This is a genomic window from Nocardiopsis sp. KDC1DS13DA1, assembly GCF_055632325.1.
The window spans coordinates 1-109885 of sequence record NZ_JBVMUY010000046.1 but is presented as its reverse complement, the minus strand read 5'-3'; the positions used below and the strand labels follow the sequence as shown (position 1 = coordinate 109885).

The 109885-nt window shown below is 71.7% G+C and carries 125 protein-coding genes and 4 tRNA genes (1 of these 129 cut by a window edge); 79 read left to right on the top strand and 50 right to left on the bottom strand.

The genetic code is table 11. From position 1 onward, the window contains the following. The 16 genes from ACTVAJ_RS26855 to ACTVAJ_RS26780 all read left to right on the top strand — a co-directional run. On the top strand, positions 1-500 hold the 3' portion of the coding sequence (locus ACTVAJ_RS26855; RefSeq protein WP_470391061.1) for an exonuclease domain-containing protein. It extends 235 nt beyond the left edge of the window; 500 of the gene's 735 nt are visible here — the last part of the coding sequence; its start codon lies off the left edge, out of view; the stop codon is at positions 498-500. Continuing rightward, positions 497-694 (top strand): hypothetical protein, encoded by a 198-nt coding sequence (locus ACTVAJ_RS26850; RefSeq protein ID WP_470391060.1) that lies wholly within the window; start codon positions 497-499, stop codon positions 692-694. The genes ACTVAJ_RS26855 and ACTVAJ_RS26850 overlap by 4 nt, the downstream gene beginning before the upstream one ends. Further along, complete coding sequence (locus ACTVAJ_RS26845) at positions 694-1272, top strand: hypothetical protein (RefSeq protein WP_470391059.1); 579 nt, start codon at positions 694-696, stop codon at positions 1270-1272. Before ACTVAJ_RS26850 ends, ACTVAJ_RS26845 begins: the two co-directional genes overlap by 1 nt. Next, the gene (locus tag ACTVAJ_RS26840; protein WP_470391058.1) at positions 1269-1880 is read left to right on the top strand and encodes a helix-turn-helix domain-containing protein; all 612 of its coding nucleotides are present in this window, start codon (positions 1269-1271) and stop codon (positions 1878-1880) included. Before ACTVAJ_RS26845 ends, ACTVAJ_RS26840 begins: the two co-directional genes overlap by 4 nt. Positions 1881-1940: 60 nt before the next feature. Next, positions 1941-2177 carry a hypothetical protein gene (locus ACTVAJ_RS26835; protein ID WP_470391057.1) on the top strand — a complete coding sequence of 79 codons (237 nt, stop codon included), beginning with the start codon at positions 1941-1943 and terminating at the stop codon, positions 2175-2177. After that, positions 2177-2902 (top strand): hypothetical protein, encoded by a 726-nt coding sequence (locus ACTVAJ_RS26830; RefSeq protein ID WP_470391056.1) that lies wholly within the window; start codon positions 2177-2179, stop codon positions 2900-2902. The genes ACTVAJ_RS26835 and ACTVAJ_RS26830 overlap by 1 nt, the downstream gene beginning before the upstream one ends. Continuing rightward, positions 2899-4179: an AAA family ATPase gene (locus ACTVAJ_RS26825; RefSeq protein ID WP_470391055.1), complete on the top strand. Its 1281-nt coding sequence runs from the start codon at positions 2899-2901 to the stop codon at positions 4177-4179. Before ACTVAJ_RS26830 ends, ACTVAJ_RS26825 begins: the two co-directional genes overlap by 4 nt. Positions 4180-4288: 109 nt before the next feature. After that, positions 4289-5074, top strand: a complete 786-nt coding sequence (locus ACTVAJ_RS26820; RefSeq protein WP_470391054.1) for a hypothetical protein — start codon at positions 4289-4291, stop codon at positions 5072-5074. Continuing rightward, positions 5071-5292: a hypothetical protein gene (locus ACTVAJ_RS26815; RefSeq protein WP_470391053.1), complete on the top strand. Its 222-nt coding sequence runs from the start codon at positions 5071-5073 to the stop codon at positions 5290-5292. Before ACTVAJ_RS26820 ends, ACTVAJ_RS26815 begins: the two co-directional genes overlap by 4 nt. A gap of 171 nt (positions 5293-5463) precedes the next feature. Then, positions 5464-5976: a hypothetical protein gene (locus ACTVAJ_RS26810; protein ID WP_470391052.1), complete on the top strand. Its 513-nt coding sequence runs from the start codon at positions 5464-5466 to the stop codon at positions 5974-5976. Between the two features lie 6 nt (positions 5977-5982). Continuing rightward, a complete protein-coding gene (locus tag ACTVAJ_RS26805; RefSeq protein ID WP_470391051.1) occupies positions 5983-7308 on the top strand; it encodes a PBSX family phage terminase large subunit in 1326 nt (441 codons plus the stop codon). A gap of 10 nt (positions 7309-7318) precedes the next feature. Then, on the top strand, positions 7319-7645 hold the full coding sequence (locus ACTVAJ_RS26800; protein ID WP_470391050.1) for a hypothetical protein: 327 nt from the start codon (positions 7319-7321) through the stop codon (positions 7643-7645). Further along, entirely contained in the window at positions 7645-7872 is a 228-nt protein-coding gene (locus tag ACTVAJ_RS26795) for a hypothetical protein (protein WP_470391049.1), read from the top strand. The genes ACTVAJ_RS26800 and ACTVAJ_RS26795 overlap by 1 nt, the downstream gene beginning before the upstream one ends. A 3-nt stretch (positions 7873-7875) precedes the next feature. Continuing rightward, positions 7876-9432, top strand: a complete 1557-nt coding sequence (locus ACTVAJ_RS26790; RefSeq protein ID WP_470391048.1) for a phage portal protein — start codon at positions 7876-7878, stop codon at positions 9430-9432. Between the two features lie 18 nt (positions 9433-9450). Further along, the gene (locus tag ACTVAJ_RS26785; RefSeq protein WP_470391047.1) at positions 9451-11757 is read left to right on the top strand and encodes a phage minor capsid protein; all 2307 of its coding nucleotides are present in this window, start codon (positions 9451-9453) and stop codon (positions 11755-11757) included. A 10-nt stretch (positions 11758-11767) separates the two neighbouring features. Beyond that, complete coding sequence (locus ACTVAJ_RS26780; RefSeq protein WP_470391046.1) at positions 11768-11953, top strand: hypothetical protein; 186 nt, start codon at positions 11768-11770, stop codon at positions 11951-11953. On the opposite strand, the gene ACTVAJ_RS26775 is transcribed toward ACTVAJ_RS26780, so the two are convergent. Both ACTVAJ_RS26775 and ACTVAJ_RS26770 read right to left on the bottom strand, forming a co-directional pair. Continuing rightward, on the bottom strand, positions 11941-12207 hold the full coding sequence (locus ACTVAJ_RS26775; RefSeq protein ID WP_470391045.1) for a hypothetical protein: 267 nt from the start codon (positions 12205-12207) through the stop codon (positions 11941-11943). The two genes, ACTVAJ_RS26780 and ACTVAJ_RS26775, sit on opposite strands and share 13 nt — an antisense overlap. A gap of 70 nt (positions 12208-12277) precedes the next feature. After that, positions 12278-12985, bottom strand: coding sequence for a hypothetical protein (locus ACTVAJ_RS26770; RefSeq protein WP_470391044.1), 708 nt, complete (start codon positions 12983-12985; stop codon positions 12278-12280). A 174-nt stretch (positions 12986-13159) separates the two neighbouring features. On the opposite strand from ACTVAJ_RS26770, the gene ACTVAJ_RS26765 reads away from it, so the two are divergent. The 20 genes from ACTVAJ_RS26765 to ACTVAJ_RS26670 all read left to right on the top strand — a co-directional run bounded on the left by ACTVAJ_RS26765 (position 13160) and on the right by ACTVAJ_RS26670 (position 26131). Beyond that, positions 13160-13930, top strand: coding sequence for a hypothetical protein (locus tag ACTVAJ_RS26765; protein WP_470391043.1), 771 nt, complete (start codon positions 13160-13162; stop codon positions 13928-13930). A gap of 17 nt (positions 13931-13947) precedes the next feature. Further along, entirely contained in the window at positions 13948-14964 is a 1017-nt protein-coding gene (locus tag ACTVAJ_RS26760; RefSeq protein ID WP_470391042.1) for a major capsid protein, read from the top strand. 23 nt (positions 14965-14987) lie between these two features. Further along, the gene (locus tag ACTVAJ_RS26755; RefSeq protein ID WP_470391041.1) at positions 14988-15320 is read left to right on the top strand and encodes a hypothetical protein; all 333 of its coding nucleotides are present in this window, start codon (positions 14988-14990) and stop codon (positions 15318-15320) included. Continuing rightward, positions 15320-15511 carry a hypothetical protein gene (locus ACTVAJ_RS26750; protein WP_470391040.1) on the top strand — a complete coding sequence of 64 codons (192 nt, stop codon included), beginning with the start codon at positions 15320-15322 and terminating at the stop codon, positions 15509-15511. The genes ACTVAJ_RS26755 and ACTVAJ_RS26750 overlap by 1 nt, the downstream gene beginning before the upstream one ends. A gap of 3 nt (positions 15512-15514) precedes the next feature. Further along, positions 15515-15931, top strand: a complete 417-nt coding sequence (locus ACTVAJ_RS26745) for a hypothetical protein (protein WP_470391039.1) — start codon at positions 15515-15517, stop codon at positions 15929-15931. Further along, on the top strand, positions 15931-16266 hold the full coding sequence (locus ACTVAJ_RS26740; protein WP_470391038.1) for a hypothetical protein: 336 nt from the start codon (positions 15931-15933) through the stop codon (positions 16264-16266). Before ACTVAJ_RS26745 ends, ACTVAJ_RS26740 begins: the two co-directional genes overlap by 1 nt. Next, positions 16263-16607, top strand: coding sequence for a hypothetical protein (locus ACTVAJ_RS26735; protein WP_470391037.1), 345 nt, complete (start codon positions 16263-16265; stop codon positions 16605-16607). Before ACTVAJ_RS26740 ends, ACTVAJ_RS26735 begins: the two co-directional genes overlap by 4 nt. After that, a complete protein-coding gene (locus tag ACTVAJ_RS26730; protein ID WP_470391036.1) occupies positions 16604-17035 on the top strand; it encodes a minor capsid protein in 432 nt (143 codons plus the stop codon). The genes ACTVAJ_RS26735 and ACTVAJ_RS26730 overlap by 4 nt, the downstream gene beginning before the upstream one ends. 68 nt (positions 17036-17103) lie before the next feature. Continuing rightward, on the top strand, positions 17104-17568 hold the full coding sequence (locus ACTVAJ_RS26725) for a phage tail tube protein (RefSeq protein WP_470391035.1): 465 nt from the start codon (positions 17104-17106) through the stop codon (positions 17566-17568). Further along, the gene (locus ACTVAJ_RS26720) at positions 17568-18110 is read left to right on the top strand and encodes a hypothetical protein (RefSeq protein WP_470391034.1); all 543 of its coding nucleotides are present in this window, start codon (positions 17568-17570) and stop codon (positions 18108-18110) included. Before ACTVAJ_RS26725 ends, ACTVAJ_RS26720 begins: the two co-directional genes overlap by 1 nt. Before the next feature lie 5 nt (positions 18111-18115). Continuing rightward, a complete protein-coding gene (locus tag ACTVAJ_RS26715) occupies positions 18116-18244 on the top strand; it encodes a hypothetical protein (protein WP_470391033.1) in 129 nt (42 codons plus the stop codon). Between the two features lie 52 nt (positions 18245-18296). Next, positions 18297-20450, top strand: coding sequence for a phage tail protein (locus ACTVAJ_RS26710; RefSeq protein ID WP_470391032.1), 2154 nt, complete (start codon positions 18297-18299; stop codon positions 20448-20450). Between the two features lie 3 nt (positions 20451-20453). Further along, on the top strand, positions 20454-21239 hold the full coding sequence (locus ACTVAJ_RS26705; RefSeq protein WP_470391031.1) for a hypothetical protein: 786 nt from the start codon (positions 20454-20456) through the stop codon (positions 21237-21239). 13 nt (positions 21240-21252) lie between these two features. After that, positions 21253-22512: a hypothetical protein gene (locus ACTVAJ_RS26700; protein WP_470391030.1), complete on the top strand. Its 1260-nt coding sequence runs from the start codon at positions 21253-21255 to the stop codon at positions 22510-22512. 6 nt (positions 22513-22518) lie between these two features. Then, positions 22519-22764: a hypothetical protein gene (locus ACTVAJ_RS26695; protein ID WP_470391029.1), complete on the top strand. Its 246-nt coding sequence runs from the start codon at positions 22519-22521 to the stop codon at positions 22762-22764. A 72-nt stretch (positions 22765-22836) separates the two neighbouring features. Then, positions 22837-23703, top strand: a complete 867-nt coding sequence (locus ACTVAJ_RS26690) for a peptidoglycan recognition protein family protein (protein WP_470391028.1) — start codon at positions 22837-22839, stop codon at positions 23701-23703. A gap of 98 nt (positions 23704-23801) precedes the next feature. Continuing rightward, positions 23802-24020 carry a hypothetical protein gene (locus tag ACTVAJ_RS26685; RefSeq protein WP_470391027.1) on the top strand — a complete coding sequence of 73 codons (219 nt, stop codon included), beginning with the start codon at positions 23802-23804 and terminating at the stop codon, positions 24018-24020. Positions 24021-24023: 3 nt separating this feature from the next. Next, on the top strand, positions 24024-24383 hold the full coding sequence (locus tag ACTVAJ_RS26680) for a phage tail fiber protein (protein ID WP_470391026.1): 360 nt from the start codon (positions 24024-24026) through the stop codon (positions 24381-24383). A 9-nt stretch (positions 24384-24392) separates the two neighbouring features. Next, on the top strand, positions 24393-25781 hold the full coding sequence (locus ACTVAJ_RS26675) for a peptidoglycan-binding domain-containing protein (protein ID WP_470391025.1): 1389 nt from the start codon (positions 24393-24395) through the stop codon (positions 25779-25781). A 5-nt stretch (positions 25782-25786) separates the two neighbouring features. Further along, a complete protein-coding gene (locus ACTVAJ_RS26670) occupies positions 25787-26131 on the top strand; it encodes a hypothetical protein (RefSeq protein WP_470391024.1) in 345 nt (114 codons plus the stop codon). Between the two features lie 158 nt (positions 26132-26289). Here the strand turns inward: ACTVAJ_RS26670 and ACTVAJ_RS26665 are convergent, their stop codons facing one another. From ACTVAJ_RS26665 to ACTVAJ_RS26645, 5 genes are all read right to left on the bottom strand, one after another. Further along, on the bottom strand, positions 26290-26514 hold the full coding sequence (locus tag ACTVAJ_RS26665; protein WP_470391023.1) for a hypothetical protein: 225 nt from the start codon (positions 26512-26514) through the stop codon (positions 26290-26292). A gap of 259 nt (positions 26515-26773) precedes the next feature. Further along, the gene (locus ACTVAJ_RS26660) at positions 26774-26980 is read right to left on the bottom strand and encodes a DUF397 domain-containing protein (RefSeq protein WP_470391022.1); all 207 of its coding nucleotides are present in this window, start codon (positions 26978-26980) and stop codon (positions 26774-26776) included. A 113-nt stretch (positions 26981-27093) separates the two neighbouring features. After that, a complete protein-coding gene (locus tag ACTVAJ_RS26655; RefSeq protein WP_470391021.1) occupies positions 27094-27483 on the bottom strand; it encodes a hypothetical protein in 390 nt (129 codons plus the stop codon). 67 nt (positions 27484-27550) lie between these two features. Next, positions 27551-27889, bottom strand: coding sequence for a hypothetical protein (locus ACTVAJ_RS26650; RefSeq protein WP_470391020.1), 339 nt, complete (start codon positions 27887-27889; stop codon positions 27551-27553). Further along, entirely contained in the window at positions 27886-28221 is a 336-nt protein-coding gene (locus ACTVAJ_RS26645) for a hypothetical protein (RefSeq protein ID WP_470391019.1), read from the bottom strand. The genes ACTVAJ_RS26650 and ACTVAJ_RS26645 overlap by 4 nt, the downstream gene beginning before the upstream one ends. A gap of 226 nt (positions 28222-28447) precedes the next feature. On the opposite strand from ACTVAJ_RS26645, the gene ACTVAJ_RS26640 reads away from it, so the two are divergent. Further along, positions 28448-29284, top strand: a complete 837-nt coding sequence (locus ACTVAJ_RS26640; protein ID WP_470391018.1) for a helix-turn-helix domain-containing protein — start codon at positions 28448-28450, stop codon at positions 29282-29284. A gap of 8 nt (positions 29285-29292) precedes the next feature. Beyond that, positions 29293-29484: a DUF397 domain-containing protein gene (locus ACTVAJ_RS26635; RefSeq protein ID WP_470391017.1), complete on the top strand. Its 192-nt coding sequence runs from the start codon at positions 29293-29295 to the stop codon at positions 29482-29484. A 102-nt stretch (positions 29485-29586) separates the two neighbouring features. Here the strand turns inward: ACTVAJ_RS26635 and ACTVAJ_RS26630 are convergent, their stop codons facing one another. Both ACTVAJ_RS26630 and ACTVAJ_RS26625 read right to left on the bottom strand, forming a co-directional pair. Then, positions 29587-30183, bottom strand: coding sequence for a hypothetical protein (locus ACTVAJ_RS26630; protein WP_470391016.1), 597 nt, complete (start codon positions 30181-30183; stop codon positions 29587-29589). Between the two features lie 459 nt (positions 30184-30642). After that, entirely contained in the window at positions 30643-32937 is a 2295-nt protein-coding gene (locus ACTVAJ_RS26625; RefSeq protein WP_470391015.1) for a DEAD/DEAH box helicase, read from the bottom strand. Between the two features lie 233 nt (positions 32938-33170). Here ACTVAJ_RS26625 and ACTVAJ_RS26620 point away from each other — a divergent pair, with 233 nt between their 5' ends. Both ACTVAJ_RS26620 and ACTVAJ_RS26615 read left to right on the top strand, forming a co-directional pair. Next, positions 33171-33518 (top strand): STAS domain-containing protein, encoded by a 348-nt coding sequence (locus ACTVAJ_RS26620; protein ID WP_470391014.1) that lies wholly within the window; start codon positions 33171-33173, stop codon positions 33516-33518. A 13-nt stretch (positions 33519-33531) separates the two neighbouring features. Beyond that, the gene (locus tag ACTVAJ_RS26615; protein WP_470391013.1) at positions 33532-34086 is read left to right on the top strand and encodes an ATP-binding protein; all 555 of its coding nucleotides are present in this window, start codon (positions 33532-33534) and stop codon (positions 34084-34086) included. 216 nt (positions 34087-34302) lie between these two features. On the opposite strand, the gene ACTVAJ_RS26610 is transcribed toward ACTVAJ_RS26615, so the two are convergent. The 3 genes from ACTVAJ_RS26610 to nth form a co-directional block, all read right to left on the bottom strand. Then, the gene (locus ACTVAJ_RS26610; RefSeq protein ID WP_470391012.1) at positions 34303-35481 is read right to left on the bottom strand and encodes a MarP family serine protease; all 1179 of its coding nucleotides are present in this window, start codon (positions 35479-35481) and stop codon (positions 34303-34305) included. 25 nt (positions 35482-35506) lie between these two features. After that, the gene (locus ACTVAJ_RS26605; RefSeq protein ID WP_470391011.1) at positions 35507-36160 is read right to left on the bottom strand and encodes an NUDIX hydrolase; all 654 of its coding nucleotides are present in this window, start codon (positions 36158-36160) and stop codon (positions 35507-35509) included. Positions 36161-36304: 144 nt separating this feature from the next. Continuing rightward, positions 36305-37048: an endonuclease III gene (gene nth, locus ACTVAJ_RS26600; RefSeq protein ID WP_470391010.1), complete on the bottom strand. Its 744-nt coding sequence runs from the start codon at positions 37046-37048 to the stop codon at positions 36305-36307. 292 nt (positions 37049-37340) lie between these two features. On the opposite strand from nth, the gene ACTVAJ_RS26595 reads away from it, so the two are divergent. Continuing rightward, on the top strand, positions 37341-38027 hold the full coding sequence (locus ACTVAJ_RS26595; RefSeq protein ID WP_017602105.1) for a Crp/Fnr family transcriptional regulator: 687 nt from the start codon (positions 37341-37343) through the stop codon (positions 38025-38027). Positions 38028-38248: 221 nt separating this feature from the next. Here ACTVAJ_RS26595 and ACTVAJ_RS26590 read toward each other — a convergent pair whose 3' ends face one another. The 4 genes from ACTVAJ_RS26590 to ACTVAJ_RS26575 all read right to left on the bottom strand — a co-directional run bounded on the left by ACTVAJ_RS26590 (position 38249) and on the right by ACTVAJ_RS26575 (position 40760). Beyond that, positions 38249-39055: an MBL fold metallo-hydrolase gene (locus tag ACTVAJ_RS26590; RefSeq protein WP_470391009.1), complete on the bottom strand. Its 807-nt coding sequence runs from the start codon at positions 39053-39055 to the stop codon at positions 38249-38251. Positions 39056-39161: 106 nt separating this feature from the next. Beyond that, positions 39162-40046, bottom strand: a complete 885-nt coding sequence (locus ACTVAJ_RS26585; protein WP_470391008.1) for an NUDIX hydrolase — start codon at positions 40044-40046, stop codon at positions 39162-39164. 76 nt (positions 40047-40122) lie between these two features. Next, the gene (locus tag ACTVAJ_RS26580; RefSeq protein WP_470391007.1) at positions 40123-40587 is read right to left on the bottom strand and encodes a RidA family protein; all 465 of its coding nucleotides are present in this window, start codon (positions 40585-40587) and stop codon (positions 40123-40125) included. Beyond that, on the bottom strand, positions 40587-40760 hold the full coding sequence (locus ACTVAJ_RS26575; RefSeq protein WP_013156298.1) for a DUF4177 domain-containing protein: 174 nt from the start codon (positions 40758-40760) through the stop codon (positions 40587-40589). The genes ACTVAJ_RS26580 and ACTVAJ_RS26575 overlap by 1 nt, the downstream gene beginning before the upstream one ends. Before the next feature lie 170 nt (positions 40761-40930). On the opposite strand from ACTVAJ_RS26575, the gene bagA reads away from it, so the two are divergent. The 3 genes from bagA (at position 40931) to ACTVAJ_RS26560 (ending at position 45865) form a co-directional block, all read left to right on the top strand. Beyond that, the gene (bagA, locus tag ACTVAJ_RS26570; protein ID WP_470391006.1) at positions 40931-41968 is read left to right on the top strand and encodes an ATPase BagA; all 1038 of its coding nucleotides are present in this window, start codon (positions 40931-40933) and stop codon (positions 41966-41968) included. Further along, a complete protein-coding gene (bagB, locus tag ACTVAJ_RS26565; protein ID WP_470391005.1) occupies positions 41965-43110 on the top strand; it encodes an ATPase BagB in 1146 nt (381 codons plus the stop codon). Before bagA ends, bagB begins: the two co-directional genes overlap by 4 nt. A 376-nt stretch (positions 43111-43486) precedes the next feature. Further along, positions 43487-45865, top strand: coding sequence for a penicillin-binding protein (locus ACTVAJ_RS26560; protein ID WP_470391004.1), 2379 nt, complete (start codon positions 43487-43489; stop codon positions 45863-45865). Positions 45866-45918: 53 nt separating this feature from the next. Here the strand turns inward: ACTVAJ_RS26560 and ACTVAJ_RS26555 are convergent, their stop codons facing one another. After that, entirely contained in the window at positions 45919-46371 is a 453-nt protein-coding gene (locus ACTVAJ_RS26555; RefSeq protein ID WP_470391003.1) for a GatB/YqeY domain-containing protein, read from the bottom strand. A gap of 100 nt (positions 46372-46471) precedes the next feature. Between ACTVAJ_RS26555 and ACTVAJ_RS26550 the strand changes: the two genes are divergently transcribed. Beyond that, on the top strand, positions 46472-47392 hold the full coding sequence (locus tag ACTVAJ_RS26550) for a metallophosphoesterase (protein ID WP_470391002.1): 921 nt from the start codon (positions 46472-46474) through the stop codon (positions 47390-47392). Positions 47393-47466: 74 nt separating this feature from the next. Next, a tRNA-Pro gene (locus ACTVAJ_RS26545) sits at positions 47467-47540 on the top strand. Positions 47541-47781: 241 nt separating this feature from the next. Here the strand turns inward: ACTVAJ_RS26545 and ACTVAJ_RS26540 are convergent. Further along, positions 47782-48252, bottom strand: coding sequence for a YybH family protein (locus ACTVAJ_RS26540; RefSeq protein ID WP_470391001.1), 471 nt, complete (start codon positions 48250-48252; stop codon positions 47782-47784). Between the two features lie 33 nt (positions 48253-48285). After that, positions 48286-49734, bottom strand: coding sequence for an MFS transporter (locus ACTVAJ_RS26535; RefSeq protein WP_470391000.1), 1449 nt, complete (start codon positions 49732-49734; stop codon positions 48286-48288). A 124-nt stretch (positions 49735-49858) separates the two neighbouring features. On the opposite strand from ACTVAJ_RS26535, the gene ACTVAJ_RS26530 reads away from it, so the two are divergent. The 4 genes from ACTVAJ_RS26530 to ACTVAJ_RS26515 are packed head-to-tail and all read left to right on the top strand — an operon-like array spanning position 49859 to position 53177. Continuing rightward, positions 49859-51076, top strand: a complete 1218-nt coding sequence (locus ACTVAJ_RS26530; protein ID WP_470390999.1) for a cytochrome P450 — start codon at positions 49859-49861, stop codon at positions 51074-51076. After that, positions 51070-51750: a TetR/AcrR family transcriptional regulator gene (locus ACTVAJ_RS26525; protein ID WP_470390998.1), complete on the top strand. Its 681-nt coding sequence runs from the start codon at positions 51070-51072 to the stop codon at positions 51748-51750. The genes ACTVAJ_RS26530 and ACTVAJ_RS26525 overlap by 7 nt, the downstream gene beginning before the upstream one ends. 51 nt (positions 51751-51801) lie before the next feature. Continuing rightward, positions 51802-52002 (top strand): ferredoxin, encoded by a 201-nt coding sequence (locus ACTVAJ_RS26520; protein WP_470390997.1) that lies wholly within the window; start codon positions 51802-51804, stop codon positions 52000-52002. Further along, positions 51999-53177, top strand: coding sequence for an NAD(P)/FAD-dependent oxidoreductase (locus ACTVAJ_RS26515; protein ID WP_470390996.1), 1179 nt, complete (start codon positions 51999-52001; stop codon positions 53175-53177). Before ACTVAJ_RS26520 ends, ACTVAJ_RS26515 begins: the two co-directional genes overlap by 4 nt. 60 nt (positions 53178-53237) lie before the next feature. Here the strand turns inward: ACTVAJ_RS26515 and ACTVAJ_RS26510 are convergent, their stop codons facing one another. From ACTVAJ_RS26510 to ACTVAJ_RS26495, 4 genes are all read right to left on the bottom strand, one after another. Further along, entirely contained in the window at positions 53238-54728 is a 1491-nt protein-coding gene (locus tag ACTVAJ_RS26510; protein WP_470390995.1) for a sodium:solute symporter family protein, read from the bottom strand. Positions 54729-55050: 322 nt separating this feature from the next. Further along, positions 55051-55437 (bottom strand): RidA family protein, encoded by a 387-nt coding sequence (locus tag ACTVAJ_RS26505; RefSeq protein ID WP_470390994.1) that lies wholly within the window; start codon positions 55435-55437, stop codon positions 55051-55053. Positions 55438-55480: 43 nt separating this feature from the next. Beyond that, positions 55481-56809: an alanine racemase gene (locus ACTVAJ_RS26500; RefSeq protein WP_470390993.1), complete on the bottom strand. Its 1329-nt coding sequence runs from the start codon at positions 56807-56809 to the stop codon at positions 55481-55483. After that, the gene (locus tag ACTVAJ_RS26495; RefSeq protein ID WP_470390992.1) at positions 56806-58128 is read right to left on the bottom strand and encodes an amidohydrolase family protein; all 1323 of its coding nucleotides are present in this window, start codon (positions 58126-58128) and stop codon (positions 56806-56808) included. The genes ACTVAJ_RS26500 and ACTVAJ_RS26495 overlap by 4 nt, the downstream gene beginning before the upstream one ends. 215 nt (positions 58129-58343) lie before the next feature. Between ACTVAJ_RS26495 and ACTVAJ_RS26490 the strand changes: the two genes are divergently transcribed. The 3 genes from ACTVAJ_RS26490 to ACTVAJ_RS26480 are packed head-to-tail and all read left to right on the top strand — an operon-like array spanning position 58344 to position 60717. Then, entirely contained in the window at positions 58344-59291 is a 948-nt protein-coding gene (locus ACTVAJ_RS26490) for a sugar kinase (protein ID WP_470391091.1), read from the top strand. A 23-nt stretch (positions 59292-59314) separates the two neighbouring features. Further along, positions 59315-60061, top strand: a complete 747-nt coding sequence (locus ACTVAJ_RS26485) for an IclR family transcriptional regulator (protein ID WP_470390991.1) — start codon at positions 59315-59317, stop codon at positions 60059-60061. Beyond that, positions 60058-60717, top strand: a complete 660-nt coding sequence (locus ACTVAJ_RS26480; protein ID WP_470390990.1) for a bifunctional 4-hydroxy-2-oxoglutarate aldolase/2-dehydro-3-deoxy-phosphogluconate aldolase — start codon at positions 60058-60060, stop codon at positions 60715-60717. The genes ACTVAJ_RS26485 and ACTVAJ_RS26480 overlap by 4 nt, the downstream gene beginning before the upstream one ends. A 111-nt stretch (positions 60718-60828) precedes the next feature. Here ACTVAJ_RS26480 and ACTVAJ_RS26475 read toward each other — a convergent pair whose 3' ends face one another. Continuing rightward, positions 60829-61167, bottom strand: a complete 339-nt coding sequence (locus tag ACTVAJ_RS26475) for a winged helix-turn-helix transcriptional regulator (protein ID WP_470390989.1) — start codon at positions 61165-61167, stop codon at positions 60829-60831. Between the two features lie 96 nt (positions 61168-61263). Between ACTVAJ_RS26475 and ACTVAJ_RS26470 the strand changes: the two genes are divergently transcribed. Next, the gene (locus tag ACTVAJ_RS26470; RefSeq protein WP_470390988.1) at positions 61264-62154 is read left to right on the top strand and encodes an NAD(P)-dependent oxidoreductase; all 891 of its coding nucleotides are present in this window, start codon (positions 61264-61266) and stop codon (positions 62152-62154) included. A 118-nt stretch (positions 62155-62272) separates the two neighbouring features. Here ACTVAJ_RS26470 and ACTVAJ_RS26465 read toward each other — a convergent pair whose 3' ends face one another. Further along, a complete protein-coding gene (locus ACTVAJ_RS26465; RefSeq protein WP_470390987.1) occupies positions 62273-62797 on the bottom strand; it encodes a lytic polysaccharide monooxygenase auxiliary activity family 9 protein in 525 nt (174 codons plus the stop codon). Between the two features lie 581 nt (positions 62798-63378). On the opposite strand from ACTVAJ_RS26465, the gene ACTVAJ_RS26460 reads away from it, so the two are divergent. After that, on the top strand, positions 63379-64194 hold the full coding sequence (locus tag ACTVAJ_RS26460) for an oxygenase MpaB family protein (protein WP_470390986.1): 816 nt from the start codon (positions 63379-63381) through the stop codon (positions 64192-64194). 28 nt (positions 64195-64222) lie between these two features. Here the strand turns inward: ACTVAJ_RS26460 and ACTVAJ_RS26455 are convergent, their stop codons facing one another. Then, the gene (locus ACTVAJ_RS26455; RefSeq protein WP_470391090.1) at positions 64223-67225 is read right to left on the bottom strand and encodes an AfsR/SARP family transcriptional regulator; all 3003 of its coding nucleotides are present in this window, start codon (positions 67223-67225) and stop codon (positions 64223-64225) included. A 111-nt stretch (positions 67226-67336) separates the two neighbouring features. After that, positions 67337-67507 carry a hypothetical protein gene (locus ACTVAJ_RS26450; protein ID WP_470391094.1) on the bottom strand — a complete coding sequence of 57 codons (171 nt, stop codon included), beginning with the start codon at positions 67505-67507 and terminating at the stop codon, positions 67337-67339. A 659-nt stretch (positions 67508-68166) separates the two neighbouring features. Here ACTVAJ_RS26450 and ACTVAJ_RS26445 point away from each other — a divergent pair. The 5 genes from ACTVAJ_RS26445 (at position 68167) to ACTVAJ_RS26425 (ending at position 71697) form a co-directional block, all read left to right on the top strand. Continuing rightward, the gene (locus ACTVAJ_RS26445) at positions 68167-68691 is read left to right on the top strand and encodes a hypothetical protein (RefSeq protein WP_470390985.1); all 525 of its coding nucleotides are present in this window, start codon (positions 68167-68169) and stop codon (positions 68689-68691) included. A gap of 1 nt (position 68692) precedes the next feature. Then, positions 68693-69277, top strand: coding sequence for a hypothetical protein (locus tag ACTVAJ_RS26440; protein ID WP_470390984.1), 585 nt, complete (start codon positions 68693-68695; stop codon positions 69275-69277). A gap of 373 nt (positions 69278-69650) precedes the next feature. Beyond that, the gene (locus ACTVAJ_RS26435) at positions 69651-70157 is read left to right on the top strand and encodes an NUDIX hydrolase (protein ID WP_470390983.1); all 507 of its coding nucleotides are present in this window, start codon (positions 69651-69653) and stop codon (positions 70155-70157) included. 198 nt (positions 70158-70355) lie between these two features. Beyond that, positions 70356-70796 carry a hypothetical protein gene (locus ACTVAJ_RS26430; RefSeq protein ID WP_470390982.1) on the top strand — a complete coding sequence of 147 codons (441 nt, stop codon included), beginning with the start codon at positions 70356-70358 and terminating at the stop codon, positions 70794-70796. A gap of 88 nt (positions 70797-70884) precedes the next feature. Then, on the top strand, positions 70885-71697 hold the full coding sequence (locus ACTVAJ_RS26425) for a DUF2786 domain-containing protein (protein WP_470391089.1): 813 nt from the start codon (positions 70885-70887) through the stop codon (positions 71695-71697). A gap of 387 nt (positions 71698-72084) precedes the next feature. On the opposite strand, the gene dnaN is transcribed toward ACTVAJ_RS26425, so the two are convergent. Continuing rightward, positions 72085-73233: a DNA polymerase III subunit beta gene (gene dnaN / locus ACTVAJ_RS26420; protein ID WP_470390981.1), complete on the bottom strand. Its 1149-nt coding sequence runs from the start codon at positions 73231-73233 to the stop codon at positions 72085-72087. A gap of 114 nt (positions 73234-73347) precedes the next feature. Further along, positions 73348-73806 carry a DUF4442 domain-containing protein gene (locus ACTVAJ_RS26415; RefSeq protein ID WP_470391088.1) on the bottom strand — a complete coding sequence of 153 codons (459 nt, stop codon included), beginning with the start codon at positions 73804-73806 and terminating at the stop codon, positions 73348-73350. A 112-nt stretch (positions 73807-73918) separates the two neighbouring features. Here ACTVAJ_RS26415 and ACTVAJ_RS26410 point away from each other — a divergent pair, with 112 nt between their 5' ends. The 3 genes from ACTVAJ_RS26410 to ACTVAJ_RS26400 all read left to right on the top strand — a co-directional run bounded on the left by ACTVAJ_RS26410 (position 73919) and on the right by ACTVAJ_RS26400 (position 76246). Further along, on the top strand, positions 73919-74830 hold the full coding sequence (locus tag ACTVAJ_RS26410) for a LysR family transcriptional regulator (protein WP_470390980.1): 912 nt from the start codon (positions 73919-73921) through the stop codon (positions 74828-74830). 87 nt (positions 74831-74917) lie between these two features. After that, positions 74918-76042, top strand: a complete 1125-nt coding sequence (alc, locus tag ACTVAJ_RS26405) for an allantoicase (protein ID WP_470390979.1) — start codon at positions 74918-74920, stop codon at positions 76040-76042. Positions 76043-76157: 115 nt separating this feature from the next. Then, positions 76158-76246 (top strand) — tRNA-Ser (locus tag ACTVAJ_RS26400). 236 nt (positions 76247-76482) lie between these two features. Here the strand turns inward: ACTVAJ_RS26400 and ACTVAJ_RS26395 are convergent. Continuing rightward, positions 76483-76941 carry a replication initiator gene (locus tag ACTVAJ_RS26395; RefSeq protein WP_470390978.1) on the bottom strand — a complete coding sequence of 153 codons (459 nt, stop codon included), beginning with the start codon at positions 76939-76941 and terminating at the stop codon, positions 76483-76485. 41 nt (positions 76942-76982) lie between these two features. Between ACTVAJ_RS26395 and ACTVAJ_RS26390 the strand changes: the two genes are divergently transcribed. Both ACTVAJ_RS26390 and ACTVAJ_RS26385 read left to right on the top strand, forming a co-directional pair. Further along, a complete protein-coding gene (locus ACTVAJ_RS26390; protein ID WP_470390977.1) occupies positions 76983-77288 on the top strand; it encodes a hypothetical protein in 306 nt (101 codons plus the stop codon). Between the two features lie 235 nt (positions 77289-77523). Beyond that, entirely contained in the window at positions 77524-78018 is a 495-nt protein-coding gene (locus tag ACTVAJ_RS26385; RefSeq protein WP_470390976.1) for a hypothetical protein, read from the top strand. Positions 78019-78363: 345 nt separating this feature from the next. On the opposite strand, the gene ACTVAJ_RS26380 is transcribed toward ACTVAJ_RS26385, so the two are convergent. The 3 genes from ACTVAJ_RS26380 to ACTVAJ_RS26370 all read right to left on the bottom strand — a co-directional run bounded on the left by ACTVAJ_RS26380 (position 78364) and on the right by ACTVAJ_RS26370 (position 82077). Continuing rightward, positions 78364-79296 carry a universal stress protein gene (locus ACTVAJ_RS26380; protein WP_470390975.1) on the bottom strand — a complete coding sequence of 311 codons (933 nt, stop codon included), beginning with the start codon at positions 79294-79296 and terminating at the stop codon, positions 78364-78366. Positions 79297-79414: 118 nt separating this feature from the next. After that, entirely contained in the window at positions 79415-80347 is a 933-nt protein-coding gene (locus tag ACTVAJ_RS26375) for a universal stress protein (RefSeq protein ID WP_470390974.1), read from the bottom strand. Positions 80348-80421: 74 nt separating this feature from the next. Then, positions 80422-82077: a MinD/ParA family ATP-binding protein gene (locus ACTVAJ_RS26370; RefSeq protein ID WP_470390973.1), complete on the bottom strand. Its 1656-nt coding sequence runs from the start codon at positions 82075-82077 to the stop codon at positions 80422-80424. A gap of 184 nt (positions 82078-82261) precedes the next feature. On the opposite strand from ACTVAJ_RS26370, the gene ACTVAJ_RS26365 reads away from it, so the two are divergent. Both ACTVAJ_RS26365 and ACTVAJ_RS26360 read left to right on the top strand, forming a co-directional pair. Then, entirely contained in the window at positions 82262-83236 is a 975-nt protein-coding gene (locus ACTVAJ_RS26365; protein WP_470390972.1) for an NAD(P)H-quinone oxidoreductase, read from the top strand. A 33-nt stretch (positions 83237-83269) separates the two neighbouring features. Then, the gene (locus ACTVAJ_RS26360) at positions 83270-83806 is read left to right on the top strand and encodes a bacterial proteasome activator family protein (protein WP_470390971.1); all 537 of its coding nucleotides are present in this window, start codon (positions 83270-83272) and stop codon (positions 83804-83806) included. 61 nt (positions 83807-83867) lie between these two features. Here the strand turns inward: ACTVAJ_RS26360 and serS are convergent, their stop codons facing one another. Continuing rightward, on the bottom strand, positions 83868-85145 hold the full coding sequence (gene serS / locus ACTVAJ_RS26355) for a serine--tRNA ligase (RefSeq protein ID WP_470390970.1): 1278 nt from the start codon (positions 85143-85145) through the stop codon (positions 83868-83870). 148 nt (positions 85146-85293) lie between these two features. Here serS and ACTVAJ_RS26350 point away from each other — a divergent pair, with 148 nt between their 5' ends. Next, positions 85294-85476: a hypothetical protein gene (locus ACTVAJ_RS26350; protein WP_470390969.1), complete on the top strand. Its 183-nt coding sequence runs from the start codon at positions 85294-85296 to the stop codon at positions 85474-85476. A gap of 224 nt (positions 85477-85700) precedes the next feature. Here ACTVAJ_RS26350 and pheA read toward each other — a convergent pair whose 3' ends face one another. The 7 genes from pheA to ACTVAJ_RS26315 form a co-directional block, all read right to left on the bottom strand. Beyond that, positions 85701-86648, bottom strand: coding sequence for a prephenate dehydratase (gene pheA, locus ACTVAJ_RS26345; RefSeq protein ID WP_470390968.1), 948 nt, complete (start codon positions 86646-86648; stop codon positions 85701-85703). A 10-nt stretch (positions 86649-86658) separates the two neighbouring features. Next, on the bottom strand, positions 86659-87285 hold the full coding sequence (locus tag ACTVAJ_RS26340; RefSeq protein ID WP_470390967.1) for a DUF4446 family protein: 627 nt from the start codon (positions 87283-87285) through the stop codon (positions 86659-86661). A gap of 36 nt (positions 87286-87321) precedes the next feature. Next, a complete protein-coding gene (locus ACTVAJ_RS26335; RefSeq protein WP_470390966.1) occupies positions 87322-88167 on the bottom strand; it encodes a glycosyltransferase family 2 protein in 846 nt (281 codons plus the stop codon). Between the two features lie 4 nt (positions 88168-88171). Then, on the bottom strand, positions 88172-88528 hold the full coding sequence (locus ACTVAJ_RS26330; protein ID WP_470390965.1) for an STAS domain-containing protein: 357 nt from the start codon (positions 88526-88528) through the stop codon (positions 88172-88174). Positions 88529-88646: 118 nt separating this feature from the next. Further along, a complete protein-coding gene (locus ACTVAJ_RS26325; RefSeq protein ID WP_470390964.1) occupies positions 88647-89246 on the bottom strand; it encodes an ATP-binding protein in 600 nt (199 codons plus the stop codon). Positions 89247-89371: 125 nt separating this feature from the next. Then, positions 89372-91414, bottom strand: coding sequence for a PAS domain-containing sensor histidine kinase (locus ACTVAJ_RS26320; RefSeq protein ID WP_470390963.1), 2043 nt, complete (start codon positions 91412-91414; stop codon positions 89372-89374). Positions 91415-91490: 76 nt separating this feature from the next. Continuing rightward, entirely contained in the window at positions 91491-91823 is a 333-nt protein-coding gene (locus ACTVAJ_RS26315) for a rhodanese-like domain-containing protein (protein ID WP_470390962.1), read from the bottom strand. A gap of 89 nt (positions 91824-91912) precedes the next feature. Between ACTVAJ_RS26315 and ACTVAJ_RS26310 the strand changes: the two genes are divergently transcribed. Next, positions 91913-92488: an SSI family serine proteinase inhibitor gene (locus ACTVAJ_RS26310; RefSeq protein WP_470390961.1), complete on the top strand. Its 576-nt coding sequence runs from the start codon at positions 91913-91915 to the stop codon at positions 92486-92488. A 99-nt stretch (positions 92489-92587) separates the two neighbouring features. Here ACTVAJ_RS26310 and ACTVAJ_RS26305 read toward each other — a convergent pair whose 3' ends face one another. Continuing rightward, complete coding sequence (locus tag ACTVAJ_RS26305; protein WP_470390960.1) at positions 92588-93202, bottom strand: TenA family protein; 615 nt, start codon at positions 93200-93202, stop codon at positions 92588-92590. Positions 93203-93301: 99 nt separating this feature from the next. Beyond that, a tRNA-Leu gene (locus ACTVAJ_RS26300) sits at positions 93302-93384 on the bottom strand. A 227-nt stretch (positions 93385-93611) separates the two neighbouring features. Between ACTVAJ_RS26300 and ACTVAJ_RS26295 the strand changes: the two genes are divergently transcribed. The 8 genes from ACTVAJ_RS26295 to ACTVAJ_RS26260 all read left to right on the top strand — a co-directional run bounded on the left by ACTVAJ_RS26295 (position 93612) and on the right by ACTVAJ_RS26260 (position 103313). Then, positions 93612-94379, top strand: a complete 768-nt coding sequence (locus ACTVAJ_RS26295) for an FhaA domain-containing protein (RefSeq protein WP_470390959.1) — start codon at positions 93612-93614, stop codon at positions 94377-94379. A gap of 295 nt (positions 94380-94674) precedes the next feature. Then, the gene (locus tag ACTVAJ_RS26290) at positions 94675-95187 is read left to right on the top strand and encodes an FHA domain-containing protein FhaB/FipA (protein WP_470390958.1); all 513 of its coding nucleotides are present in this window, start codon (positions 94675-94677) and stop codon (positions 95185-95187) included. Further along, positions 95184-96644, top strand: a complete 1461-nt coding sequence (locus tag ACTVAJ_RS26285; protein WP_470390957.1) for a Stp1/IreP family PP2C-type Ser/Thr phosphatase — start codon at positions 95184-95186, stop codon at positions 96642-96644. Before ACTVAJ_RS26290 ends, ACTVAJ_RS26285 begins: the two co-directional genes overlap by 4 nt. 4 nt (positions 96645-96648) lie before the next feature. Further along, complete coding sequence (locus ACTVAJ_RS26280) at positions 96649-98055, top strand: FtsW/RodA/SpoVE family cell cycle protein (protein ID WP_470390956.1); 1407 nt, start codon at positions 96649-96651, stop codon at positions 98053-98055. Further along, positions 98052-99518: a peptidoglycan D,D-transpeptidase FtsI family protein gene (locus ACTVAJ_RS26275; protein WP_470390955.1), complete on the top strand. Its 1467-nt coding sequence runs from the start codon at positions 98052-98054 to the stop codon at positions 99516-99518. The genes ACTVAJ_RS26280 and ACTVAJ_RS26275 overlap by 4 nt, the downstream gene beginning before the upstream one ends. Further along, on the top strand, positions 99515-100984 hold the full coding sequence (locus tag ACTVAJ_RS26270) for a serine/threonine-protein kinase (protein ID WP_470390954.1): 1470 nt from the start codon (positions 99515-99517) through the stop codon (positions 100982-100984). The genes ACTVAJ_RS26275 and ACTVAJ_RS26270 overlap by 4 nt, the downstream gene beginning before the upstream one ends. An 80-nt stretch (positions 100985-101064) precedes the next feature. Continuing rightward, on the top strand, positions 101065-102900 hold the full coding sequence (gene pknB, locus ACTVAJ_RS26265) for a Stk1 family PASTA domain-containing Ser/Thr kinase (protein WP_470390953.1): 1836 nt from the start codon (positions 101065-101067) through the stop codon (positions 102898-102900). 158 nt (positions 102901-103058) lie between these two features. Continuing rightward, on the top strand, positions 103059-103313 hold the full coding sequence (locus ACTVAJ_RS26260) for a cell division protein CrgA (RefSeq protein WP_470390952.1): 255 nt from the start codon (positions 103059-103061) through the stop codon (positions 103311-103313). 164 nt (positions 103314-103477) lie between these two features. Here the strand turns inward: ACTVAJ_RS26260 and ACTVAJ_RS26255 are convergent, their stop codons facing one another. Both ACTVAJ_RS26255 and ACTVAJ_RS26250 read right to left on the bottom strand, forming a co-directional pair. Then, the gene (locus ACTVAJ_RS26255) at positions 103478-104362 is read right to left on the bottom strand and encodes a rhomboid family intramembrane serine protease (RefSeq protein WP_470390951.1); all 885 of its coding nucleotides are present in this window, start codon (positions 104360-104362) and stop codon (positions 103478-103480) included. A 43-nt stretch (positions 104363-104405) separates the two neighbouring features. Next, positions 104406-104930: a peptidylprolyl isomerase gene (locus ACTVAJ_RS26250; protein WP_470390950.1), complete on the bottom strand. Its 525-nt coding sequence runs from the start codon at positions 104928-104930 to the stop codon at positions 104406-104408. 209 nt (positions 104931-105139) lie between these two features. On the opposite strand from ACTVAJ_RS26250, the gene ACTVAJ_RS26245 reads away from it, so the two are divergent. After that, entirely contained in the window at positions 105140-105679 is a 540-nt protein-coding gene (locus ACTVAJ_RS26245) for a hypothetical protein (protein WP_470390949.1), read from the top strand. Between the two features lie 46 nt (positions 105680-105725). Here ACTVAJ_RS26245 and ACTVAJ_RS26240 read toward each other — a convergent pair whose 3' ends face one another. The 5 genes from ACTVAJ_RS26240 to ACTVAJ_RS26220 form a co-directional block, all read right to left on the bottom strand. Beyond that, a complete protein-coding gene (locus ACTVAJ_RS26240) occupies positions 105726-106337 on the bottom strand; it encodes a DUF1707 and DUF4870 domain-containing protein (RefSeq protein ID WP_470390948.1) in 612 nt (203 codons plus the stop codon). A 203-nt stretch (positions 106338-106540) separates the two neighbouring features. Continuing rightward, positions 106541-106855, bottom strand: a complete 315-nt coding sequence (locus tag ACTVAJ_RS26235; protein WP_470390947.1) for a WhiB family transcriptional regulator — start codon at positions 106853-106855, stop codon at positions 106541-106543. A 787-nt stretch (positions 106856-107642) separates the two neighbouring features. Then, a tRNA-Ala gene (locus ACTVAJ_RS26230) sits at positions 107643-107715 on the bottom strand. A 149-nt stretch (positions 107716-107864) separates the two neighbouring features. Then, positions 107865-107987 (bottom strand): DLW-39 family protein, encoded by a 123-nt coding sequence (locus ACTVAJ_RS26225; RefSeq protein ID WP_014912962.1) that lies wholly within the window; start codon positions 107985-107987, stop codon positions 107865-107867. A 113-nt stretch (positions 107988-108100) separates the two neighbouring features. Beyond that, a complete protein-coding gene (locus tag ACTVAJ_RS26220) occupies positions 108101-108931 on the bottom strand; it encodes a helix-turn-helix domain-containing protein (protein ID WP_470390946.1) in 831 nt (276 codons plus the stop codon). Between the two features lie 163 nt (positions 108932-109094). Here ACTVAJ_RS26220 and ACTVAJ_RS26215 point away from each other — a divergent pair, with 163 nt between their 5' ends. After that, positions 109095-109403 carry a hypothetical protein gene (locus tag ACTVAJ_RS26215; protein WP_470390945.1) on the top strand — a complete coding sequence of 103 codons (309 nt, stop codon included), beginning with the start codon at positions 109095-109097 and terminating at the stop codon, positions 109401-109403. The last annotated feature ends 482 nt before the right edge of the window (positions 109404-109885 follow it).

The window sequence follows — 109885 nt, the reverse complement described above, 5'->3', positions numbered from 1 at the left end:
TTCGGGAGATCGCTGGGGACCTCGTGTCGTGGTCACGCGACGGGGCCGTCACGGTCGCGTTCAACGCCCAGTACGACATCAGCCTGTTGCACCGCGAGTGCCTCCGGCACGGCCACATCGAGGAGGCCCTCGGGTTGGCGAAGCTCTGCCCCGTCGTCGACCCGTTCGTGATCGACAAGGGTCTCGACCGGTTCCGGAAGGGCAAGCGGAAGCTCGTCGACGTCGCCGCCCACTACGGGATCGAGCTGACGGAGGAGGACGCCCACGGGTCCGCCGCCGACTCCCTGGCCGCCGCCCGGGTGGCCTACGTGCTCGCCGTCCGCCACGGCCACATCGGGCGGATGCCCGCCGACGCGCTCCATGACCTCCAGGTCGAGTGGAAGGCCACCCAGGCCCGCTCCCTGGAGCGCCACCTCCGCAAGACCGACCCAGCCGCCGTGTGCCCAACCGAGTGGCCGCTCGTACCCGTCCCCGACCACGTCCAGGAGGCCATCCAATGAACCGCCGCCCAGCGCCCTCCCCGGCCGCCGCCTGGCTGGAGACCCGCTACGACCTCGCCGTCGCCCACCAGCGCCGCCGCACTCGGCTCGACCGTCGCCTCCAGCGCACCAACGCGTGGCCCGAGCGGATCCGCATCACCCGCGACATCGACGCCACCCGACGCCGCCTGACCGACCTGGGAGCCCTGTCCTGATGCCCACCCCGAACACCTCCCCCGCCACCGCGGGGGAGGTCCCCACCACCAGCCCGGCCGCCCTCGGCCTCGACCTGTCCCTCACCTCGACGGGCGTCGCCTCCTCCCTCGGATGGGCCGAGCGGATCCGCCCCCGCGCCCGGGGCCTGGAGCGCCTCCGGACCATCGTTGGCCGCGTCCGCGGCTACGCCTCCGCCGACCACTACGCCCTCGCCGTCATCGAGGGCCCCGCCTACAGGCGCGCCACCCAGAACGGGCATGACGAGTTGGCCGCCCTCCGGTGGATGGTGCGCGACGTGCTCGACCGGTCCGGGTTGCCCGTGGCGATCGTGCCGCCGTCCACGCTCAAGCTGTTCGCGACCGGGCGTGGGAACGCCGCTAAGGAGGACGTGGCCGCCGCCATGGACGCCCGACACACCGGCCTGGGCCTCCTGGAGAACAAGCGCTACGACGAGGCCGACGCCCTGGCCCTGGCCGACATGGGCGCCGCCTGGCTCGACTCGTGGTGCCTGTCCCCCGCCCACCAGCGCGCCATGGGCGGTGTCACCTGGCCCGCCGGGGAGGTGACGGCCCGATGAGCCGCGAACCGCACCCGATCATCACCCAGCTGCGCGCCGCCCGCGAAGCCGCCGGGCTCTCCCGGCCCCACATCGCCGACCGCGCCGGACTGGTCACCCGCTCCATCGAGCGGTGGGAATGGGGCACCCAGTCCCCCACCCTCGACACCCTCACCCAGTACGCCCACGCCCTCGGCCTCGACCTAGCGCTCACACCCCGGGCCGTGCCGCCGCCCGACGACGGCGAAATCACTTGCGCATGCGGGTGCGGACGCACCGGCCCCCACAAGGGCCGCGGCCTCGTGTCCACCTGCTACTCCCGCGCCTACCGGAACGGGCGCCTCGACGACTACCCGCCCCAGCCGGTCCCCCTGGAGAAGCTCCAGGAACGGGGGGTCCGCCACCTGACCGCCGCCCTGGTGGCTGCCCGGCAGGCCCGCATGGAGGACTACGTGTGGCTCCGCTCCGAGGGGGTCACGCGCCGCGAGGCCGAGCAGCGCCTCGGAGTGTGCCGCCGCACCGTCGGACGGTGGCACCGCCGCCTCCGCGCCTCAGGTGCCTCCCACGACTGGCTGCCCATCCTCCCCGACCACCACCGCACCGGCCGGGGAGAGACAACCGCCGCCTGACCTGACCACCGCCCGGGGCCGCCCGCCCGGCCCCGGGCCCCACACCCGGGGGACCCGCTCATGACCTACGCCCAGGCATACACCGCCCACCAGCGCGCCGCCCGCGACCGCCTCCAGGCCGCCGCCAACCTCGCCCGCGGCGACTCCAACCGGGCCGAATCCGTCGAACTCGCGCGCGCCCAGATGCACCACGAGATCGACCACGCCGCCGCCGACCTCCTCGCCCAGATGCCCGCCCCGCACCGGCCCATCCTCCGCACCCCCACCTACCGGCACACCACCCAGGAAGACCGCTGATGGCCTGGTTCAAGGTCGACGACCGCGCCCACTCACACCCGAAAATCCTCGCCGCAGGCACCGCCGCGTTCGGACTTTGGGCCCGATGCGGTTCCTACGCGGCCGACCACAACACGGACGGCGCGATTCCAAAAGCGGTCGCCCGAATGTACGGCTCCGCCGCCATGGCGCGCGCCCTGGTCGCCGCCGGGCTCTGGCACACCACCGGCCATGGATGCGACCGCTGCGAACAGCCCCCGACCGGCGATTACGTCATTCACGACTACCTCGAATACAACCCGTCGAAGGCCGACGTGGAGGCCGAGCGGGCCGCCGCCCGGGAGCGGATGAGGAACCGCCGTTCGCGGAATGTTCGGGCGAACACCAGCGGAACGAACGCCGCACGTTCGGGTGGTGTTCGACTTCCCCGACCCGACCCGTCCCGACCCGGGGTTCCTACGGAACCCTCCCCCCCTACCCCCACAGGCACCCAACCCGCCACACCCTCCTCCGACGGGGAGGGGGAATCCACCACCCTCCTCACCCTCGTGCGCGAACAAACCGGCGTCGAACACGACCAGGCAGAGGCCGTCCTCAACCACATCCGCGACCGCCACCAACCCCGATCCCTGTCCGCCTACGTGCGCAGCATGGCCGCCCGCGGCACCCTCACCGACGTCCTCCACGAACTCGCACCCGCCCGGCCCCGCATCAGCCCCCGGGACGAATGGATGTACCGCCAGTGACCAGCGCCCCGCCCGACCACGACCTCGACACCGAGCGGGCTGTCCTCGGCGCCATGCTCGTGTCTGAGAACGCCGCCACCACGGTCTCCTCGATGCTCACCCCCGGCGACCTATTCGGCATCCACCGCACCGTGTACGCCGCCATCCAGACCGTCCGCCACCGCGACGGCGACTGCGACCCACTACGCGTCTGGGAACTCCTCAAGACCGACCAGGGCGTACAGAACGCCGGGGGCCTGTCCTACCTCGCCGACCTGCCCGGTGCCTGCCCCGTCCCCGCATCCGCCGGGCACTACGCCAACACCGTCCGCGCCATCGCAGTACGGCGCCGACTCCACTCCACCGCCCTCGGTATCGCCGCCGACGTCGCCGCCCAGGTGGCCACCGACGACGCCCTCGGCCACGTCTCCGGACTCGCCGAGAAGGCCATCCAGGAATTCGAGGCCGTCCGCGACTACGAAGCCGGAGAAGACCTCACCACACCCACCATCCAGGAGTTCCTCGACGTGCCCGAAGAGCCCTACGACTGGATCATCCCCGGCCTCCTGGAGCGCGGCGACAGGTTCGTCCTGACCGGCATGGAAGGGCTCGGCAAAACGACGCTGTTCCGGCAGATGGCCGTCACATGCGCCGCCGGGATCCACCCGTTCACCGGCGTGCCCATCCCGCCCAAGCGGGTGCTGATCATCGACGTCGAGAACTCCGCCACCCAGGCCCGCCGCGCCCTGCGCCCCCTCTGGGCCAAGGCACACACCCTCGAAACACAAGAGCCCGCCGAGACGAACCTGTGGATCGAGGTCCGCCCCGAGGGCCTCGACCTGGCCGCCGACCGCGACGTCAGTTGGCTGCTCCGCCGGGTGGCCGTGCTCAAGCCCGACATGGTCGCCCTCGGCCCGCTGTACCGACTCGCACCCCGCGCGCTCAACTCAGACGACGAGGCCGCCCCGATCCTCGCCGCCCTCAACCTCGTCCGCGCCCGAGGGTGCGCGCTCCTCCTCGAAGCCCACGCCGGGCACGCCACCCAAGGATGGGGCGGCAAACGCGACCTCCGCCCCCGCGGCTCCAGCGCCCTCCTCGGCTGGCCCGAGTTCGGATACGGCATCCGCCCCTCCGACGCACCCCACAGCCAAGGCCGAGGCCGCCGCGTCGAACTCGTCTCCTGGCGCGGCGACCGCGACGAACGCGAATGGCCCGAAGAACTCGAATCCGGCGGCGACTGGCCCTGGGCCGAAGCCCTCCCCTCCGGATTCGTGCCCACCAACCCGTATGCGAAGTAGCCCAGCTCAGCGACCGGTCGCCGGGGCTGCCCGCGCGATACGCCTGCGCGAAGCGGCCCCCGCCCTCCCCTCCTCGTCGTCCCGCTCACCCTCGGAGGACCCGAACCCGATGCCCGGCGGAATCTGCACCACACCCGAATGCGACCAGCTCGTCGCCGACGCGTTCGTCTGCTCAACGTGCGCGCACCGGCTGACCGTCGCCCTGGCCGACGTGCCCGACCTGCTCGACGAGCTGGACGTCGACCTCACCCGGCAGGCGCGCCGGCCCCGCCAACCGGGTTGCCGGCCCCCCGGCGCGGAGCCGCCGCTCCCGTTCGACGTGTCCGCGAGCATCGCCCGCGACGCCCTGGTGTCCACCCTCCGCACCTGGTGCCTGATCCTGGGCGGCGACGTCCTCGGCACACCCCCAGCCGACGACGGGCCCGGCCTGGCCGCTCATCTCGCCGCCCGCCTGGAGGACATCCGGCATCACCCCGAGGGCGGTACGTGCGTGGACGAGATCGGCGCCGCCGTCACCCAGGCGCGCGACGACGTCCACCGCGCCGACCGCGACCCCAGCACACTCGCCGGACACTGCCCCGACTGCGGACGCGCCGTGTACGCCCGCCAGGGCGCTCCCTACGCCCGCTGCCGCGCCGACGGGTGCCCCGGGGTGGTCGACACCGCCACGTGGCGCGAATGGGCGCTACAGGACATCTCCCACCGGGCTCTCACCGCCACCAACCTCGTGCGCGCCCTCACCGCCCTCGACCACCCCATCAACCTCAACACCGTCAAGTCCTGGATCCGCCGCGACCGCCTCGTCGCCGTCGACACCGACCCGCTCGGCCGCTCCCGCTACCTGGTCGCCGACGCCCTCAACCTCGCCAACCCCGACCGGAAGGAAGCCTCATGACCACCGACCACTCCCCGCGCCCCAACCCGCGCGGCGCACTCCTCGGCGCGCTGCTCGCCCTCGTGTTCGGCTACCTCGCCTGGACAGGGTGGCCAACCGGCGACTGGCGATCCCTCGCCGCCGTCCCCGCGGCGTTCCTCGCCATCCTCGGTGTCGTCGCCCTCGCCGACGCCCTCCAGGCGGTACCCCGTGACACGAGGGGACGCCGCATCCGCTGACCAGCCAAAACCTGCAACGCCCCGTAGTGTCACCACCCCCTGCAACCCTGGATTGCAGCGCCACACGTGTACCCAGGCCCACAGCGCACTCCTGGACCACGGCGCCCGACGGCCTGAGCAGCCGCCCCACAGCCTGCTCGGGCCGCCGCCATCCCCAGGGGAGGTGACCACGTGTCCACCGCCCGCCGCCAGTTCGTCGGCGACCCCGCCATCGAAGCCCGCGCCCGCCAACTCCACGCGAGCGGGATGGGCCGCAACGAGATCGCCCGCGAACTCGGTTGCGGCGCCGCGACCATGACCAAGCTCGCCCGCAAGCTCAACCTCACGTTCGACAAGAAGATGACCGAGGCCGCCACCCGCGCCCGCGTCGCCGACGCCAAAGCAGCCCGCGCCGACCTCGTCCTCCGCCTCTACCACCAAGCCCACGCCGCCCTCGACGTCCTCGACCAACCCACCCACGACCTCGTCGAAGTCAGCGCGGGCAAGGCGGTCAAGTACACCGCCACCCGGCTCCCCGCCCAGGACGTCAAGGCGTTGGTGCAGGCGTCCACGCACGCGGCCGAGAAGGCGCACCGCCTGGAGCTGGCCGACGCCGACCACATGAACCTGCCCGCGGTCGACGCCTGGCTAGACGCCATGACCGACGGCACCCAGTCCGCCCCGCCGGACACGACCGGGGGGTGACTGGCCGTGGCCCAGCTCCGCCCCCTCGTCGGCAAACAGACCGAGTCCGTCCGCCTCGCGACCGCCCGCATGAACCTCTGGGAAGGCACCGTCCGGTCCTCCAAGACCGTGTGCTCCCTCATCGCGTGGATGCGGTTCGTCCGCCAGGCCCCGCCCGGCAACCTCCTCATGGTCGGCAAGACCGAACGCACGTTGCGCCGCAACATCATCGACCCGCTCATCGAGATGCTCGGCGAGAAGCGGTGCAAGCTCAACGCCGGAGAGGGCACCCTCATGCTCCTCGGCCGCAAGGTGTACATCGCCGGGGCCAACGACGAACGCGCCCAGGAGAAGATCCGCGGCATGACCCTCCTCGGCGCCTACGTCGACGAGCTGTCCGTCCTCCCCGAGTCGTTCTGGGAGATGCTGCGCACCCGCATGAGCGAGCAGGGCGCCCGCATCCTGGCCACCACCAACCCCGAAGGCCCGTTCCACTGGCTCAAGGTCAAGTGGCTCGACCGCGCCCGACTCTGGCTCGACCGCGACGGCCGCACCCACCACCGCGACGACGACTCGGTGCCGCTCCACCGGTTCAGCTTCAAGCTCACCGACAACCCGCACCTGGACCCCGACTACGTCGCCGACCTCGTCGCCTCCAGCGTGGGGCTCTGGTACCGGCGGCTGATCCTGGGCGAGTGGGCGCTCGCCGAGGGCGCCATCTACGACGCGTTCAACCCCGACACCCACGTCGTCGACACCCTGCCCGAGATCACCCGCTGGATCTCGTGCGGCGTCGACTACGGGACGACGAACCCGTTCGCCGCCGTCCTCCTGGGCGTCGGCGCGGACCGGCGCCTGTACGTCACCTCCGAATACCGGTGGGACAGCAAGCGCGAGCGCGCGAAGAAGACCGACGCCCAGTACTCCCGCGCGTTGCGCGACTGGCTCGCCCGCGTCCCCCGCCCCGGCGAACTGACCGGCGCCGACCACGCCCAGGCGCGCGGCGTCCGCCCGGAGAAGACCTACATCGACCCGTCCGCGGCCAGCTTCATGACCCAGCTGTGGGCCGACCGGTACCAGGGCGCCGCCGCCGCCAACAACGACGTCCTCGACGGCATCCGCGCCGTCAGTTCGGTGATGGGCCAGGACCGGCTCCGCGTCCACCGATCATGCCGCGGGCTCCTCGACGAACTGCCCGCCTACGCGTGGGACGACGACGCCGCCGCCAAGGGCGAAGACGCCCCCGTGAAGGCGTTCGACCACTCCTGCGACGCCCTCCGGTACGGGCTGCACTCCTCCGCGTGGCTGTGGCGCGCCATCCTCCGCCAACCCATCGTCGACCTCGCCGCATAGGAGACACACCATGTCCGACCACTGGCCGCCCCGCGTGGGCGACACCGTCCACTACGTGTCCCACGGCTCCCCCGTGCTGCCGAACGGGTCGCAACGGTACCGGTCCGTGTGCCGGGCCGCGATCGTCGCCGCCGTCAACACCTACGACGAAGGCACCCCCGAGGAAGGGCACTACGGAACCCTCACCCTCGCCGTGCTCAACCCGTCCGGCCTCTTCTTCGACGAGGTCACCAACGGCGTCGGTGACCCGGCCGACGGCGCTATCGGCGCGCACTGCCACACCGGAGGCCGCGCGTACCCCGGCGGCACCTGGCACGTCCCCGAAACCGGCGACTGATGCCCGCCGCCTACGTGGTGCGTCCCCGTACCCTCTCGCCGCACATCCGCCCGCACGCACCCACCGTGTACGACGTCACCGAGGCGCACACCACCCGGCCGGTCCCCTACGGCGTGCACACCTGCCCGCACCGGGCCCGCGCGCACGCCGACCGGCTGACCCGACAGGCCGCCACCGAGGAGGCCCGCTCCGCCGCCGACCTACGGAAACTCACCGAGGGGAGGTAACCCGTGCCGCTCCCCACCGAAGACACCCCCTGGCCGCCGCCCGCGCTCACCCCCGTGTACGCCGACATGGCCGAAGCCGACGTCTGGTACACCGGCGACAAGCGCGCCCTCGCCGACTACTACGGTAAGGCCGTCCAGCGCGACCGCGACCGGCCCAGCGTCGAGGCCCGCCTCTGGGCACAGCACCGGGCGCTCGACCAGCCTGAGAGGCGCGTGCACGTCCCCATCGCCGGAGACATCGCCACCGCCTCCGCCGACCTGCTGTTCAGCTCCGCGCCAACCATCCGGTTCGAGGACACCACCACGCAGGACCGGTTCGACCAGCTCGCCGAGGACGGCGGCATGCACATGCGCCTCCTGGAGGCCGCCGAACTCGGCGCCGCCCTCGGCGACTCCTACCTCGCCGTCGTGTGGGACCGCGACGCGGTACCCGACCGGCCCATCCTCACCTCCTGGTCAGGGGACATGGCCGTCCCCACCATCCGGTACGGCCGCCTGATCGAGGTCACGTTCTGGCGCGAACTCGCGCGCGAGGGCGACACCGTCGTGCGACTGCTGGAGCGGCACGCCGTCGAGGCCGGGGCCGGGCTGATCGAGTACGGGCTGTACGAGGGCACGTCCGCGAACCTCGGCCGCCAGATCCCCTACAGCAACCACCCGGACGCCGAACACCTCGACGCCCTGGTCGACGAGAACGGCCGCCAGTTCACCCGCATCCCGTACCTGACCGCCACCCACATCCCCAACGCCCGCCCCAACCGCCGCCACCGCGGCTACCACGGCCGCAGTGACTACGCCGCCCCGGTCTACGACGAGTTCGACGCGATCGACCAGACCATGACGTCATGGATGCGCGACATCCGGCTCGGTAAGGGCCGTCTGGTCGTCCCTCAGGGCGCGCTGACCGACCTCGGGCCGGGGCAAGGCTCGTATTTCGACATGGACCGGGAGGTGTACGAGGAGCTGTCCCTCGACCCGTCCGCCACTGGCGCGTCCTCCATCACCGTTGCCCAGTTCGCGATCAGGGTCGAGGAGCACCGGGCCACGATCGATCACCTGCTGGCCACCACCGCGCGCGCGTGCGGCTACAGCCCCAGCACGTTCGGGCTGGCCGAGCAGGGAGAGCGCACCGCGACCGAGGTCGTCGACCGCAAGTCCCGCAGCATCAGCAGCACCGACCGCAAGGGCATGTACTGGAAACCCGCCCTCCGCCGCATCACCCAAGCGTGGATCGCGCTCGACCGCGCCCACTTCAGTGACTCCGACTCGGTTGAGGTCGACCCGCCCACGGTCGAGCTGGCTCCCCCGGAGCGGCCGTCGGAGGAGTCCGAGGCGCGCACGATCCAGATGCTCCGCGGCGCGGAGGCGATCAGCACGTGGCTGGTGGTCAAGCGCCAGCATCCGGAGTGGGGCGACCGCGAGGTACAGGAAGAGGTCGACCGGATCCACGCTGACCGCACCACCGACGCCGACCCGTGGACGGACGGCGCCCGCGTCGCCGGGAACCTCCTCGGCGACCAGGGCGACGGCCCGCCCGAGGGTGACCCCGACCAGGAGTGACCCAAGGGGGTGCGCGCCGTGCCTGGTGTGGACCCCGACGACATCGACGACATCGCCGCCGCCGTCGCCGCGATCTACCGGGAGGGTGAACTCGCCGTCGCCCGGCAGATCGGCCGACACCTGGCGCGCTACCCGGGTGCGCCGACCGCGTCCGTGGGCGAGCCCCGGTTGGAAGCCCTCGGCCAGCTGCGCCGCGCCGTCGAGGCGATCCAAGCGGGCTTGCTCGCCGACGGGTCCCGGGCGATCCGGGAGGGTCTCGCGCGCGCGTGGCAGCTCGGCACCCGGTCGGCCCTGGTGGACATCCCCGACGCCTGGTTTCCGGCGTCCGGGATCAGCCGGGAGGCCGAGGCCGCCCGCCGACTGGTCCCCCAGTCCGGCGCGATCGAGGCTCTCGCCGCCCGGATCGTGCGCGACGTCGGCGACGTCGTCGAGAACATCCTCCGCCAGGCGCTCGACGCGTACCGGGTCGCCGTGACGGGCGGGCTCGCGCGCATGTTCGCGGGCGGGCAGACGCGCCGGGAGGCGACACAAGCCGCGTGGGCGCGGCTGGTCGACCAGGGCGTCACCGGGTTCACGGACAGGAGCGGGCGCCGCTGGCGGCTGTCCTCCTATGTGGAGATGGCCGTCCGCACCGGATCCGCGCGCGCCGCCGTCGAGGGACAGTCCGACCGGCTCGCCAGCCTCGGCCTCGATCTCGTCTACATCTCCGACCACGTGCAGGAGTGCGAGCTGTGCCGCCCGTGGGAGGGCCGCATCCTGCACCGGGTGTCCGGTCCGGCCGGGCCCGTGCGAGTCGAGCACGCGATCGAGGACGACGTCTTCATCACGGTCGACGTCGCCGGGTCCGTCGCGGACGCGCGGGCGGCGGGGGTCTGGCACCCCAACTGCCGCCACTCCATGTCCGCGTACCTGCCCGGGGTGACCCGGGTACCGCAGGGCCGCCCCGACCCCAAGGGGTACGAGGCGCGCATGCGTCAGAGGGAGATCGAGCGGTACATCCGGAAGTGGAAGGAACGCGAGGCCGCCGCGTCGACCGACGACGCGAAGAAGTTCGCCCGGAAGAAGGTGGCCACCTGGCAGGCCACCATGCGCCGCCACCTGGCCGACCACCCCGGGCTCAAGAGACTCAGCTACCGGGAGCAGCCCGGAGGCGGCAACACCATCCGGCGCCGCGACTGGTCGCAATCCGGGTGGGACCCCGCCGGACCCATCGGCCCCGACGTGCAGCCCGCCCTCGACGGCGGTCCCGGCGAGCAGGTGCGCCGTGCACCGCGCATCGACGAACCCGACGCCGCCCAGGCCGCGCCCGCCGAGGTGACCGACGGTCAGCTCACCCTCGACGACGCACCTACCGTCGCGGCGACGTCCGCGCCCGCCGACCCGGCCACCATGACCGGCGCCCAGCTTGACGCTGAACTCGCCGCACTGATGGCCGCAGGGGACTACGACTCGCCGCGGTTCGCCGCCCTCATGGCGGAGATGGACCGCCGCGACCAGGCCGGGGCTGAGCCCAACGAGGTACCCACCCCGGCCCCGCGCGCGGTCGAGGACATGTCCGACGACGAGCTCGCCGAGGAGATCGGCCGCGCCTACGCCGAGGAGGACTACGACCGGGCCGCCGCGATCGAGGCCGAACTCGACCGGCGTGCCGCCCAGGCCGAGCTGGCACCGGCCGCACCGGATCCCGTACCGGCCGCCGAGGACCTCGACCCGATGTGGGTCATGTTCCTCGACGACGAGGAGCTCGCCGACCAGCTCGCCGAGGCACGCGCGACCGGGCACGCCCACAACATCGAGGTCCTGGAGGCCGAAGTCGAGAGCCGAAGGGAAGGGGACGAAGCTGCACGGCTGGAGGCCATGACCCCGGCCGAGCGTCGCCGACATGAGCGGGAGGAAGCCCAGCACGCGGAGATTGAGCGTCTGGCCACGGAGGAGGGTTGGCCGTGGGAGGAGGCCGCGGCCGAGGTCCTCGGCACGACCGTCGAGTCGATCAGGCGTCAGGAGTTCACGCGGGCGCACCGTGTCGGCGACGACCGGCGCGACTTCCGCACACTCGCCCGTGAGGCGTACCGCGAGGAGGTCGCCCGCCTGTACGTGATGGCCGAGAACGCCACCAACGGGTATCTGCTCACCCCGGAAGGCCAGGCGCGCGGTATCGACCCGGAGTCGCTTTTCAGCGGCCCGCGGGCGCGCGCGGAACGGTGGGCCAGCGAGGAACTGAAACGCTGGTGGGATGCCAACGGGCGTACTACATTCGAGGAGTACGTCGAGTCGATCGAGCAGGGCCGCCAGACCGGCGACCCCGGCCAGGACTACAACCGGTAGGGAGCGCCCCGTGTCCGTCACAACCGACCTGGCCCGCGCCCGCGCCGCCGGGATCCGCGCCGCACGCGAAGGGGCCCGCCGCACGGCGAGCCCCTACCGTCCCGACGGGCCGACCGCCCGCGAGCGCATGCTCTGGCGCGCGTGGAACAGCGGCTACGACACCGTCAAGCCGTTCCCGGTCGACTACTCCGGTTGACGGCGCGGCCGTCCGCCGCCAGCACCCCGGCCAGGCATCCCCGACCGCCACACCCGCCACTCGTCGAGGCGCTCCTCGGCCCACCCCAAGGTGTCGCCGACCGCCACATCCGGCGCGGGCGCCGCGTGGTCCGATCCCGGCGGGTAGCGGGTGAGCCACTGGGACACCGTCCGCCCGTCGACACCGAGGGCGCGTGCCACGTCGCGTGTGCCGAGGTACCGGGTGGTGGTCGGGTATCTGTCTACGGTCGCCATGATCGTCATTCTGCCGCCTCCTGGTAGACGCGAGTGAGCCCCGGCCGGTCGGCCGGGGCGGGGTGGGTGGCTACTTCGCGAGGAGGGCAGCGCGCACCTGCTCGCCGAACTCGGTAAGCGCGGTGGCCTTGATGTCGACGGTCAGTCCCTTGTCGTGGGCGCCGTGCCGGGTCTGGTAGTGCCACGGGCCCGCGTCGATGTCGCACACCAGGGCGCGGACCTTCGGGGACATCCGGAGCGCGTCGAGGTCGACCCCCTCGGGCGTCTCACCCGCGGGGGGCACCTGTCCCTGACACGTGGGGCACGTCACCGCGCTGTCGGTCGGGGCCCAAGGGGCAGCAGGGCCGCGCCGGTGACGCTCGGGGTAGCAGGAGGGGAATCGGTTCTCCCGCGTGGCGCGGTGAACCTCCCACGCACCAGTGCCCGGCCGCTGGCCTCCTACATGGATTACCTCCCCGCCGGTGACCGGGTCGCGGTCCGTGCCCTGGTGGGCGATCACACGGCCCTCGGCCTGCGGCTCCTCCTCCTCGTCGACCGGCTCGGTGGTGGTGCCGAGGGTGGCGACCCACCGGTCGGCCGCGCCGTCGGGCAACCCGCGAGTGAGCATCTGGCGGATGCCCGCGGCGTCCCGCTTGGCCTGCTCTTCCTCGGCCGCCAGGTCGGCGGCGGCCTGGGCGATGGCGGCGCGCTGCTCGTTCTGTGCCTCGGTGACGGCGTCCTCGATGGTGCCCTGACCGAGGAGGGGGAGGGTGTCGAAGAGGGGGGTCTGACCGGTCATTTCACATCTCCAGAAACTTTGTAGCGTTCGTTGACGATGTTGCCGACGATACGCCCACTCGCCAACATCGTCAACTGACACCACAAAGTTTTTCGGCCCGGGGGCAGCCTCCGGGGCCGTCGCCATGCCCGGCCAGGCGCCGGACCACCCGAGAGCCCCAGGAGGGCACACACCATGACCACCACCAACCACCTCCCCCGCCACCCGCGAACCGGCCTCACCGCCCTCGGCGTGCTCCCGTCCGGCCGCCCCGTGTGGCCGCAGATGGGCGGCGACGGCAACGGCGACGGCGGCGACGGCCAGAGCGGCACCGCCGACGGCGGAACCGGAGGAGACGGCCAGGGCACCGGCCAGCAGGACGGCGGCCAGGGCCAGCAGAACGACGGCAACCAGGGCCAGCAGGGCGGACAGGAGCCGCCGGTCGGCCCTGACGGTCAGCCGCTCGACCCTGTCCGTCTCCAGCGCCTGGTCGAGAACCTCCGCTCGGAGATCTCGACGCTCAAGGGCAAGCAGAGCAGCGGACAGCAGGGCCAGGGCCAGGCGCCCGGCCAGCAGCAGAACAACCAGGGCCAGCAGGCCCAGCAGCAGGCCGGGCAGGCACCGGCCGACGACGGCACCGCCGACCAGCTCCGCGCCGCCACAACCGAACTCGCGGTCTACCGCAACGCGGCCAAGCACGGAGCGAACCCCGTCGCGCTCACCGACAGCAGGTCCTTCATGGACACCGTCGGCAAGCTCGACCCGGCCGCCGCCGACTACGACAAGAAGGTCACCGACGCCATCAAGAAGGCGGTCGAGGACCACCCGCACTACGCCACCGGCCAGGCGCCCGGCGGCTCACCCCGCGGCGGATCCGACGGCACCGGCAGGCCCGGCGCCCCCAACAAGCCGCGCACCCTCGAAGACGCCGTAGCCGCCCGCATGAGCGGGAAGCGGCGCACCTGACCGGAAGGACATGACCCATGGCCATCAGCCTGGCCGAAGCGAAGAACAACGCCCAGGAGGACTTGGACGTCCAGGTCATCGACGAGTTCCGCAAGGAATCGGTGATCCTCGACGCCCTCACCTTCGACGACGCCGTCAACCCCTCTGGCGGGGGCGGCACCCTCACCTACGGGTACCGGCGGCTGGTCGACCAGCCGACCGCCGCGTTCCGCGCGTACAACAGCGAGTACACCCCGCAGAACGTCACCACCCAGAAGTACAGCACCGACCTGGTCCCTCTGGGTGGCGCGTTCGAGATCGACCGCGTGCTCGCGCGCGTCGGCCCCTCGGCCAGTGGCGCCGTGTCCCTGAACATGGCGCAGAAGATCAAGGCCGCCCGTACCCGGTTCCAGGACGCCGTCATCAACGGCGACGTCGCCGGAGGCGGCCCCGACGACGCCCAGGGCTTCGACGGCCTCGACAAGGCCCTCGTCGGCAGCACCACCGAGTTCCGTGTCGACTCGGTGTCCGACTGGTCCGCCATCAGCAGCCAGGACGACTCCGGGCACGTCGCGCTCGACGACCTCGACGAGTTCCTCGACCTGCTCGACGGGATCCCGACCCTGGTCCTGGGCAACAAGAAGGCCATCGCGAAGTTCCGCGGCATCATCCGCCGCACCGGCATGTACACCCGAGAGCCGGTCGAGGGCCTGGTCGGCCAGAACGGCCGCCCGATCATGCGCGAGTCCTACGGCGGCATCCTGTTCGCCGACCCCGGGGAGCAGGCGGGCGCGTCGACCCCGATCATCCCGATCGAGGGCCGCACCGTCGACAGCGTCGCGGAGACCGGGCTCACCGACCTGTACGCGATCCGGATCGGCATGGACGGTTTCCACGGTGTCACCACCGCTGACGGGCAGATGGTGCGGACGTGGCTGCCCGACTTCGAGTCTGCGGGCGCGGTGAAGAAGGGCGAGGTCGAACTCGGCCCGGTCAGCGTGGCGCTCAAGGCCACCAAGGCCGCGGCCGTGTGGCGCAACATCAAGGTCCAGTAGAAGAGAGCCCCACCATGCGAACCATGTACCGCATCACCGCCGGTCAGCCCTTCATGGGCAAGATCGGCCCGGTCCCGTTCATCGACGGGAAGACGGAGACCGATCACGAGGGTGTCGTCGCGTACTGCCGACGGCACGGCTACGAGGTCGAGGCGATCGCCCAGGCCGCCGACAGCAGCGGCCAGGAGGGCAGCGGCGAGACGCCGAAGCAGCCCGCCGCCCGCCCTGCCCGGTCCGCCAGCAAGGCCGACTGGGTCGCCTACGCGGTCGCCCAGGGCGTGCCCGAGGAGGACGCCGAGAGCGCGACCCGCGACGCCCTGGCCGACCGCTACCACGGGGCGGGGGGCGACGCCTGATGCCGCTGTACGAGCACCGTGCGGGCGGGCGTGTGCGTGAGCGCGTGCGCACGGTCCCGCGCGGTTTCGAGGACACCCGCCTCGGGCTGATGGCCGGGGACTCCCGGCCCGGCGCGGACGGGTGGCACCTGGTCGACGAGACCGCGCCCGCCGCCCCGGCCGCCGTCGCCCAGGACGACACCGAGGGGTGAGCCGTGGCCTACGCGACTCCCGCTGAACTGGCGACCTACCTCGGTCTGACGGATCCGCCGGACGGCGCGGAGCGGCTCCTCGACCGGGCGTCCCGCCTCGTCGACCGGGAGCTGATCTCCGCCATCTACGACCCGGCCGACCCGGACGTTGTCGAGGCGCTCCGGTCGGCGACGCTTGAGCAGTGCGCCGACTGGGACACGGCCGGGGCGGACGGTACGGAGGCTGGGGATCCGGACCGCTGGTCGTCGGTGTCGGCCGGGTCCATCAGCCTCGCCCGCGGAGGCGGGGGCGGGTCATCGCCGAGGGGTTCCTCCTCGACGACGGTCCGGCTGTGCTATCAGGCGCGGCTGATCCTCCAGCAGGCCGGGCTCACTGGGCACGCCCCGCGCACCACCCTGCGTGTGGGGTGGTGGTGCTGATGCCCGGCACGATCCCCGGGTGGATGCTCCGCAGGATGGGCTGGGACATCACCGTCGAGCCCTACGCGGGCGCGGGCGCCTACGGGCCCACCTACGGGCCGCCCGTCGAGGTGCGCGCCCTCATGGACGCGAAGCGCCGGAGGGTGCGGGACACCGACGGCGACGAGGTCACATCGGAGACGACGCTCCGGGTTCGCCTGGACGTCGCCGACAGCTTCCCGACCGGGAGCCGCGTCACCTTGCCGGACGGCACCATGCCGACCGTGATCCGCGCCGACCGCCATGACGGCCGGGAGCTACCGGTCCCGTCTCACCTGGAGGTGGTCCTCACATGAGCGCCAGCGTCCGTCTGGACTGGGACGGCGACGACGCCCGCCGCGCGGGCCGCGCCGCCGCCGAGGAGGGCCTCGGCGTGGCGATGGAACACCTACTCGCCGAGTCGCGCAAGCTCGTGCCGCACGAGGAAGGCACCCTAGAGCGGTCCGGCGCGTCCGTGGTCGAGGGCCTGTCCGGCGCGGTCTACTACGACACCGTGTACGCCGCCCGGCAGCATGAAGAGCTGACCTGGCGGCACGACCCGGGGCGCACCGCGAAGTACCTGGAAAAGCCCGCCGCCGACGAGGCCGACACCATGCTCGCGCTGATCGCCGCCCGGGTGAGGAGGGCGCTCCGGTGACCCTCACCGAGGAGGTAGCGCTCCTCCTGGCCGAGCTGGGCGTCGGCACCTACACGCCGGGGGCCCCGGGCGGCACCCTCTACCTCGCCGCCCTTCCGGACGACCCCGACGTCGCCCTGGCCGTGCAGCGCTACGACGCCGGGGCCGAGGCCGACAGCCTCCAGCCCTGGGACGAGGTCCGTCTCCAGCTCCGGGCGCGCGGCACCGCCACCGACACCCGCACCGGGGAACAGCTCGCGCAGTCCGCATACGACGCCCTGCACGGGTGCGGGTACCGGTACCTCTCCCCGGGCGGCACCTGGCTACAGCTGGCCGTGTGCCTGTCCGGCGGGCCCGGCTACATCGGCCGCGACCAGTCCGGCCGTCACGAGTGGACAGTCAACGTGCGGGTCGAGGTGCGACGCCCGACCGCGCACCGGCCCGGCTGACACCCCGAACACCATCAACCACCGCCCCGGCCCTGTGCTGGGGCTCTCGCATGTAAGGAGGCCCCGCTATGACGCTGGTCAAGGTCAACGCGCGGGACATCATCCTCGAAGCCTCGGACGGCGCCACACCCACCCCGACGTGGGCCGAGATCGCCGGACTCAACTCGGTCACCATCAACCCCGGGGAGAACTCCGAGGAAACCGACGTCACCGACAACGACAGCGACGGTGCATACGAGGGCGAGGTCATGCAGCGCGGCGCGACCATCGCTCTGGAGGGCCGTCTCCTCAAGGACGACACCACGGGCACGGGTGACCCTGGGCAGGCCCAGGTCATCAGCAACGCGGGCCCGGCCGCCCTGGGCGTCGACTCCCTCCATCAGTACCGGTTCCGCTACCCGATGGACACCGAGTGGACCGTGTGGACGGCGACGACCGTCCTGGGCGAGCAGGGCGGCGGCAACAACGACAAGGTCAGCTTCTCGGCAACGCTGCGCCGGTCGGGCCCGTCGACCACCGAGGCGGTCGTCTGATGGACGTACAGGAGTCCCTCGACCGGGCCGCCGCCCTCCAGGCCGACCAGGACGACCGGGAGCGCGACGCCGCGCGCGACCAGGAGCACGAGAGCTTTGACGAGTTCTGGGCGGAGATCAAGGCCACCGAGAAGCCTCGGTACGAGTCCATCCTCGGCGTGCGCGTCCGCGTCCCCACCACCATGACCCTGAGGTTCCGCCAGCAGCTCGACGGCCTCGACATGCAGCACACCGACGAGGCCCAGGTCCGCGAGGTGCTCGCCGACCTGTTCGGCGTCGGCACCCTCGACGCCTGGGTCGATGCGGGGATGGACGACGAGCAGCTGGCCGTGGTGATGGCGTGGGCCATCGCGTCCGCCAGCGGCCGTGAGATCACCTGGCGGGAAGCCTATGAGGCGGTCCGGCGGGGAAAAGCGGAGCGCGCGGCGAAGGCGAAGGCGCTGGCCGCGAAGACGGGAACCAGCTCGACTCCGCGATCCGGCGGCACTGGTGGGCGGTCGAGGGGTGGGCGCTCGCGCAAGGGCTCACGCCGCAGGCACTGAGCCGAATGACGGTCCGCCAGTTCACCAGCTTCGTCCTCGCCATGCCGCGCGACACCGTGTTCTGGCGGCTCTACGAGCGTGAGCCACAGCAGGTGGAGGGCGACGCCGCCCGGGACCTGCTCCGCAACCTGTAACCCCGCGCCCGCGCGGGCCCAACCACATGACCCGAGGGGGTGACCCCCTCACATGGCCATGAACGTCGGCGAACTCGTCGCGACGCTCGATGTCGACGACCGCGGCTACAGCCGGGGGCTGACCACGGCCGCCGCCGAAGCCCGCGTAGCCGCGAACCGGATCGAGGACCACCTCGACGACATCGACGCCGACGGCGCCGGACACCGCACCGGCAACGGGTTCGTGTCCGGGCTCCTCGGCGGTGTCGATCAGGGTCGGCCCCGGTTGATCTCCTCCGGGCAGGACGCTGGGGGCGGTCTGTCCAGCGGAGTCATGCGCGGCATGGGCGGGCTCCTCAACAACGTCTGGATCGCTGTGGGCGTCGCGGCGGCGGCGGTGCTCACCCTGCCCGCGGTCGGCGCGATCGCTGGGACCGGGCTTGCGCTGGCGTTCGGTGGTGGCATCGCGGCCGTCGGCATCATGGCGGCGGCCCAGGCCGACGAGGTTCGGGACGCGTTCGGCGACCTGCGCGACACCGTCGTCCGTGATCTGCGGTCCATGGCGGCGCCGCTGGAGGGCACCCTCGCCGCCGTCGCCGGGGACCTGGGTGACCTGTTCGATTCGCTGTCGCCACACCTCGAAGACGCTTTCGCGGATATGGCGCCGGTCCTCTCGGAATTCTCGAATTTCCTTTTCGGAGCATTCGAGGGCGCAGGCCCGGTCATTGATGACGCCACCGAGGCATTTAATGCCCTCCTGGAGGCACTCGGGCCGGAACTCGATGAATCCATCGGGGGCATTTGGGACGCCCTAAGCGATCTTTTCGGCACCATCGCGGAGAATCCACAGCCGTTCGTCGGGTTGATCACCGGCGCCTTCAACCTGGTCGAGGGCGCGATCCGCCTGGTGGACTGGCTGTCCCAGGTTTACGTGTGGCTCCAGGAGCACATCCCGGGCGGAATCCTCGGCCTACTCTCCCCCATGGGACTGCTCACCGGAGCTTTCGGCGACGCGTCCGAGAAGTCGCAGGGTTTCCGCGACGCCATGGCCGAGATGGGCGGGGCCCTCCAGACCGCGTGGGAGCACATCCGGTCCGGCGCTGAGGACCTGTGGGCGGCACTGGAACCGATCCTCCAGGACCTGTGGGAAGCCCTCGCCAACAGCGATGTGCTGGAAACGGTGCGCGAGTGGTGGTCACAGATCTCGGAGATTTTCGCCCTGGGTGGGGAACTCCTCGGCGAACTCATGTCGATCGCCGCGACTGCCCTCACTTTCGTTTGGGAAAACTGGGGACAAAACATCCTCGGGATTCTCGGCGGACTGTGGACCCAAATCGAAGGTCTGATTTCGGGAGCCCTCGAAATCATCAAGGGTCTGATAAACACGTTCTTGGGCGTCATTACCGGAGACTGGGACCGTGCTTGGGAAGGCGTCAAGCAAATGGCGTCCGGTGTGTGGACCGCCATACGCGGCCTCATCGAAGGCCAGATGCAGATCATCCACAACGTCATCACGGGCGCGCTCACCGGAATCCAGATGTGGTGGGGGCGGGTGTGGGGGCAGGTTCGGGACGCCGCCTCGACCGCGTGGTCCGCGATCCGGTCGCGGATCTCGTCGGCGATCTCCGGCATCCAGTCGAGGATCTCCTCCGGGGTGTCCTCGGCGCGGTCGGCCGTGGCCGCCGCCTGGTCCGCCGTGCTCGCCGCAACGGCCGCCGCCTGGTCCGCCGTGCGGTCAGCGGTAGGGGCCGGTATCCGGGGTGCGATCTCGACCGTGCGGTCCACGCTCGGAAGCTGGCGGGCGATCGGCCGCCAGATGGTGTACGGGATCGTGTCCGGCGTGTCCGGTGCTGCCGGGGCGCTGTACTCGCGTATGCGGGGGCTGGCCTCCTCGGCGCTGCAATCCGCCCGGAACGCCCTCGGCATCGCGTCGCCGTCCCGCGTGATGGCGCGCGAGGTCGGCCGGTGGATCCCCGAAGGCGTCGCCGCCGGGCTCTCCCTCGGCCAGCGCCGTCTCGACCGGCAGGTCCGCAGCATGGCCGACAGCGTCGCCCGGGGCCTGGGCGACCCGCCCGACATGCTCGGCCGCACCCGGGACGGGCGCGCCCTGGGCGCTGACCGGCGCGGCGGTCCGGCCGTGGTGATCGAGCGGTTCGAGGCCACGGAGCGCATGTCCGCGCACGACGTCGGCGAGGCCCTATACGGGCTCGTCGTAGCGAGGGGGTGACCGGTGGACGCAACCACCATCGAGTGGGGCGGCCTCACGCTGGGCCGCCCGTCCGCGTACCGGGTCCTCCGCCTCGACGGGTGGGAAGACCTCCCCGGGCTCGACTCGGGGGACGAACCGCGCCCGGCACGGCACGGGTCCTGGCCGGGCACCTCCTACGCGCAGGCCCGCACGGTCACGGCCGAGCTGCTCCTCCGCACCTCGCGGGCCGAGGTGCTCGACAGGGTGCGGGACCTACGCCGCGCCCTGGCCGTGGCCGACGACGCGACGCTCGCCCCGCTCACCGTGTCGGTGCTGGGCGAGCGGCTGACCGCCGACGCCCGCGTCTCCCAGCGCATCATGCCGCTCGACCGGCACGCGCGCCTCGGGCACGTGCGCGCCGTCGTGCAGTGGGTCGCGCCGGACCCTGCCCGGTACGAGCCGGATCCGGTGCACTTGGTCATCCCGCCCGGAGAGTCGCGGACGGCACCCCACCACGGCACCACGGGCACCCGACCGGTGATCACCGTGTACGGGCCGTGCTCTTCCCCGACGATCCGGCTGGAGGGGACACCGGACATCACCCTGGCGTTTGACACGCCCATCCTCGACGGGGAGGCCCTGGTCGTCGACTGCCACACCGGGACGGCGCTCCTGGACGGCGTCGACTGGTCAGAAACGCTCGCGGTGGGTTCGGTGCCGGTCGAGTACTTCACCATCCCGTCCGGACAGAGGCCGATCCATTTCGAGGTGTCCTCGTCGTCCGGGACTGCCCGCGCCCACGTGGTCTACCGCCACGCCTACCTGTGAGGAGCCCCCGCTCGTGCCCACATACCGGTACCAGTTCTGCGACCTCCTCAGCGACACCCACATCACCGACCTGCCGCTCACCGGCGTCCGCTACGACCGGCTCATCGTCAAACCGGGCGAGTTCAGCGCCACCATACCGATCCCCAACCGGACCGCCGCCGATGCGGTCGCGCGCATCATCCCCCGCGACCAGGACGACCTTTCCACCGGCCCCGGCCGCGTCCTGTGCCACGTATGGCGCAACGGCGACCTGTGGGGGTCCTACATCATCTGGACCGGCCGGGTATCCGCCAACGACCGGGGCCGCCTGTCCGCCAGCATCCGGGGCGAGTCCCTCGAATCCTGGCTTCATAGGGTCTTCCACCAGGACGGCCTGTTCTGGACCGACGAGGATCAGCTCCACATCGCCCGGGAGCTGGTTCGGCTCAAGCAAGAGCAGCTGTCCGGCGGGTCTCTCCAGATGGGCATCATCGGGGGCGGGCCCGCGACGTCCGGCATCACCCGCGACCGGACGTACTCGAACAACGACTGGGCGACCCTCGGCGAACGCCTTACCCAGCTGTCCGAGGTGATCGACGGCCCCGAGTGGTTCATCCGCACCTACCCCGACGCCAACGGCAACCGCGTGCGCGAGTTCTACGTCGACCAGCTCCTCGGCGACCCCAACCGACTGCACCACTTCGCCCAACCCGGGGCGGTGCTGTCGTGGCGGCACTCGGTAGACGCCACCAGCACAGGAACCCAATACTTCGCCCGAGGCGGCACTACCCAACCGTCCGGGTACCGGGACTACTTCGGAGTTTTCTCCCAGCCGCACCGTGACGCCGGGTGGGCGCAGCTGGAGGAACTCCGCGACTACCCGACCGTGACCGTCGGCGACACGCTCGTCGAGTACTCGACGTGGTGGGCGACGCACCGGGCGGGCGCCCAGCACGGCATGGAGGTCACGGTCCGGTTGGGTGAGACCCCCACCCTCACCCCCGACCGATTGGGGGAGCGGGCCCGAATCACCCTGGTCAACGACTGGTTCCCCCTCGACGACCAGGGTCAGCCGACGTTCGATCAGACACGCCGGATCATCGGCATGTCGATATCCGCGCCCACCCGTACCTCGCCGGAGGAGTGCCGCCTCATCCTGGAGGGCCCCCGGGACGACAGCGACGTCACCTCACGTGGCCGCCCGGAGTACGCGGCCGATCTCACGAACGCGTTGGACGCGCGCGCGCACTCGGTGGCCCGTTCTGTGCTGTCCAACTCCGCACCGATCACCTAGGAAGCCATGACCACCCAACCGCCGGATCCGTTCGCGTCGGTGGTGACCGCCCGGGACGTCTACGACGCCACCCGGGAGACCCAGGCCGACGTCCGCCACGCCCTTGACCGGCTCAACACCGTCGAGCAGGCCCAGGCCGACCACGAGCGGCGGCTCCGCGCCCTGGAGATGTGGCGGTACGCGCTGCCCGTGTCGGCGCTCGCGAGTCTGGCCGCGGCTGCTGCCGCGATCATCGCCGCCGTGCAGGGCTGACACCTTCCCCTTCATTCACTTCATGCCCCGGCCCGGCGCCGGGGTTTTCTCATGCCCACCAGGAGGCGCCCGATGATCGACTACCCGCGGACCTACTTCGGCTGGTCCGCGTCCTCCCCCGCCGACTACGCCGACCCCGACGCCGGTCTCGTCGTCCACTACAACGGGGCCCCGACCGGCCTCGACGACCACGGCGACTGCGTCTCCTACTGGAAGTCCACCCGCGACGACCACGTCAACAACCGCGCCTGGGCCGACATCGGGTACAGCTTCGGCATCTCGGTAGACGGCCACATCTTCGAGGGCCGGGGGCTGCACCGCTACCAGGCCGCCCAGGGCACCACCGCCGGGAACGCGAACTACTACAGCGTCACCCTGATGATCGGCGAGGGCGAACGGCCCGCCGACGCGCAGATCAACGGCGTCCGCCGACTGCGCGCCTGGCTGATGACCGACCACGGCGTGTCCGGCGATGTGGTCGGACACCGCGACTTCGTATCCACCTCGTGCCCCGGGAGCGACCTCTACGCCCTGGTCGAGGACGGCACTTTCACCCAGCCCCCAGGGTCTCCGGCCCCCATCACCTCAGAAGGAGACGACATGTCCATCCTCAGCCTCACCAAGGGCGACAGCGGCCGCCGCGTCGCGGCGCTCCAGCACATGCTCAAGCGCATCGGCGACCACATCGGGGAGGACCTGCTGCCGGTGTACGGCGCCGACGGCGATTACGGCCAGGAGGTGTCTGACGCTGTCCTGTGGGTCCGCCAGACCCTGCATGGGTCCACTGCCACCAGTGGCGACACGATCACTTCCTACGCCTTCGACCAGGTGTGGGCGAGCTACATCCGCGCCGCCGCGGCTGACACTTCTTCGGGCGGATCTGCTTCCCTGCCTTCCAGCGAGTCCGTCACCTTCTCCGGCACTCTGCGCCGATCCTGACCTGTCCGTCGTCACTGTGCGCCGATTGCCGGCACAGCTCACCGTAACCACCGCCCCGGGCACCCCGCCCGGGGCTTCCTGCTTCCTGGAGGTGCCCCGTGCACTCTGCCCCGCGCAACCCCACCCGCCTGATCCCCGAGAAGAAGGTCACCGCCGCGACCCTGTCCGGCGCGGCCGTGACCCTGATCATCTACGTCGCCGGACTCTTTGGCCTCGACGTGCCCGAGGTCGTCGCCGCCGCGGCCGTGACCCTCGTCGCCGCGGCCGCCGCGTACCTGGCACCGCACACCCGCCGCGACGACGTCGAGGAGGTGTGACCCGTGGCGCTACAGGTCGTCCTCTTCGACGACATGCTCGACGCCGCCGCTACCCGCGCGGTCACGGCGTCACTGCACACCACCGACGGCGGAGCCACCGGCACCGACGAGGTGACCGGCGGGACCTACGCCCGCCAGTCGATCACCTGGGACCCCGCCAGCGGCGGCCAGGTCGACGCGTCCGCACAGATCACGTTCGACGTGCCCGGCGGGCACACCGTGACCCACCTCGGCCTGTGGGACGGGGCCGGTACCCCGGTGTGGCTCGGGTCGATCCCGCTGTCCACGTCGGAGTCCTACGGGGCGGACGGCACGTACACGGTGCTGCTCCTGCGCCTGACGCAGACCGACGCGACCGTGTAGGGAGGGCCCGTGGCCGTCACGGTCAACAACTCCCTGTCCGGCCCGTCCGGCGCTGAACCGTCCGCGTCGTCCCTGTTGGTGACGGCGCGGGCGGGCACGGTCGGGATCGTCGCCCCCGATCGGGCGGTCTACTCGTCGACCCGAACCGTCCACGGGCTGACGAGCATCGAGATCGACACCGGCCACCACCGGGCGAACAGCACACCCCGCCTGGAGGTCGCCCTCCCGTCCGCGCCCTGGTGGCTGCGCTGGTACGTGTACCTGCCGGGGATGCAGGCCGAGGGGTACGGCATCGACGAGTGCCGGTGGGTCGCCCGCCTGGGCACGCTCGGGCTGGTCCTGCACGAGACCGCGGGCGGCAACATCGGGGCGCGCCTCCAGGGCAACGGACTCGCGTCGGCCCCGCTGGTCGCCACCGACACCGGCGGATCCGCGGTCGCCTTCGGCCAGTGGATGCGCGTCGAGGCCACCAGCGACGGCACCGACACCGTCGTGACCGTCGACCCCCTCCACGGGACCGGCGGGCGCGTCTTCACGTGGACCGGAACCGGCCTACCGGGAGGAGTCACCGCGGAGATCACCGCGTACCGGTACCGGCGCGGGGTGCTCCTCCAGCAGGGCGACACGGACGCATCCACGGGCGGACTGGTGTCGCCCCGACAGGGGCAGCTGATCACGCTCGGGTACATGGCGCCGGGCGGAGATGACGGGATTTACGGGTCGGGGACCGCGTCGTCGGTGTCGTCCTTCCAGTCCGCGTATGGCCTGGTGCCCGTGGATGGGGAGATCGGCCCGGAGACCGGCGCCGCCCTCGACCTGGTCGTCCAGGAGATCCAGGCCGACCCAACACCGCCGCCCACCTACGTATCGCACGTGGCCGTGAGTGACTCGGCCGCGCTCGGGGCGGCCCCGGCTCCGACTGGTGACGCGGTCGCGTCCCTGGAGGCGCTGGCGGAGGCGTCCGGCCGGAAGTCGGCGACCGGTTCGGCGGTCGCGTCGCTGGCGTCGCTGTCCGACAGCAACGGCGGGCGGGGCGGCAACGCTGAGGCGCTCCTCGGCGCGGTCGCCCAGGCCGACGGCACCAAGACGACGAGCGGCCAGGCCGAGGCCACCCTCGGCACCGTCACGACCGTGGACGGCACCAAGCACGCGACCGGTACGGCCGTGGCGACGCTGGGCGTGGTCGGCTCCGTGCAGGGCACCAAGCACACCAGCGGCCAGGCGGTCGCCGACCTCGCGCTCCTCGGCCGCGCCGACCAGCTCATCGAGGCGGTCGCCGCGGTCGCCGCGATCGCGCGCGCGTCCGGCCAGCTGGCCGCCGACACCGCACTGTCCGGCCGTCTGGCCGGTACCGCTTACCGGGCCGACCGCTACGGCGGGTCCGCGACCAGGAGGTGACCCACGTGGCGACTCACCAGACGCTCACCCTGTACGAGATGAACGACGAGACGGTCGGCTTGACGATCACGGAGCCGGACACCGGCCAGGCGCACGACCTGACCGGGGCCGAGCTGGAGATGGTCCTCAAACCCGACGCGGACACGCCGGACACGGACCCGGGCGTGGTCATCCTCGGTACGCTCACTGGGGAGATCACGGTCGACGACGCGGCCAACGGGCTTGCGACGGCGACGGTCAACCGCGGCCACCTGGCGGAGCCGGGCGACCGGTGGTGGCGGGTGGACGTGGTCCGCCCCGGTACCCGCCGCACGGCCGCCTACGGGCCTCTGCGGGTCACGAACCTCTGACCGCCTGGGCACACAGCGCGCCCCCACTCTCCCCTGCACGGGGAGGGTGGGGGCGCTTTCGTCATGCCCAGAGTGCTACCGGTTCGGCGGGCGGCGCCGGGGACAGCTCCCACACGTCGCGCTATCCATGTTGGTCCACCCGCACTCACACGTCCACATCAGCCTGTCCTCTCGTCTGCGCGACCCACCTCGACCGTCCACACGTCGTCGATCAAGCCGATCCCCTCGATTTCGGCCTGAAGGTGAGCGATGATCGCGGGCCGGATCGGGTCGGCAGGGCAGAGCGACCGGAGTGCCCGGTACCGGGCGGCCTGCTCGGCGGTCTGCCAGATGTGCACCGGGATCACGTAGTGGTCGTACTCTTCTTCCTCGCCGTCCTGCATGGCGAATCCCCCCGTAGTGGATATATGCCCAGGTGGGGCCACCAGCCCTAGACTCCGGTGGCCCCACGGCCCGGGGGTGCCACCCCGGGCACGGCCGCCCCGTCATCCCCTCAGACCGGGGCGGCCGTCATCCCGCGCGCCCTGGGTCCCCACCCCGGGCGCGCGGGGGTCTACTCGTCGTCCTCGGCGGGTGTCTCATCCGAGGGCGGCGGGTCCGGGATCGTGATGGGCCCGCGGTCGTGGCTCCACCAGCCCCCCATCAGGCGACCGCCGCGACCAGGGCGGCCCACTCGCCGCCGGGAAGCTGGCCGATCTCGCGGGCGGTCTGGGTGTCGCCGACGCTGACGCCTGCGCCCCCGGCCGCCAGGAGGGCCGTGACGCAGTTGGACGCGCCCTGCGACGCCTCGGCCTTCACCCGCTTACCGACCGGGAGGGACTTTCGGCCGGTGGTGTGCACGATCTGCATATGTGATGCTCCTTCGTAATCCGGTTCCTTCGGATCCCCGGGGCGGCGGCAACCGCTCCGGGGGTGGGCCTGGTGGCCCTACGGTCCCCGCGCGGTCAGGTGCGGGGACCGAGTCATGTGGTGGCGTGCACCCGCATCCACGCCGGGACGTCCTCCAGCACGCGCGGCGGGCACGGGACCGGCGGGTGTGAGTCGGTGGCCCGCGCGAGGTAGTGGCCGAGGTGACCCCGGAGCATCTCCGGGGTGACCGTGTCGTCGGCGCCCGTGAGGTGCCGGGTGCGCCGTCCGCCCCACTCGGACCCGCCGGGCCGGGCCGGGATCTCGTACCGCCACTCGCCGTGGTCGAGGTACACGCGGATGGCGGCGGCCACCTGGTCGCCGTCCATGACCCGAACGTCCACCGAGCAGGGCGGCGCGTCGTCGGGAATCTCGACCCGTGCGTCGTACCCGGCCTGCTCGGCTGCGTCCATGAGGGCGAGGATGCGGTGCTCGTCGGCGGTCATGGCGGTCCTCTCTATGTGGGGCCGCGCCCCGGGCGCACGGGTGAGGGGAGCCCGGGGCGCGGCGGTCTCAGTGGTCCCGCATCGCGGCGGGCGTGGGCGGGTGAGCGTGACGGCGGAGTCGCTCCTCCAGCTGCTCCGGTGTGGGCTCGACCTCGGTCCGCCACGGGGCGTCGGGCGAGTGCGCCGTGGCCATCCACAGGCGGCCGGTCCACACGATCCGGTAGCTGTGGCTCCACTTCGCCTGGAGTCGGCCGAGGGTCCGAACCGGGTGCTCCCAGGTGTCGCCCCGGGCGTCCTGGTGGTCGTCCGGGTGGTCCAGGTCGAGGACGCAGCGGCGGACGTAGCCGGAGCGGTCGAGGCCGATCTCGGGACACATCGGGGTCACGACGAGCGGGTCGGGGGTCATGCCACCGCCGTCCGCCGCTGGTGGTGGCCGACCGCGCCCAGGGCGACGAGCCCGCGCCGCTGTGCGCGGGTGCGCGAGTCGCGTGCGCCGAACAAATCGGCCGGCCGCGCGGTCGCGGCGCCGGCGCGGTGGTGGCGTCCGGCCGGGCGGACCGGCGGGGCGACCGAGGCGTCGGGGCGAAGCAGCGGGATCGGCCCCGTGATGACGGGCGGCCTCGGCGGCGGGATCCGCTCGGCGTACCGGCGGATGCGGGGAGCACGACGGCGGGCGGCGCGGATGGCCGCGCGGGCTATGAGCCACAACCCGGCCAGATTCCAAAGCAGGTAGCGCACAGGGCGCCTCCTCATGAAGCGATGCCGGGTGGGAAGCCCGGCGGGGGAATAGGTGAGTCCCAGTGTCACTCTGAAGTTTCAGGTTTTCAAGTCTTCATGGAACATTGCTTCATAGGATCTGACTTCACTCAACACGTCTTCACGGCAGGAAAATTCACAGATGAGCGATTCGCGTAGTCCCAGGACCCGCCGTAGCATCCGAGAGGCTGACACCCCGGGAGGCGACATGGCTGACAAGCGGCAATCCATCCGGCGACGACGCCTGTCGGTCGAGCTGAAGAAGGCGCGCACCGACGCGGAGATGACCATCGAGGACGTCGCTGACGCGACCGAGTGGTCGATGGGCAAGATCAGCAACATCGAGACCGGTGTCCGGCTACGCCCCACCGTCATGGAAGTGCGGGGCCTGCTCGACGTCTACAAGGTCACGGACGAGCGGCGCCGCGAGGCGATCCTCGATCTCACCCGGCAGGCTCGGGAGCGCGGCTGGTGGTCGAAGTACGGTGATGTGTTCACCGACGACTTCGTCGCGTTCGAGGCCGAGGCCACCCACATCCGGACCTACGAACTGGCGCGGATTCCTGGCCTGCTCCAAACACCTGGGTACGTCGAGCTGCTCATGCGCGCGAGCCTCTACCAGAGCCCCGTAGACATCGAGCGCGTCGTCGAGACCCGCAGCCAGCGTCAGCAGATCCTCACCAGGCCCACCGCGCCGGAGCTGTGGGCGGTCATCGACGAGGCCGCGCTCCTGCGCATTCAGGCGCACGGCGAGGTGTTCCGCGAGCAGGTTGAGCACCTGATCGAGGTCGCCGAGGCCGACAACACCGTGACGATTCAGGTTTTGCCGTTCGCGAACGGTATGCACTCTGGGTTGCAGGGCCCGTTCGTGATCCTGGATTTCGTGCCGGGGATGAGCCCGATCGTCTACCTGGAGACGGACACCGACGGCCTGTACCTTGAAGAGCCCGAAGAGCTGGACCGGTACGCGAAGCTGTTCGACCATGTCCGCGCCGCTGCGCGTTACCCTGAAGCATCCCTTCAGATCCTGAAGAACCTGATCTAGGACCGACGATGAACCTATTCCCGACTGACAGCCTGGACTTCCGGAAGTCCAGCTACAGCGACCACAACAACTGTGTGGAGGTCGCCGACCTTCCATCCGGCGCGGCTGTCCGCGACTCTCAGAACCCGGGCGCCGGGCACCTGGAGGTCTCGGCCGCTGAGTGGTCTGCGCTGCTTGCTGGGGTCCGCACCGGCCGGTAGCGGAGAGCACAAAGGAAGGGCGCCGGAGTGCTCCGGCGCCCTTCACCTATTCCCGCCGCCGAGTCTACCGCCCCGACGGCGGTCCGGCCAGACGACGGACGGCTACTCGACGTCGCCGACGAAGAAGATACCGGGCCGCGGCTCGACGTACTCGTCGCCCGCCAGGTCGTCCTGGACGACCACTTCGATCTGGAGGTAGGACTCCTCCTCCGGCAGCTCGCACCCGAAGTCGGCGGTCGCGTTCCTGTCTGCCATCACGGTCGAGGTGAACCCGTCGCCGACGCCTGCTTCGCTGTCGTAGACGCCCTCCGCGCGTCGGCCGTCCTCCCCGACCATGCACTCCACGAACATCAGCGACAGGTCGACCGGCTCTCCGGTGCCGTTCTGCACCTGGATCGTGAACCGGGCGTAGGGGGTGGACTCCGGGGACGCCCACTCGCTGGAGACGGCGCGTGTCACGCCGGACAGCTCCACGGTCAGACCGTCGGGGTACTCGTAGGTGCCGCCGAGTTCCACCTCGGCAGGCGTGGCCTCCTCGGCGGGCGCGGTCTCCTCGGCCTGGGCGTCGTCGGGGGATGCCGGGGCCGCCTCCATCTCCGTGGTGCGGTCGTCGACCGAGGGAGAAGCGCCGCACGCGGTGGCGGCCAGGAGGGCGAGCAGGGCCGCCACGGACGACAGGGCGGCGGGGGTCGTGCGCATGATGTTGCTCCGATCTCGGGGGTACGGGGGTGGCGGAGCGGGCGCCAGGGGCCCGGCGCGGACGGAGCGACCAGGCAGGCACGACGGTAGCGGGTACCCGACGGCACCCGCTACCGGTTCCAGAAGCCACCCGCCGCCAAACCATGGCCGGATCCGGACATCACCGGCCCTGCAAACCTCGAATGACCTGCTGAAACAGTAACCACATTTTTCGACGTCTGCCTAGGGCGTACTCGGCGGTGGTCACCCCCCGGTCGTCGGCGGGGGTGAGGAGTCGGGTGAGCGGACGCGCGGCAACGGGCATGGGACCTCCCTGGAGCGGGGGCGGACGGAACGTCCGTCCTCCCCCACCAGGGTCCGCCGTGGCGAGGGAGGACGGAAGGGCCGTCCACAGCCTGTGGACAACCACCGCCCCGTCGGACCGGACCGCGTCCGCGCGTCCACAGCCTGTGGACGGAGTCAGTCCCGTGCCCCGGACAGGACCTCGTCCAGCAGCCGCAGGGCCCCGGCCTTGCTCAGCGGCTCGTTCCCGGTCCCGCACTTCGGCGACTGGATGCACGAGGGGCACCCCTGGTCGCACTCGCAGTCGGCGATCACGTCACGGGTCGCGGTGAGCCACTCGCGCGCGGCGTGAAAGCCCCGCTCCGCGAAGCCCGCCCCACCCTGGTACCCGTCGTAGACGAAGACCGTCAGCCCTCCCGTGTCGGTGTGCACGGCGGTGGACACCCCGCCGATGTCCGACCGGTCGCAGGTGGCCAGCAGCGGCAGCATCCCGATCGACGCGTGCTCGGCCGCGTGCGCCGCACCCAGCAGCCCCACGTCGGCCCCGCGCAGCCGCTCCTCGCCCTCGCGCGGCAGCGTCCACCACACGGCGCGCGTGTGCAGCGTCCGCTCCGGCAGGTCCAGGGGCTGCTCCCCCAGGACCGACCCCGTGCGCACGTCCCGTTTGAGGAAGCCCACCACCTGGCGGGCCACCTCGACCTCCCCGAAGTACACGGTCGCCCCGCTGGGCCAGGACTCCTTCCGGCCGACCGAACGCACCGTGATGTCCGTGGTGTCGCGTGCCCAGGTGCTGTAGGGGGGCTCCGCCGGGTGCACGAGGGCGACCCCCTCCTCCAGGTCGAGGTCGTCGACGAGGTGGGTGGTGCCCTGGTGCAGGTACACCGCGCCGGGGTGCACGGTGCCGTGCGCCGCCGCCTCGTCGATCTCGCCGAGCAGCTGACCGCTGCCCGTGTCGACGATCTGGACCGGCGGCCCGCCCGCCCCCCGGATATCGGCCATGTCACTTGCGCGTTCGTTACTCGTCCAGAACCAGCCCCTCGGACGCTTTCTCAGGAGTTTTCCGGAGACGAGTTCGCCGAGCAGCCCCTCGGTCGTCGGACCGAACAGGGTCAGGTCGTCACGGGTGATCGGGAGCTCCTGGGCCGCCGCGCACAGGTGTGGACCGAGGATGTGGGGGTTTTCCGGATCAAGGACGGTCGCCTCTACGGACCGACCGAAAATGGCTTCCGGGTGGTGGGCCAGGTAGGTGTCCAGCGGGTCGTCACGGGCGATGAACACCGCCAGTGCGTCCTCTCCCCGCCGTCCCGCGCGGCCGGCCTGCTGCCACAGCGAGGCCAGTGTCCCCGGCCACCCCGCGATGAGCACGGCGTCCAGGCCGCTGATGTCCACCCCGAGTTCGAGCGCGTTGGTCGTGGCGAGGCCGAGGATCCTCCCCGTCCGCAGCGACTCCTCCAACTCCCGCCGTTCCGACGCCAGGTAGCCGCCCCGGTAGGCGGCCACACGCTCGGCCAGGTCGTGCTCACCCCTCTCGGACAGCAGCCTCCGGGTGGTCAGCGCGACCACCTCCGCCCCCTGCCGGGAGCGCACGAAGACGAGCGTGCGGACCCCGTCCCGTACCAGGTCGGCGAGCATCTCCGCGGCCTGCGACGACGCCGTCCGCCGCACCGGGGCGCCCTGCTCGCCCGTCATCTCGGTCAGCTCCGGTTCCACGAGCGCCACGGATATCCCCGCCCGGGGGGAACCGTCCTCGGTGACCTCCGTGACCGGCACTCCGGTGAGTCGGCTCGCGCTCTCACCCGGGCTCCCCGAGGTGGCCGAGGCCAGGACGAACACCGGCTCGGACCGGTAGCGGGCGCAGACGCGGCGCAGCCGCCGCAGGATCAGCGCGACGTGCGACCCGAACACCCCCCGGTACCGGTGCGCCTCGTCGATCACCACGTACCGCAGCCTGCGCAGGAAGCGCGACCACGCCCCGTGCCGGGGCAGGATTCCGTGGTGCAGCATGTCCGGATTGGTCAGGACGTAGTTGCCGTGCTCGCGCACCCACGAGCGCTCCTCGGGCAACGTGTCCCCGTCGTAGACCGCCGCCCGCACGCCCGGAAGAGCGAGGTCCGATATCCACCGCAACTGGTCCTGGGCGAGCGCCTTGGTCGGAGAGAGGTAGAGAACGGTTCCGCCCGCGTCAACCGCCTCCGCCGCGGGCATAAGGAAGGCAAGTGACTTTCCCGAGGCGGTACCCGTGGCTATGATCACATCACTGCCCGAGCGTGCGAGGTCGGCGGCGGCGGCCTGGTGGGACCACGGACCCGTGATCCCCCGTGCCGCCAGACGTTCGACCAGGTGGGGCGTGGTCCACACAGGCCACTCCCCGCTGTCCCCGTCGCCCGGGGCCACATGCTCGATATGGGTCACCCGCGGGTACCGGGTATCGTCACGCCACACACCGGGGAGTGTGGGCTCCGATCGCCTCATCCGAGACCCCTCCTCACTGGACACGTTCCCGACCCACGATCCTCCCGATGAGGGGTGCGGCACTGGTGGACATCGGTTTCAGTGTGGCATCCGGGGGAAGAGTGGCGCGGTGTCACCGTTTTTCTGCTCATCGCAGGAAGACACACTCTGTACCCGTGGTTGAATGCGTGCTGGTGGGGTAACCGCCCGGCAGAGACCATTCGCGTGATACGCGGTTCGGCGCTGGAGGACTAGTGGACCTGAAGCTTGATCATTACACCGAGGGCGACACCGAGGTCGTCGTCGTTGAGGGTGAGATCGATGTCTATACCGCGCCCCGGCTCCGCGAGCTGCTGATCGACCTGGTCAACAAGGGCAACTTCCACCTCGTGGTCAACATGGAGAAGGTGGAGTTCCTGGACTCGACGGGCCTCGGCGTGCTCGTGGGCGGGCTCAAGCGCGTCCGCGCGCACAACGGGACGCTCGGCCTGGTCTGCACCCAGGAGCGCATCCTCAAGATCTTCCGGATCACCGGCCTGACCAAGGTGTTCGGTATCCACGACTCGGTGCAGGAAGCCATCGACAAGCGCCCCGAGAAGTAGTCCCGAGCGAGCGATGGCAACCATCACGCTGACGATCAGCGCGCTTCCGGCCCACGTGCGGACGGCGCGGCTCATGGCCGCGACCGTCGCACGGCGGGCCGGTATCGCCGCGACAGCGATCGACGAGATCAGGCTGGCGGTCGGTGAGGCGTGTTCCCGGGCGGTGGCCGCGCACAAGCTGCACTGCCCGACACAGCCGATCCTGCTCCAGCTGATCGACGGCGTCGGCGTCGAGGCGGTGCCCAAGACCGACGGCGGTGCGCCCGGACACGCCCTGCGCGTCAACGGGAACGCCACACAGCGTTTCGAGGTCGTCGTCTCCGACCGTGCCCCGGCCAAGGACGCGGACGAGTCGACCAACCACACGGGCCCCCTGCTCGACGGGCTCTTCCTCGACGGTGACGACACCCCTCCCGGCGGGATCTCGGGGTTCTCCCCGGGGCTGGGCCTGGCGGTGATCACCGGCCTCGCGGACGAGGTGCGCATCGACCCCAGCGACCAGGGCACGGTCGTGCGGATGAGCTGGCCGGTGGCGGCCGAGCGGACGCACGACCCCAGTTCCAACTAGGTTCGCGAACCCACCGGGGGCGCCTTCGCACGAAGGCGCCCCCGTTCACGTCCCGGGAGGTCGGTTCGGGCGTCGGCAGGGTTGCGTGAGACGAGGCGAGCGGGGAACGGGCGCCGGGCACACAGGCACACAGGCACAGCCGAGGATGGGGAATCCCCGCCTTCGGGTCGCCCGAACACGGGCCGAACCGGAGCGGAGACCCGGAGCGAACACCGCCTAGTCGCAGACCTGCGACGAGACCTCGGAGTCGGCCTCCAGCCCCGAACTCGCGTTGGCGGCGATCTCGTCCGCGGTGAGCACGTATCCCGTCTCGTCCTCGTTGGTCGCGGCGGCGAACACCACCCCGTAGACGGTCCCGTCGGGCGCCAGCAGCGGCCCCCCGGAGTTGCCCGGGCGCACCACGGCCCGCACCTGGTAGATCTCCCGGCTCACCTGCTGGGAGTGGTAGAAATCGGGCCCCTGCGCCGTCTGGCGTGCCCTCACGCGCGCTGGGACGGCCGTGAAGCCGCTGTTGCGGGGGAACCCGGCCACGACCGCGTCGTCCCCCTGTTCGGCGGCCCCGTTGAACTCCAGCGGTTCCAGCTCCACCTCCGGCACGTCGAGGACGGCCAGGTCCTGTTGGGCGTCGAACAGCACCAGGGTCGCCTCCAGCTGGTGACCGTCCCTCGTGACGACCCGCAGGTCCTCGGTGACCCCGGCGACCACGTGGGCGTTGGTCATGATCCGCCCATCGCCGTACACGAAACCGGTCCCCTCCACCCGGCGCTGGCAGGCCGGGGCGGTACCCAGCACCTTGACCACGCTGCGGCTGGCGTCGATCAGCTCCGGGGTGGTGAGCACGTCGGGGTCGGGCGGCTCCACCTCGGCCAGCTCACCCGTCCCCAGACCGCTGAACACCTGCGGGAAGTCGCTCTGGTCGACGATGCTGCGGAAGGTCAGGAACCCGCCCCGGGCCGCCTCGGGCATCACCGCGTCGACCGACTGCAGGACACGCGAGTTCTGTACCTGCCCGGCCACGAACGGCAGCGCCGAGTTGGCGACCGTGCTCCCGATGAACCACGCCACCAGCAGCACCGACAGCCCGCTGACCACGGCCCCGCCCATGGCGTCCAGGACCCGCGCCGAATCCCACGTGACCCGGTTCCGCACCAGGGTCCCCAGGTAGGAGAACAGGAACTGGCCCAACGCCGCCGACAGGAACACCACCGCGATCGCCACCAGCGCCTGCCGCCCGGGGTCCGCCACCCACTCCTGGATGTGGCCCGGGGCCGTCAGCGCGGCGAGGACGCCGCCGCCGATGAACCCCGAGAAGCTGAAGACCCCGACGATGAACCCCTGTCGGTAACCGGTCACGGCGAACAGCAGCAGCAGGACGATCAGGATGACGTCGAGCACGGTCCCCTCCCCTCCAGAATGAGCGCTACCCGACGGGGCGCAGGCCGTGCGGGGTCGCTTCGAACATGTCGGTAAGACCCTCGCGGCGCCACGGAAGTTCCCAACCGCCCAGAACGAGCAGGCTGTCCACGATCGCTCCGGTGAACCCCCACACGAGCATGCCGTCGACACGGAAGCCCGGCCCCCAGCGCGACCCGTCCCCGTAGCGCACCTCGACCCGGTTGGCGGGATCGGCCAGGTGGGCGACGGGCACCCGGGAGACCGCGGCGACCTCGCCGAGGTCCACGGGACGGACCTCGCACGGTTCGCGCCACCAGCCCAGGACGGGAGCGACCCGGAAGTCGCTGTAGCTCAGGTAGAGCTCCGGGAGGCGGCCGACGACGTCGATGCCGCCGGGTTGGGCACCGGTCTCCTCGGCGGCCTCGCGGAGCGCGGCGGCCTCCGGCGAGGCGTCGGACTCCTCGATCCGGCCTCCCGGGAAGGCGGGCTGACCGGAGTGCCTGCGCAGACCGTCGTTGCGCTGGATGAGCAGCAGGTCAGGCCCCTCCGCCCCCACGCCGAACAGGATCAGCACGGCCGACTCGCGCCCGCCCGTCTCCGGTGGGCGCATGGGCCGCGGCACGGGCATCGTCCCGGCCGAGTCCGCGAGCGCGGTGAGCCAGTGCGGTGTCGAGTTCATGAAGGGAACCTGTTCCAGGGGCCGGGAGCGCCGTCGTGCGCGTGGGAGGGGAGCGGGGCCGGTCGCCCCGGGACGAGGAGTGTGTGCTCACTCACGTGATCAGGGTACAAACTGGTCTCCGCTCGCCGCAGGGGTCACCACGCGTCAGGCGAACGAACGCATCCGCAGCAGCTTGGTCGCCGTGGCCTCGTCCGTGGGCCCCTCACCGTAGGAGGGACACCAGCGGGCCAGACCGCAGGCCCCGCACGCCGGCCTGCGGGCGTGGCAGACGCGGCGCCCGTGCCACACGACACGGTGGGACAGCATGGTCCAGTCCCTGCGCGGGAAGAGCGCACCGATCGCGTGCTCGACCTTCACCGGGTCCTGTTCGTCGGTCCACCCGAAGCGGCGGACGAGCCTGCCGAAGTGCGTGTCCACGGTGATTCCCGGCACATCGAAGGCGTTACCGAGCAGTACGTTTGCCGTCTTCCTGCCTACACCGGGTAGTTTGACCAGGTCCGTGAGGTTCCCCGGAACCTCGCCGCCGTGTCGTTCGCACAGTGCCTGCCCCAGCCCGATCAGGTTGTTGGCCTTGGCCCGGAAGAACCCGGTGGACCGGATCACCTCCTCCAACTCCTCGCGGCGGGCCGAGGCGTACGCCTCGGCGTCGGGGTAGCGCGCGAAGAGGGCGGGGGTGACCTGGTTGACCCGCTTGTCCGTGCACTGGGCGGACAGGATCGTGGCGACCAGGAGTTCGAGCGGGGTCGTGAAGTTCAGTTCGCAGTGCGCGTCCGGGTACAGCTCGACGAGTTCCCGGTACATCCGGCGGGCACGGCGCACCAGGGCGAGCCGGCTCTCCCCTGTCGGAGTCGCCGGTACCGCGGTGCTGTCTGGTGTCTCACGGGGCATCGTCACAGGGTAGGTGCCCGACGACCCCGGCGCCCGCGCCGGCCGGGAAAAGGACGCGGCCCTTGGAGGGATCCGCTGACACACTGCGCCAGTGACCGAGATTATGTAACCAATGTCCGATGACACGGCGCGGACCGCCCTGATACGGGCTGATGCGGACTAAGATCTCTTGGGCTGACGTCGGCTGTTGTGGGCTCGTGGTCTCCCGGCGGACAAGCCGAGGTAACGACCTGGTTTCACACCCGGGTGCGATATACGTCACACTGTTGGCGGTCAGGTTTTAGGAGGACGTGTGGTGGACGAGATCAACGAGGTACTGCGGAAGGCCCCTCTGTTCGAGGCCCTGGACGAGGAGGACACGGCCGGACTCCGCGCCTCGGTCAACGAGGTACGCCTCGGCCGCGGCCAGACCCTCTTCAGCGAGGGCGACGAGGGTGACCGGCTGTACGTGATCCTCAGCGGGAAGGTGAAGCTGACCCGCACGGCCGTGGACGGCCGCGAGAACCTGCTCGGCGTGCTCGGCCCGAGCGAGATGTTCGGCGAGCTGTCGCTGTTCGACCCGCGCCCGCGCACCGCGAGCGCCGTCGCCGTCACGGACTCCGTGCTCGCCGGACTGGGCCACGACGACCTGCGGCCCTTCCTCTCCAGCCGTCCGCACGTGTCGCTCCAGCTGCTCAAGTCGCTGGCCGCCCGGCTGCGCCGGACCAACGACGTGATGGCCGACCTGGTCTTCACGGACGTGCCCGGCCGTGTGGCCAAGGCCCTCCTGGAGCTCGCCGACAAGTTCGGCAAGGAGGGTGAGGACGGCCTGCACGTCCACCACGACCTCACGCAGGAGGAGCTCGCGCAGCTCGTCGGCGCCTCCCGCGAGACGGTGAACAAGGCCCTCGCCGAGTTCGCCCTGCGCGGATGGCTGCGCATCGAGGCCAAGGCCGTCGTCCTGCTGGACGTCGAGCGCATGCGCCGCCGCGCACGCTAGGGACCCGAACGGCCGCGGCCGTTCCCGGGGCCGTCCACTCCTCGGGCCCGAGCGCAGCGAAGGCCCAGGACGAGCAGTTCGGGCGCCGCCAGGGCGCTGCAGGACGAGGCAAGCCGCTAGCGAGGAACGAGCGTCAGGCGCGGCCGAGGACGAAGCGCCCCTGGCCGCAGGGGCGCCCGAACACGGGCCGAAGCGCAGCGAAGGCCCGGGACGAGCACAGCCTACGACTCGACCTCCGCGGAGAGCTCGCCGCGCACCGCCAGGTACCGCAGCTGCGCCCGCACCGACGAGCCCGCGGCACCGCGGATCTGCTCCGAGATGTCCGGGTAGACCCGGTCGATGATCTCCTCCACCCTGGTCGCACCTGCGCGAAGGGCCGTCCGCACCTGTTCCAGACGCGACTCGCGGTGGTCGATGTAGGAACTGAGCACCGACACCGGCGAGGACAGGATCGGTCCGTGACCCGGCAGGATCGTCCGCACCTGGTGCTCACGCGCGATGTCGCGCAGCCGGTACAGCGAGTCCATGTAGGGGCCGAGTCCCTCGTCGCCGTCGATCACCGGCGTACCGTGGCCCAGCACCGTGTCACCCGTCAGCAGCGCGTTGTCGGACTCCAGCAGCAGGCAGACCGAGTCGTCCGTGTGCCCCGGCGCGGCGATCACCCGCACCGACAGCCCGTCCACGGTGAGCACCTCGCCGTCGACCAGCCCGGCGCCGCCGACCCGCATCTGCGGGTCGACCGCGTGCACGGGGGCGCCCGTGAGCTCGGAGAAGTAGCGGCTGCCCCCGGTGTGGTCGGGGTGGCGGTGGGTCACGATCGCCATGAGGACCTGCGCGCCCTGTTCCTGCACCGTCCGCGCCACCCGCTCCAGGTGCCGCTCGTCGTGCGGCCCGGGGTCCACGACCACCACACCGCGCGCACCCGGTTCCCGCAGGATCCAGGTGTTGGTTCCCTCCAACGTCATCGGGCCGGGGTTGGGGCACAGCACGCAGCTGGAGCGCAGTGTCCCGGAACCGTCGATCCTCATCGCACCTCGCTTCGCTCGCCGGTACCGGACCGGCCCGGAGAGGACGGCCGCGGAACGCGGCGCGTCCGTCCGCACCGGTGCGGGCCACACCGCGACGTGGGGCCCCTCAGGGGGTCGCGTCGGGCTTCGGAAGGGGGTGGTGGGCCCCGTCCGGGGTCACGATCCGGGTCTGACCGTCGACATCCCGAACATCCGGTTCAATGGGGACGATATCCCGTCGCGCCTCGCGTACACCTTCCAGGGTGCGGCAGGCGGCCAGCTCCGCGCAGGAGACCAGTGTGGGCGGCAGCATCGGCATCCGCCCGGCGGCACTCTCCGCGGCGACCTCCGCCGGGTCGGTCCAGCGGGTCAGGTCGGCCTCGCCGCCCACGTTCCGGGACTTCTGCCCGGGCGGCAGTTCGGCGGCGAAGAACCACGTGTCGAAGCGGCGCGACTGCACCCTCGGAGTGACCCAGCGCGACCATCCGCGCAGCCACTCCGTGCGCACGGCCAGCCCTCGCCGGGAGAGCACCCCGGTGAAGGAGTGGGAGCGGTCGACCAACCCGCGCCGGTCCCGCTCCCACCCCTCCGTCGTGGTGTCGAGGGTGATGGCCCGCGTACCGGTCTCCCCGGGCTCACCGGCCAGGAGGACCCCGGTCTCCTCGAAGGTCTCCCGGACCGCGGCGCACACCAGGGCGCGCGCCATCCGCACGTCGGTGCCCAGGACCCGCGCCCACTCGGCCGGGGACGGACCGGTCCAGGGCAGGTCGCCGTCGGCGTCGCGTTGGTCCACGATCCCGCCGGGGAACACGTAGGCCCCCGGAGCGAAACCCATGGAACGGACCCTGCGCATGAGCAGGACCTCCATGGCCCGCCCCCCGGCCGGAGACCGGTCACCCGTGCCCGTCACGGCACCGGTCCGCTCCGCGCCCGCCGGGGCGGGCCGGAGCAGCATCACGGTGGCGGCGGGCCTGGGCTCCGCGACGCCCCTGGGCCCGGACTGTTCGGCCATCGGCGCACCCTCCTGGTCTGTCTGGGGGCCGATGACCGTGCCATCGACCCGTTCCGGTCACCGCCGGCACGTCCGGTCAGCGGACCTCGACGATCATGTCCAGCTCGACCGGCGCGTCCAACGGCAGGGCGGTCACACCGACGGCGCTGCGCGCGTGCACCCCGGCGTCGCCGAAGACCCGTCCGACCAGGTCACTGGCGCCGTTGATCACCCCGGGCTGGCCGGTGAAGTCCGGCGTGCACGCCACGAACCCGCCCAGCTTCACGACACGGACCACCCTGGACAGGTCGCCGATCTCGGCGCGGACCGCGGCGATGGCGTTCAGCGCGCAGCGCGCGGCCATCTCCTGCGCGGCCTCCGGGGTGACCTCCGCCCCGACCTTGCCGGTGGCGGGCAGGGCCCCGTCCTCGAAGGGGAGCTGCCCGGACACGTACACGTGGTCGCCGGAGCGGACCGTCGGGGTGTACGAGGCGACCGGGGGCACGACCTCGGGGATGGTCAGCCCCAGCTCGGCGATGCGCTCCTCGGGGGTGGCGGACATCAGAGCTCCCGCTTCATGTAGGCGACGTACTGCTGGTTGCGCGGGTCGGTGCCCTCGGGGAGGGGGGCGGGAACGACGGAGACGAGCTCCCACCCGTCCGCACCCCAGTTGTCCAGGATCTGCTTGGTGGCGTGCGACAGCAGAGCCACCGTCTGGTACTCCCACTTGCTCATGATGTACTCCCCCATCCGGAACCGGCGGCCCACCGGGACATGGCGGGGCCGCACGTCAACGCCGCCACCTTACTCACCCGGCGGATCGCACGCGCCCACCGCCGACGTCCCGACACGGTTCCCCCGGCGTGCCCGGTCGCGGAGGTCGGCGCGGACGTAGACTCCGTGGGGTGAGCGAGGCTGAGTTCGGACCGGGACACCCCCGGGGGTCCCGGTCCGGGGTGCGACTGCACATCGTCACCGGCAAGGGCGGAACGGGTAAGACCACGGTGGCAACGGCGCTGGCCGTGGCCCTGGCCTCGCGCGGCGGCCGCGTCCTCCTGGTCGAGGTCGAGGGGCGGCAGGGGGTGGCCACCCTCCTCGGGCACCCCCCGCTGCCGTACGAGGAACGGGAGTTGCTCCCCCTTCCCGGTGGCGGCCGGGTGTGCGTCCTGGCGGCCGACGCCGAATCCGCGCTGCTGGAGTACCTGGAGCTGTTCTACGGGATGCGGCGCGCCGGACAGGCGCTGAACCGGCTGGGCGCGGTCGACTTCGCGACCACGATCGCCCCCGGCCTGCGCGACGTCCTGCTGACCGGCAAGGCCACCGAGGCCGTCCGCCGCCGCGGGGGCGCGCGCCGACGGGCCGCGGACACCGGCCCCTTCCACTACGACGCCGTCGTCATGGACGCGCCGCCCACCGGCCGCATCGGGCGGTTCCTCAACGTCAACTCGGAGGTGGCCGGGCTGGCCCGGGTGGGACCGGTCCGGGACCACGCCGACAAGGTCATGTCGGTCATCCGCTCCCCCCGGACCCGGGTGCACTTCGTGACCCTGCTGGAGGAGATGCCCGCCCAGGAGACCCTGGACGGGATCGCCGAGGCCGAGGCCCTGGGGCTGCCCGTGGGATCGGTGGTCGTCAACATGGTGCGCCCGGCGCTGTTGGGCGAGGACGACCTGGCCACCGCCGCCAACGGCGATCTGGGCGGGGCCGAGCTCGTCGCGGGGCTGAAGGCGGCCGGGTGGTCCGACGCCGACGACCTGGCGGCGGCACTGTCCGAGGAGGTCCGGGCACACGCGCTCCGGGTGGGGCTGGAGCGCCGGACGCGTTCACGACTGGCCGGTCTGGGGCGCCCCCTGGTGGAACTCCCCCGTCTGGAGGGCGGTGTGGACCGCCCCTCCCTGGACGGGCTGGCCAAGACTCTGGCGGAACAGGGGATGGAACGGTGACCGCGACGACCGCACCCGACGCGCCCCGCCTGGACGTGGACGCGCTCGTCGACTCCCCCGAGACCCGGATCATCGTGTGCTGCGGCGCGGGCGGCGTCGGAAAGACGACGACGGCGGCCGCCCTGGGCCTGCGCGCGGCCGAACGGGGACGGCACGCGGTGGTGATCACCGTGGACCCGGCCCGGCGGCTGGCGCAGTCGCTGGGCGTGGAGTCCCTGGGCAACACCCCGCGCCCGGTTCCGCTCCCCGCGGGGGCGGGGGGCACCCTGCACGCGATGATGCTCGACATGAAGCGGACGTTCGACGAGGTCGTCGAGGAGCACGCCGACCCCGGGCGCGCTCGCCAGATCCTGGCCAACCCCTTCTACCAGACGCTTTCCACCAGCTTCTCCGGAACGCAGGAGTACATGGCGATGGAGAAGCTGGGCCAGCTGCGCCAGTCGGGCGAGTGGGACCTGATCGTGGTGGACACGCCGCCCAGCCGGTCGGCGCTCGACTTCCTGGACGCACCCAAGCGGTTGGGGCGGTTCCTGGACGGCAGGTTGATCCGCTTCCTCGGCGCGCCGGCGAGCACGGGCGCCTTCCGGATCCTGGGCGCCGGGTTCAACCTGGTGACCTCCGCCGTGAACAAGGTGGTGGGCGCCCAGCTCCTGAACGACCTGCGCTCGTTCGTCGCCGCCTTCGACACCGTCTTCGGGGGCTTCCAGGCCCGAGCTGAGCGGACCTACCAGCTACTCCAGGCCCCGGGGACGGCGTTCGTGGTGGTGACGGTGCCCGACACGGACGCCCTGCGCGAGGCCTCCTACTTCGTCGACCGCCTGGCCGCCGACGGGATGCCCCTGGCCGGTCTGGTGGTCAACCGCGCCCACCCCCTGCCGGAGGGGGCGGGCGCGCGCCTGACGGCGGCGGAGGCGGTCAGGGCGGAGGCGGTCCTGCGCGACGCGGGCACCCATCCGCTGGCGGCGGCGGCGCTGCGCCTGCACGCGGAACGGGTCCGCACGCGCGAGCACGAGGCCCGGTTGCGCGACCGCATGCTGTCCCGCCACCGCGGGATCCGGGTGGCCGAGGTGGCCGCCCTGCCGGAGGACGTGCACGACCTGGCGGGGCTGCGGACCATCGGCGCGGCGCTCGCGGACCGGTGACCCGGGGGGCCGACGGTCCGGGACGGACACCGGTCACCGGGCGGGGCGGGCGGGGCGGGCGGTGGCGCACCCCCACCGTTACCTGATCGTATGAAACCGGACACCGGGGGAGGCGAACCCCGCCACCGCCCGCCGCGTCCCACTTCATGAGGCCCGCTCGAACCAAGCCGTGCGGAGGGGGCGCGGGTCCCCGGGGCCGGGGGCCCGGGAGTGCGAACCGCGCCCCGGTTCCGGGGCGTTGGGCGTGACAAGATGACCCGGGGGCGTCGCCCGGACCCCCGACGGGCGATTCGACACAGCTACGCACCCTCCGTTCCACATCACACCTGTTCGAGCGTTCGTGGTCACTTAGTCTGATGGGGTGGGTCAGGGGACATTGCTTCAGAGAATCGGTCAACTCGTCGTCGTCGGCGCCATCGCGGGTCTTCTCGTGGCGGCGCTGGCCCTCCCGGCACTCGGCGGCCTCGGTATCACGGCGAGGAACGTCGCCAGCGGCTTCCTCGATATGCCGAGCAACCTGGAGACGCCGCCCCCTCCCCAACGTTCCACGATCTACGACCGCGAGGGCAACGTCATCGCGGAGGTCTTCGACCAGAACCGTGAGCTGGTCGAGATCGAGGACGTCTCCCCGGTCATGGTCGACGCGATCCTCGCCATCGAGGACGCCAGCTTCTACGAGCACGGCGGCATCGACGTCTCCGGCACCCTCCGCGCGGCCGTGCGCACCCTCAACGGCGACACCGAGGGCGCGTCCTCCATCACCCAGCAGTACGTGAAGAACGTCCAGATCGAGGCCGCCACCTCCCAGGAGGAGCTGGAGCAGGCCCGTGAGACGACCATCGCCCGCAAGATCCGGGAGCTGCGCTACGCCGTGGCCCTGGAGCAGCGGATGACCAAGGACGAGATCCTCGAGGGCTACCTCAACATCGCCTACTTCAGCGACGGCGCCTACGGTGTCGAGTCCGCGGCCCAGCACTTCTTCCAGGTGCCCGCGAGCGAGCTGGAACTGCACCAGGCGGCCACGATCGCGGGCCTCGTGCGCTACCCCTACCTCTACAACCCGCGCTTCTACCCCGAGCAGACCACCGAGCGGCGCAACGTCGTGCTCGACCGCATGGTCGCCACCGGGGCGATCACCCAGGAGGAGGCGGACGAGGCCAAGGAGGTCCCGATCGACCTCGACCTGGACACCGAGCCCAACGGCTGCGTCCCCAGCGACGAGCCCTTCTTCTGCGACTACGTGATCCGGGAGATCGAGGCGGACGAGCGCTTCGGCTCCGACGAGACCGAGCGGGCACGCTGGCTGCGCACCGCCGGCCTGGAGATCCACACCACGCTGGACCCGCAGGCGCAGGAGGCCGGGCAGGAGGCCGTGGACGAGTGGGTGCCGAGGGAGAACGAGTCCCGCAAGGTGGCCGCGCAGGCCATCATCGAGCCGGGGACCGGACACATCCTCGGCATGATGCAGAGCCGCAACTACGGGCCGGACGAGAGCCGGCTCGGTGAGACCTCCATCAACTTCGCCACCGACTACGACCGGGGCGGGAGCACGGGCTTCCAGGCCGGGTCGACCTTCAAGCCGGTCACGCTGGCCGCCGCCCTGGACGAGGGGCTGCCGTACCGGACCTCCTTCCCCGCACCCGCCAGCATCACGGTGACCGGGCAGCGGTCGTGCAACGGCGGCACCCTCGCTCCCTGGGACGTGGCCAACGCCGGGGACAGCAACGAGGGCGTGCACAACATGGTCACGGGGACCCGCGCCTCGTCCAACACCTACTTCGCGCAGCTCCAGCGGCGGGTGGGACTGTGCGACGTGGTCGAGATGGCGGAGAATCTCGGACTGCAGCGGGCCGACGGCACGCTGTTCACGGAGAACCAGCGGACGCTGGGCAACAACAGCTTCACGCTGGGCAGTGAGGAGGTCTCGCCGCTGCGCGTCGCCAACGCCTACGCGACCTTCGCCTCCGGCGGGATCTACTGCGAGCCGCAGGCCATCACCCGGATCGTGGACAAGCAGGCCGACACCACCATCGAGATGGAACCGGAGTGCGAGCGGCGGCTCGACGAGGACGTGGCCGACGGGGTCGCCTTCCTGCTGACGCAGACCTTCAACGGCGGCACCACCACCGGACTGGGCATCGGCCGTCCGGCGGGCGCCAAGACCGGCACCACCGACAATTCGGCGGCAGCCTGGTTCGCGGGGATCACCCCCCAGATGGCCAGCTCCATCTTCGTCGGCGACCCGCGCGGTCCGCAGCAGCACCCGCTGCGGAACGTCACCATCGGCGACCGCTACTACGGGGTGGTCTACGGCGCGACGATTCCGGGCCGGATCTGGCAGGACACGATGCGGGCCGCGCACGAGGGCCTGGAGGTCGAGCAGATGCCGTCCGCGCCCTCCCAGTTCGGCTCCACGGCGCCGCCCCGGCAGCCCCGGGAGACCGAGGAGCCCAGCCCGGCCGCCGACGAGGGCGGCGTGCCCGACGTGATCGGCATGGCGGAGGGCGCCGCGGTGGCCGCGCTCGAGGACGCCGGGTACCGGGTGAACGTGTCCGGCAGCCGGATCCGCTCCTCGGAGCCCGAGGGCACGGTGGCCGCGGTCAACCCGGACCCGGGTACCCGCCTGCCGGAGGGCGCCACGGTGATGGTGTTCCTGAGCCAGGGCGGCCTCACCCCGACCGGCCCCACGGACACCGAGACCTGGTTCCCGGTGCAGCCGATGTCGCCGTTCCCGTCAACACAGCGCAACGAGTGAACGACGGGCGGGGGTGGTCGCCACCCCCGCCCGTTCCGCTGTGCTCCCCGGACTCAGGCCAGCTGGCGTTTGACCTCGGCGGCCACCCGGGAACCCTCGGCCCGACCGGCGATGCGGGGGTTGACCGCCTTCATGACCTGGCCCATCGCGCGCGGCCCCTCGGCTCCGGTCTCGGCGATGGCGGCGGAGACCAGCTGGGAGAGCTCCTCGTCGGAGAGCTGTGCGGGCAGGTAGTCGGAGATGACCTCGCTCTCGGCCCGCTCCGCGGCGGCCTGCTCGGCCCGTCCGCCCTTGTCGAACGCCTCCGCGGCCTCCTTGCGCTTCTTCGCCTCGCGGGTGAGGAGCTTGATGATCTCGTCGTCGTCGAGGGAGCGCTGGGTCGACCCTGCGGCCTCCTCGGTCGAGATCGCGGCGATGACCATGCGCAGAGTGGCGGTGCGGACCGTGTCACGCGCCTTGATGGCGGTGGTCAGGTCGTTCTTGAGGCGGTCTTTGAGTTCGGACATGGCACCGATCCTACGGCGGGGGCCCGCGGCCCAACCAACGATGTGTGAACACGCGCACGGCGCGTCTGAGACGATCGAGTCGACCAACGAAGGAGAACCGATGGGAACGGACAGCGGGCGGGCTCTGCGCCGGATCGGGCGCGCTGCAGCCGTGACGGGAGCGATCGGTGTGGCGGGCCTGGGCTACGCCTCGGTGATCGAGCGCAACTGGTTCCGGTTGCGGAGGTACGAACTGCCGCTGCTGCCGCCGGGGAGTGACCGGCTGCGGATCCTGCACCTGTCCGACGCACACCTGACGCCCGGCCGGAGGATGCTCGTCGAGTGGATCCGGGGCCTGGCGGACCACGAGCCGGACCTGGTGGTCAACACGGGTGACTCGCTGGCGCACCCGGACGCCGTGGGACCGTTCGTCGACGCCCTGGGGCCGCTCCTGGACCGGCCGGGGGCGTTCGTGTTCGGGTCGAACGACATGTACTCGCCGCGGCTGAAGAACCCGGCGCGGTACCTGTGGCGGACGAGTCGGGCCGACTACAAGAAGCGCCGGACACCGGACCTGCCCTGGCGTGAACTGGGCGCGGCGATGTCGGCGTCGGGCTGGTTGGACCTGAACAACCACCGGGGGGCGCTCAAGGCGGGCGGTCTGGACGTGGCGCTGGCGGGTGTGCACGACTCGCACATCGGGCTGGACCGGTACGAGGAAGTCGCCGGCCCGGCGGACCCGCACGCGGACGTGCGGGTGGGGCTGCTGCACTCGCCGGAGCCGGCCAACCTGAGCCGGTTCGCCGCCGACGGGTACCAGTTGCTGCTCGCGGGCCACACCCACGGCGGCCAGCTGTGCCTGCCCTTCTACGGAACGCTCGTCACGAACTGCGGGATCGACCGGCGCCGCGCGTGGGGCCTGCACCGGTACGACGACGCGTGGCTGCACGTGTCCGGCGGCCTGGGCACGTCCCCGTACGCTCCGGTGCGGTTCTGCTGCCGCCCGGAGGCGTCGCTGCTGGACCTGGTCGCGGCGGACTGATCCGCCCCGCGGTCGGGGCCGGAAAAGATGTGCGCGAGCACTCCACACGTCCGCTAGACTTGGGGACGTTGCTTCGGGGTGTAGCGCAGCTTGGCAGCGCGCTTCGTTCGGGACGAAGAGGTCGTGGGTTCAAATCCCGCCACCCCGACGGAGGAACGGGTGTCCACGCAGGTGGGCACCCGTTCTTTGTTGTGCGCGACTTCCGGTGTCCGGTGCGCATGCAGTGCACACGGAGTCGGGACGTGGCCTGAGCTTCCCAGAGCTCGGTGGGAGCGGGCCGGGGGGCGCGCCAACCGTCCGGTGCGCGTCCGTCCCGGCGGATCCAGCGAGTGCGCGGGCCGCCCCGACGCCTGAGGCCGCCGGGACCGGGCGCGGGGACCGGCTGCGGGTCACAGGCCCGGGAGGGGACGGCTCACGACCCCGCCCCGTGCGCCCCGGTCCGGTCCGAAGTCCTCCAGGCCGTTCACCCTGGTGTTGTGCGCGGCGCGGATCCGCCATCCGGTCCCGCGCCGCACCAGCACGTAGGTGATCACCCCGCGCCGGTCCTCCGGTTCACCGCCGTTCGGGAGCCGGTGGCCCGGCCACGTCCACAGGGTGTGGACGAGCGCCACGTTTGGTGCGACCTCCTGGACACTGACGACCTCCTGGGAGTAGTCCGGCTTCTGTCCGAGCACGGAGTCGGGGACGTCCTTGTGTCCCTCGACGTTCTCCCGGCGCGACCTCCACCAGAGTCCGCGGTGCGTCACGAAGTCCGCGTCCTCGGTGAAGTACGCGCCCCAGGCGTCCATGTCGTGGTCGATCCACAGCCGGGTGTGGGCGGCCAGCAGGCTCTCGATCTCGCGTGTGTCACGTTCGTTCACGGCCCCATCCTGATACCTCAACTTGAATTGAGGTCAACCGTCCTCTCCGGCCGCGCGCCGGTGCCGCGGAATGAACGCCGCCGCGGCCAGCGCCGCCACCGCCGCGGCTCCCCCGATCACCATCACCGTGCGGAACGCCTCCTGGCTCGGCACCTGCGCCCCCGCGAACGGTGTGGTCATCTGGGCCAGGACCACACCGGCCACGGCGCTCGACACGGACGTGCCGACCGAGCGCATCAGGGTGTTGAGGCTGTTGGCCGCCGCTGTCTGGGACACCGGCACCGCCGCCATGATCAGCGCCGGCATCGCGCCGTAGGCCAGGCCGATACCCGCCCCGATCACGCTGGACACCGCCACGAGCTGCCACGGCGAGGACATCAGGACCGTCCCCAGTCCGTATCCGGCCGCCACGACGACGGCGCCCGCCATGAGGGTCGTCCTGGGCCCGGCGGTCCGGGAGACGCGCGAGGAGACGGGCGCCATGGCCATCATGACCAGCCCGGAGGGCGCCATCACCAGTCCCACGGTGAACAGCCCCTGACCCAGGCCGTACCCGGTGGCCGACGGGAGTTGCAGGATCTGCGGAAGCACGAGGGACATCGCGAACATCGAGAAGCCGAACACGACGGACGTGGCGTTGGTGGCCAGCACCTGCGGCCGCACCGTGGTCCTGAGGTCCACGAGCGGTCGCGGCACGCGCAACTCCCACACACCCCACACCAGCAGGACGGCCAGCGCCGCGGCGAACAGCCCCAGGACGGTACCGCTGCCCCAACCCCAGTCCGCGCCCTTGGAGATGCCCAGCAGCAGGCACACCAGCGCCGCCGACAGGCCGAGGGCGCCCACCAGGTCGAACCGGCCGCCGCCGCGTACCGGCGACTCCGGGACGACCAACGCCACCAGCACCGCGGAGAGCACACCGACGCCGGCCGCGGACCAGAACAGCGCGTGCCAGTCGGCGTTCTCGGCCAGCAGGGCCGCCGCGGGCAGCCCCAGCGCCCCGCCCACTCCCAGGGAGGCGCTCATCGCCGCGGTCGCCGAGCCGAGCCGTTCCGCGGGCACGGTGTCGCGCATGATGCTGATGCCCAGCGGGATCACACCGGCGGCCAGCCCCTGGAGGGCTCGGGCGGCCACCATGGGCACCAGGCTCGTACTCAGGGCCGCGAGGAGCGAACCCACCACCAGCACGCACAGGCTGACCAGCAGCATCCGGCGTTTCCCGTACATGTCGCCGAGACGACCGGCCACCGGGGTCGCCACGGCCCCCGCGAGCAGTGTCGCGGTGACCGCCCAGGCGGCCTGGGAGGCGGAGGTCCCCAGCAGCCCCGGGAGCAACGGCACGATCGGAATGATCACGGTCTGCATGAGCGAGACGGTGATCCCCGCGAACGCCAGGACGGCGATGACGGCGGTGGCCTTCGACGGAACGGGCGCCTCCGCCGGCGCGGGCGCCGCACCGACCGCCCGTGCGGTCTGGGACATGGTCGGACCTTCCTGACGACGAACGGGTCAACGACTCGGCAAATCTTAAGTCAGTCGCTTGACTTAAGATATCCCCCGGGATTCACTGGACGTGCATTCCGGCACGCGAAGAGTGAGGAAGACCATGACGCCCGAACCGGAGCGGACGCTCGCGTACCCGATCCCCGCCCCCGCCGCCCTCGAACCCCCCGCCGAGTGGGCCGACCTGCGCACCGGGTGCCCGGTCGCGCACGTGTCGCTGCCCAGCGGCGACGGGGCCACCCTGGTCACGCGCTACGAGGACGTCCGGCAGGTGCTGTCCGACCCCCGGTTCACCCGGCGGCTGACCGGTGAGGGCGCCGCGCGCATCGCGGCCAACGAGTCCGGCGGTGTCTTCAACAGCGACATGGCCGCCTCCGTCCCCGACAGCGGCGAGGAGCACCAGCGCTGGCGCGGCATGGTCGGCAGGTGGTTCACCGCCAGGCGCATGGCGGCGCTGCGCCCCGGCATCCAGGAGACGGCCGAGCGGCTCCTCGACGAGATGGTCGCCAAGGGACAGCCCGCCGATCTCAAGGCGGACCTGGGCTTCCCGCTCCCCGTCTGGGTGATCTGCGACCTGCTGGGCGTCCCCGAGTCCGACCGCGACCGGTTCTCCTACTGGTCCGACACCCTCCTCAACCTGACCCGCTACCCGGAGGAGGAGATCGTCGCCGCCCAGCGGGAGTTCCACGCGTACATGGCGGACCACATCCGGACCAGGCGTGAGAACCCGGGCGACGACCTCCTCAGCGCCCTGATCACCGGAACCGCCGCGGACGGCGGGACACTGGGCGACACCGAGCTGATCGGCACCGGCATGGGGCTGCTCGTCGCCGGACACGAGACCACCGCGAACATGATCGGCAAGATGGTCGCGATGCTGCTGTCCGACCGGAGCCGGTGGGAACGGGTCCTGGCCGACCGCTCCCTCATCCGGTCGACCGTGGAGGAGTCGCTCCGCTTCGACGCCAACTCCGGTATCGGGCTTCCCCGGTTCATCACCGAGGACTTCGAGATCGGCGGTGCCGTGGTCCCCGCGGGCACCACGGTGATGTGCAGCATGGCCGCGGCCAACCGGGACGAGGAGGCGTTCACCGACGCGGACGAGATGGTGCTCGACCGCACTCCCAACCCGCACCTGGCCTTCGGCGCCGGCGCCCACTCGTGCCTGGGACAGGCGCTCGCCCGCACCGAACTCCAGGTCGTGCTCTCGGTCCTGCTCGACCGGCTCCCCACCCTCGAACTGGCCGTTCCCGCCGAGGAGCTGGAGCGGGTCGACGGCCTGGCCGTCGGCGGTCTCAGGACCGTCCCGGTGAGGTGGTGACCGTGCCTCCCACCGCACCGCGGAGCGACCGCACCGAGGCGACCCGCGAGGCCCTGCTGAACGCCGCCGAGCGGCTCTTCGCCGAGGAGGGGCTGGTCGCGGTCTCCAACCGGCAGGTCAGCGAGGCGGCCGGACAGGGCAACAACACCGCGGTCGGCTACCACTTCGGCACCAAGGCCGGCCTCGTCCGCGCGATCATCCTCAGGCACACCGGCCCGATCGAGGAGCGGCGGGTACGGATGGTCGGGGCCGTCCGCGGATCCGACGACCCCCGGGACTGGATCGCGTGCCTGGTCCACCCGGTGACCGGCCATCTGGCGGGTCTCGGCACACCCACCTGGTTCGCCCGTTTCAGCGTGCAGGTGATGGCCGACCCCGGATTCCGCCGGATCATGGTCGACGAGGCGCTGTCGGCCCCGTCGCTCCGCGAGGTCCTGCACGGACTCGGTTCGTGCGCACCGGACCTGCCCGAGGAGATCCGCCGCGAGCGCGGTGAGATGCTCCGGCACCTCATCCTCAACACCTGCGCGGATCGGGAGTTCCAGCTCGCCAGGGGCGCGTCCACCCTCCGTTCGTCCTGGGAGGACACCGCCACGGGACTGGTCGACGCCCTGCTGGGCCTGGCCCTGGCCCCCGTCAGCCGACCACCGGGGACCTCCGCGCGGGGCACCTGACGCCCCCCGCTCCACGTCCCCGCACACCGAGAACCGAAAGGAGGAACGACCGTGAGGATCACCGTCGACGAGGAGAGGTGCTGCGGCGCGGGGCAGTGCGTCCTGATCGCGCCCGAGGTGTTCGACCAGCGCGACGAGGACGGCATCGTGGTCCTGTTGGACGCGGCGCCGGAGGAGTCCCTCCACCCCGCCGTACGCGAGTCCGCGCAGGTGTGTCCCGCTGCGGCGATCCACCTGGACGAGTCGGTATGACCGCTCCCTCCGAGGTGCTCGTGGTCGGCGCCTCCGCCGCCGGACTGGCCGCGGTGGAGGCGCTGCGCCGCCGGGGCTACGAGGGCGCCGTGACGGTCGTCGGCGCCGAGTCCCACCCGCCCTACGACCGTCCTCCGCTGTCCAAGAAGGTCCTGGCCGGGGAGTGGGAGCCCGGGCGTACCCGGCTTCGCGCGCCCGAGGACCTGGCGGCGCTGGACGCCGAGTGGGTGCTCGGCGACCCGGCCGTCGCCCTGGACCCGCTCACGCGCACCGTGAAGTCCGCCTCCGGGCGCGCGTTCGCCGCCGACGCGATCGTGGTCGCCACGGGCGCGCGGCCGCGGCGCCTGCCCGGGCAGGACGGGGTGGAGGGGGTGCACGTCCTGCGCACCGTCGACCAGGCCGTGGGTGTGCGCGACCACCTGGCACGCGCCGAACGACTGGTGGTCGTCGGCGACGGTGTGCTCGGCGCGGAGACCGCGGCGACCGCCCGTACGCTCGGGCTCGACGTCACCGTGGTCGGCCCCCAGCGGACGCCGATGGAGGCCCAGCTGGGACCGCTCGTCGCCGAACGGCTGGCCCGCACGCACGCCGAACACGGGGTCCGGCTGCGCCCGGGCACGGCGGTGGCCGGGGTGGCCGCCGAGGACGGTCGGGTCACCGGCGTCCGGTTGGACGGAGGCGGGGTGCTCCCCGCCGACGCGGTCCTGGTGGCCATCGGCGCCGAACCGGACACCGGGTGGCTGGCCGACAGCGGCCTGGACATCGGTGACGGCCTGGTCTGCGACTCGCGCTGCCGGGCAGCCGAGGGCGTCTACGCGGTGGGCGACGTCGCCCGCTGGTACCACGTCGGCCTGGGACGCACACTGCGGTTGGAGAACCGGACCAACGCCGTCGCGCAGGCCGGCGCGGTCGCCGGAGCGATCCTCGGCGACGACCGGCCCTACACGCCCGTCCCGTACCTGTGGAGCGACCAGTACGACGCGAGGATCCAGATCCACGGCCTGCCGTCGGCGGGCGCCCGGGCACGGGTGGTCGAGGACGGCGGGGGGCGGCGTTTCGTCGTCCGGTACGAGCAGGACGGCCGCGCCGTCGGTGTGCTGGGGTGGAACATGGCCAGGCAGGCCCGGCTGCGGCGGCGCGAGATCGAGGCCGCGTACGCCGCTCCGGACGGCTGAGGGCGCGGACGGGCGGGGCCCCGTCCGCGGAGTCGGCGAACGGGGCCCTCCCCAGCCCTGCTACCTCTCAGCGGCCTCGCCGCCGTGGACCCGGGTCCCGACGTCCAGCGTCGCGCGTTCCTCGGCGAGACGGCGCAGCGCCTCCTCCCGGGTGATCCGCGTGCGCGGGGTGACCAGGCTGACCGCGACACCCGACACCAGGGCGACCGCCAGCGACGGCAGGACCGCGTTGCCCCAGAACTCGGTGTAGGACGCCACGTTGTTCACGACCAGGGCCGCCGCCGAACCGCCCGCCATCGCGGCGATACCGCCCTGCCAGGTGGCGCGCGGCCAGAACTTGCCCAGGAGCGCCGCCACCAGCAGACCGGTGAGCACGGTGGAGATCATCATGGTGATGTAGCCGATGATCGTCGTGGCCAACAGTGCGAACACCAGGGCGAGGACGAGTACCGCCGCCAGGGCCCACCGCGAGTAGGCCACCAGCCGCTCCGCCTTCGGCAGCTTCCCCGTGACCACCTGGGAGACGTCGCGCATGAGGATGGTGACACCCACGATGGCGTCGGAGTCACCCGAGGACATCGTCGCCGACAGGCCCGCGACCAGCAGGAACGCGCCCACCCAGAGCGGGAAGAGGGTCGTGGCCAGGTACGGGAAGGCCATGTCCGGGTTCTCCAGGCCGGGCGCGAGGGCGTGCGCCGACATCCCCGCGACCGCCGGGAGGACGGAGAAGGCGGCGAACAGCACCCCGGCCAGCAGGAAGCTGCGGCGCACGGTCCGCACGTCGACCGCGGAGTAGATCCGCTGGCGGTAGGACGGGGTGGCCAGCACGCCGACGGCGATGACCAGCGCCAGCGACACCGCGGGCAGCGGTCCGAGGGCCTCGACCCCCAACAGGGAGGCCGCCTCGTCGGTCGTTCCCCCGCGGAGCCCGTCGAACCCCCCGACGGTCACCAGGGCCAGCACGGCGAGGATGGTGAACCCGAGGAAGAGGATGGTGCCCTGGATGGCGTCGGTGATGACCACCGCCAGGTAGCCGCCCACCACGGTGTACAGGCCGAAGCCGAGGGCGATGACCACCTTGGCCAGGTTCCCGTCCATGCCGGTGAGGAAGGACAGGTACATCGCCCCGCCCATGATGTGCGCGCCCAGCCACCCCACGGAGGCCAGGAACAGCAGGACGGCGACCACGCCCTTCACCGCGCGGCTGGCACCGTAGTAGTAGCTCATCTCCTCGGCGAAGGTCATGAAGCCGTGTTCGCGCACGTCCGAGAAGAGCCACAGGAGCAGGAACACGCCGAGGGCGCCGCCGATCCCGTACAGCGCACCCGCCCAGCCGTTCTGGTAGGCGAAGCCCACCGCGCCGAGGCTCGATCCGGTACCGACGAGCGTGGCCAGGGTGCTGCCCATCACGAGCGGGGTGCTGAGCTTGCGTCCGGCGAGTAGGAAGTCCTCGCCGCTGCTGGTGCGGCGGGCCACCCACCAGCTGATACCGAGCATGAGCAGCACCGCGGCGAGCAGGGCCACCAGATAGCCCATATGGGATTCGATCATGACACACATCCAAAAGTCACGGGGGAATGACGCTCGGTGACCACACGGGGTCCGGAGCGTGTGCGGAGGGTGGGGTCCGCCCGGTGCGTGCGCGCCGGGCGGACCGAGGCGGGGTGGAGGCGCCGGGAGAGCTCGCGGCTCCGCCTCCCGGAACGGTCACCCGTGGGGGTCACCGTTGGGGCGTCGGCGGGGTGCTTCGCGTGGGCACCGCGCCGTCAGGCGTCCGTTGAGGGCGGTGTCGGGCGACGGGCGGGCGGCATCCCCGCCTCCCCGGCGCCCGAGCCCGGGCCGAAGCGCGGCGGAGGCCCGGAGAAGACGCTGCCTACCGCGCGGGCTTGTACAGCACCGCGTCGACCTCGATGAGGAATCCGGGAAGGTCCGCCTGGATGGTGGTGCGTACCGGGGGTTCGTCCCCGAAGTACTCGGCGAAGATCGTGTTCATCGCCTGGAAGTCGTCGAGGTCGCGCAGGTAGACCCTCGCCTGGACGGCGTCGGCCAGGCTCGACCCGGCGGCCTCGGCGACGGTGGCGAGGTTGTCGAAGGTCGCGCGGGCCTGCTCCTCGAAGGGGCCGTCCACCAGTGAGCGGTCGGCGCGGTGCGGGGTGGCGCCCGCGAGGTGGACGAAGTCGCCGGCGATGACCGCCTGGGAGTACGGCCCTCCGGGGGGCGCGGCGTCCGGGGCGGTGACGATCTGCTTCTTGCTGGCCATGTTCTTCTCCTCTGGTGTGCGATGCGCCGGATGTCCGGCACGGTCAGAACAGGGTGCGGACAGCGTCCACGACCCGGTGGTCGTCGTCGAGCACCGGGATCAGCGGCCACTTGTCGAACACCGTGCACGCGTGGGACAGCCCCAGTTCGACGACGTCCCCGACCTCGGGAGTGTCGGGTCCGGTTCCGGTGACGTCGAGGAACGCGTGGTGGTCGTTGAGCGCGACGACACGCGTCGCGCCGTCGAGCGGGATCCGCCGTTCACCGCGCAGGAGGGCGCGGGGGACGGGGAGGTCGATGTCGAAGGACACGTCCCGTTTGCCGACGCCCAGCAGGGCGCGGCCGGGTTCGGGCCGGGAGAGCACCCGCGCGTGGCAGGTGAGCGCGGGGCGCAGCGGGTCGTCCGCGGCCGCCGAGCGCAGCGGCGAGGCGCGCTCCATGAACAGGTCGTCGTGGGCCACGTAGCAGCCGGAACGGATGATCCGCCGGACCGGCCGCGAGAGCTCGGGCGGTTCCGACAGCGCGTCGGCGACCAGGTCGGGGTAGCTGCTGCCACCCGCGGTGATGATCACCTCGGCCACCCCGGCGAACAGGCCCTCGGTGTCGGCACGCCGCGCGAACTCGGGCAGGATGTCCAGCCACCGGCGCACCAGCTCGGGTGAGCCGTCGTCCCTGCGCTGCGGGAACACGCCCTCGAAGGCCTCGACCCCGGCCAGCGCGAGCGCGGGGCTGGCGGCGACCGTCCGGGCCAGGCCCAGGGCGTCGTCCAGGTTCCGGACCCCGGTGCGTCGGCCCTCGACCCCCAGTTCCACGAGCACCGGCAGCGGGCGGGCGGCCCCGGCCAGGGCGCGCTCCATGATCCGCGCGCCCGCCGCGGAGTCCACCAGGCACAGGACCTCGAAGTCCGGGTCGTCCAGTGCGGCGGCGACCCAGGCGAGCTGCCCCTCCTCCACGACCTCGTTGGCGATCAGCACGCGACGGGCCCCGTGCGCCCGCATGACGCGGGCCTGGGCGACGGTGGCCGCGGTCAGCCCCCAGGCGCCCCGTTCCAGCTGAGCCGACCACAGGTGCGGTGACATGGTGGTCTTGCCGTGCGGCGCGAGGTCGGCGCCGCGTTCGGCGCACCAGCGGGCGAACCGGTCCAGGTTGTGCCGCAGCGCGGCCTCGTCGAGCGTGACGGCGGGCAGCCACAGGTCGCTCAGCCGGAGTCCGGCCGCGCGGACCTCGGCGGCCGTGGTGGGGCTGGTCGGCAGGGAGCGCGCCTCGACCGGCGCGGTGTCCAGGGCGGCCAGCGGCGCGGCGGGCAGGCCCGTTCCGGCGATCGGGGACGGGGCGGTGTCGCGTCCCGCGTGTTCGGGTGCGGTGCCGGTCATCGCGTCCCCTCCGCGGCGGTCGTCTCCTCGGGGCCGGTGGCCCGCTCCGGGTGTTCTTCCCCTGTCCGGCCCGGGCGGGGGAAGGGCTCCTCGAAGTCCTCGGGCCGGTCCAGGTGCCGGACGGAGGTCCGGACGCGGTCACACCGGTCGTCCTCGGCGCGCCGCTGCGCCGTGCTGAGGGGGACCCACACCGGTGGCGGGGCGGCGGCGTGCGGCGGCAGGAGGCGTCCCGCGGCGTAGGTGGCGGTGTTGGTCAGGCGGAGGGGGGACTCGCGGACGCCCCCGTGCACGTCGACGGTGGGGAAGCGACCGTGCTCGGACGCGAAGACGGCGATGTCGGCCCGTGCCCCGACCTCCAGCGTCCCGGCGTCGATCCCCAGGGCGCGGGCGGGCCGCACGGTCGCGGCCGCGACCGTCTCGACGAGGCCCATTCCGGCGGCCAGCGCCTTGCCCATCACGGTCGGCAGGTCGAAGGCGGGACCGTGGACGGACCGGATGTGCAGGTCGGTGGAGACGATCGGTTCGATTCCGGCGGCCAGTTCGGCTTCGAGGACGTCGAAGGCGAAGGCGCCCGAGCCGTGCCCCAGGTCGAACAGCACCCCGGAGTCGCGCAGACGGAGGAAGGCGTCCGTGGGCCGGCCGTCGTCGACCAGGTCGGTGGCCACGCCCGTGGCACAGTGGGTGAGGATGTCGCCCTCGGCGAGGAGGGGCGCGATGTCGGTGAGGTCGGGCGGCCCGTAGCCGATGTGCACCATGAGCGGACGCTCCAGCCGCCGGGCGAGTGCGGCGGCCCGGCGCAGCGGTTCCAGACCGTGCTCGCCGACGGTGTGGCGGTCGATGCGCGCCTTGACGCCGCGGACCAGGTCACCGTGCTGGGCGGCGACCGCCTCGGCGGCGTCCACGTCGAGGTTCTCCAGTACGTGGTGTTCCCCGGTACGGCCGACCAGCCCGAGCCCGGAGACGTTGATCAGCGCGTGCACCCGCAGCGGCGAGGGGTCGGCGACGGCGCGGCGCAGCCCCTCCATCGCGTAGGCGCCGGCGGACCCGGCGTCGACCCAGGTCGTCACACCCGTGCGCCAGGCCAGGGGTTCGGGGTCGAGCCCCCAGTAGGTGGCACCGTGCCACACGTGCGTGTGCGCGTCGACCAGACCCGGCAGGACCAGCCGGCCGGACACGTCGACGGTCAGCGCCGCCCGGTCCCCGGGGAGCCCCGTGGCGACGGCGGCGATCCGACCCGAGCGCACCGCGACGTCGGCGCTCCCGTCACGCCCCGACGCGGGGTCGATGACGCGGCCGCCCCGCAGCAACAGGTCCCACACACCAACCATCTCCTTTGATGCTGCGCTATATGCAGCACTGTTGCGTATTTCCCATCGCCAGGAATAGCATTCGGTTGTGCCGCAGGTCAACACCCCGTGTGACGCGGATGACGAACGGGAGGTCGTGGGTGAACGAGCCGCAACGGGCCGGGAGCGGGGCGGACTCCGTCCTCGTACCCCGGGACGGGGGCCCCGGCCCCGTGGACGCCGTGTGCGTGGGCGAGACGATGGCGCTGCTGGTCCCCGACGGGCACGCCGCCGCCGGGCCGGCCGCGGACACCGCGCCGGTGTTCCGCGCGGAGGTCGGCGGAGCCGAGTCGAACGTCGCCGTGCACCTGGCCCGCTCGGGACGGCCGGTGGCCTGGCGCAGCGCCCTGGGCGACGACCCCTTCGGGCAGCGGATCCGCGACCGCCTCGGCGCGGCGGGGGTGCGCTGCGCCGTGCGCACCGACCGCGAACGCCCCACCGGCCTGTACATGAAGGAGCCGACCCCCGACGGCACCCGCGTGCGCTACTGGCGCCGCGGATCGGCCGCCTCCGCCCTCGGCCGGGAGGACGCCGCCGAGGTCTGGCGGCTGCGCCCCCGCCTGGTCCACACCTCGGGGATCACCGCGGCCCTGTCCGCGTCCGCGCACGGCCTGGTCGAGGAGCTGCTGGACCGCGCCCCCGGAAGCACCCTGCGCAGCTTCGACGTGAACTACCGGCCCGCGCTGCACGGCGCCCGCAACGCCACAACCCTGCTCGACCTGGCCCGACGCGCCGACGTCGTCTTCTGCGGAGTCGACGAGGCCCAGTCGCTCTGGGGGGTGGCCGACGTGCCGGAGCTGTGCGACCTCCTGCGGGGAACCGGACCGCGCGCCCCCGACCTGATCGTCGTCAAGCAGGGCGCTGAGGGGGCCACCGCCGTACGCGGCGGGCGGTCCTGGTTCCAGGCGGCGCCCAGGGTCGAGGTCGTCGAACCGGTCGGCGCCGGTGACGCCTTCGCCGCCGGGGTCCTCACCCGGTTGCTGGACGGGGCCCCGATCCCGGACTGCCTGGCCGAGGGCGCCCGGCTGGCCGGGGTCGTCCTGGGGATCCACGGGGACATTCCGCCCGCGCCGCCGCGGGTCCCCGCCGCCTGCCAGACTGGCTCCGGCCCTGACCTGGGGCCGCGCCCGCAGTGACGAACCGAGGGGGAGGACCAGCGGTGTCCAACAGCGTCGAACGCGCCATGCGCATCCTGGTGGAGCTGGCCGACGGACCGACCACCATCAGCGATCTCGGCCGCCGCCTGGACGTGCACCGCACGACCTCGCTCCGCCTGCTGCGCACGCTGGAGGAGCAGCGGTTCGTGCGCCGTACCGACGACGGCAGGTACCAGTTGGGGCCGCGGATGGCCACCCTCGCCGCCGCCGCGCTGGAGGGCTTCGACGTGCGCGGCCTGGCCGCCCGGCACCTGCGGGACCTGGGCGCCGCCTGCGGCCAGACCATCCACCTGGGCGCGTTGGAGGGCGACCGCGTGGTGTACCTGGACAAGGTCGAGTCGCGCCACGCCGTGCGCATGTACTCCCACATCGGCGCGCTCGCCCCGCTGCACGCCACCGGTATCGGCAAGGCGATCCTCTCCCTGCTGCCGGAGCGCGAGCGCGACACCCTGCTCGGCGACCCGCCGTTCGCCCGGTGCACGCCCAACACCCGCACGGACCGGGCGGCGCTGGACGAGGAACTCGCCCTGACCGCGGAGCGCGGATGGGCTCTCGACGACTTCGAGCACGAGGAGTTCGTCCACTGCGTCGCCGCGCCGGTCCTGGACGCGTCCGGGAGGGTGGCGGCGGCGATCTCGATCTCGGCGCCCAGCATGGTCCTCGACCGGCCGGGCCTGCTCGCCCTCACCGGAGACCTCACCGCCACCGCACGCGACATCAGCGAGGAACTGGGTTGGAGTCAGCCATGACCAGCACGTACGCCACCACGGCCCCGGGCGGCGGGGCGCCGCACCGCCCGGTCGCCGCCTGGGCCGACTACTTCGCCGACGGGCTGTCCCCGGTCCCCCTCATGCTGATCCTGCGGGGGGCCTCCCCCGACGAGGCGGCCGCCGCCGCGCGGGAGGCCTGGCGGGCCGGTGTGCGGCTGGTCGAGGTCACCCTGGAGCGCGAGGAGGGGCTGCCCGCGCTGGAGGCGGTCGTCCGGGCCGCCGAGGGGCGCTTCGACGTCGGCGCCGGAACCCTCACCACCCCCGGCCGACTCCGCCGGGCGGTCGATGCGGGCGCGGGGTTCGGGGTGGCGCCGGGCCTGGACGCCGACACCGTCGCCGAGGCGGACCGGCTGGGGGTCCCGTTCCTGCCGGGGGTGGCCACACCGACCGAGGCCGGTCAGGCGGTGCGGCTCGGGGTCACCGCGGTCAAGGCGTTCCCCGCGCACCTCCTGGGTCCGGCCTGGATCCCGGCCCTGCGCGGACCGTTCCCGGAGCTGCGCGTGGTGGCCACGGGGGGCGTCGACGCGGCGAGCGCGCCCGGTTACCTGCGCGCGGGCGCCCTCGGGGTGGGCGTGGGCCGGTCCCTGGCCGCGGGCGGCGGCCTGCCCGACCTGGTCGGTGTCCTGTCCCGGTAGGCGTGTCCGGCAAAGGCGGCCGCCACGGTCCGCCGCCGCTCGGCGGTTCCGGGCGGCGGTGCGCCCCGTCCAGCCGCCGAACCGCCCCCGTCACCGTTCCGTCCCGTCCGTTCAGCGGGGAGCGACGCCGCGGACGTGCTCGTCCCCCCAGGCCCCGAGCGGCCCCAGCGCCGCGCTGAGGGAGACCCCCACCGGGGTCAGCGAGTACTCCACACGCGGCGGGACCTCACCGAAGTCCTCACGGCGCACGATGCCGTCGTCCTCCAGCTCGCGCAGGTGGGCGGCGAGCACCTTCTCCGTGACGCCGCCGATCATGCGGCGCAGCTCCCCGAACCGGCGCGGCCGCCCCTCCAGCGCCCAGATGACGACGACCTTCCACTTGCCCCCGATCACGTCCATCGCGGCGTCGAGACCGCACTCGTACGCGCCGGGCCTGCGCGGACCGCGCATGCTCCCCCTCCTCCACCTGCACGCTCACCCCGGGGTAAGCACCCACTTCGAGGTACGTACTTGTGGGGCCCGGGGCTCGCGAGGAGCCTAGTCGACATGACCGAACACACCCTCGAAAAGCCCCGTGTCTCCCTGCTCGGCCTCGGCGCCATGGGCACCGCCCTCGCCCGCGCCTGGCTCGCCGCCGGGCACCGCGTGACCGTCTGGAACCGCACCGCCGCCAGGGCCGAACCGCTCGCCGAGGCGGGCGCCGACGTCGCGGCGACGGCCGCGGAGGCCGTCGCCGCGAGTGACCTGGTGGTCACCGTCCTGTTGGACGACGCCTCCGTGGGAGCCGCGCTCGCCGACGCCGACCTGGCCGGGAAGGACCTGGTCGACATCACCACGGGCACCCCCGAGGAGGCACGCGACCGCGCGGAGTGGGCGCGTGCCCGGGGCGCCCGGTTCGTCAGCGGCGGCATCATGGCGGTCCCGCCCATGGTGGCCGTCCCCGAGGCGGGCGGCCACGTCCTCTACAGCGGCTCCCGCGCGGCCTTCGAACGGCACGAGCGCGCCCTGTCCGTCCCGCTCGCGGCCCGGTTCGTCGGTACGGACGCCGGGATGGCCGCCCTGCGGGACGTCGCCCTGCTCAGCGCGATGACCGGCATGTTCGCCGGGGTCTCCCACGCCCTCGCCCTGGTCCGCGACGCGGACGTGGACCTGGGCTCCTTCTCCGCCTCCCTTTCCGAGTGGCTCGTCGCGATGACCTCGGCCATCCCCGACACCGCCGACCGCATGGAGAGCGGCGACCACACGACCGGCGTCGTCTCCACCCTCGCCATGCAGGTCAGGGGGAACACCACCCTGCTGCGGACGGCGGCGGAACGGGGTGTGAGCACCGAACTCCTCCGGCCGTACATGCGGCTCATGGAACTCCGCCTGGCACAGGGCGGCGCCGAGGAGGACGGCTCGGGCGTGATCGACCTGCTCAGCGACGCCCAGCGCTGACGTCGGCCGGTACGGGCCGTGCGGTGTCGGGGCCCCGGCCCGGGGGGGGGGAACCGGGCCGGGGGCCGGAGCGGGCGGCCCCACCGCGAGGGCGGACACGCGGTCGGGCCCCGGCCGGTCAGGCGGAGCCGACGTTGAGGTCGATGCAGGAGTAGAAGGCGTTGGCCGTGTCGGCGATGTTCCACACGGCGAGCACCGTCTGCGGGCCCCGGTAGTCGGACAGGTCGACGGTGTGGGACAGGGACCACGGCGGCCGGTTGCCCCCGTAGTCGAACCTGGCGACCTCCTGGCCGTCGATGTAGTAGACCCAGTCGCTCGTCGCGTGCGCCGCCGTGAACCTCCAGTTGAAGGTCGGGTACGTGCTGGTCGAGGCCACGTCCCAGCCGTAGTTGTCGTCGTCGAGCTCGGCGAACCTGGCGTTGCCGCCGGAACAGCTGTAGAGGCCCTTGGGCCCCTCGACGCTCTGCGGCTCCCACTTGATGCTGCCGCACTCGACGACCCCCGCGGCGCACTGGGCCTGGCGGCTGGCGGGGGAGGAGACGTAGCCGTGGGCGCTGGCCACACCCGCGGGCATCAGGGTGAAGGCCATGGCCGTCGCGGCGGCGACGGCGGCGATCGAGCGGAGTCTGCCGCGAATCTTCATCTGCGAACCCTTCGTGACGGGTCACGATCCCCGGAGGTGGTCGGCGCGGTGCGGAGTACCGGGGGTCGTAGCGGGACGACCCGGACCCCTTCGGGCCCAGGGCGGGCGGTCACCGTTACGGAGTCGAATATTCTCCGAAACGGATCTGACTACTTTGTCGTCGGTTTTCCATTTTTTCGTGAAAAGTCCATTCCACCCGCTTCGGACGACGGTAGGGATGCGCCTACCGTCCGTCAAGACATCCACCCGAACGGCGCGAACACCGCCGCCCATACCAGTACGGGAAGCCCATGGCACCCCGGATCCACTGGTCTTGGCGCCACTGGGCCGACCATTTCTACCCTCAACTGGAAAGACACTTAACAGATGGGCGCCGTGGTCCACCCCAAAATCCGGGAAATGGGGCGCGCGCTCCTCCCGCGCCGACCAGACCTGTCCTCAGGGTTATATTTTCCTGTCCCGTAAAGTGACCACCGCCCACGCCGGCCGACACCCGGTCCCGAGGCGGCGGAGCCGCGTCGGGACCGGACGCACGGGCGCGCCGTGTCCACCGGCGAGGGCGCCTGTCCTACGATCCAGGCATGGGTCGATCGTCCGAAGAGTCGCCACTGCGCAGAATCCACTCCGAGGCCAGCCTGCTCGGCGGCGCCGCCTACGCCATCCTGCTCCAGATCGCCCATCCGAGCGTCGCCCGGGGCGTGCACGACCACAGCGACTTCGCCTCACGCCCCCTCGACCGGCTGCGCGGCACGCTCTACTACGTGTACGGCACCTCCCTCGGCACCGACGAGGAGCGGACGCGCGTCCAGGCGATCGTCCGCGCCCTGCACCGCCGGGTGAACGGGCCCGGCTACCGGGCCCTCGACCACGACCTCCTGCTGTGGGTGGCCGCCACGCTGTTCCACACGTGGAGACGGTTGTACGAGCTGACCGTCGGCGAGATCGACGAGGACGACTACCCCGTCCTCCTCCGCGAGGCCGCGGTGTTCGCCACCGCCCTGGGTCTGCCCGAGGAGGAGTGGCCCGCCACCCCGGAGGCGTTCGACGCCTACTGGGCCGAGGCGGTCGGACGGCTGGAGGTGGGCGAGACGGCGCTGGGGCTGTCCCGCCAGGTCTTCCGGCCCGCCAACCGGCTGTGGTGGCCGGTCACGTCAATCCAGCGGTTCCTCGCCGGGGGCCTGCTCACCCCCGATCTGCGCGAGGGCTTCGACATCCCCTGGTCCCCGGCCCGGCAGCGGCGGTTCGACCGCGTGGTCCGAGTGACCCGCGCGGTGTACCCGCGCCTGCCGCACGCCCTCCGCGCGCTGCCGAGCAGGCTCTACCTGCGGTCCATGCGCAGGAACGGGGGATGGACCAGGCCGCGCGGGACGCGGGGGCACCGGGCGGCGTTCCACTGAGCGGGCGGGACGCCCACGGGCGGTGTGCTCAGTCGGCGCCGAGCCCGGCCAGGGCCGTGCGGGCCCGCTCCAGCTCGGGGACCCCCATCACGGTGAAGGCCCGTTCGGCCTCGCGGAGGAGCGTGCGGGCACGGTCGGCGGGCATCGTCGGTTCGGGCAGCAGGCCGAGGGCGAGCGCGGCCCGCGCCTCGATGTAGCGTTCACCGCGCTCGACGGCGAGCGCGTACGCCCTCTCCAGCTCGACGGCGGCCTCCTCGTACCGCCCGGCGGCGTGGTGGGTCGTGCCGAGGTCGGCGCGGATCTCCGCGTCCCCGCTCTGGTTGCCCGACGCCTCCCCGAGCGCCAGGGCCTCGGTGTGGCACTCCACCGCCCGGTCCCAGCGGCCGGCGGCCCGGTGGGCGGTGCCCAGGGAGTTGTGGAGGTAGATCTGGCTCGCCACGAGCTGCGCCCGCCGAGCGCTCGCCAGGGCGTCGTCCAGCACGCGAAGGGCCCGATCCAGCTCCCCGAGACCGAGCAGGGCCTCGCCCATGGTCATCCGGGCCCGCACCCGCATGTCGGCGTTGTCCTCGTCGCTGGACGTGCGGAGGGCCCGCTCGCAGCAGTCCAGCGCCTCCCGGTACTCCCCCAGTACCTGGTGGATGATCGCCAGGTTGCTCGCCTGCCACGCCTCCACGCTGGTGTCCCCGACACTGACGGCGTACTCCCGGACGCCGCCCAGCGCCGCTCTGGCGTCCTCGAACCGCCCCAGCCGCTCGTACACCATCCCCAGGTTGGCCAGTGCGCGGATCATGCCCTTGGCGTCCCCGACCGCCTCCAGCAGATCCCGCGCCTCCGTGAGCATCTCCAGGGATTCGTCGAACCGGCCGGAGAGGCAGTGGGCGATGCCCAGGCCGATGAGCGTCACCGCCCGGCCCCGCTGGTTTCCCTGCCTGTCGCTGACCTGGAACGCCCGCTGCTGCGAGCTGAGCAGCAGTGACATGTGGCCGTGGAGCGCGTAGTAACGCCACACCGACTCGGCCAGACGCCAGGCACTGTCACCGTTGTCGCCCGAGGCGAAGTACTCGACCGTGTCCGTCAGGTTCTCCTGGTGCAGGGCGAACCAGCTCTCGGCGTCCTCCCTGCCCGACAGGTAGGTGCGGTGCCGGGGCTGGTCCGCACCGGTGTCCGCGCGGCCGTGCATGCCCATGAGCTCCGCCGCGTGCTGTGCGGTCTCCAGGTAGAACCCCGCCAGCCGGGTCCTGGCGGCCTCGACCTCCCCGTCGCCGAACCCGGTGAGCGCCCGGTCCAGGGAGAAGGCCCTGATCAGGTCGTGGAGTCGGTACACGTCTCCCTTGGGCTCGTTCAGCAGGCACACACCGACCAGTTCCTGGAGTGTGTCGTCGGCGTCCTCCAGGTCCATGTCCAGGAGTGCCGCCGCCCCGCCGAGGTCGACCGTGTTCCCGATCATCAGGCCGAGCAGGAGGAAGGCGCGCCGCTGGTCGGCGGCCAGGCTCTGGTAGGAGAGGTCGATCGCGGACTCCACGCTCCGCCCCTCGACGCGCAGTTCGCGAAACTTCCGGTTCCGTTCCCCGAGCCGCCTGGCCACGTGCGCGAACGACCAGCGGGGACGGCTCACCATGCGGCCCGCGAGGACGCGGAGGGCCAGGGGGAGGCCGCCGCAGATACGGACGATGTCGCGCGCCGCCTCCGGCTCGTCGCGTACGCGGTCCCGGCCGACGACGCGTTCGAGGAGTTCCAGGGAGGTCGCCTCGTCGAACATCCCCAGGGAGAGGAACCGCGCACCGCTCAGGCCGGAGAGGTCATTGCGCGCCGTGACGAGGGTCAGCGAGCCGGGAGCGGACGGAAGGAGCGGACTGACCTGCGTGTAGCTGGCCGCGTTGTCCAGGATGACCAGCACCCTGCGCCCCATCAGGGTCGCCCGCCACAGCGCCGAGCGCTCGTCGAGCGACTCGGGAACGGACTCGGGCCGGACCCCGACCGCGCGCAGCAGCGCCGCGAGGGCGGAGGAGGGGTCGAGCGGTTCCTTGTTCGCCGTGTAGCCGTAGAGGTCGATGAACAGCTGTCCGTCGGGGAAGCGCTTGGCGGCCTCGTAACCGAACCGGACCGCGGTGGTCGTCTTCCCCTCCCCTCCGGCTCCGGTGATCACGCAGACCTTGGCGCGGTCGTCGTCATCGTCGGCCAGGGCGTCCAGGTACCGCAGGGGCTCCCGGCGCCCGGTGAAGTCCGGCAGGTCCCGGGGGAGGTCGTTGCGCACGGCGTACTCCGCACCGGACCCGCCGGAGAACACCGCGGAGGACTCCTCCGGCGACCCGTACCGGGCGTCGTCCCGGAGGATCCTGCCGTGCAGGGCGGTGAGCTCCGGTCCCGGGTCGACCCCGAGTTCCTCCGCGAGGTTGGCGCGGAAGGACTCGTAGACGGCGAGCGCGCGGGCGCGCTCGTTGTCCCGCCACAGGGCGGTGATCAGCAGGTGGTGCAGCCGTTCCCGGAACGGCTCCTCGCTCACCATGGGGGTGAGCCGGGACGCGACCTCCGCGTACCGTTCGAGTTCGAGGGCGCACGACGCCCACGCGACGACCGCCGACCACCGCTCCTCACGCAGGGGAGCGACCACCGAGTGGTCCAGGAACTCGGACCCGACGCCGGAGAAGGGAGCCCCCCGCCAGCAGTCCAGCGCCTGGTCGAGGAGGTCCGCGGCGGCCTCGGGACCGGCGTCCGCGGCCCTCGCGCGCAGCCTGCGGAAGCGGTGCAGGTCGACGGTGTCCGGGGCGACGTCCAGGATGTAGCCGCCGGAGGTCGTGGAGATGCTGTCGGGAAGCAGTTGACGCAGGTGGTGGATCTGGACCTGGATGACCGAACGCGCCGTGCGCGGCGGATCGTCGTTCCAGAGGTAGGCGACCAGCTGGTCGACCGTGACCTCACGCCCGAGGTGGACCAGCAGCGCCCCGAGCACACAGCGCTGGCGCGGTCCACCGACCGACAGCGGTCGGCCGTCGGACCACGCGGCGATGGGGCCGAGCACGCCGAATTCCACAAGAGGCAACCCTACAAGGGGAATTCACGCGCAACGAGAATACGGTGGCGGGAACACCCCGAGTACCCCCCTCTGCACGTGTACTCGGAGTGACGGGTCCCGCCCAGTCCCTTACTTGTTGTCCCCGTCGCCCTCTTCGGAGGGGACGTTCCCCGCGGGCTGCTCCTCGTCCGGACCACCGCGGTCCGGATCGGGTTCACGCAGGGGGCTCATCTTGGCTTCAGTGCCCTCACCTGCAAGGATCGCCTCGAACTGCTCGTCAACGGTCAACATCCTGGGCACGCGCACTCCTTTTCGCACCGCACTGGTGTAGAGCCGTAACGTCGCCCTACGCCGTCTGCGCAGCATCACGGGGGATTCCACCTCCTACGACGGAGGGCCACCCGTGGCGGTTCCGCCTGCGACACACCACGGGTGGCATGTGTCCAACGAACGTCGGACCGGCCAGCACGCACGAGCCGTCCTCTCGTGGGAACCGGTCGCGTCGAACGTGTTCCACACTGCAGACATCCTCTTCCGGTCCACTTACAGTCCGCTTTCAGCGCGCGCCCACCGCTTCGACTGACGGAACGTCGTGTCCCACACACTCTGGGTCCCATTCCCGCCCCCGGCCACCGTCTGGCCGAATGCGGACAGGAGGAAAGTACGCACGGAGCGTCCGGGCCCACGCCACCGGAACTTTTCCGGCCGCGGCGAAGAACGGCATTCCCCTGTGCTTTCCGCGCCGTGCGTCACCGAAACGGCACCACGGGGGTACCCCATATCCGTACCGGATGAACTCTCGCCCATGTCATGAACCTTTTCGGATGTTTCAGGGTACGTGTCCTGCTTCGCCCATAGACTTCCTCTTCGTGGTCCACCATGACGAGTCAGCCGCCGAACCCCGACGGCCACGTCTCCTCCCCGCCGCCCCCCGTAGGCGCGTGGGGACCGTGGCGGCCGTGGGCGTCCTCGCGGCGGCCTCGCTCACCGCCGTGGCCGCGTTCGGCGAACCCGAACCCGCCGACACCCGGACCGCGAGCCTGCCCCCGGGCACCGAACTCGACACCCTCCGGTACCGCGTCATCCCCCTGGAGGCCGGTGTCGCACAGGGGGAGTCCGGCCCGGAGGTCCGGATCCGCGTCGAGGTGGAGAACACCGGTTCGGAGCCGATGGAGGTGTCCCACATCGGCCAGACCTCGCGCTTCGTCCTCGAACCGGGAGGAACCGAGCTCGCGGATCCCACCCCGTCACTGCACCTGGTCCGCTACCCGGACGGCCCCGTCACCCGCCTCCAGCCGCACATGCCCGAGGAGGCCGTGCTCAGTCTGCCCGTCGAGGACCCCGACCAGCTCGACGGCCCCACCGACCTGGTCATGACCGTGCACCGCTCGGAGCGGATCTCCGCCAGCGGCGACGGAGCACCGCTCTGGGTCCGGGGCGCCCTGGTGGCCGGTTCGGTGACCCTCCGCCTGGACGGAGGCTGACGTGCGCCCCCGCCTCCGGGACAGCCGACCGCTGCGGTTCGCCCTCTGCGCCGCGTTGGGCGCTGCGCTGCTCGGACTCCAGTGGCTCCGGCTCCCCGAACGCGACGTCGTGGGACGGATCGACACGGCGGAGCGGCGCGGCTCGACGGTGACCACCGGCGACTTCACGGTCGAGGTCACCGACGTCCGCATCGCCGACACCGTGCGCGACACCTCCGGGCCCGCACCCGAGCCCGTCGAGGCCAACGGGGTCTGGGTGGTCGTGTGGGCACGCGTCACGGCCGCGGAGGCGACGCTCACCGCCACGAGCGCCGAACTGACGATGGCCGACCGCACCGCCTACTCACCGTCGCTCTGGTTCGGCGACACCCTCGACGGCGCCACGGAGTTCCCCGCCGCGGTCCCGGTCCACGGCGCCTTCGTCTTCGAGGTCCCCGAGGAGCGGGTGGACAGGCCGTCCCTGGTGTTCACCCACACCGGGGGATCCGGCTCCCGCCTGGCGGCGCGGGCCTCGGTCGACCTCGGGGTCGGCGCCCCGGACATGGCGGCCGCCCGCTCCGGCGTCGAGCTCACACCTCCGGAGTGACCAGCCCGGGGAGGCCGCCGACGCGTCCGTGTGAGCCGGTACCGCCGCTTCCGCACCGTGGACGACCGGGGACGGCCCCCGGAGCCCACGGGCGCGCTCTCGTCGCGGGAGACGGGCCGACCCCGGCCCGGCGCGCCGCGGAAGCCACGGCAGCGGGCCCGGTACCGCCCGAACGGGGCGGACGTGCGGGTGGGCAGAATCGCTGTGGACGGGGGCGGGCAGGCCGCGGTTGTCACGAGGGTGGCCGCGTCACCCGACGGCCGGCGGGCGTGATCCCCGTTCTGCGGGCATCATCGTGCGTGGCAGATCGTTGTCCGGGAAGGGTGGACGGCCGGTCGGCCGGTCGAGCGCGACGCGAGAGAGGGAGGTCCTGATGCAGGACGGCGACGGAAACGGCTGGGTGAGCCTGCCCGACGGGACCCGGAGGTGGGGCGTGTACGGCGCGGCCGGACTGCTGCTGTACGCCACGGACATGGTCGGGACCGGGCACGTGCTCCTCCAGTACCGCGCCGGTTGGACCCACATGGGCGGTACCTGGGGCATCCCCGGAGGGGCGCGCAACCGCGACGAGACCCCGCTGGAGGCCGCCGTGCGCGAGTTCCGCGAGGAGGTGGCGGGGGACCTCGGCGAGTTCACCGTCATCGGCAGCTACGAGCACGACCTCACCGTGTGGCGGTACGACACCTTCCTGGCCCGCACCCCCGGCCTGGTGCCGTTCCGCCCCGGCAACTCCGAGAGCGAGGAGATCCGCTGGGTGCCCGTGGCGGAGACGGCGTCGCTTCCGCTGCTCCCGGCCTTCCGCTCGACCTGGTCGCACCTGAGCGGGGACCTGGCCGTCATCGGGAACGGGGCTGGTCCGGGCACTCCCGCGGGCGCCTGATCGTTACACCCCCGAAGGCACGGCACCGGACGCGGACCGCACCGTGCGTCCACGGGTCGACGGTGGGCGGACATGCGCGGGCGAATTGGGGGGAAGGTCAGGGACGAGCCCTGATGTCCCGGCGGACCGCGGGGCGCATGCTGGAGGGGACGGCCGTGCCACGAGCGGACGTCACACGATTCGACTGGAGCGGTGAACATGACGCTGGAGCGCGGTAACGCATTCACTCCCGTCGCCTCGGCGACGATGATCTGGCCCTGGGGGATGTCGGTCGCGGGTGGTTCGGTGGCCGCCGCCCTGTCCTTCCTGATGAACTTCGGCCTGTCCGGCATCCCCGGCGCCGTGACGACCGGGGTCTTCTTCTTCGCCCTGATCGGCGGCATCGGCGGCGTGATCAGCAAGAAGGGCGACCGCCGCGGCCGCCGCTGGGCCGCCACCTACCCGTTCCGCTACGCGACCGCTCCGGCCCTGCTCGGCGGCGGTGCCACCGCCGTGATGAGCTACGTCGCGTCCGTGATCGGCAGCTTCGCGATCTTCAGCGGGCTGTTCGGCGCCGTGTTCGCCGGACTGGGCGTGGGCCTGGTCCTGTGGGTGGTCATCGGCGTCATCGCGATGGTGGTCGGGAACAAGAACGCCTAGGCTCGGTGTTTTCCGCCCGTGGGCGGAACCAGAACACTCACCTACGGGAGACAACCGGGCGCCGATGACTGAAGCTGCTCGTCAGAAGATGGTCGAGCGGGTCCGCGGGCTCCTCCGGATGGCGGAGGACCCCGCGGTCACCGATGCCGAGAGCCAGGCGTTCACCGCCAAGGCCGCCGAGCTGATGACCCGCCACGCGATCGCCGAGGCCGAGGCCCGGGTGGAGCGGGGCGAGGAACCCGACGCGATCAGCCGCATGGACTACGCGGTACCCGGAGTGGGCGGCCACGGGAAGGCCCGGGTCCGCGCACTGGCCGACATCGCCGCGGCGTACGGCTGCCAGTCGGCCGTACGCGGCAACACCGCCGACACCACCGAGCGCACCATGATCCTCGTGGGCACGGCCAACGCGCTGGAGGCGCTGCGGATCCTGCTGCCGTCGATCTCGATGCAGATGGAGGCGTCCGCGAAGTTCATGAGTTCGTCGCACGTGACCGACATCCGGGAGCTGCGCAACTACACGCGTTCGGAGCTGGAGACCGAGCGCAAGCGCTACTACCGTTCCTTCGTCCGGGCCTACGGGCGCGCGGTGGCCGAGCGGATCCGGGAGTTCCGTGCCCGCCTCCGCGAGAACGCGTCCCCCGATGCGCCCGAAGGCGCGTCGAACGGCACCGAGGCGGCGGAATCGGGTCGGGGCGCGGAACTCGTGCTGCGGGACGACGTCCACCGCGTGAACGAGGAGTTCCACAAACAGTTCCCGCAACTGCGCAAGCACCGCCCGGAACGCACCCACAGCGCGGCGGGGTACCGCGCCGGATACCGCCGTGGACGCGAGGCGGAACTGGGACTGGAGACCCCCGTGTCCGGCGGCGGGACGTCGACGCTGACCGACGGCGACTAGCCGTTTTCGCTTGGTCCCCTGCTCCGCTTCGGCCCGTGTCCGGTCGCCCCGCAGGCGGGGGCGCTTCGTCCTCGCCTGCCGCTCGTTCCTCGCCCGCGGCCCGACCCGTCGCGCACAACCCTGTCGGCGCCCGAACGGCGCCCCCTCGGGTGACCGTTCCGGGGAGCGGGCCTGCGGGCACACTGTCCACCGAGTTGTCCACAGGCCGCCCACCTCTGGGGAACTTCGCCGTTATCGCATGTCAAAGCGGATATGCGAAGGATTTCCACAGCCGTTTCGAGGTTCCGGAACGACGATGACCCTGGGTTATCCACAGGAATGGCCGCAAACCTGTGGATAACTTGCGGACAACTGGGGAGACGTCGCACGAAAGAGCGTTATCCCAGGTCAGGAAAGCCTCAGCGGCTGCACCAGATACCGGAAGGAGGGGCGGTCGCCCTCCTTGGCCGGAGCGTCGGTGAACACGGCGGGTTTGGTCGGTTCGGTGAAGTTGAGGCGCGCGGTGTCGGTCTCCACCCCCGCCAGACCGTCCATGAGGTAGTCCGGGCGGAAGGCCACCCGCAGCGGGTCGCCCTCGTAGTCGACCCCGATCGCCTCGACGGCCTGGGCGTCCTCACCCGAGCCCGCCTCCAGTACGACCTCGTCCCCGGAGAAGGCCAGTCGCAGCGGAGTCGCCCGGTCCGCGACCAGGGCCACGCGCTTGACCGCCGCGGCCAGCGGTGCCACCGCGACCTCCGCCCGCGCGGAGAACTCGGCGGGGAACCACGAGGCGTACTTGACGAAGTCGCTGTCGATGAGGCGGGTGGTGGTGCGGCGCTCACCGTTCTCGAAGCCGATCATGCCCTCGCCCGGAGCCGTGCCGGCTCCCGCCGCGCCCGGGGACAGGGCGATGTCCACGTTGGACTGGCTGATCAGACCGCGCACGATGTCGTTGAGGGTGCGCGCGGGCACCAGCGCCGCCGCGGCCAGCTCCGGGTCGTCGGGGCGCCACCACAGCTCGCGGGCGGCGATGCGGTAGCGGTCGGTGGCGACCACGGTCAGGGTGTCGCCGGAGAAGTCCAGGTAGGCGCCGGTCAGCATGGGAAGGGTGTCGTCGCGGCTCGCCGCCGGGGCCACCTGGCGGACCGCGGCGACCAGGGTGTCGGCGGGAACGGAACCGATCCGGTCGGGCATCCCCGGCAGGGAGGGGTAGTCCTCCAGGGGCATGGTGACGAGCGTGAAGCGCGCCGCCCCGCCCGTGACGAGCAGCCTGGACCCGTCCGCCTCGATGCGCACGGAGCCCTCCGGAAGGTTCCGCACGATCTCGGCGAGCAGCCGGCCGGGGACCAGGGCGGCCCCGGACTCCTCGGAGAGCACCTCCACCGAGGCGCGCGCGGAGACCTCGTAGTCGAACCCGGACATGTGGAGCCTGGTCCCGTCACCGGAGACCTCCAACCGCATCCCCGCGAGCACGGGGACGGCGGGCCTGGTGGGAAGCGCCCGGGCCGTCCAGGCGACCGCCTCGGCGAAGGCGTCGCGGTCTACTCGCAGTCTCACGGTGGATCCTCCTCGTCAGGGCGGTTCACCGTGAACGTACCCACCGGCGGTGACAATCGACGGCCCCGCCCGGAGCGGGTCCGGGCGGGGCCGAGAGAGCCGGGTGGAAGCGGGTCACTTCCTGTTGGGGCGCAGCGTCCACACCACCGTCATCCGGCCGGTGACGGTGCCGTCGTCGGTGCGCAGTTCGATCTCGACCGGGAACTCCGGGCGCTTGCCCTCGTCCAGTTCCGCGACGATCTCCTCCCGGGCGCGCCCGAGCGTGGCCTCGGCGGTCACGTCGCCCATGGCGAGCTTGAGGTACCTGATCTCGGCGCTGACCGCGAGCGGGACGGCCCGCTCCAGCTGGTCGCCGAAGGTACCGATGACGATGGCCCCGGAGGCCGACTCGGCCAGGGTGAACATGGCCCCGGCGTGGGGCCCGCCGACGTGGTTGTGGTGGTCGGCGTTGTCGGGCAGGCGCATGACGGCGCGGCCGAAGTCGAGGTCGGTGAAGGTGACCCCGAGCGTGCGGGCGAAGGGCACCGCGGCCAGGAATCCGGACTTGACCATCTCCGCCGTCTCGGCGTTCATCTTTGCCATGGCGACAATGTTACTCCCGAGTAACGTGGCGGCGCCACCCAGGAGAGAGTCTCCACTCTCCACGGACTTTCCGTTAAGCCGATGTGAATGGTAGTTCTGGGAGATGACCGACTGGGACCTCCGTAAACTGCGCGTGCTCCGCACCCTGGACGAACTCGGCACCGTCAGGGCCACAGCCGAGGCGCTCCGCATGACCCCGTCAGCCGTCTCCCAGCAGCTGTCCTCACTGTCCGCGCAGACGGGCGTCCCCCTGCTGGAAGCCCACGGGCGCCGGGTCCGCCTCACCGACGCCGCCCACGTACTGCTCCGCCACACCGACATCGTCCTCGCCCAGCTCGAACGGGCCGAGGCCGAGCTGGAGGGCTTCGCCCGCGGGGAGGCGGGACACGTGCGCGTGGGATCCTTCGCCACGGCCATCCCACGGCTCGTGGTCCCGGCGGTCAGCGCACTGCGACGCGACCACCCGGGGCTGACCCTCCGGGTACACCAGGCCGACGCGGCCGAGGTCTACGACCTGCTCTCCGCCGGCGAGATCGACATCGGCCTCTCCCTCGCCGCACAAGCCCCCACCGGCCAGGACGGCCGCTTCGACCGGTCGGAGCTGCTCACCGATCCGCTCGACGTGGCACTGCCCGCCCACCACCGCCTGGCCAACGCCCCCGGCCCACGACTGGCCGACCTGGCCGACGAGCCGTGGATCTACGGCGACGCGGGCCCCTGGCGGGACATCACCGTCGCCGCGTGCGCCCAGGCGGGGTTCGTTCCGGAGCAGGCGCACGTGGCGGCCGACTGGCGGGCCATCCTCGACATGGTCGCCGCCGGGCTGGGGGTCGCGCTGATCCCCCGGCTGGCCGCCGCCGGACGGACCCCCGGCGTCGCGCTCCGGGTGCTGCCCGTCGACCAGCCGCGCCGTCACGTGGTCTCCGCCGTCCGGTCCGGAGCACGCGAACGCCCCTGGATCGCCCTCGTCACCCGGGCCCTGGGCGAGGCCGCCGCAACCGTTCAGTCTTCATGAACAGACTGAGAAGAAAGTTTCGATGGACGTGACCGTTTTCTCCTGCGAGTCTGAAAAGGCCCGCACCGACCGACCCTCAGGAGAGACATGACCGCACCGGCCCCCGTCGATCCGCGTGCCTTCAACGCCCAGCCGTACCAGGGAGGGGACCCCTACGCGGACTACCGTTCCGCCAAGCGCGACTTCTCCACCCTCGTCGACCTCGCCGATCGCCGACTGGGGGGCGGTGTCGTCGCCGCCAACGACGAGTTCTTCGCCGAGCGGGAGAACCTGCTCAAGCCCGAACCCGCCGTGTTCGACCCCGAGGCCTTCGGCCACAAGGGCAAGGTCATGGACGGGTGGGAGACCCGCCGCCGCCGCGGTGTGAGCGCCGATCAGCCGCACCCGACCAGCGACGACCACGACTGGGCGCTGGTCCGCCTCGGTCTGCCCGGCGTCGTCCGGGGCCTCGTGGTGGACACCGCGCACTTCCGCGGCAACCACCCGACCGAGGTCAGCGTCGAGGCCGCGCACCTGGCGGGCACGCCCTCCACCGAGGAACTCCTCGCCGCCGAGTGGACCGAGATCGTGCCCCGCACCCACGTGTACGGGCACGCCGCCAACGACTTCGAGGTCACCGCGGAGCGCCGCTGGACGCACCTGCGGCTCAAGCAGTTCCCCGACGGCGGCGTCGCCCGCCTGCGCGTGTACGGCGAGCCGGTCGCCGACCCCGCCTGGCTCACCGCGCTGGACAGCTTCGACGTCGCCGCCCTGGTCAACGGCGGCCTGGTCGAGGACGCCTCCGACCGGTTCTACTCGCCGCCGGAGAACATCATCGCCCCGGGCCGCTCCGCCAAGATGGACGACGGCTGGGAGAACCGGCGCCGCCGGGACAAGGACAACGACTGGGTGCGCTTCCGCCTCACAGCGCAGGCGTCGGTCCGCGCCATCGAGCTGGACACCGCCTACCTGAAGGGCAACTCCGCCGGGTGGGTGACCATCCTCGGCTGCGACGCCGAGACCGACCCGGACACCTGGTTCGAGATCGTGGGCCGCACCAGGCTCCAGCCGGACAGCTCCCACCGGTTCCTGCTCGACTCCTCGGTGACCGCGACCCACGTCCGCACGGACGTCTTCCCGGACGGCGGCATGGCCCGCCTGCACGTCCTCGGCTCCCTCACCGACACCGGCCGCGCTGCCCTGGCCGGTCGCTGGGAGTCCCTCACCGGCTGACCCACCAGCCGGAGCGCCCCCGACGCCGCGTGACCGGCGTCGGGGGCGCGAGCATACCGGGGTGTGGATTCACGGGCCATGCCCTACCATGACTGACGGAGACCAGAGCTCCCCGGGAGGGTTCGCATAGCGGCCGAGTGCAGTGCTCTTGAAAAGCACCAAGTCCTTGACGGGACTTCGTGGGTTCAAATCCCACACCCTCCGCCGAGACCGTGAGTCGCCGCAGGTCGGCGGCTCACGGCGAGGACACCGAAGGCCGGTGGTTCGGGTCCGATGCACATATGGTGCACACGGGCCGAGGAACCACCGGCCTTCGTCGTTCACGATCTCAGACGGCGAGGACCTGCCGACGAGCCTCCTCCAGGCGTTCCGGGAGCAGGTGCCCGTACCGGTCCGGGGTCATGGTCGCGGCCTGTGGCCGAGCATCGCTGGGACGACCTTCACACCGGCACCGGCCGCGACAGCGGGCGCCACGGCGGTGTGCCGGAGCTTGTGGGGAGTCCGTCCAGTTCGGCCCACTCCTCCGCCAAGGCGTCCCCGCACGCGGCCAGCCGTTCCCTCCCAGCCGTGACTGCGGCCCGTCGTTCCACCCGCGAGCGTTGCGCCTCGGAGGGCGGGTCAGGTTCCACCACCGGTGCAGAGGTCAGGTGCCGACGCTCCTCACCCTGAGTCCGCCGCAGGGACCGCTTCCGGCGGGCGCAGGCGGGGCACCGGGGTTCGAGCGTGGACCCGCAGGGGACGTCCACGACCCCGGCGGCACCGGTGGTGGTGTCGGTGCGTCGAAGGGAGACCGGGCGGATGCACACCCCGTGGTCGGCAGCCGCCTGTTCGGCGACCTCGCGGGCCAGGGGTCGCGCCAGACGTTCGGCACGGGTCGACTTACCGGTAGGAGTCGGCATCAACCCACCCCCACGACCACAGAGCGGGAGACCCCCACCGCATGGAACCCGAACGACCGAAGCTGTGGCCTCTGATGGCCCTGATCGGTGTGCTCGCCGTGAACATCGTTCTCGTCGTGACACCGCATTCCGTGGGCGGCAAGCCGTACGGAGTGACGATCGCCTGGGCGCTCATAGTGGTGTTCGTCGCCATGCTGTACCGAGCGATGTGGGCCCAGTTCCGTGCGCATCAGAGGACCTCATCCACAGACGAGGAGCCCAAGCAGCGTCGCCGACGACAACGCGGCACCGACACCCGTCTGGGCGACGACGTCAGCGCCGCCGCCCGGCCCCGGCGCCGGGGCTGACCCGGCAGGACCGGTTCCGGCTCCGCGTGGCGGGCGGCGGCTTCTGGCGTGTTCGACTCCCGGGGCACCCGACGGCGAAGGTGTCTGTCCTGGGTTACCGGCCCCAACACTGTCGGGCGCCTCGGGCCGAGACCGTGGTGACGGAACACCGCGGCTGGGGAAGGGGGCTCCAGTGGTTTGACGGCACCGCGGTCTACGCTCCGTTCTCCCACCACCCCAGAGACGGAGCAGGCATATGAGCCGCCTCCTCGGCCGGAACAGCACACTCGTCTACCCCGACTACGGCATCTTCCAGATCTTCGACTGCGAGGACACCGACGACACGGCTCGCGTTCCCGGACGCAACGACTTCAGCTTCGGCGAGCGCTCCGTCTACTTCCACAGCCTCCAGAACAACGTCCTCGTCCGCCTGGAGCTGGAGTCCTGGGCGAGTGAACCGGCCTGGCGGGGAGACGACTGGGAAGGCTCGCACACCGCCGTCATCGAAATCGCCACGGGGGTCGTCGGCGTCAACGAGATCACCGCGGGCGCGCAACACGGCCTGCTCACGCTCCCCGCCCCGGGCCGCTACCGGGTCCGCGTCGCGCACCGCAACCGCCGCATGGTCAGCAAGGCGTACCACGAGCTCTTCGGGCGATTTGACGACGTCGACAGCGTGGAGTTCGCCGAGGCCCACCGGGCACTGGAAGGTCGCGAACAGTACCTTGCCCAGTTCTGGCGGGCGCCGTAGGCCACGGCGTGCCTGTTCGGCGAGTGACGGAAACACCTGTCCCCATCGCACGTTCATCGCACAGGGCGCCGGGAGGACCCCGGGACCGACCGGAAGCCGCAGGCGCTCCAGCCCGGGTCAGCGACCGTCTTCCGGGTCCGACGACCGGTCACCCCGAGGAGCCCGGCCAACGCGGCTCCGTGGGTGCGCCTCCCGCGCCCTGTGCCGGGGAACGGCCCCTGATCTCGGGACACACCCGGAGGTCAGAGACCGTTCGCACGCCTGGCGGCGACTGGCGGGTCCGACGGGAGTCCGCCTACCTCCGCAGCGGATCGTCCGCTCCCGCCACCGCCGCGAACAAACCCCCTACGTGTACTCCTCCGCGTGCTTGGGCAGCACCACCACCGGGACCGACGAGTGGTGCAGGACCCCCTGGCTGACCGACCCCAGCAGCAGCCCGCGCACACTCCCCCGCCCGCGCGAGCCCACGACGATGGCGTCCGCCCCACGGGCCGCCTCGATCAACGCGTCCACCGCGCCGGCCTGGGTACGCACCACGCTGACCCGGACCCCCGCGTCCTCACGCTGCTCGTCGATGACGTCGGCCAGCACCTCGGCCACGAGCTCCTGGGACTTCTGGTCCAACACGTCGTCCTGCAACTGGTACCCCGCTGCGGTCAGGCCGACGGGATCGTAGGGGAAGGCCACCTCCCAGCTGTTGACGACGACCACCTCGCCGCCGCTCTCCTTCGCCAGGTCGACGGCCAGACGCAGCGACCTCCGGGAGTTCTCCGACCCGTCGACCCCGACGACGATCCGGTCCAGCGCCGTGCTCGCGGGCTTACCGGTCTCCCCCATCGGCACGACCACCACCGGGCACGGCGCGTGCCCGGACAGCCGGACACTGACCGACCCCGCGAACATCGACGCCACCGAACCCATGCCCCGGGTTCCGACCACGATGAGGTCCCCCGGGTGTGCCTGGCGGATGATCGCCAGCGGCGCCTCCTCCATGGCGGTCAGGGTCCGGACCGTCACCGACGGCGCGATCGCCCGCGCGTACTCCACGGCCCGTTCCAGCACGTGCGTGGCCTGACCGGAGATCTCCTCCGACGGGGGGAAGCGGACCGGGCCGCCGTAGGCCGTCACGACCAGGGGCATTCCCAACGCGTAGAGAATGGTCAGCGGCGTCCCCCTGCGCTCGGCCTCGGCCACCGCCCACGCCAACGCCGCACGGGCGTTCTCCGACCCGTCCACGCCCACGATCACCTGGGGCGTGTGCTCCACCTTGCCTGCCATGGTTCCCTCCTCGGATCTGTCCCCATCATCACCGGAGGGGCCCCCGCCGCCCGGGAACGGCACGGTCGCCCCGCCCTCCCAATATCCACCCCGCCCTCCGCGGACGCGCGGCGCCCCCTCAGTCCGTGTCCTCCGAGTGCGGCGGCAGGACGGCGACCGGGACGAGCGCGTGGCGCAGCACCCCCCGGCTCACCGAACCCAGCAGCAGACCGCTCACCCCGCCCCGGCCGCGCGACCCCACGACGATCAGGTCGGCGCTGCGCCCCGCCTCCAGCAACGCCTCCACGGGGTCGGCCTGCATCCGCACGGCGCTGATGTCCAGGTTCTCCGTCTGGTCGTCGATCACCTCGGCGAGCACCCCCGCCACGATCTCCTCCGACTGGCGGTCGAACACCTCCTCGTGCGCCTCCCGGGCGTCGGCCTCCAGGGCGGAGACGTCCGCGGGCAGCGGCACCTCCCAGCTGTTGACCACCTCGACCGACGCACCGCTCAGCAGCGCCTCGTGCAGTCCGAAACGGAGCGCCCTGCGCGAGGAGTCGGAGCCGTCCACCCCCACGACGATCCGCCCCGCGGGCTCCCGCGGCCCCGCCACCGGGGTGGGCTCGTCCTCGTGGGCCGGAACGAACACCACCGGGCACGGCGCCTCCGACGTCGCCCGCGGACTCATCGACCCGTGCAGCATCGCCCGCACCGCGCCCAACCCGCGGGAGCCGACCACGATCACGTCGCCGTGCCGCGCCTCGGCCATGATCGCGCCCGGCGCGTCCTCCGCGGCCAGGACGGTCACCACGTCCACCCCCGGATGTGTGCTCCGCACCAGGGCGGCGCCGTCGTCCAGCAGGCCCCGCGCGTACCGGCGCGCGTCCTCGACCGCCAGACGGTGCTCCGGGGTGCCGTGCGCCACCACGGAGTCCTGACCCATGCCGTGCACGATCCTCAGCTGCGCCCCGCGCCTGACCGCCTCCTGCGCGGCCCACTCCAGCGCGGCGTGGGCCGCGGGCGTACCGTCCACCCCCACGACGACGGCGGCCGGTCGTTCCTCTGCGCTCATCCTCATCCCCTTCCACTCCCCTTCATTGTCGGGACCCGGGGCGGGGAAACCGGGACCACCGCGCGCCGACCGGCTCACACCCGGCGGGCGAAGCCCTCACCGACGCTCGCGGCCACGCGGAGGTAGGCGTCCCTGGTCGCGGGGGAGAGCTGGTCGAGATCCACCTCCGCCCCCTCCTCCAGGTGGCCGTCCCACGGCACCCGCACGACCGAGCGGCACCGTCCGGAGAAGTGCTCCTCCAACCGCCCCAGGTCGACACTGCTCCGGTTGTTGGAACGGACCATCGAGAGCACGACCACGGCGCCCCGGACGAGCTTCACGTGACCGTGCGCCTCCAGCCAGTCGAGGGTGGCGCTCGCGCTGCGCGCCCCGTCCACCGACGCCGAACTCACCAGCACGACCTGGTCGGCCAGGCCGAGCACCCCCCTCATGGCGGAGTGGAGCAGACCGGTCCCGCAGTCGGTGATGCAGATCGAGTAGAAGTGCTCGACGATCCGCGCGACCTCCCGGTAGTCGTCCTCGCTGAACGCCTCCGACACCGCCGGATCGCGGTCCGAGGCGAGGATCTCCAACCGGCTCGGCGCCTGGGAGGTGAAGCCGCGGATGTCGGCGTACCGGGACACGAGATGGCGTTCGTTGAGCAGGTCGCGGATGGTGGCCGCGGTCTCCAGACGCACCTTGTCCGAGAGGGTTCCCCGGTCGGGGTTGGCGTCCACGGCCAGTACCCGGTCACCGCGCAGGGAGGCCAGGGTGGCCCCGAGCGCGACCGAGGTGGTGGTCTTGCCGACCCCGCCCTTGAGGCTGAGGACCGCCACGCGGTGGTGCCCCGACGCGACCGGTGTGCAGGCGCGGGCAACGAGCTCCCTCTGGCGCAGCACCCGCGCCGACTCCCCGGGGTTGACCAGGCCGAGGGTCGCCGTGTGCACGGCCCTGCGCCATCCTCCGCTCGGCCCCTGCCTGCGGTTGCGGACCAGGGTGGCGGCGTTGAGCGACTCGGAGGTCTCACCCCCGTCCCCTCCCGGACGGCCTCCGGTGTCCGGCGCCGGACGCGGCACGGGTGGGACGGCGGCGCGCGGTCCGGTCAACGACGGCGGTGTCGGCCGCCACGGGGTGATGGCCCCGTCGGTGTCCGGCGCCGGGCCGGGTGTCGGCGGATCCGCGGGCTCGACCTCCAGCGGCGGCAGCTGCTCGGGTTCGGGCACGTCGGGGTCGGGGCGCAGCCGTCGGGGCGCCAGCGGGTCCGGGCCCTGCGCCTCCGACCCGTCGGCCCGCTCCGGCCGGAGCGGACGCCGCGGGCGCTCGCGCGGGGTCGGCGACTCCTCCCCGGCCCCTCGGGCGGCCTCAGCGGACCCGGACACGCGCCCCTCGTCCGCGGGCCTGTCGGGTACCGACCTGCCCGGTGACGGGTCCTGCGGGAGCCCCGCCTCCTCCTCAGCGGGCTCCGCGGGCGGTGCGCTCTCGGGCAGCCGGGCATAGGGCGGCGGCGGGGGCGCGGGGACCTCGAACCCCCCGAACCACTGCTCGCGCGGACTGGGCGCGGACTCGGAGGGGTCGTCCGGGAACGGCGGGGGAGGACCGGTGGGATCCGACCCGCTCTCCCCCTCGGTGTCCCCGGCCCCCTCCGCGGCCTCCGGGGGCGGTGCCCACAGCGGCTCGGCGCGCTCCTCGTCGTGCGGGTCGGGTCCCGTCCCGGAGCTGCGGTCCGGCCCGTTCTGTTCCTGGTGTGCCACCAGAGTTCTCCTCAAGAGGCGTCAAGGGGTGTACTGAGGGGGAGGGGCCCCGCGGGGGGAACGGTCGGGGGTGTCCCCGGTGCCACTCATACCCGCACACGCCAAGCAAAGCATGCCGGTGGGGCGGGAGATACGGACGGCTCCCCGGACCCACCGACGTCCCTCACTGGGTACTGTCTGCCTCATGTACGCGATGCGCATCACCGAACCCGGCGGACCCGAGGTCCTGTCGTGGTCCGAGGTTCCCGACCCGGCGCCCGGACCGGGCGAGGTCCTCGTGGACGTGACCGCGAGCGCGGTCAACCGAGCCGACGTCGCCCAACGCCAGGGCACCTATCCGCCGCCGCCCGGCGCCCCCGAGTACCCGGGGCTGGAGTGCTCCGGCACGGTGGCCGCGCTCGGTCCCGGGACCGAGGACTCCGGATGGTCCGTGGGCGACCCCGTGTGCGCCCTGCTCTCCGGCGGCGGCTACGCCGAGCGCGTCGCCGTTCCGGTGGGCCAGCTCCTTCCGGTACCGAGAGGGGTCGGCCTCACCGAGGCGGCCGCGCTGCCCGAGGCGGCGGCGACCGTCTGGTCCAACCTGGTGATGGTGGGCGGCCTCCGGGCCGGGGAGACGGTCCTCGTCCACGGCGGCGGCAGCGGCATCGGCACCCTCGCGATCCAGTTCGCCCGTGCCCTGGGGGCTCGGGTCGCCGTCACAGCGGGCAGTGAGGAGAAGCTGCGTACCTGCCGTGAACTGGGCGCCGAGATCACCGTCGACTACCGCACCGGGGACTTCGCCGAGCGCGTGCGCGCCGAGGGCGGCGCCGACGTGATCCTGGACCTCATGGGCGGCTCCTACCTGGACGCCAACCTGCGGTCGCTCAGGACCGGCGGGCGACTGGTCGTCATCGCCCTCATGGGCGGCCGCCGCGCGGAACTCGACCTCGGCCGCATGCTCGCCAAACGGCTCTCGGTACACGCGACCACACTCCGTTCCCGCCCCGTCGAGGAGAAGGCGGCCATCACCGCGGGAGTACGGGACGAGGTCTGGCCGTTGGTAGAGAAGGGTGCCGTCCGGCCCGTCATCGACCGCGTCATGTCGATGCGGGACGCGGCGGAGGCGCACCGCGTCATGGAATCGAGCGCGCACACGGGCAAGATCCTGCTCACCCGGTGACCGTGCGCCGACGACATCCGACAAAGGGGACTGATGACCAGCGCAGACAACCACAACGAACAACCCCACGTCCTCGTGGTGGGCTCCGACCGATCCCACGCGGAGGACGGTGACGGCCACCAGGAGCCGCGCACCCTCACCGACATGGTGGAGCAGCCCGCCAAGGTGATGCGGATCGGCAGCATGATCCGCCAGCTCCTGGACGAGGTGAAGGCGGCTCCGCTCGACGAGGCCAGCAGGGCCCGGCTGAAGGAGATCCACACCTCCTCGATCAAGGAGCTGGAGGACGGCCTGGCCCCCGAGCTCATCGAGGAGCTGGAGCGGCTGACCCTGCCCTTCGCCGACGGCAGCGCACCCAGCGACGCGGAGCTGAGGATCGCCCAGGCGCAGCTGGTCGGCTGGTTGGAGGGCCTGTTCCACGGCATCCAGACCACGCTCTTCGCCCAGCAGATGGCGGCACGCGCCCAACTGGAGAACATGCGCAAGGCGCTGCCGCCCGGTGTCTCCGGTCTCCAGGGCTCGGCCGGGCCCGAGGAGGGCGGCATGTCCGCGGGCGGCCCCTACCTGTAGTCGCACACGGACGGAGCCCGCCCCCGGACGGGGACGGGCTCCGTGCTGTTCCGGGCTCCCGCTACCGCTTCCTCGGCGCGGCCACCGGCTCCAGGACGTCGCGGCCCAGGTAGGGGCGGAGCGCCTCGGGGACGACGACGGAGCCGTCCTCGCGCTGGTGGTTCTCCAGGATCGCGACGATCCACCGGGTGGTCGCGAGCGTGCCGTTGAGGGTGGCGGCGAACCGCGGCTTGCCCTCACCGTCGCGGAAGCGCACGTTGAGCCGGCGCGACTGGAAGTCCGTGCAGTTCGACGTGGACGTGAGCTCGCGGTAGGTCTCCTGGGTGGGGACCCATGCCTCGCAGTCGTACTTGCGCGCCGCGCTCGTGCCCAGGTCGCCGCCGGCGATGTCCACCACGCGGTAGGGCAGTTCGAGCTTGTCGAGCATCTCCCGCTCCCAGGCCAGCAGCCGCAGGTGCTCCTCGTCGGCCCGGTCCGGGTGGGTGTAGACGAACATCTCCACCTTGTTGAACTGGTGGACCCGGATGATGCCGCGGGTGTCCTTGCCGTAGGAACCCGCTTCGCGGCGGAAGCACGGCGACCAGCCGATGTAGCGGTTCGGCAGGGCGTCGGCGGGCAGGATCTCCCCGGCGTGGTACCCGGCCAGCGGCACCTCGGAGGTGCCGACCAGGTACAGGTCGTCGTTGCCGAGGCGGTAGACCTCGTCGGAGTGCTCGCCGAGGAAGCCGGTGCCCTCCATGGTCTCGGGCTTGACCAGGACCGGCGGGATCATCGGGGTGAAGCCCGCCTGGACCGCCTGGTTCATCGCCATGTTGAGCAGTGCCAGCTCCAGCTGGGCACCCACACCGGTGAGGAAGTAGAAGCGGGCGCCGGAGACCTTGGCTCCGCGCTCCATGTCGATGGCTCCGAGCATCTCGCCCAGTTCCAGGTGGTCGCGGGGGGTGAAGTCGAAGCTCCGCGGCTCGCCCACGGTCTCCATGACCCGGAAGTCGTCGACACCGCCCTCGGGGGCGTCCTCCTGCACGATGTTGGGCACGCGCGAGAGCACCGCGTCCAGTTCGTCGGCGAGCCGACCCGCCTCCGCCTCCGCCTCCTTGACGTCGGCGGCCAGCGCCTTGGCCCGGGTCAGGAGCTCCTCGCGCTCCTCCGGTGAGGCCTTGGAGACGGACCTGCCCACGCTCTTCTGCTCGGCGCGCAGGGACTCGAAGCGGGAGAGCGCCGCTCGGCGGTCGGCGTCGAGTCCGAGCAGCCGGTCGGCGACGGAGGCGTCCTCCCCGCGGGCCCGCTGCGAGGCACGGAGTCGTTCGGGGTCTTCTCGAAGAGCGCGAAGGTCGATCACGTCTTGCAGGTTACCGCCCGGCCCGCTCCGGACCGACACGTTTTTCCGTAGTCACGTCATAACCGAGAGCAACCAACGTCCTCCTCCACGACAGGGCCGTTCGGGCGCGGTCGCGACCGTCGGCACACCGACCGTGGGGAGACACAGCGTGAAGCCACTGAGCGAGATGAGCACGGAGGAGCTCAGCGAGGCCCTGAGCGCCCTGGACGAGTCCAGGCCCGAGGACACCGCCCTCCGGCTCGCCCTCCACCTGGAGCTGCGCCGCGCCGCGGCGGAGGAGTGGCTGTTCGACGAAGCCGGAGCCGGCCTCCCCGACCCCGCCGACGACTGATCCGGGCGGTGTCCCCCGGAGCGGTTGTCCAGAGGGCGCCCGGACCCGGTCCGGAGCGAAGCGGAGGACCGGAACAAGCACAACCCGGGCGCCGACAGGGTGGTGCACGACGAGGCGAGCCGCGAGCGAGGAACGAGCGGCAGGCGCGGCCGAGGAGGAACAACCCCTGTCCTCCGGGCGCCCGAACCCGGTCCGGAGCGAAGCGGAGGACCCCAAGAACACGCCTAGTCGACGTACCCCGCGCGAACCCGCGCGAGCCAGCGTTCGGCCTCGGCGAAGTCGGCGTCCGTCGTCGGACGCGGCCGCAGCGGCGGATCGATCTCCGTGGCCCTGCCGCTCCGCGGGTAGCTGCCCAGGAAGCGCACGTCCCGGCAGACGCGGCGGATGCCCATGAGCGCCTCACCGACCCGTGCCTCGGCCACGTGGCCCTCCGCGTCGATACAGAAGCAGTAGCTGCCCAGACCGTCGCCGGTGGGACGGGACTCCAGCCGTGTGAGGTTGACCCCGCGCACGGCGAACTGGTTGAGCACCTCGATCAGCGCGCCCGGGTGGTCGTCGTTGATGAACGCGACCAGGGACGTCAGGTCGGATCCGGTGGGCTCGGGCAGCGCGCCGGGCCTGGACAGGTAGATGAACCGGGTGGCGGCGTCGGACCGGTCACCCACCCCGGTGGCCAGCGCGTGCAGGCCGTAGCGCTCCCCGGCGATGACGGCGCAGATCGCCGCGTCGTAGGGCGCGCCGGGCTCGGCCACCGAGCGCGCCGCCGCGGCCGTCGACGAGACGGTGTGCGTGTCGGCGTCGGGCAGGTGCCGTGCGAGCCAGCCCCGGCACTGGGCCAGGGCGTGCGGGTGGGTCGCCACCCTCTTCACGTCCTCCAGGACCGTTCCCGGCCGCGCGAACAGCGCGAACTCCACCGGAACGGCGGTCTCCCCGGTGATGACCAGCGGATCGCCGTTGATCAGCTCGGCGATGGTCGCGGTGACCCCGCCCTCGACCGAGTTCTCCAGGGGCACGACGCCGCCGTCGACGGAGCCCGCACGCACCGCGTCGAAGACTCCGGCGACACCCTGGCAGGGAACACGGGCGCCCTCGGGCGCGTCGGGGCGCAGGGCACGGAGCGCGGCCTCGGTGAACGTGCCCTCGGGGCCGAGGTAGGCGTAACGGTTGGGCATGCTGTTCAGGCTATACGGACGGAGTCGTGCGCGCTCGTGCCCCGGGGGTCGGCGCGACCGCGGGATCGCCCACCGGGTCGCTCCCGGAGACATCGGGGGCGGCCGTCGTGTCGGACATGTCGTCGGCCCTGAGCACGGTGACCGCAACCTCCTCGGCGACGGCGTCGCGGGAGCGGCCCCCGTTCCCGCCGCCGTCCCGGGGCCGGACGACCGCGGCGTCCGCCGTCGGGGCGGCGGACGCGCCGACCCCGTTGCCCAGGCGCGCGGACCGGATGACGCGGTACTCCTCCGGGCTGAGCAGGGTGTCCGCCTCGCCGCGGGTGATCTCCTTGGCGTAGGTCCGCGACTCGGTCCGCCCGTTGATCGAGGTGAGCACCACGCCGTCACCGTCGCTGTTGAGCAGCGCGAGGGAGAACGAGCGCGCGCCCGACATCTCCTCCAGGGCGTCGTAGTGCAGGACCGCGACGTCGCGCACGGCACGCGGGTCCACACCGGAGGCGTTGACCGAGACCGCGCGGTCGGCCAGCGCACGGGAGTCACCACTGATCTCCCGGGCCCGGACGAGCGCGTACCCGCCGAGGATGAGCCCACCCACACCAGTGAGCATGCCTATCGAAGTCAGGATCGTTGTGAACACAGCGCGAGCGTATCGCTACACAAAGCACGGATGGAGCTACTCGCGGCGATTCGAGCGAGTAATTTGACCGACTTTTCGGGAAAGATCTCCCCTGGTCGACCGGGCTCTTCCTCGGGCACGGTCCCACTGGCGCCGGACCGTCGGCCGGAACTCCCGCACGGCGAGCGCCCTGGCGACGTCCGCGAACTGCCGTGCCCGGTGCAGCTGCGCGCGAAGATCGGTGCCGGTCGCCCGGTGCTCCAGGGGCACCTCGACCTCGACCACCCGGAATCCCGACCGCAGCACGTCGATGGTGAGGCCGGTCTCCACCCCGAAGCCCGACGCCAGCGGCAGTGCCGCCTCGAAGGCCGCCCTGGTCAGGCACCGCTGACCGTTGAGCGGCTGCTCCGGCTCCCAGCCGGTGACCCGCCGCACGCCGCCGCGCGCGAGTCGCACCACGAACCCGTGGCCGCCCAGGCGCATGCGGGTGGCGGGGAACAAGGCGATCGTCATGTCGGCCCGCCCCTCCAGGACCGGCGTGACCAGCGGTTCCGCCCTCTCGGCGGTCACCCCGAGGTCAGCGTCGAGGAAGAGGAGGTGACGCGGCGGGCGGCCGGCCCCGACCGCCTCGGCGGCCTCGATGGCGCGCACGCCCTCCGCACCGGTCTCCATGGCCGCGCCCTTGCCCCGGTTGCGGCCGTGCCGGAACACGTGGGCCCCCGCGTCGCGCGCGACGTCGGCGGTGCGGTCCGCGGAGCCGTCGTCGACGACGACGACGAAGTCCACCCCCGGCAGCGCGCCCGCGGCGCGGACGGTCGTACCGATCCTGGCCGCCTCGTCCTTGGCGGCGATCACCACGGCGACCCCCGCGGGGTCGCCGGTCTGTTCCCGGCCCACGGTCACCCGGCTACTTGACCGTGCCGGTCCCCGCGGCCACCGGCAGCGCGTCGAGCCCGGAGTGGATGGTGAAGACCTCGTTCAGTCCGGTGACCTCCAGAACCTTCACGACCGCCGCCTTCGGTGCCACGAGCTCCAGGTCACCCCCCTTGTCACGGGAGCGCTTCATCGCGGACAGCAGCACGCTGATACCGGTCGAGTCGCAGAACTCCGTCCGCGACATGTCGATGACCAGCCGCCGTGCCCCGCCCTCCAGGGCCTCCAGGAGGCCGCTGCGCAACTGGGGTGCCGTGTACAGGTCGATCTCACCGCCCACGGTTACCACCGCGAGGTCGTCCTGAGATCGGCTTGATATCTTCAACTCCACAGTCGTGACTGTAGCGTCCCGACCAGCCACGGGCCACCTCGTTGACGGTGTTTCGCGACATCGGTCACGTTCCTCCGGGTGACTCCCCGGGCGGACTCCGGCCCGACTCCGCGACCGCTCAGAGCAGAGCGCCCCAGGCGGGGGCGCTCTCCCGGACCTGGGCGCGCACCGCGACCACGTCGTCGGGGGCCGGGTCCGGGCGCGTGTCGGCGGAGCGGTGGCCGAGGGCGGCGAGACGACCGGGGGAGAGGTCGTCGACGCCGATGTCCAGAACCGCCCAGACCGTGGTCGTGGTCGCGTCCATCTCGGTGCCCCACTGGCCGGCGAGCGACTGGACGATGCCCAGTCCCCGCCCGCCCAGACCGGACACGGACGGGCGCGCCACACGCGGCATGGTGCTGGACCCGCCGTCGCGGACCGCGATCTCCACCCAACCGCCGGACGGCGACCGGTGGTCCACCCGCACCCGCCAGGACACGCCGACCGTGTCCTGCGGGTCCGGCAGCGGGGACGCGTGCCGGAGGGCGTTGCTCACGAGTTCGCTGAGGATGAGGGAGGCGTCGTCGACGCGCTCGGCACCGATCTCCATGGCGCGCAGGTCACTGCACAGCCGCTGGCGGGCACCGGTCACGCTCATGGGGGCGTAGGGAAGCGTGACGCTCCGCTCGACCCGGTACGGGCACGACCCGTCGTCGAGTGGTGTGTTGTCTCCTGACACGGCCTTCGTCCCTGCGCGTTGGTACTTCGTCGGGCGGTTCGGAACCCGCCCGATGTGTGCCAGCGAATTCCACCAGGGGTGGAAATGCCCCGATCACCACGCGCGGAAACCCTCACCGAGGTGAATCAACGACGACGGCTCACGTCTGCGGACGTGGATCGCTGACGCGGCAAGGCTTCGGGACTTTTCGAGGTTTTTGTGGTTTCTTGTGCCTCACGGTACTCAGGTGAGTGGTCCGCACCGGGCTTCCCGTCCCCGGTCCCCGTGCGTACGGTCACCGCCTCGGAAGACTCCCGGGATCCGGCTGCCTCCTCGTCACCGTTGCGGCACACCGGAACGGTGAACCGCATCCGCGTCCCCCGTGGCAGCCGGTGCGCGGTGACATCACCGCCCTGCTCCCGCGCCAACTGGCGGACGATGTACAACCCCAGGCCCAGGCCGCCGAATCGACTGCGGTCGCCACGCGCGCCCAAGCGCACGAACCGGCCGAAGACCCGCTCCTCGTCCCCCGCGACCATGCCCATCCCCTCGTCGTCCACGACGACCACGGCCGCGCCGTCCTCCGCGCGGGCGCAGACGTGGATCATGCCGCCCTCCGGGGAGAACTTGAGCGCGTTGTCCAGGAGCTGGTCCATGATCATGCCCGTGGCCAGCGGATCGCCCAAGGCCATCGGCAGATCCTCGCCGGCGGCCAGGACCACGTCGTGCCGGTCCGACAGCGGTCGGAACGCCTGGACCGCCCGCCTCAGCAGTTCCCGCAGGTCGAACTGGACCCGGTCGACGTTCAGCTCGCCGCGCGAGGCGTCCGACCCGAGGCGGAGCCGCTCCACCAGGGTGACCAGGTTGGCCGAGCGGTCCGCGATCGTCCCGACCGCCTCGCGCTGGGAGCGGGGGCTCAGCCTCCCCCACTTGCGCACGAGCGTGGTGGCCAGGCCGTGGATGACCGTGGTCGGCGTGCGCAGCTCGTGCCCGCTCGTGGCCAGGAAGAACTCCTGCTCCTCCTCCATCGCCCGCTGCGCGGTGATGTCGCGGAAGTCCACCACCCACTCGTGGGTGCGCGGGATACGCGCCATGAGGATCTCCAGCCAGCGGCCGCCCTTGAGCTGGTGTTTGATCGGCTCGCCGTGCGCGGTCGGCAGGGGGAACGGCGGGTGCCGCCCCTCCACGCTCTCCGCCGGATAGCCGGTGAGCTCCACCGCCGACCGGTTCCACTTGCGGACCCTGCCGCCGAAGTCCAGAACGGCGATCCCGTCCGCGCTGGAGTCCGCGACCACCTGTTCGTGCACGCGCTGGAGGTTGAGCTCCTCGTAGGCCATGGCGTTGCCGATCGCCACCCCGGCGTGCGCGGCGAGCAGCTCCAACAGCTCCAGCTCCACGTGCCCGACCTTGCGCTGGCTGTAGAGCGCGTACAGGGCACCGTAGGGGCGCCCGTGCACGTTGGACACGCACAGGGCGATGGTGTGCAGCCCCGGGAGGTCCGCCCAGACCAGGTCCTGGAGACCGCGCGTGTCCTCGTTGGCCAACAGCACCGACTTGCCGCTGCGCAGCAGCTCGCCGAACAGGCTCGTCTCCAGGGGCGCGCTGAAGCCCTGGAGACGGTCGGACAGGTCGGTGAGACTGACCAGCTCCACGCGGTCCTCGTTGAGCAGGACGAAACCGCCCGCGTCGGCCCCGGTCAGCTCCGTGATGCTCCGGGAGATCCGGTCGAGCACCGACTTCAGGCTGAGGTCGGCGTTGATGTCGACCACGACGTCGGTGAGCCTGCGCACCAGCCGCGCCCGCTCCATGGCCGCCGCCTGGACCTGCGCCTCGTTCTCGCACGGCTGGAAGGTCAGCACCCACCCGAGGGGCTCGCCGTCGGCGTCGAGGACGCAGCTGGTGCTGACCCGCACGTCGACGACCGTGCCGTCCCTGCGCACCCGGCGGGTGACGATGGACAGGGGCGTACCCGAACGCACCTGTTCGAGGACCGCTCCGTGCTCGGACCACAGCTCCGCGGGGACGAACGGCACCTCGCCGCCGACAGCCTCCTGCGCGCTCCACCCGAACATGCGCTCCGCCGCCGGGTTCCACACGGTGACACGGAGTTCGCGGTCGATACCGACCACCGCGTCCCCGGACGCGGCCAGAACGGTTTCGGCGCTGAGGGGCGCGCGCTCGGAACTCACCTCGTCATAGTGCCACCCTGAAGCGCCCCGGTGGCAGGGCTTCGCGCAATCCGATGAAAATCGGCGGCCGACCGCCTCAGATCACCGTCGGCTCCCCGCCGGTCTCCGCCGTCATGTCGCGGCCGGCGTGCTCCCAGGCCTGCATGCCCCCGGACACGTTGACCGCGTCCCACCCCGCCTGGTTCAGGGCCATGGCCGCCTGGGCGGAGCGACCGCCCGCGCGGCAGACGACGTACACCCTCCGGTCCTGCGGAACCTCGCCCGCACGCGCGCCGAGCTGGCCGAGCGGGATGTGCACCGCGTCCGGGGCGTGCCCCGACCGCCACTCGTCGTCCTCACGGACGTCGAGCAGGTAGGCGCCCTCCGGCACCTCCGTGACGACCGTCTCCGGAACACCGTGCTGAAACATGTCCGACCCCCTGGGTCCGTACCGAAAAAAACTTCGAGGAAACCGTGTCGACGCGGGAACCACGCGTACACACGCCACGTCCAAGACGTATGGCCCAGTACCCCTCGGTGACGACCCCGCCGACCCGCCTCGCCGCACTCGCAGCCCTCGGCCTGCTTCTTATCACGGCCTGCGGCAACGAGCCCGACGAGGTGAGCGCGGGCGCACCCGACGCCTCCAGTCCGTCCGACCCCACCGTTCCCCCCAGCACCGCCTCCGAGAACGACGCGCCCCCCGAGGAATCCCCCGGCGGCACCGACGACCCGATGCCCGTCGACACCGACCCGGACGCCGCGGTCTCCCTGGTGATCGAACGCGCCCTGGCCGACAACCAGTCCGTGCCCCCGGGGTCCGGGTACACGGAGGGGACGTGGACGCTCACGTGCTCCCCCGCGGGCGGGAACCACCCCGACCCCGAGGCGGCGTGCGCCGAGATCGAGGCCGTCGGCACCGAACCGTTCCTCCTCGACACCACCGACATGATGTGCACCGAGCAGTACGGCGGCCCCGAGGTCGTCACCGTCACCGGACACATCGACGACGTCCTGGTCGACACCGAGTTCAACAAGAACGGCGGCTGCGAGATCGACCGCTTCGAGGACGTGAGCACCGTCATCGTCCCCTGATCCCGCCTGTCACGAACCTCCGCCCCGTCCGGGGCGGAGCGGGGGAGGGGACCGGTCGCGGGCGCACCGGTCCCCTCCCCCGCCTCCGCGGGCCGGGAGTCAGGACGTGTGGGGCGTGTCCCAGAAGGCGACCTCGTGGCGCATACCCTCCAGGAAGAGGCGCTCGGCCCGCTCGGGGTCGGGCCGGGCCTCCTCCAACCTGCGCCCGTAGTGCTCGGTCAGCCGGGTGAATGCGGGGTCGGCGTAGGTGTCCACCCAGCGCGCGTACCGCGGGTCGCCGGGGCGCGACGCCGCCAGTGCGATCCCGAGCTGGTTGTAGCCCCACATGCACGGGTACACGGCGGCGAGCCCGTCCCGGTAGTCGGCGGCGGCCTCCAGCAGCCACGAGGTGTAGGCCGCGCACGCGGGACCCTTCTCCTTCGTGGTCAGGTCCGCGCCGAACTCGCCCGACAGCGAGCGGTGCAGTTCCAGTTCCTCGTTCAGCGTGCTGTGCGCGATCCCCACCAGGTCGGCCAGGTGGTCGTCGGGCGCCTGCCACGCCAGGCGCGAGAAGGCGCGCGCGTAGTCCAGCAGGTACAGGTGGTCCTGCTCCAGCCAGTAGCGGAACGCGCGCTCGTCGAGGTCGCCCCGGGCGATCCCGGCGACGGTGGGGTGGGCCAGCTGCTCGTCGACCAGCGGACGTCCGATCGCGTGAAGTCGTTCGATGATGCTCACGTTCGCAGTGTGCCACCCCGCCCCTCGGCCGGGGAGGGCAGGTCCGGGCACAAAAGAGACCCGGTGGGGACCGCAGAGCGATCCCCACCGGGTATGTTGTGGGCGAGGAGGGATTTGAACCCTCACATCCTTTCGGACACACGGACCTGAACCGTGCGCGTCTACCGTTCCGCCACCCGCCCGAGTGACCTTCATCCAGTTGTATTGCCAGGTGGTGCGGGCCTTTCGGCCTGTCCGCCTGGCGACATTGATAAGGCTAGCACGGTCTGAACGCGGTTCGCACACGCTTTCCGGGCCACCCGTGACCGGCTCCGGGCGCACCCACCGGGGGGTGCGCCTGAATCCGGGGGCACCCCGGCCCGGTTACGATCGTCTACACATACGGAGTGGAGTACAAGGGAGGTACCTCGTGGGAGTGCTCCAACGCTTCGAACGCAGGCTTGAGGGCATGATCGAAGGCACCTTCGCGATGGCCTTCAAGTCTGAGCTCCAACCTGTCGAGGTGGCGAGCGCCGTTCAGCGGGAGATGGACGAACGAGCCGCGATCGTCGCGCAGGGACGCACACTCGTCCCGAACGACTTCATCGTCGAGCTCTCCGCCAGCGACAGGGAGCGCTTGGAGGTCTACGCCGACAGCCTCGGACAGGAGCTGGCCAAACTCGCCCGCGACTACGCGACGGAGCAGGGATACTCCTTCGTCGGCCCGGTCCGCGTCCACTTCCGGCCGGACGAGGGTCTCAAGACGGGACGCTTCCGCATCCGGTCGGGCGTCGTACGCGGCACCATGGTCAGCAAGGAGGGCGAGGTCCGGCAGCCGGTCGGCGATCCCGGAGCGACCGGGGGCGAACGCCAGGCCGGGCATCCGCGCCTGCTCATCTCTCCGGGTGGCGCCACCGCCGAGGGCAGCATCGCCAGCCACGGCATGCAGCAGTCCTTCGAGCTCACCACCCCCGTCACGCTGCTGGGCCGCGGCACCGACTGCGACCTGCGGCTCGTGGACAACGGGGTGTCCCGCCACCATGTGGAGATCCGTCTGGACGGCGACGAGGCGATCCTCGTCGACAAGGGCTCCACCAACGGGACCTTCGTCAACGGACAACAGGTCCGGCAGGCCCGCCTGGTGGACGGGAGCAGGATCAGCCTCGGCCGCACCACCATGACGTTCCGGCGCGACTGAGCGGAACCGACCGGGAGTTCGGCCGATCAGACTCGGCGGGATCGAAACCAACCCCGTCCCACCGACGTCTGACTGGTCGAAATCCGGTGGTGGCCGATTGCGGTACCGCTGTCGGATATGTGTCCGGGACGGTAGTCTCCGCGAAGACCTGACCGATCGGGCAGACTGTCCGCGGCCCCGGGGCCGCGGACCAGTGACCACGACAACTCACCGACCCGAAGGTGAGGCAGACTCGGTGGCGGCGCCGACGACCGTCACCCCGGCCGGAGCACGACAGGGGCTGAAGAGCGGTTCGATGTCCAACCTGACCCTCATATTGATCAAGATCGCGTACCTTGCGGTGCTCTGGCTGTTCGTCCTCATGGCGGTCGGGGTCATCAGCACCGACCTCTTCGGCCCGTCGAAGAAGAAGTCCCGGAAGAAACGGCCCCGCCCCCAGGCCCGTTCCGCGTCCGGCGGCGGCCCGTCCCGGCCCGCCCCGGCCCGCCAGCAGCGCCCGCAGCGGCAGCGCCGCAACGAGCCCGTGGTCCTGGCGGTCACGCAGGGGCCCCTCGCCGGCACCACCGTGGACCTGGCGTCCCAGCCGATCCTCATCGGCCGCGCACCCGACTCGACCCTCGTCATCACCGACGACTACGCCTCGGGTCGCCACGCCCGCGTCTACTCCGAGGGCGGCCGCTGGTTCGTGGAGGACCTCAACTCCACCAACGGCACCTATCTCGGCCAGCAGAAGCTGAACCGCCCCCAGCCCATCACGGTGGGGCAGCCCATCCGTATCGGCAAGACCGTCCTGGAACTGCGCAAATGACAATCGCTCTCCGATACGCGGCGTACTCCGACGTAGGATGCCTCCGCGAAGGCAACGAAGACTCCGGTTACGCGGGCCAGCACCTGCTCGCGGTGGCCGACGGCATGGGCGGCTACGCGGGCGGCGAGGTGGCCAGCTCGATCGCGATCTCCACGATCCGCCGGCTCGACACCGAGTCCTACGGCGCCGAGGAGATGGCCGAGTCCCTCCAGCGGGCCGTCGAGCAGGCCAACGCCTCCCTGTCGCGGCGGATCATGGCCGAGCCCCAGCTCGAGAACATGGGCACCACCCTGACCGCGATGCTGTGGTCGGGTCCCCGGGTGGCCCTGATCCACATCGGCGACTCACGCGCCTACCTGCTGCGCGGACCGCGCTTCGAGCAGATCACCCACGACCACACCCTGGTGCAGACCCTCGTCGACGAGGGCAAGATCACCGAGGAGGAGGTCGCCACCCACCCGCAGCGCTCCCTGATCCTGCGGGCCCTGGACGGCAAGAGCCCGGTCGACCCGGACATCTCCATCAGTGAGGCCAAGCCCGGTGACCGGTACCTGCTGTGCTCGGACGGGTTGTCCGGCGTGGTCACGAAGAAGTACATCCACGAGACGCTGGCGACCGAGGCCGACCCGCACGCGGCGGCCAAGAAGCTCATCGACCTCGCCATCCGCGGCGGCGGTCCGGACAACATCACCGCCGTCATCGCCGACGTCATCGACACCGGCACCGACCGCGAGGGCCCGACCACCGAACCGAGGGTGGTCGGCGCGGCCGACCAGCGGTCCGAGATCGACGAACTAACCGGTGACAACCCCGCCAGACGGGCCCAGGAGCTGCGCGGTTCCGGGGGCGACACCGCGGAGATGGACCGGGTGGAGGACGTGCCCGGGCCCGGCTACTCCGGCCCCTACGACGACTTCGACGACCGGGCGCCCCGAGGGCGCGGGCGCGGACAGGCGGAGGCGGAGCCGGAGTACCGCAGGCGCCGCTGGTGGCCGGTGGTCGTGGCCTTCCTCGTCATCGTGGCGCTCGTGGCGGGCGGGGCCTACTACTTCGGCCGCCAGTACGTCGACGGCCAGTTCTACGTGGGCCCCTCCTCCTCGGGCGACACGGTGAGCATCTACCAGGGCATCGACACCGACATCGCGGGTTTCAACCTGTCGGAGGAGGTCGAGGCGACCGACATCCGCCTGGACGACCTCAGCGAGGGGGACCGCTCCTCGGTCGAGGACACCATTCCGGTCGACAGCCTGGAGGAGGCCCGGGACCGGATCGAGGTGATCAACGCGAACCTGGCCGAGGCCGCGGCGAACGACACCGACACGGCGGACGCCCAGGACAGCCGGTCGGAGGACCCGGAGTCGGCTGACACCGGCGCGGAGACCGCCGAGGACGCCGAGTCCGGGACCGGGACCGCGGACCCCGACGCCGCGACCACCCAGACCCAGGAATCGGGGTGACCCCGTGAGCACCGCCACCGCGGAGGCGCCCACGGCGCTCCCCCCGATCAAGCGGCGCAACGCCGAACTCGTCCTCGTCGCGGTCGCCATCGCCATCACCATGGCCGGGATCGCCATCGCCGGGCTGAACCTGAACGGCCGGATCCCCGCGGCGATGTGGACCGTCGGCCTGACCTTCGGCGTCCTGTCCGTCGCCGCGCACGTGGCCATGCGGTTCTTCGCCCCCTACGCGGACCCGCTGATCCTGCCGTGCACCCTGTTCCTCAACGGGATCGGGGTCGCGATGATCTGGCGGCTGGCCGCCGTCGGGGCCGAGGACATCGAGCGCTCCGGCGCGGGCATGCAGCTCGTCTGGTCCGGAATCGGGATCGTCTGCTGCTTCCTGGTCATCATCTTCCTCAAGGACCCCCGGGTCCTCCAGCGGTACACCTACATCAGCGGCCTGGTCGCGATCGTCCTGCTGCTCCTGCCCGCCATCCCCGGCCTGGGACGGTCGGTCTACGGCGCCCGGCTGTGGATCGGTGTCGGACCGTTCACCATGCAGCCCTCGGAGTTCGCCAAGATCGCGCTGGTGGTCTTCCTGGCCTCCTACCTGATGAACAAGCGACAGGTCCTGGCGATCGTCGGCAAACCGATCAAGATCGGCCGGTTCAAACTCATCGACCTGCCCCGCGGCCGCGACCTCGCCCCGATCGCCGTCGGCTGGGTCGTGGCGATCGGCATGCTGGTGCTCCTGCGCGACCTGGGCACCTCCCTGCTGCTCTTCGGGACCTTCCTGGCCATGCTGTACGTGGCCACCCAGCGCTCCTCGTGGGTGACCATCGGCCTGGCCATGTTCATGGGCGGCGCCACCGTCGCCTACTTCCTCTTCTGGCACGTACGCGCCCGGGTGAACATCTGGATGAACGCCTTCGACCAGGAGGTCTACAACGCGGTCGGCGGTAGCCAGCAGCTCGTGCAGGGCATCGTGGGCATGGGCTACGGCGGACTGTTCGGCACCGGTCTCGGCGGCGGCGAGGCGCACACCATCTTCGCCGCGGACAGCGACTTCATCCTCGCCTCCCTCGGCGAGGAGCTCGGACTGACCGGACTGCTCAGCGTGCTGATCGTGCTGTTCCTCCTGGTGGAGCGCGGCATGCGGATCGCCCTGGCGTCCACCATCCCGTTCAACAAGCTACTGACCAGTGGAATCGCCTTCCTCCTCGCCTACCAGGTCTTCATCGTCCTGGGCGGGGTGAGCAGGGTCATCCCGCTGACCGGTTCGACCACGCCGTTCATGGCGGCCGGCGGTTCGGCGCTCATGGCGAGCTGGATCATGATGGGCATCCTGCTGCGGATGAGCGACATCGCCCGCCGCCCGGCACCGCAAGCGATTCAGGACGAGGGCGCGACCCAGGTGATCCGACGATGAACACTCCGATCCGCCGGCTCAGCATCTTCACGATGGCGCTGTTCGCCATCCTGATGCTGAACCTGACCTGGCTCCAGGGGTTCCGCGCGGACGCGCTGATCGAGGATCCGCTCAACACGCGCCAGTACAGCGAGTACCTCAGCCGACCGCGCGGGCCCATCGAGGTCGCGGGGGAGAGCGTCGCCTTCTCGGAGAACATCGCCGAGGAGAACACCGATCCCCTCTACCAGCGCGAGTACACCGGCGGCGGTATGTACACGCCGATCACCGGCGTCCTCAGCGTGTACAGCACCACCGGCGTCGAGAGCGCACAGAACTCGCTGCTCGACGGCACCGACGACCGGCTCGCGGTGCGCAACTTCCGCGACATCATCACCGGCCGCGAGCCCGAGGGCGCCCGGGTCCAGCTGACGCTCAACCCGGCGGTCCAGGAGGCCGGGTACAACGCCTTCCGGGACGGCGGCCTCCAGGGCGCCGCGGTGGCGGTCGACCCGAACACCGGAGCGGTGCTCGGCGCCGTCTCCTACCCCACCTTCGACGCCAACGACGTCGCGAGCGTCACCGACCGGAACACGGCCGTCACCAACTTCCAGGAGCTGGAGAACGACCCGAACCAGCCCCTGCTCAACCGCGCCTTCAACGAGCTCTACCCCCCGGGCTCCACGTTCAAGGTCGTGACCGCCGCCGCGGCGATCGAGAACCTGGACGCCACGCCCGAGAGCACACAGGAGGCCCCGGACCTGCGCGAGTTCCCGTCCGGCCCCCCGCTGCCCAACGCCACGTCGGGCGGCACGTGCAACGGCGGCGAGCCGGACACCCTGGCGCACTCGATCCAGATCTCGTGCAACACGTCCATGGCCAACTGGGCGATCGAGATGGGCGGCCAGGCCCTGTCCGACCAGGCCGCCGCCTTCGGGTTCAACCCGCCCGAGGATGAGGAGCTCCAGGTGCCGCTGAGCGTCACGCCGAGCCTGGCGCCGCCGGAGACCGACGAGAGCATCCTCGGCCGCGCGGGCATCGGACAGTCCAACGTCCAGGCCACCCCGCTCCAGATGGCCATGGTGGCCGCCGGTGTGGCCAACCGGGGCGAGGTCATGCGCCCCTACGTGGTGGAGTCGGTGCTGGACTCGGACATGTCCGTGATCACCGAGACCCAGCCCGAGACCTTCTCCCAGGCGGTCGAGGCGAGCACCGCCGAGGACCTGCGCGACATGATGGTGCTGGTCACCGGCCCGGACGGCTCCGGCACCAACGCCGCGATCCCCAACGTGGAGGTCGCGGGCAAGACCGGCACCGCCGAGACCGGCGGCGACCAGGGCACACACAACTGGTTCATCGGTTTCGCCCCCGCTGACGACCCCGAGATCGCGGTCGCGGTCGTGGTCGAGCACGGCGGCGTCAGCGGCAACCAGCTGGCGGCGCCGATCGCCCGCCAGATGATGGAGGCAGTGGTACTGGAGTGAGCGCCTACGAGCCCCCGTCCCAGAATGGTCCCGGTGGACTCGCCGGGACCGTTCTGAGTTCCCGTTACCGGCTCGAGGAGCAGGTGGGTTCCGGCGGCATGGGCGCCGTCTGGAAGGCCACGGACACACTGCTCAACCGGCCCGTGGCGGTGAAGCTGCTGCACCCGTCCCAGATGGCGGAGCCGACGGCCCGGCAGCGGTTCCGCACCGAGGGACGGATCGCCGCCGGACTGTCCCACCCCGGGATCGCCCAGGTCTACGACTACGGCGAGGAGGACGGGCGCGCTTTCCTCATCATGGAACTCGTGGTCGGGGAACCGCTCTCCCAGTTGCTGCGCGAGCAGGGCCGCCTGAGCCCGGACCGGACGCTGGACTTCGTCTGCCAATCCGCCCAGGCCCTGGCCGCCGCGCACGCACGCGGTGTGGTGCACCGAGACATCAAACCGGGAAACCTGCTGGTCACCGGCGAGAGCCAGATCAAGCTCACCGACTTCGGCATCGCCCGGGGCGACATGTCGGTCACGCTCACCCAGACCGGCATGGTCATGGGGACCGCCCAGTACATCTCGCCGGAACAGGCCTCCGGGCGGCCCGCGAGCGCGGCCTCGGACCTGTACGCGCTCGGTGTGGTGGCCTACGAGTGCCTGGCGGGGCAGCCGCCGTTCACGGGGGAGAACCCGGTGGCGCTCGCCCTGGCCCACACCCGCGACGAACCCCCGGAGCTGCCCGACGACGTCCCGGCCGACGTCGACGACCTCGTGTCGGTCCTGCTCCTGAAGGACCCCGACGAGCGGCCCGCCTCGGCGAGCGAGGTGGCGCACATGGCGGCCGTCATCCGCTCGAACGCCGGGACCGGTCCGCCGACACCGTCCGCCGGGTTCGGCTCCGTCGCCCGGACGGCCGTGGTCGGCGCGGTGACCGACACCGGCCCCGTGCGCAGGCGAACCGCCGACCAGGAGATCGTAACCCCTGGTGGCCAGGGTGACTCGGCTAGGCTGTCGGGTGCGTCCCGACGGCGTGTCAGCCTCCCGGTCGTCCTCGCCGTGGTCGTGGCGACGTTCGTCGTCGCGGCCGCCGTGGTGGCCGGGTTCCTGTACAACGGGACGCCCGAGGCCGACCCCGTACGCGACTCCGTCGAACCTCCGGCCCGGACGGAACCGTCCTCCCCCGCGCCCTCGGAGGCGACGGAGGAACAGGGCGGTGCGCCCGAGCAGCCCTCCAACGACGGAGCCGGCACGGGGTGGACCAACGAACCGGAGGAGACCGTCCAGGAGGAGGACCCCAGCCCGGAAGAGGACGAACCGACCGACGAGGTCCCCGACGAACCGTCCGTGCCCGTGGATGACGGCGGCACGACTCCCCCCGTCGACGACGGCGGCGGCGACGGCGGCGGCGGCGGGGAACCCCCGACACCAGACGACCCGGGCGACGGAGGCAGCGAGACCACGTCCCCGACGGAACCATGACGAGGAAATGAGCGAACGACGCTCTGGGTAGGCGGCGGCCCGCGGGCGGCCACCGGAAGACACGAGGATTAGTACACGACATGTCCCAGCCCCGGCTCCTTGGTGGACGCTACGAACTCGACACCGTCGTCGGGCGCGGCGGCATGGCCGAGGTCCACCGCGCACGCGACCTCCGGCTCGACCGGCTCGTCGCGATCAAGACCCTCCGACACGACCTCGCCCGCGACCACGTGTTCCAGGCCAGGTTCCGCCGCGAGGCGCAGTCCGCGGCCTCCCTGAACCACCCGGCGATCATCGCCGTCTACGACACCGGCGAGGACGTGGTGGACGGTGTGTCCCTCCCGTACATCGTCATGGAGTACGTGGACGGGCGCACGCTGAAGGAACTCCTCGACGACGACCGGCGCCTGCTGCCGGAGCGCTCCGCCGAGCTCGTCGACGGCATCCTGAACGCGTTGGAGTACAGCCACGACAACGGGATCGTCCACCGCGACATCAAGCCCGCCAACGTGATGCTGACCCGCAACGCCGAGGTCAAGGTGATGGACTTCGGCATCGCCCGTTCGATGGGCGACGACCAGGCGACCATGACCCAGGCATCCCAGGTCATCGGTACCGCCCAGTACCTGTCACCGGAGCAGGCGCGCGGTGAGCGGGTCGACCCGCGCAGCGACATCTACTCCACCGGGTGCGTGCTCTACGAACTGCTCACCGGTCAGCCCCCGTTCACCGGGGACTCCCCCGTGTCGATCGCCTACCAGCACGTGCGTGAGGAGCCCGTTCCGCCGACCGAGGTCGACCCGCAGATCCCGGACTGGCTGGAGGACGTCACCCTCCGCGCGATGACCAAGGACCGCGAGGAGCGCTACCAGAACGCCGCGGAGATGCGCGCGGACATCCAGCGCGGCCTGGCCGGGATGCCCACCCAGGCGGGCACGATGGCCATGGCGGCCGCGGGCGCGACCACTGCCCTGCCGCCCGCGAACGGCGGCGGGTACGGCGGATACGACGACGGCTACGACCGGTACGACGACTACGACGACCGGTACGACGAGGAGCCGCGCAAGGGCGGCGCGGGCAGGGCCGCCCTGTGGGCCCTCCTGGCCGTGGGCGTGATCGGGTCCCTGGTGCTGGCCTTCTGGCTGATCAACCGGAACGACCAGCCGACCGTCGAGGAGGTCGCGCTCCCCGACGTGGTCGGTGAGGCGGAGGACGCCGCCAGGTCGACCCTGGCCGGCGAGGGCTTCGAGGACATCACCACCGAACAACGCGCCGACGAGGCCGAGCCCGGAACGGTCCTGGAGACCGACCCGGAGGCCGGGACGCCGCACCCGGTGGACCAGGAGGTCGTCCTGGTCGTGTCCTCCGGCCCGGAGGCCGTGGAGATCCCCGGCGTGGAGGGGCAGACCGAGGCACAGGCCCGGAGCACTCTCGGCGACGCGGGGTTCGAGAACATCACCGTGGAGCAGCGGGCCAGCGAGAACGTCACCCAGGGCAGCGCGGTGGGCACCGATCCGCCCGCGGGCGACGAGGTGGATCCCGGCACGGAGATCACGCTGTACCTCTCCTCCGGCCCGGAGCAGGTGCAGGTGCCCGAACTGGTCGGCATGACCCGTGACCAGGCCGAGGCCGCGCTGGAGCAGTTGGGGCTCAGCGCCCAGATCACCGAGCAGCCGACCGCGGACTCGACGCCGGGCCTGGTGCTCTCCCAGTCCATCGCGGCCCAACAGCAGGTCCCGTCGGGAACCGTGGTGACGCTGACCGTCGCGGTGGCACCCGCAGAACCCCAGCCCCCGACGGACGGCGAGACGGACCCGGAGAACCCGGGGCAGCCCCCGACGGACGGCGAGACGGACCCGGAGATCCCCGGTGGTCCCGGCGACGGCGAGGACGGACTCTTCTTCCGGAACCCCTGAGGGCCCGGGAAAGGTGGGGGCCGCGCTCTTCGGAGCGCGGCCCCCCGTCGTTTCCGGAACCCGGGGCAGGATCGTGTCCACACGGCGGTGACGGGGGAGTGCCCTGGGGCGTAGACTGTGGAGCGTTTCGAACCGCCCACCTCTCTGGAGCAGCGCCCGTGCCCAAGTCCCGCAGCGACCGCAAGAAGAAGGCCGTCTACACGCCGCCTCCTTCCAAGGAGAAGCCCAAGGTCACTCCACGCTGGCTGGTTCCGACCATGCTGGGCTTCTTCATCGCGGGCATCCTCTGGATCGGCGTGTACTACATCGCCGGCCAGTACATCCCGTACATGCAGGACTGGCACAACTGGAACCTGCTCATCGGCTTCAGCGGCATCATCGCGGCCGTCGTCCTGTCCACGCGCTGGCACTGACGAACGTACCCCCAGGGGTTTCCACAGGGTTATCCACAGGCTGTGGGTAGCCTCCTTCGGCATGTCCGCATCCCGGGCGGTTCAGGCGGGGCGCACCACGGGCCCCGGACGCGTGTCCGGGGCCCGTCACGTCATCGGAGGCCCTGTGCGGTGCCCGGCACCGCTCAGACGAGCCCCGGGACGACGAGCAGCGCGGCCACGAGCAGGGCGGCGAGGGCCACCGTCGACAGCGTGTGCACGACCGTGCGCCTCGTCGCGCCCGCGTCCCGTCCCGGCAGGTAGGCGAAGACCGCCCCCAGGGCCAGGCCGGCCACCAGGCCGCCGATGTGGGCGGTCCAGGAGATGTTCGGGACGACGAAGGTCAACACGAGGTTGACCGCCAGGAGCGCCCCCACCATCCGCAGGTCCAGCCGGAGCCTCCGGCCGATCACGAACACCGCGCCGAAGAGCGCGAAGATCGCCCCGGACGCCCCCACCGCGAACCCGTGCGGCTCGACGAGCGTGGTGAGCACCGACCCGGCGACGGCGCCCAGGATCCACAGCGCGAGGAACCTCCCGTGCCCCAGCCAGCGCTCCAGCTGGGTGCCCAGGAGGAACATCGCGTAGCCGTTGAACAGCAGGTGGAAGACCCCGCCGTGCAGGAAGGCGGCGGTGATCAGCCGGTACCACTCGCCGTTCAGGACCCCGAGCCTCTCCCCCCACTCGGTGACCCCGGAGCCCAGCATGCCGAACTCCCAGATCAGGGGGGAGGATCCGGCCGACCCGACCCCGGTCACCAGCTGGGCCAGGTAGCCCGCCGCCATCAGGACCAGGATCGTCCAGGTGACGTAGGGCTTGCTCACGGCCCTGCCGCCGAAGGCGGTACGGGCGGGGCGCGTCGCACGCCTGCCCGCCGCCACGCAGCCGGGGCACTGGAACCCCACCGACGCCTCGACCATGCAGTCCGGGCAGATGGGCCGCTCACACCGGGTACAACTGACGCCCGTCTCCCGGCCGGAGTGCCGGTAGCAGGTGCGCGGTGCACCGGGGGGCGGTGACGACGCGGTCATGGGCGGGTTCTCACTCCTCGGGCTCTGGGCACGTCGGTCCGCGCTATCGGGTGATCTCGACGGACTCGACGGTGACGTCCGTGAGCGGACGGTCGTTCGGGTCGGTCTTGACGTCGGAGATCCTCCTGACCACGTCGGAGCCCTCGACCACCTCGCCGAAGATGGTGTGGCGGCCGTTGAGCCAGTCCGGCTCGCCGACGGTGATGAAGAACTGCGAGCCGTTCGTGCCCGGACCGGCGTTGGCCATGGCGAGCAGGAACGGACGGTCGAAACGGAGGTTCGGGCTGATCTCGTCACCGAAGGTGTAGCCGGGGCCGCCGCGCCCGGTACCGAGCGGGCAGCCGCCCTGGATCATGAAGTTCTCGATCACCCGGTGGAAGATCGTGCCCGTGTAGAGGCTGTCGTTGGACATCTTCCCGGTGGCGGGGTCCATCCACTGCTTGGAGCCCTCGGCCAGGCCGATGAAGTTGGCGACCGTCTGGGGAGCCTCCTTCTCGAACAGCCTGACGACGATGGTCCCCTCGGAGGTCCTCAGCCGCGCCGTGGGCTGACCCTTGGAATCCGACACCTGAGCGCCTTTCGGTCGAGCGTACTTGTGTGATTACGTTACCCGTCCGGTCCCATCGGTTCGCCGGAACCCCGTTGACCTGTGGACGACCGGCCCGGTGTCGAAGCGCCAAACCGAGAAGGAGAGGACGTAAGTTGAGATAACACCCGGATAACACGGCGACCAGCCGCCCGCTGGGTGGACGGAGAACGATCGAAGGAGCTGAAGACGTGCCCATCACTTCGAAGCGTCGCAAGGCACGCAAGGAGGCGGAGGCGACCCTCGCCCGCCTCCAGGAGCTGGCCCGAACGCAGGCGGACCGCTTCGGCCCGTACGCCGACCAGGCACGGGACCAGGCCGCCCTGAGGCTCCTCCAGGCGCGCGGGTGGACCGCTCCCCGGCTGGAGACGGCCGCACAGCGGGTCGAGGACACGGTGGCGCCGCGGGTGGCCGGGATGCTCAACGCGGCGGCGCACCGGGTCGAACCGCGCCCGGCACCGCGCGGGAAGGGACGCCTGTGCGGGGTCCGTGTCCCCCGCGCGGCTCTGATCGGTGGTGCGGCCGTGGTCGGCGGTGTGATCGTGTACTCGCTGATCCGGCTGCGCCAGGCGTCCCAGGACGCGGAGTGGCAGGAGCACCTCGACCAGGCCCGCGACCAGGTCCGTGAGACCCGGGAGAACCTGGAGGAGAAGGCCACCTCGGCCAAGGAGAAGGTCCGTGCCGCCACGAGCCACGAGCGGGCCGAGAAGAACGGACACCCCGACCACTGACGCGCGGGGGCGCGGCGGTGTGTCCCCGCGCCCTCCCCCGTCGCCCTCAGTCGTCCTTGAGCACGCGGAAGAACATGGGATAACGCCAGTTCCTCCCCATGAGGGCGGCCAGCGAGGCGACGGCGGGAAGGATCATCACGCCGAGGACGACGTAGGCGGTGACCAGCAGCGGAAGGACCAGCCAGACGAGCAGCAGGCTGCCGATCCCGGCGATCAGGCAGAAGAGCTGGAAGTTCAGCGACTCCATGGCCTGGCGGCGGACGTAGGGCGAGAGCCTGTCGCTCGCCAGGAAGATCAGCAGCGGGACCACGACCGGGAAGAAGTAGTTCCCCGCGTGGGCGCAGGCCGCGACCACGCGTTCCACCGGTGTACTGGGCAGCGCCGCCCCGGGGTCGGCGGTCTTCCCGGGAGCCCCGAGGGGGCCCGGCGGACCGCCCGGTGCCGGCGTCAGATCCCGGGTGAGCGGTTCCAGGTCGCCCCGCACCTTGGCCCGCATCGCGAGGTCCAGGCGCTGGTCGAACTCCTCCTCGTCCAGCTGGCCCAGGCTGTAGGCCTCGCGGAGCGTCTCGGCCACGGCGTCCCGGTCGGCGTGCGTCAGGCGGAGCTGCGGATGCTCCTGCGGGCGCCGCATCGGGTACTGACGGTCCTGCGCTGCCACTCCCACTCCCAACGCCGAAGGGGGCACGGCCGTCCTCCCACGTACCGTGCTCCCTCCATCATGCGTCATGCGCGGGCGGCCGGGCATCGGGGCACACCCTGATCCTCCCCTGATCCCCTCCTGGGGTGCCCCGACGGTGTCTCCTGCGGACCGCGCTCCACCACCGCCCGCGGAGTGCACCGCGACGGGGTGGAACACCTCCGCTAGCTCCGTACGGCGACGGGCGCGTCCCTGCGGGCCTGCTCCGCCTCGTAGTGACGCTCGGCGGAGGTCAGCAACTCGTACCAGTCGGTCACGTCCTTGCGCCGACGAAGCAGGGCGCGGCGCTCGCGTTCGGTCATGCCTCCCCAGACACCGAACTCGATGCGGCTGTCCAACGCCTCGGCCAGGCACATCGTGCGCACGGGGCAGCCCCGGCAGATGAGCTTGGCACGGTTCTGGGCGGCACCCTGCACAAAGAGGGCGTCGGGGTCGATCTCCCGACATTTGGCTCGGGCCGCCATCTTCTCATTCCACATGTTGCCCCACTCCCAAGATCAGCATGTGTGGTGATCGGAAATCCCGCCGGACGGCCGGCGCGACCGCCGACGGAAGACGAGGAACGGCCGATCCGAGGACTGCCAGACGGGGGGCCGCGGCTCGTCTTCGGGGGTTGGTCGTTTCGGCGCGCTGTCTTCCTCGTTGTCGTTGGTGTCGAAACTACGGATCGTCCCTGTTCACCAACAGTCCCCAAGTGGCCTATTTCTCATATGGCCCACTAGGGCCATTGCACTTCTGGGATGTGTCATCATACACACACGGAGAGTCACTAGATGTGGTAGAGCCGAAGTCATTCCACAGCAACCGGGATGACCTGCGAGTTCGCCGCAACAACCCAGTGTCGCGCGGGATCGGGCGAAGCGGTCACCCCACCCGATCGGACTAGAACCCGTGCACACAACGCAACGGCCGCCCGGGACACCGCCCCACGCGCCGTCCCGCCGCGGCCGTCCGACGCCTGACCTGGCCCTCCACCCGTGTGAGGGCTTCGGACCTCGCGGATCGGCGGGCCGCGGCCCGCCCCACCGCGGTGCGGACGCTCCCCGGCCCGGGGAGGCCGGTCGGGACTTCGACGCGTCCGTCTCGGCGGGCGCGGACGCGCGGGAGAGATGGAGGTGTTCCGTCCTCATCGGGCCGTCGGGCCCGATGGCGGGGCACGCGCCCGGACCGCCTGGCGACGCGGGCAATGTGCACCATACGTGCGACGGCCGCCCGGGCGTGTGCCCGGGCGGCCGTCGTGACGTCTTCTGGCTGTGGAAAGACGAGTGGAGCCAAGGGGAGTCGAACCCCTGACCTCCGGTATGCAAAACCGGCGCTCTGCCAGCTGAGCTATGGCCCCTGAACCCAAGGAGAGCATACCTTCATCCGAAGGCGGTCCCGGTCACAGGGACCGCGAAGCCGTGGGTCGCACCACGGGTACACCGGCCCACCCACGTCTTCGTGTCACTGACGGACGAGCGCGGGACACCCCACTCGCCCGCCGCGCGATCAGCTCTCGCTGGCCGCCGTGGCCTCGGTCCACAGGTCGAGCTCGGCGCGGTCCGCCTGGATCTTGCGGTAGACGGCGAAAGCCCCGAGGGCCACCAGCGCCAGAACGATGATCTTCTTCACTGTCTGGACCCTTTCATCCGGTTCCTACACACGAGCACCCGCCGGCTGCGGGGGCTCCAAGAGAACTTTATGAGGTTGTCACCAAGAGACTAGCAAGGGATCCGACCGGGGGCTCAGGTGAGCAGTGCCATACGGCGCAGGATCCCGACGGTGGCCTCGGGCGACACCGCGACCCGGACGAGTTCGGACCACACCCTCTCGCACGAGCCAACCGCCTCCTCCGCTTCGACGATCATTCCGCCCTGGGTGGCCTCCACGTACGCCAGCGAAGCCTCGCCCTCGTCGAACTCAAGGACGGAGAAGGGCCCCGCGACACCCGGGTGCGGTCCCGCGGAGGTCGGGAGGAGTTGGAGTGTCACCCGGCCCGATCCGGCGAGTTCGATCATGCGGGCGGCCTGTGCCCGGAACAGCGAGAGATCGGACACGACACGCTGGAGCGCGTCCTCCTCCACCACCGCGTGGTAGCGGAGCAGACCGCCTCCGTCGAGCACCTCCTGGCGCTTGAGATAGGCCGCGACCATCCGCTCCGCACCCTCCTCACCGTGTCCCACGGCCCGCGCGACCACGGCGGTGTAGTCGGGGACCTGGAGGAGGTCCGGGACGAGGATGCCCGAGTACACCCGGACCCCGACCGCACCCGCCTCGTTGCCCACGTAGGCTGACGGGAGCACGTCCTCGTACTCGGTCCACCACGGCCTCAGCCGTGACTCCCGCACCAGGGTCAGAATGGCCTCCCGCTGCCCGCCGGAGACACCGTAGAGGCGCAGGAGGGCGGAGATCTCCATCACCGAGGGCCACTTGCGGATGCCCGTCTCGATGTGGCCCAGCTTGGCCGGGGACCACTCCAGCTCCTCCGCAACGTCGCTGAGCGTCATTCCCGCCTCCACACGGCGGCGACGCAGTTCCGCGGAGAGTCGGCGACGACGAACCGTGGGGCTGCTCATAACACGGCTCCAATGACACAGGGTGAAGGTATGTTCCCAGCGAAACATGGCATCTAGCATCTAGCAATGCGTTTCTAGAAATAGGACACCCCACGCGCCCCATATGTCGCAGAAGGAAACAGCGTACGATGGAGGCGCGTTCCCGCACACGTAGAGGACATCCATGAGCTACCCCATTGACGACGCCGAGCAGCTGATCGCGAACGCTGAGGCCGAGATGCCGCCGAGCACGCGCTCCCGCCTGATCGCCAAACTCCGCATGGGGAAGCACATCGACGAGGCCGCCTCCGAACTCGGCATCACGCCCAGGACGGTCTTCTCCACCGCGCGCATCCTCCAGTCGTTCGGCGACCAGCTGGACGCCACCCTGACGGAGCAGCGCGACCCCGCTCTCCGCCACGGCACCGTCACCGGCTACAACAAGCGCTGCCGCTGCCCCGAGTGCCGGAGCGCACTCCAGCAACACGTGTAGTGTCCGCGTCCGGCCAAGGCCACGACCTGCGCTAACGCCCCGTTAACCCAGACTTCTCGAACGAATCCCGCGCACGCAGGCTTATCGGCTCGGAGTTTGGGGAGATCGCTCAACATGAACGAGCACGTGGACTGGTCGACGATGAGCGAAGAGGACTTCGTGGCGCTGCTGCGGCAGTTGATCGAGAGCCCCGAGGCCGACGAGGACCAGTAGCCCCCCGGCGAACTCCCCCCGGGGCGGGTGCCCCGGGGCGGCGCGTGATGCACCGCACCGGCCTTCCGGTTCCCCCATGAGGAGAGCGGTCACCGGAAACGGTCGTATGCCCCCGGTCGGCGAAAGCGACCGGAACCACAATGCTCCGGATTCATGCGTACGCCGCCGCATCCACTCCGGTTTCACATGTTCACAATGATGCGCGCACAAAAAGAGGGGGCCGTCCCCACAAGGACGACCCCCTCCAAGAAAAACCGTGGCAGCGACCT

Coding starts and splice junctions, on each gene's coding strand:
- ACTVAJ_RS26850 (WP_470391060.1), top strand. CDS start 497: ATGAACCGCCGCCCAGCGCCCTCCCCGGCCGCCGCCTGGCTGGAGACC.
- ACTVAJ_RS26845 (WP_470391059.1), top strand. CDS start 694: ATGCCCACCCCGAACACCTCCCCCGCCACCGCGGGGGAGGTCCCCACC.
- ACTVAJ_RS26840 (WP_470391058.1), top strand. CDS start 1,269: ATGAGCCGCGAACCGCACCCGATCATCACCCAGCTGCGCGCCGCCCGC.
- ACTVAJ_RS26835 (WP_470391057.1), top strand. CDS start 1,941: ATGACCTACGCCCAGGCATACACCGCCCACCAGCGCGCCGCCCGCGAC.
- ACTVAJ_RS26830 (WP_470391056.1), top strand. CDS start 2,177: ATGGCCTGGTTCAAGGTCGACGACCGCGCCCACTCACACCCGAAAATC.
- ACTVAJ_RS26820 (WP_470391054.1), top strand. CDS start 4,289: ATGCCCGGCGGAATCTGCACCACACCCGAATGCGACCAGCTCGTCGCC.
- ACTVAJ_RS26815 (WP_470391053.1), top strand. CDS start 5,071: ATGACCACCGACCACTCCCCGCGCCCCAACCCGCGCGGCGCACTCCTC.
- ACTVAJ_RS26800 (WP_470391050.1), top strand. CDS start 7,319: ATGTCCGACCACTGGCCGCCCCGCGTGGGCGACACCGTCCACTACGTG.
- ACTVAJ_RS26795 (WP_470391049.1), top strand. CDS start 7,645: ATGCCCGCCGCCTACGTGGTGCGTCCCCGTACCCTCTCGCCGCACATC.
- ACTVAJ_RS26775 (WP_470391045.1), bottom strand. CDS start 12,207: ATGGCGACCGTAGACAGATACCCGACCACCACCCGGTACCTCGGCACA.
- ACTVAJ_RS26770 (WP_470391044.1), bottom strand. CDS start 12,985: ATGACCGGTCAGACCCCCCTCTTCGACACCCTCCCCCTCCTCGGTCAG.
- ACTVAJ_RS26765 (WP_470391043.1), top strand. CDS start 13,160: ATGACCACCACCAACCACCTCCCCCGCCACCCGCGAACCGGCCTCACC.
- ACTVAJ_RS26760 (WP_470391042.1), top strand. CDS start 13,948: ATGGCCATCAGCCTGGCCGAAGCGAAGAACAACGCCCAGGAGGACTTG.
- ACTVAJ_RS26755 (WP_470391041.1), top strand. CDS start 14,988: ATGTACCGCATCACCGCCGGTCAGCCCTTCATGGGCAAGATCGGCCCG.
- ACTVAJ_RS26750 (WP_470391040.1), top strand. CDS start 15,320: ATGCCGCTGTACGAGCACCGTGCGGGCGGGCGTGTGCGTGAGCGCGTG.
- ACTVAJ_RS26740 (WP_470391038.1), top strand. CDS start 15,931: ATGCCCGGCACGATCCCCGGGTGGATGCTCCGCAGGATGGGCTGGGAC.
- ACTVAJ_RS26735 (WP_470391037.1), top strand. CDS start 16,263: ATGAGCGCCAGCGTCCGTCTGGACTGGGACGGCGACGACGCCCGCCGC.
- ACTVAJ_RS26725 (WP_470391035.1), top strand. CDS start 17,104: ATGACGCTGGTCAAGGTCAACGCGCGGGACATCATCCTCGAAGCCTCG.
- ACTVAJ_RS26720 (WP_470391034.1), top strand. CDS start 17,568: ATGGACGTACAGGAGTCCCTCGACCGGGCCGCCGCCCTCCAGGCCGAC.
- ACTVAJ_RS26715 (WP_470391033.1), top strand. CDS start 18,116: ATGACGGTCCGCCAGTTCACCAGCTTCGTCCTCGCCATGCCGCGCGAC.
- ACTVAJ_RS26710 (WP_470391032.1), top strand. CDS start 18,297: ATGGCCATGAACGTCGGCGAACTCGTCGCGACGCTCGATGTCGACGAC.
- ACTVAJ_RS26695 (WP_470391029.1), top strand. CDS start 22,519: ATGACCACCCAACCGCCGGATCCGTTCGCGTCGGTGGTGACCGCCCGG.
- ACTVAJ_RS26690 (WP_470391028.1), top strand. CDS start 22,837: ATGATCGACTACCCGCGGACCTACTTCGGCTGGTCCGCGTCCTCCCCC.
- ACTVAJ_RS26665 (WP_470391023.1), bottom strand. CDS start 26,514: ATGCAGGACGGCGAGGAAGAAGAGTACGACCACTACGTGATCCCGGTG.
- ACTVAJ_RS26660 (WP_470391022.1), bottom strand. CDS start 26,980: ATGCAGATCGTGCACACCACCGGCCGAAAGTCCCTCCCGGTCGGTAAG.
- ACTVAJ_RS26655 (WP_470391021.1), bottom strand. CDS start 27,483: ATGACCGCCGACGAGCACCGCATCCTCGCCCTCATGGACGCAGCCGAG.
- ACTVAJ_RS26650 (WP_470391020.1), bottom strand. CDS start 27,889: ATGACCCCCGACCCGCTCGTCGTGACCCCGATGTGTCCCGAGATCGGC.
- ACTVAJ_RS26640 (WP_470391018.1), top strand. CDS start 28,448: ATGGCTGACAAGCGGCAATCCATCCGGCGACGACGCCTGTCGGTCGAG.
- ACTVAJ_RS26635 (WP_470391017.1), top strand. CDS start 29,293: ATGAACCTATTCCCGACTGACAGCCTGGACTTCCGGAAGTCCAGCTAC.
- ACTVAJ_RS26630 (WP_470391016.1), bottom strand. CDS start 30,183: ATGCGCACGACCCCCGCCGCCCTGTCGTCCGTGGCGGCCCTGCTCGCC.
- ACTVAJ_RS26625 (WP_470391015.1), bottom strand. CDS start 32,937: ATGAGGCGATCGGAGCCCACACTCCCCGGTGTGTGGCGTGACGATACC.
- ACTVAJ_RS26615 (WP_470391013.1), top strand. CDS start 33,532: ATGGCAACCATCACGCTGACGATCAGCGCGCTTCCGGCCCACGTGCGG.
- ACTVAJ_RS26605 (WP_470391011.1), bottom strand. CDS start 36,160: ATGAACTCGACACCGCACTGGCTCACCGCGCTCGCGGACTCGGCCGGG.
- nth (WP_470391010.1), bottom strand. CDS start 37,048: ATGCCCCGTGAGACACCAGACAGCACCGCGGTACCGGCGACTCCGACA.
- ACTVAJ_RS26590 (WP_470391009.1), bottom strand. CDS start 39,055: ATGAGGATCGACGGTTCCGGGACACTGCGCTCCAGCTGCGTGCTGTGC.
- ACTVAJ_RS26585 (WP_470391008.1), bottom strand. CDS start 40,046: ATGGCCGAACAGTCCGGGCCCAGGGGCGTCGCGGAGCCCAGGCCCGCC.
- ACTVAJ_RS26580 (WP_470391007.1), bottom strand. CDS start 40,587: ATGTCCGCCACCCCCGAGGAGCGCATCGCCGAGCTGGGGCTGACCATC.
- ACTVAJ_RS26575 (WP_013156298.1), bottom strand. CDS start 40,760: ATGAGCAAGTGGGAGTACCAGACGGTGGCTCTGCTGTCGCACGCCACC.
- ACTVAJ_RS26555 (WP_470391003.1), bottom strand. CDS start 46,371: ATGTCCGAACTCAAAGACCGCCTCAAGAACGACCTGACCACCGCCATC.
- ACTVAJ_RS26550 (WP_470391002.1), top strand. CDS start 46,472: ATGGGAACGGACAGCGGGCGGGCTCTGCGCCGGATCGGGCGCGCTGCA.
- ACTVAJ_RS26535 (WP_470391000.1), bottom strand. CDS start 49,734: ATGTCCCAGACCGCACGGGCGGTCGGTGCGGCGCCCGCGCCGGCGGAG.
- ACTVAJ_RS26530 (WP_470390999.1), top strand. CDS start 49,859: ATGACGCCCGAACCGGAGCGGACGCTCGCGTACCCGATCCCCGCCCCC.
- ACTVAJ_RS26515 (WP_470390996.1), top strand. CDS start 51,999: ATGACCGCTCCCTCCGAGGTGCTCGTGGTCGGCGCCTCCGCCGCCGGA.
- ACTVAJ_RS26510 (WP_470390995.1), bottom strand. CDS start 54,728: ATGATCGAATCCCATATGGGCTATCTGGTGGCCCTGCTCGCCGCGGTG.
- ACTVAJ_RS26505 (WP_470390994.1), bottom strand. CDS start 55,437: ATGGCCAGCAAGAAGCAGATCGTCACCGCCCCGGACGCCGCGCCCCCC.
- ACTVAJ_RS26500 (WP_470390993.1), bottom strand. CDS start 56,809: ATGACCGGCACCGCACCCGAACACGCGGGACGCGACACCGCCCCGTCC.
- ACTVAJ_RS26480 (WP_470390990.1), top strand. CDS start 60,058: ATGACCAGCACGTACGCCACCACGGCCCCGGGCGGCGGGGCGCCGCAC.
- ACTVAJ_RS26475 (WP_470390989.1), bottom strand. CDS start 61,167: ATGCGCGGTCCGCGCAGGCCCGGCGCGTACGAGTGCGGTCTCGACGCC.
- ACTVAJ_RS26470 (WP_470390988.1), top strand. CDS start 61,264: ATGACCGAACACACCCTCGAAAAGCCCCGTGTCTCCCTGCTCGGCCTC.
- ACTVAJ_RS26465 (WP_470390987.1), bottom strand. CDS start 62,797: ATGAAGATTCGCGGCAGACTCCGCTCGATCGCCGCCGTCGCCGCCGCG.
- ACTVAJ_RS26460 (WP_470390986.1), top strand. CDS start 63,379: ATGGGTCGATCGTCCGAAGAGTCGCCACTGCGCAGAATCCACTCCGAG.
- ACTVAJ_RS26435 (WP_470390983.1), top strand. CDS start 69,651: ATGCAGGACGGCGACGGAAACGGCTGGGTGAGCCTGCCCGACGGGACC.
- ACTVAJ_RS26430 (WP_470390982.1), top strand. CDS start 70,356: ATGACGCTGGAGCGCGGTAACGCATTCACTCCCGTCGCCTCGGCGACG.
- ACTVAJ_RS26425 (WP_470391089.1), top strand. CDS start 70,885: ATGGTCGAGCGGGTCCGCGGGCTCCTCCGGATGGCGGAGGACCCCGCG.
- ACTVAJ_RS26415 (WP_470391088.1), bottom strand. CDS start 73,806: ATGAACGCCGAGACGGCGGAGATGGTCAAGTCCGGATTCCTGGCCGCG.
- ACTVAJ_RS26410 (WP_470390980.1), top strand. CDS start 73,919: ATGACCGACTGGGACCTCCGTAAACTGCGCGTGCTCCGCACCCTGGAC.
- alc (WP_470390979.1), top strand. CDS start 74,918: ATGACCGCACCGGCCCCCGTCGATCCGCGTGCCTTCAACGCCCAGCCG.
- ACTVAJ_RS26395 (WP_470390978.1), bottom strand. CDS start 76,941: ATGCCGACTCCTACCGGTAAGTCGACCCGTGCCGAACGTCTGGCGCGA.
- ACTVAJ_RS26390 (WP_470390977.1), top strand. CDS start 76,983: ATGGAACCCGAACGACCGAAGCTGTGGCCTCTGATGGCCCTGATCGGT.
- ACTVAJ_RS26385 (WP_470390976.1), top strand. CDS start 77,524: ATGAGCCGCCTCCTCGGCCGGAACAGCACACTCGTCTACCCCGACTAC.
- ACTVAJ_RS26380 (WP_470390975.1), bottom strand. CDS start 79,296: ATGGCAGGCAAGGTGGAGCACACGCCCCAGGTGATCGTGGGCGTGGAC.
- ACTVAJ_RS26375 (WP_470390974.1), bottom strand. CDS start 80,347: ATGAGCGCAGAGGAACGACCGGCCGCCGTCGTCGTGGGGGTGGACGGT.
- ACTVAJ_RS26365 (WP_470390972.1), top strand. CDS start 82,262: ATGTACGCGATGCGCATCACCGAACCCGGCGGACCCGAGGTCCTGTCG.
- ACTVAJ_RS26360 (WP_470390971.1), top strand. CDS start 83,270: ATGACCAGCGCAGACAACCACAACGAACAACCCCACGTCCTCGTGGTG.
- pheA (WP_470390968.1), bottom strand. CDS start 86,648: ATGCCCAACCGTTACGCCTACCTCGGCCCCGAGGGCACGTTCACCGAG.
- ACTVAJ_RS26315 (WP_470390962.1), bottom strand. CDS start 91,823: ATGTTTCAGCACGGTGTTCCGGAGACGGTCGTCACGGAGGTGCCGGAG.
- ACTVAJ_RS26310 (WP_470390961.1), top strand. CDS start 91,913: ATGGCCCAGTACCCCTCGGTGACGACCCCGCCGACCCGCCTCGCCGCA.
- ACTVAJ_RS26290 (WP_470390958.1), top strand. CDS start 94,675: ATGTCCAACCTGACCCTCATATTGATCAAGATCGCGTACCTTGCGGTG.
- ACTVAJ_RS26285 (WP_470390957.1), top strand. CDS start 95,184: ATGACAATCGCTCTCCGATACGCGGCGTACTCCGACGTAGGATGCCTC.
- ACTVAJ_RS26275 (WP_470390955.1), top strand. CDS start 98,052: ATGAACACTCCGATCCGCCGGCTCAGCATCTTCACGATGGCGCTGTTC.
- pknB (WP_470390953.1), top strand. CDS start 101,065: ATGTCCCAGCCCCGGCTCCTTGGTGGACGCTACGAACTCGACACCGTC.
- ACTVAJ_RS26255 (WP_470390951.1), bottom strand. CDS start 104,362: ATGACCGCGTCGTCACCGCCCCCCGGTGCACCGCGCACCTGCTACCGG.
- ACTVAJ_RS26235 (WP_470390947.1), bottom strand. CDS start 106,855: ATGTGGAATGAGAAGATGGCGGCCCGAGCCAAATGTCGGGAGATCGAC.
- ACTVAJ_RS26220 (WP_470390946.1), bottom strand. CDS start 108,931: ATGAGCAGCCCCACGGTTCGTCGTCGCCGACTCTCCGCGGAACTGCGT.
- ACTVAJ_RS26215 (WP_470390945.1), top strand. CDS start 109,095: ATGAGCTACCCCATTGACGACGCCGAGCAGCTGATCGCGAACGCTGAG.